Here is a 113,235-nt window from a genome sequence, read left to right on the forward strand (position 1 = left end):
TCGCCACATCTGATGTTTGCGCAGTCATGCCGATGACGAAGGCAAAATAGAGAAAGTCATAACCGCAGGGCATGTCCGTTTCCGGAAACATCAGTCCGCGTGCTGGCTGCATCGGCTGGCGGCTTTCATCGGCCAACCAATAGACGTGCGCGTAATGCATTGCCGCCATGGTGTGGATCGTCGCCCAGCCGAGTCCTACGGAAGCGAAGGCGAGGGGCAGCTCGAAGGCAGTGCCCTGGTCCTGTCGATTGAGCGCCAGGAAAAGCGACAGAAGCGCCACGGCAGCCGCAGCAAGCGTGACCAGAAAAATCACCGCTTCAGGTTCGTCGGTGCTATGCGCGTGATGTTCGAGATAGGTTCCGGTCAAGCGCCTGAGCCGCACGACCGCCTTGATAAGATATACACAGAAGAATGTGATTGCCGCGATTTCCACGGAGAAACGCGGAACAACCGCCAACGAGACCGGCAGGCTCACCAAGGCGCAACAAAGCGCAACGTAGAATGGCCAATGTCGCAGCCGTGTCTTCCGTGTCATAGAGCGGCCCCTGTGGATCCTCGCGCGCTCATCTTTTGGCTTGACGGCAAAGCCGGTCAAGAGTGACCAGGAAGGCTGAGCGATCCTTTGGCGTGAAGGCTGCATTATAGCCCTTGCTTTCGCCGGTTTCCCTTAGGTGTGCGCCAAGGTCGCGCATGGCCGAGGCCATGCCGATGTTGCTCTTGTCGAAGAGCCGGCCGGTGGGTCCGGTGACGAGAGCACCAGCGGCAACGCAGCGTGCGGCGAGCGGGACGTCCGCTGTAATCACGATGTCGCCTTCTCCTGCGCGTTCGGCGATCCAATTGTCCGCCGCGTCGAAGCCTGCCGAAACGATGACGTTGTGCACCATCGGGTCTCGCGACGGGCGCAGGCCGGAATTGGCGACGAACGTCACCTCGAAGGCGTGGCGCTCCGCGACCTTCAGGATTTCCGCCTTCACAGGACAGGCGTCGGCATCGACGAAGATCATCTCGTACACATCTCCTGACAGTCAAAAAGCACCGGAATTCAATCGATTCCGATGCTCTTTTGATCAAGGCCGGTGGCTCAATAGATCACGACGCTCCTGATGCTTTCGCCGGAATGCATCAGCTCGAAGCCCTTGTTGATGTCGTCGAGCGACAGCGTGTGGGTGATCATCGGGTCGATTGCGATCTTGCCCTCCATGTACCAGTCGACGATCTTCGGCACGTCGGTGCGCCCGCGCGCGCCGCCGAAGGCGGTGCCCATCCAGGTGCGGCCGGTGACCAGCTGGAACGGCCGGGTGGCTATCTCCTGGCCGGCGCCGGCCACCCCGATGATCACCGACTTGCCCCAGCCGCGATGCGAGGCCTCGAGCGCCTGGCGCATCACCTTCACATTGCCGGTGCAGTCGAAGGTGTAGTCGGCGCCGCCGATCTGGTCGGCGCCGCGCTTCGTCATGTTGACGAGATAGGGCACGATGTCGTCGCCGACCTCCTTCGGGTTGACGAAGTGGGTCATGCCGAATTTTTCGCCCCAGGGCTTCTTGTCGTTGTTCAGATCGACGCCGATGATCATGTCGGCACCGGCAAGCCGAAGCCCCTGGATGACGTTCAAGCCGATGCCGCCGAGACCGAAGACGATCGCGGTCGATCCCATCTCGACGCGTGCCGTGTTGATCACCGCGCCGATGCCGGTGGTGACGCCGCAGCCGATGTAGCAGATCTTGTCGAACGGCGCGTCGGGATTGACCTTGGCGACGGCGATCTCCGGCAGCACGGTGAAGTTGGCAAAGGTCGAGCAGCCCATATAGTGGTGGATCTTGTCCTTGCCGATCGAAAACCGCGAGGTGCCGTCCGGCATCAGCCCTTGCCCCTGGGTGGCGCGGATGGCGGTGCAGAGATTGGTCTTGCGGCTGAGGCACGACGGGCAGGCGCGGCATTCCGGGGTATAGAGCGGAATGACATGGTCGCCCTTCTTCACCGAGGTGACGCCGGGGCCGACGTCGACGACGATGCCGGCGCCCTCGTGGCCGAGGATTGCCGGAAACAGCCCTTCCGGATCGGCGCCGGACAGGGTGAAATCATCGGTATGGCAGATGCCGGTCGCCTTCACCTCGACCAGCACCTCGCCGGCCTTCGGCCCTTCGAGCTGAACCGTCATGATTTCCAGTGGCTTGCCGGCCTCAGTGGCGACGGCGGCGCGTACGTCCATGTCGTTATCCTCCCTTGAATTGCGAATGGCTGGTGCTGGATTGCTCTCGTCATGACGCGGCAATCGGTGCGATCAGCTGGAATCGGCGATAAACTATTCTACTACGTTAACTGGAATGCGGGCGGAAAACGCGCTTCGGCCTTGCTTATCGTCGCGGACCAATGGTCGGCTGGATGCGATCGAGTTCCGCTTCGAGCGCGGCGATGGCCTCGCCGGTCTGGGCGTGCAATTTCTTGACAAGATCGAGTTGCTCCCGGAGTGCCTCCTTCGAGCCAATGGAGGAATCGTCGTCGGGCGCGCGGCCAAGGCCGGCAATCAGCCAAGCCGGAGTGACGCCCAGCACGCCAGCCAGCATGAAGAGGCGGTTGGTGCGAGGTTCGGCACGGTCGCGTTCCCATGCAGCAACGGTTTCGCACCGCACGCCAAGCCGATCCGCCAGTTCCGTCATGGAAAGGTTCGCGGCGTCACGCGCTCTCCAGATGCGTCCTCCAAGCGTGTCGCCGTCTCCTGTTTCGCGAAGACGCGCGATCATGGTTTCGGTGGACAGGCGCATCGTTTTCTCCTTTGGCGCGGTTGCGTTCAAGGGGGCGGATGGTTGCCGGAAGCACCCCTGGCTTCCAGCTACGAGTTGAAACCAGCTTATAGGCATTGCCGTATCGACGGACCACCTCGGAACGTCAAAAACGCGGTCAAATGCGGCTCACGGCCCGTCGCGTTCCCAAGGCACATTGAAACCTCAACGAAACAGGTTAAGTTTCCGCGTCGACATTGGAAATCTCACCGTGAATGAACATCTTCGAACGGTCGCTGCGCCGAATAATGCAGTCATGCGCGGCGTGGCGATCATGCTCTTCGCCATGCTCATCCTGCCCTGCATGGATGCGATTGCGAAATACATGGCGGTCTACGAGGGCATGTCGCCCGGTCAAGTAACCTTTTACCGCTTCTTCTTTCAACTCGTATCGACGGCACCGTTGTTGTTTTCGGCGGGCGGGCTGCGTGCGTTTTATCCGAAGCGGCCCTGGCCGAACATTCTTCGCGGCGTACTTCTTGCCGCGGCCGCGCTCTTTTTCTTCGTTTCGGTGAAATACATGCCGCTCGCGGACGTGTTCGCCATCTACTTCGTCGAGCCGTTCATTTTGACATGCCTTTCGGCACTGATCCTGCGCGAGAAAGTGGGATGGCGGCGGTGGTCGGCGATCGCCGTCGGCTTCGGCGGTGCGATGGTTGTCATCCAGCCGAGCTTTGCCGTCTTCGGCCTGAAGTCATTGCTGCCGGTCGCCTGCGCCTTCCTCTTTGCCTGTTACCTCTTCCTGAATCGCGCCCTTGGCAGCGCCGATTCGCCGCTGACAATGCAGACGGTCGCCGGCATAGGCGGGACGCTGTTCATGGCGGCAGTGATCGCCGTCGGCAATGGATTCGGTGCCGTCGATTTCGAACCGTCACTGCCGCAATCGGCGCTAGGCTGGGTGCTCGTCGTCGCGCTCGGGACTATCTCCGGCTGGGGACATCTTCTTGTCGTCAAGGCATTTCAGGCCGCGCCGATATCGCTCCTGGCACCATTCCATTATTTCGAGATCGTCTCGGCGACCGCGCTCGGCTACATCGTGTTCGGGGATTTTCCGACGCCATCGAAGTGGCTCGGCATTCTCGTGATCGTCGCATCCGGGCTGTACATCATCTGGCGCGAGCGGCAGGTGCAGAAGCGAAAGCGGGCGTAAGTTCGCCGGCCACCATCGCCAATATATCGAATTATGCGTCGAGCCCGGTTCAGGCCAGCGGCGCCAATGGTTGGAGACAGTCGCTTTCGATGCGTGTCGGCCCAAAGACTGTTTCGAATGCCTCCCTCAGCCGGATGTCGACGTCGGGCATCATGACCGGGAGGCCAAGATCGACCAGACTGGTCACACCGTGACCGCGGATGCCGCAGGGCACGATACCGCCGAAGTGATCGAGGTCCGGATCGACATTCAGCGCGAAGCCATGAAAGCTCACCCATTTGCGCAGCCGGATACCGATCGCGGCGATCTTATCTTCGGCCGCTGATCCGTCGGGCAGTGTCGGCTTTTCCGGGCGGCGCACCCATACGCCAACCCGGTCTTCGCGGCGTTCGCCTTTGACATTCATTGAATCGAGCGTGGTGATGATGACCGTCTCGAGCGCTGCGACAAAGGCGCGCACATCCTGGCGGCGTCGTTTGAGGTCAAGCATCACATAGGCGACCCTTTGGCCCGGACCGTGATAGGTGTATTCGCCGCCCCGACCGGTCGCAAAAACTGGGAACCGGTCAGGCATCACCAGGTCCGAAGCGTCGGCGCTTGTGCCTGCCGTATAAAGAGGCGGGTGCTCGACCAGCCAGACCAGTTCGTCCGCGGCGCCGGCGGCGATGGCCGCGGCTTCCCGTTCCATCGTTTCGACTGCCTGCGGATAGTCGACGAGGGAGGGGGCTATGCGCCAGCGCACTGCGGGCGCTCCGGGCGGTGCAAACATGTTCCGGTCGAGATTGTCGCGCTGCATGAGGCCGTATTCCTGATTTTTCCGCATCCGTAAATGGGATGGAGCGCGCCAAGAGTCCAGCATTTCCAGCGCTTCGTGAGGGTGCTGTTGAAATAGTTCCTTTTCGCGTCAAATTTCTGTCGTCTTGCCCTTGTGCACCCCAAATGCTTTTGCTACATGCAGCCCCGCCGACGCAATCGGCACCTACCACGATGCGGTCGTGGCGGAATTGGTAGACGCGCAGCGTTGAGGTCGCTGTGGGGCAACCCGTGGAAGTTCGAGTCTTCTCGACCGCACCAATTGAATTAAAAAACCCCCGTAACCGTCCGGTTCTACGGGGTTTTTTATTTCTGACTTCGAATTGCGGGTGCTACCGCGTGATCCTTTGAATCGGAATCGATTTAAGGACAAATCATCCAGAAACTTAAAGCTCCACAGCGACCTTTGCGCGTCTGATTAGCCGCGCGTGCGCTGTAGCGCCGTTGTCCGGCACCGCCGCCCATCGCCGCAGCTGCGGGACGTCATTCGTAGCTCGACGCCGGAAGCTCAAACCGAACGTCTTCGGTAGCACCCGCGACCAAAATGCCATATTGTGTTGCTAAGGAGATCCATCAGGCGGCGTCGCCGACGCAGGGCTCCGAGAGCAAGCGAGTGGGGCCGCCGCCGCGCTGTGCCAGATCTGGCCATGGGGTCTCTGCAGCATTTTCCGCCCGGCCCGAGTTGGGGCCACGGAGACGAAGGCGAGTTGTGTTTCGCCCGCGCACCGGTTCTGTGGGGCCCTGCCGCGGTGGGAAATCGCCTTTCGTCGAAAATCGGAAAAGTGGACAGAGACTGGACGCGAATCCGCTCGCCATCGCGGAATTGTGAAAAGCGGTCAATATGATGGGGTGACAGAGCGGCGAACCTGCTGCATGATTTCTTATATCCGATTCGACTTACGGATAAGACCTGTAGCAATTCAAAGCATTACGGTGCCCGTTGCGCCATTTTGGATAGCGCCGCGCGCCGTAAAGGAGATGCGGGTGCTCACCGTTGGCCACTGCTTCGGCATCCGCTAGCTAAACCGCAACGTGTTGAGGAACTTTGGAGGCAGGAAACAGTTCACTGTAAGCAGGGAGCCAACAGGCAGCGAACCCGTCTCGGTTGACCGGCCTCCCGCGGGAGAGCATGATGACAAGGAGTGAATCTGACGTCTTCGATCTCTTTTCAGAGATCTATACAAGCGCAGCGCAAGAAGAGATAAGTCTGCAAGAATATCTCCTCGCCTGCCGCGACGACAAGAGTATGTACGCCACCGCGCAGGAGCGCATGGTGGAGGCCATTGGAGAGCCGACCCTCGTCGATACGAGCGCGGACGAGCGTCTCGGGCGAATCTTCGCCAATCGAACCATCAAGATCTATCCCTCATTCTCCGACTTCTATGGCATGGAGGATACGATCGAGCGGATTGTCGGCTATTTCCGCTATGCCGCGCAGGGCCTGGAAGAACGCAAGCAAATTCTCTACCTCCTCGGGCCAGTCGGCGGCGGCAAATCTTCGCTGGCGGAGCGGCTCAAGAAGCTGATGGAGGCGCGTCCCATCTACACATTGATGGTTAACGGCAAGATCAGCCCCATCTTCGAATCCCCGCTCGGGCTCTTCCACCCGGAACGCATGGCCGATCTTCTCGAGGACAAGTATGGAATCGCGAGACGGCGGCTCACCGGTCTGATTTCGCCTTGGGCGGCCAAGCGGCTCGACGAAGTCGGCGGCGACATCTCGAAATTCAGCGTCGTCAAACTGGTGCCATCCCGCTTGCGGCAGATCGGCATCGCGAAGACCGAACCCGGCGACGAAAACAACCAGGATGTCTCCTCGTTGGTCGGCAAGGTCGATATCCGCCAGCTCGAAAATTACAGCCAGGCCGATCCGGACGCCTACTCCTACAGCGGCGGGTTGAACCGCACCACACAGGGGTTGCTTGAATTCGTGGAGATGTTCAAGGCGCCGATCAAGGTCCTCCACCCGTTGCTGACGGCGACGCAGGAGGGCAATTACAACGGCACCGAGAATTTCGGCGCGTTTCCTTACCAGGGCACCGTCCTGGCGCATTCCAACGAATCCGAGTGGCTTCAGTTCAAGAACAACAAGAACAATGAGGCGTTCCTCGACCGCATTCTGGTGGTCAAGGTGCCTTATTGCCTGCGCGTCACCGAAGAGAAGCTGATCTACGAGAAGCTCCTTCGTGAAAGTGAACTCGTCGATAATCCTTGCGCGCCGGAAGTTCTGGAGTGCTTGAGCCGGTTCACGGTGTCGACCCGTCTTGCTCCGCATGAGAACTCGCCACTTTACACGAAGATGCGGGTCTATGACGGCGAGAACCTGAAAGACACCGATCCGAAGGCAAAATCGGTACAGGAATATCGTGACGCCGCGGGCGTCGACGAGGGTATGACGGGCGTCAGCACCCGCTTTGCCTTCAAGGTGCTGTCGGAGACCTTCAACTATGACACTAAGGAGGTCGCCGCCGACCCCGTGCATCTGATGTATATCATGGAGCAGGCGATCAAACGCGAACAGTTTGCCAAGGAAATCGAGGCGAGCTATCTCGACTTCATCAAGTCGGAATTGGCCACGCGCTATGCCGAATTCATCGGCCATGAAATCCAGAAAGCCTATCTGGAATCCTATAGCGAATACGGTCAGAACCTGTTCGACCGGTATATCGCCTACGCCGATGCATGGCTTGAGGACCAGGACTTCAAGGATCCGGACACTGGACAGATCCTCAACCGGAAGGTTCTCGACAGCGAGTTGTCTCAGATCGAAAAGCCGGCAGGCATCGCCAATCCGAAGGACTTCCGCAACGAAGTCGTTAAGTTCACGTTGCGTGCTCGCGCGAAGAACAGCGGCCGCAATCCCTCTTGGACGAGCTATGAAAAGCTGCGCGAAGTCATCGAAAAGCGTATGTTCGGTCAGGTCGAGGATCTGCTGCCAGTCATCAGCTTCGGCTCCAAGAAAGACAGTGCCACCGAGAAGCAGCATGCCGAGTTCGTCCAGCGCATGATTGAACGCGGATATACCGAACGGCAGGTTCGAAGGCTCGTCGACTGGTACATGAGAGTGAACAAGGCGGGCTAAAGATGCGTACGTTGGGGGTTTGCCAATGCCGAATTTCATCGACCGCCGCCTTAATCCAAAGGACAAGAGCCTTGGCAACCGGCGGCGTTTCCTGAAACGGGCGCGGGAAGAGCTGAAACGGACGATCAAGGAGCAGATCAAAGCAGGCAAGATCGCGGACGTGGATGCGGAGCACCGCGTGCCCATGCCCGAACGCGGCGTCGGTGAACCATCCTTCCAGCCTTCCCCGGGCACCGGCGAGAGGCAGTATGTCCTGCCCGGCAACCAAGAGTTCACGCCGGGCGATCGCCTCCCGAAGCCAAGCGCGCGTGGCGGCGCCTCGGGCAAGGGCGCGGGAACCGGCGAGAGCGAAGACGACTTCCAGTTCGTGCTGTCGCGGGACGAAGTCCTCGATCTCTTTTTCGAGGATCTTGAGTTACCCGACATGGTGAAGCTCAACCTTAAGGAGTCGGTCGCGTTCAAGCCGCGTCGGGCCGGTTTTGCGACGTCGGGATCGCCCACGAACATCAATGTGGGGCGCACGATGCGCAACAGCTATGGCCGCCGTATCGCGCTCAGGCGGCCCAGCCGCGCGGATGTGGCCGCAGTCGCCGACGAAATTGCCAAGCTGGAGGCGGAATCGAACGCCAGTGGTGCCCACCACAAGCGCATCGAGGCGTTGCGCGAGGAACTGGACAAGCTGGAGCGCCGCCGCCGCCGCATTGCTTATGTCGATCCGGTCGACATCCGCTTCAATCGCTTCGAGCCGCAGCCGCTGCCGAATGCAAGCGCGGTGATGTTTTGCCTGATGGATGTCTCCGCCTCAATGGGCGAGCGCGAGAAGGATCTGGCCAAGCGTTTCTTCGTCCTGCTGCATCTCTTCCTCAAGCGGCGCTACAAGCGAATCGACATCGTCTTCATTCGCCACACGGATGAGGCAGGGGAGGTCGACGAAAATACCTTTTTCTACAGCAAGCAGAGCGGTGGCACGGTTGTCTCCACGGCCATCGAGGAGATGCTCCGCATCATTGAGGAGCGTTATCCGGCGCGCGAATGGAACATCTACGCTGCCCAGGCCTCCGACGGGGAGAACAGCGCCGGGGATTCGGATCTTTGCGTTTCGCTTCTCCACCGGGAGGTGATGCGCCTTTGCCAATATTATGCCTATGTTGAAATCATAGATGAGCGTGAGACGGAGATTTTCGGTACGACCGACAACGGCACATCTCTCTGGCGCGCCTATCGCACGGTCGACAGCGAGTGGTCGAATTTCCAGATGACGCGGATTGCGAGACCGTCGGACATCTATCCGGTTTTCCGGAAGCTTTTCGCCAGGCAGCCAACCATGCAACTGCGCACTGAAAGGCGATAGGAATGCCCAAGGGCGCTGCCTCAAACCTTCTGTTTCACAATTCCGATTGGAATTTCGAGACGCTGTCGCGCACCTATGATGCGATCGAAACGATTGCACTGGATGAATTGCATCTCGACGTCTATCCGAATCAACTCGAGATCATCTCTTCTGAGCAGATGCTCGACGCCTATTCTTCGGTAGGGATGCCGCTGATGTACCAGCACTGGTCCTTCGGCAAGCGCTTCGTTTTCGAGGAACATCTCTATCGCAAGGGCCGCCGCGGCCTTGCCTATGAACTGGTCATCAACTCCAACCCCTGCATCACCTATCTGATGGAGGAGAACACCATGGCCATGCAGGCCCTGGTGACGGCGCACGCGGCCTTCGGCCACAACCACTTTTTCAAGAACAACTATCTGTTCCAGCAGTGGACCGATGCCAGCGCGATCCTGAGCTATATGGAGTTTGCCAAGAAATACATCACCAAATGCGAGGAGCGGTACGGAACATCCGAGGTGGAGGTCATTCTCGATTCCGCCCACGCACTCATGGATCAGGGCGTCTTCCGATATCGTCGTCCACCGCGACTTTCGTCCGAAAAGGAGCGGGAGCGCGCCCGCGAGCGGCTCGAATACGAGGAGCAGACCTACAGCGATTTATGGAGAACGCTGCCGCCCTCATCGGATGGGCACGACTCCAAGGAGGCCGAGCGCGACGCTTCCGAGCGGAAGAAGGCGCTCAACCTGCCCGAAGAAAATCTGCTCTATTTTCTTGAAAAAACCAGCCTGATCCTGGAGCCCTGGCAGCGGGAACTCCTGCGTATCGTGCGCGTCATCGCCCAGTACTTCTATCCACAGCGGCAGACGAAAGTGATGAACGAGGGATGTGCGACCTTCGTGCACTACACGATCATGAACAGGCTTTTCGATCAGGGCAGGATCAGCGAAGGCTCCATGCTGGAAATGCTCCACAGCCACTCCAACGTGGTTTTCCAGCCATCCTTCGACGACCCGCGCTTTCCGGGCATCAATCCCTATGCGCTGGGATTTGCCATGATGCAGGACATCCAGCGCGTCTGCACGGATCCGACATCGGAAGACCGTGATTGGTTTCCCGAGATCGCCGGCAGCGGCAGATGGCGGGAGACGCTGATCGATGCCTGGGCGAACCACCGGGATGAGTCCTTCATCCTGCAATATCTGAGCCCTGCATTGATCCGCAAATTCAGGCTGTTCCTATTGACCGACGAGGCCGGCGACAACTACTGCGAAGTTGCCTCGATCCATAACGAGCGCGGCTATGAGACCATACGCACAGCGCTTGCACGCAGCTATGATGTTGCGGCGAACCAGTCGGACATCCAGGTCGTGGATGTCGATCTCCTGGGGGACCGCCACCTTCGGCTGCAGCACAACGTGAAGAACGGCATACTCCTGGACGAAGCGAGCCGCGACGCCACGCTCCGTCACGTGCGCCATCTTTGGGGTTACGACGTCAGCCTCGCCGGCATCGATGCGGAAACCGACGACGTGCTCTATGAGTGCTCGACGGCGCCCACTTCCGAATAGATCATCGTGCCGTTTGCACGCGAGGGCGGCAGAGGATTTGTACCGGCATCATGGTGGCCGGACGAACGGCGGTTATTTCGCCGTGCCGTCAGGTGAGGTTTGCTGCGACGGTCCACCGGTTCCCGACGGAGCTGTAGGACTCCTGTCGGTCGGGGCGGGCTGGCCGTCGGCGGGTGCCGGCGTCTGGTTGCCGACGCTGCCGGTCTGTTCGGACGACGGAGCAGGCTGAGTCTGCTCAGTTTGTGTCGCCTGATCGCTGTCATTGCTTTCGCCCCAGAGTTCGACGGCGCCCCAGGCAAGCAGCACGAGAAAAAGTCCACCCGTGAGCACCGCCAGAACACGGAGGCCGAGGCCGCCCGGTCTGGTTTCGCGGGCCGAGAATTCTTCCCTGTCCGCTTCATGCGTCTTCGAGACCGGATCGCCGCGTTCATCGAGATACTTGGCCATCAGATAATCTCCATTGATCTCTACCAATGGAGAACGAGGCGGCGATCACAATGTTCCGGGTCGCGACGACCTCGTGACAGCTTCGTCCTACAGCGCCGCGCATTTATCAGATGTGCAAAGGGACGCTGTAGCACTTTGAAACGCTGCATGTTTTTATCCCAAATCGGGTAGGATTTAGGGAAACATGCAGTAGAACGGCGGGCGTCAGGGCGCCCAGCTGTCCTGGACGCTGCGGCGAACGAGCTTGTAGGAATGGTCCGGCTGAACCTCGTAAGTTTCAAAAACCATCGTCCCTTGATGCATGAAACGGTGCTGTATCATCGTGCCGGGCGCTGCTTGTGTTCTGCGCTCGGCCGCCTTCTCGCCGTAGGTAAAGCTGCCCGGGAGGGGCTCCAGATCAGGAGAAGCGGTCGTGCATCCGGCCAGGAGCAATGCAACAACAGGTATCAGGTTCAAGGCCTTCATTTTGTATCCTTTGATGAATCGTATTGTCGTTCGATCCCAACCCGACCATAGCGCTGCGCGTCTTAGCAGACGCGCAAAGGACGCTGCAGCAGGGTCAGCGCTCACCTCTGGTCATTTTTTCGAACCGCTTGACGGCGCGTTCGCGCTTTAGCCGGGAAAGGCGTTGCGTCCAGAAAATACCGGAGAGCTGGTCGATCTCGTGCTGCAGGCAGATCGCCATCAGTCCTTCTGCATATTCTTCCAAGGTTTCGCCGGATAGCGACTGATAGCGCACGCGCACCGCACACGGCCGCTCGACTTCCTCTGAAATGCCGGGCATCGAGACGCTGCCTTCGGCATGCCGCATCAGGTCATGGGATTGCCAGATAATCTCCGGATTGGCGAAGACCCGCGAGCCGCTTGCCCGATCCAGCTCGATCACCGTCAGCCGTCGCAGAACACCTACATGATTTGCGGTAATGCCGATCCCCGGGGCGGCGTGCATCGTTTCAAGAAGGTCGCTTGCCAGTTGCCGAAGGTCGCCGTCGAAATGTTTGATCGTTTCGGCTGCGGTGGTGAGCGCCGCGTGCGGAAAACGTACGATGGGGAGAATAGCCATCCCTGGCCCCTTGTCTCGGCAGGCATCCTTTTCGCTCCTTGATCTACGGCTTTCATATGCGTTTGCAACAGCTTGCGCAAAACTTTCGTCGGTCCTCTACTCGCACCCTCTGGCCTGTGGACGTCGCGGAAGCTTTGCGCTACTGCATGACTTCCGGGATCGGAATCGATCTGAGGATAAAATCACGCAGCAATTCAAAGCGTTACAGCGACTTTGCGGGGAGGAAAGCGGGGCAGCTGTAGCAAGGCAAGACGCCGTTGCTCTCGAGGGTGCGGCGGTCATTTGGAATGCACGCTCGCCTTTCGGGATCTTTGACCCAATTGAATCGGGCGGCTTTGTTTTTCGAGGGCGGCTCCATGAGCAATATCGGCGACGACGACCGTTCGGAAGAAACCACCGCCTATGACGGTTCGGATATCTATGCCGACGACGGCTCTGTGCGCTCCGACTTCCTCATGCATGTCGGTGCGGCGGTTGCCGATCGCGACACGATCTATCTGCGCCAGCACGTCGCCGGCCTTCATGCGTCCGAACTTGGCGATCTTCTGGAAGCTATCCAGCCGGAACAACGGCTGGCGCTCGTCTCTCTGCTCGGCAAGGAGTTCGATCTAGCGGCGCTGACCGAGGTCGACGAGGCTATTCGTCTCGACATCGTCGAACACCTGCCCAACGAGCAGATCGCCGAGGCAATCGGAGAGATGGACTCCGACGATGCGGTCTACATTCTGGAGGACCTGGATCAGGAGGATCAGGAGGAGATCCTCGCCAAGTTGCCATTCACCGAACGCGTTCGGCTGCGTCGCTCGCTCGACTATCCGGAAAGCACCGCCGGCCGGCGCATGCAAACGGAATTCGTCGCGGTGCCGCCGTTCTGGACCGTCGGCCAGACGATCGACTATATGCGCGAGGACGAAGACCTTCCCGACAGTTTCACGCAGATCTTCGTCATCGATCCAACGTTCAAGCTTCTTGGAACCGTCGATCTCGACCGTGTGCTGCGCACCAAGCGATCGATCAAGGTCGATGCCATCATGCGCGACACCAGCCATGCCATTCCCGCCGAGATGGATCAGGAAGAGGCGGCTCAACTGTTCGAGCAGTACGACCTCCTGTCGGCCGCAGTCGTCGACGACAACGAACGATTGGTGGGCGTGCTGACCATCGACGACGTGGTCGACGTGATCCAGGAAGAAGCGGAGGAGGACCTGCTGCGCCTGAGCGGCGTCGGCGACGAGGAACTGTCGGACTCCGTTGCCGAGGCCTCGCGCTCGCGGGTGCCGTGGCTCTTCGTCAATTCGATGACGGCCTGCATATCCGCCTCGGTGATCGGCCTTTTCGACGCGACCATCCAGCAGATTGTGGCTCTGGCCATCCTGATGCCGATTGTGGCCGGCATGGGCGGCAACGCGGGTTCGCAGACCATGACCGTGACCGTCCGTGCGCTCGCGACCCGCGGCCTCGACATTCACAATGCGCCGCGGATCATCCGCCGTGAAGCCGGCGTGGGGCTCTTGAACGGCATGATTTTCGGGACGTTTATCGGTATGATTGCCGGCCTGTGGTTCCAGGACCCGAATATCGGCGGCATTATCGCCACGGCAATGCTGATCAACATGATGGCGGCAGCGCTCGCCGGCATCATGATTCCGCTTCTCCTGGAAAAATCCGGTGCCGACCCGGCCGTTTCGTCGGCGGTCTTCGTCACCGCGGTCACCGACGTAACCGGTTTCTTCAGCTTTCTCGGCATTGCTACTTGGTGGTTCCACATCACGTGACCGCCGGTGCGTTGTTTGACTTTTACGTCAAAGTCAACGATAGTGACGCCTTGGAATTTGATGGGACGGCGCGTGAACAAATACTATAGCATCACTGAGCTAACGCGGGAATTCGGTATCTCAACCCGAACGCTGCGCTTCTACGAGGATGAAGGCCTCATTCATCCGGAGCGCCGCGGCCGCACGCGACTGTTTCGGCCGGCGGACCGTCATCTCATCAAGGAAATCCTGCGCGGCCGCCGCATCGGCTTCACCATTGCCGAAATTCGCGAGATCATTCAGGTCTACAAGGATCCGCCGGGCGAGATGGGCCAGCTCCAGCTTCTGATGACGCGCGTCGAGGAAAAGCGTGAGGAACTGCGGCAGAAACGCAAGGATATCGATGACACGCTCGCCGAGCTCGACAATGTCGAGGAGGCCTGCTTGACGCGTCTTGCGGAGATCGGCGTCGGCACCTAGCGCATCGGCCCCAAAATCGGAATCGATTTTCGGAAAGCACGATGCGTAGATTCAAAGACTTACAGCGCCCTTGGTGCGTCCTGAAGGACGCAGGGCGCTGTAATGCATGTCGCCCAAATAGAGATCTAAAGGGTTTGTTCAAAGGTGGCCGGGCGCCGCCTTTTTGCTTTCGGCCTCAGATCCACCGAGCCGTGCGACGGCAATAGCGTTCGAATTCGAAGCCGAAGCGCGACAGCAGATGCCTCTCTTCATTGCGGACGACAAAGACGGTCGTCAGCCCGACAGCCGCTATTGCCGCGATAAAAAGCCATGGGTTGGCTGTTATCAACCCGATGCCGATCATCAGCAGCGTGTAGCCGAGATAGATCGGATTGCGGGTGAAGCGAAAAGGGCCGCAGGTGACGAGGCAGGTGGCGCACCGGGTCGGCAGGATCGCGGTGTGGCGGTCCAGGAGCGTCTTGACGGCCCACAGGTCGATCGAGATCGCCGCAAAGATCAGTGCGCATCCGGTGAGCCATGCAAGCAAGCCATTTCCGTTCGCTACCGCAAGCGGGAAGAAGCGGTTGAAAATCAGCGCAGTCAGAGCGGCCGCGCCATAGACCACGGCGGGCCAAGGGAAATTCAGCGGCTTGGCACGATAGGCATTCATGTCCTAGTCCCCTGATTGCACGTCCATTGTGCATTGACGGGCGATTCGCGCAATGCGTTCATCGGTATTCACGTTGATCTTGCCCATGTTTAAGTCCTCGAACAGGCTTTGTTCTTTCAGCCGGTCGAGTGTGCAGCCGCAGAAGGCTTCGCACGGCGCTGCGGGGTCTGCGCGGTTGCAAGCCGCCACGCAGTTTGCGCGGTAGGCTTGTTCCGGGTCGGGTGCTGCGGCGGGTGCGATCTGGGCAACGAGATAGACGAGGCCGATGAGCAGCGGCTGGTGTACGAGGTATATGGCCAGACTGTGACGGCCGCCGAAGGCGAGTGGCTCGATCCACAGGTTGCGCGGGCTTCCCTCCGGTTTCGTGGACGCCCCTGGGTTGACGAGCAATGGGTGAAGAAGCTTGGCCGTTCCGATGCCGACCAGGAAGGGGGCAAGCCAGGGAAGGAGAGGCACGTAGTCGTTCGAACGTGGAACCGTCTCGGAGAGCCCAACCCACCATAGCAGCGGCACATCGAAGATGGCCGAGCGCAGGTAGAGCGGCGCAGCGAAGGCCGCCGCGGCGGCAACCAAGGAGACGATTGCGGGAAGTGGCAGGAACAGCAGGCCGACAAGGCTTGCCGCCGCGATCGAATGAAGGATGCCGAAGAAGATGAAAGAATCCGGAAAGGCGAACCACGTCGCGATGCTGATCAGCAGCGCCGCGCCAGCGATTTTCACGAAGCGGCGCGCAAAGGCACGCGGACGAAAATTTGGTCGCTGGCCGAGTACCAGGCTGTAGCCCGCCAGAAACAGGAAACTGCTCGCGATGAGGCGGGCGAAAAGCCGCCAGCCGCCCGTCGCTGCCGTCCCCGCCGCCACATAACCGAAGAATTCGAGATCCCAGACGAAATGATAGATCGCCATGGCGACCAGCGCCGAACCCCGGAGCCCGTCCAGAAGGGCGATCCGATGACGCTTTCCTATCTCTGGCGGTGCGCGTCGAGTTTCGGTAACCGTTGTTGCTGTGTTTTCCGACATCGGCTCTTGCCATCCTGTTTTCGCGATAAGTTCGCATGCCCGGCTTGCGCCGGCCACGCGCGGATGTTCTTCAAATGAGGAGCAGCGCGTATTACTTTGGCGCAGGTCTAGCACCCTGATTCTAGGCCATCTTATCCGCTTTCAACGATTCCATTTGAAAGCGGATAAGATGCTTCTAGTGCTTGAGAGCTTCGGACGCTTCCTCGACGAGAGCCTCTCTCGCTTCGGAGAAGAACTGCCGACGGACCAGCACGAAGATGACGAAGCCGGTGAGAACGATGAAAACATAGGGGCTGATGAACCAGCCGAGATAACCGATCGACAGGAAGATCGCCCTCAGTCCGGCATTGAAATGCTTCGCCGCCAGGATGTTCATGCGGATTGCACGCTCGGCGGCCTGCTCAGCCGCTTGCCGGTCCCGCGTCATGTCCGCCGTCATCGGAATGCCGCCCATCAGGATGGAGCAATAGTTGAACAGGCGATAGGACCAGCCGAATTTGAAAAAGGAGTAGCCGAAGAGGCAGGTCAGACCGCCGACCTTCAGCTCGAAACCTGTCCGTCCGCCCCGGAAAACCTGGGGAAGGTCGTTGAAGATCATCTGCACCTGGTCGGTCGCTCCGAGCAATGCGAAACAGCCGCCGAGCGCGAAGATGGTGGTCGAGGCAAAAAAGGCGGTGCCCGCCTGCAAGCCGGCGATGATCTGCGTGTCGATCATCTTCAGGTCGCGGTTGAGCGAGTTGCGAATCCATCGTCGGCGGTTTTCGTTCATCAGCCGGGTCAGGCTGACACGCTTGAATTTGCGCCGGCCGTCGGTTGCCCAGTTGAAGCCGCCCCATAACAGGACGAAGATGCCGAGCGCGATGTAATCATCGAAGGTCATGCAGGCGTTTTTGGCATGGCTGTTTGAAAATGCAAGATCGGCGCCGCTGTAGCATTGCCGATTGACGCTGTTCGGCGACGCAGGTGCCCCGTGCTGTTTCAGGGCACTGTCGCTTCGACACGATTTTGCCATATTTCGACGTTGCGGCTCTACGCTTTCTTCAGTATGCATGGCGCATGCGCGGGCAACGAGCACCCGCCGGCCTCGGGGCATTCGGAGACATCATGGACAATACAATACAGAAGTCGTGCTGGGGCGTGACTGTGCGCGCCGTGGCTGGCTTCGCCGGCATTCTCGTCGTGGCCTATCTTTTCGGCGGCTTTTGAGATCGAAGCATTCCAGCAGGGCGACGCGGTTCCCAACGGCCGCGTCGTTTTGATTCGACGGAGACATTTCTGACAACTCGCTTTCGCGTCATGTCGCACCAACAAGATCCGATGTCGGTTGGTCGCCTGATCGATAGGGATGGGATGGCTTAGTGTTTGATCCTATATTTATGGAATAGCCGACACCGTGGCTCTCAAAAGAGCAGCTGAGTGGGCGTCGGCATCGCAATCATCGGCTGGCGCTTCGGGTGGCGTACCTGACGGCGTTTCCGTGCTCCGGGGCAGGCAGTTTATGTTTCTTTCCGTCTTCGACGTCTTCAAGATCGGTATCGGTCCTTCGAGTTCGCACACGATGGGACCGATGTCGGCGGCAAACAGGTTTCTCGACCTGATCCTTTCCGACGACTGGCCGCGACCGACACATGCGAGCGTCGCCGCCATCAAGGTGAGCCTGCACGGTTCGCTTGCCCATACGGGCATCGGCCATGGCACTGGCCGTGCTGTTATCCTCGGGCTAATGGGCGAGCGTCCGGATCTCGTCGATCCCGACAGCATGGATACAATCATCGACGAAGTGGAACGCTCTGGTCGCATTACGCCCGCCGGACATCCACCGTACGCGTTCCAGCCGAAAACAGACCTCGTTTTCGACAAGAAGGTCCCTCTGCCCGGCCACGCCAACGGCATGGCCTTCTCGGCCTTTGATCGCGATGGGCGGCTGCTGCTGAAGCGGATCTACTATTCGATCGGTGGCGGTTTCGTCGTGACCGACACGGAGCTCGAGGCGATGCGCGCCGCCAAGAACAAGCCGGCGGGCGTAAAGGTGCCATATCCCTTCGCGACCGCGCAGCAGATGCTCGAGATGGCTGCTCGTTCGGGACTCACCATTGCCCAGATGAAGCGGGCGAACGAGGAATGCACGGTGTCGAGGGACGAACTCGACGCCGGCCTGGATCGCATCTGGGAAGCGATGAAGAGCTGCATCGACCGGGGTTTGAGCCAGGACGGCATCATGCCGGGTGGGCTGAAGGTTCGCCGCCGTGCGCGTGCGATCCACGACAAGCTTCAGGAGGAGTGGCGATCCAACAAGACCAACCCGCTGCTCGCAAACGATTGGCTGAGCGTCTACGCTATGGCGGTCAACGAGGAGAATGCGGCCGGCGGCCGGGTTGTGACCTCGCCGACGAATGGCGCCGCCGGCGTCGTCCCGGCGACCATCCGCTACTATCTTCATTTCCATGACGATGCCGATCAGGAAGGCATCCGCGATTACCTGCTGACCGCCGCAGCCGTTGGCGGCATCATCAAGCACAATGCCTCGATCTCGGGGGCGGAGGTCGGCTGTCAAGGCGAAGTCGGCTCCGCTTCCGCGATGGCGGCCGCGGGCCTTGCCGCCGTGATGGGAGGCACACCCGAGCAGATCGAGAACGCCGCTGAGATCGCGCTCGAACATCACCTCGGCATGACCTGCGATCCCGTCGCCGGGCTCGTGCAGGTGCCGTGCATCGAACGCAACGCCCTTGGTGCCGTCAAGGCGGTCACCGCCGCCTCGCTCGCCCTCAAGGGAGACGGCAAACACTTCGTGCCGCTCGACGCCTGCATCGAGACCATGCGGCAGACCGGCGTGGACATGAGTGAGAAATACAAGGAAACCTCCACCGGCGGCCTTGCGGTGAACGTCGTGGAGTGCTGACGCTCCCGCGTAGCGGGAGACGCGCGGCGCGACCCACGCGGTTTTCTGCCCCAATCCTGCCATAGGATCATGAGGTCGGCTGCGTAGGCGCTCCTGTGGACGAACAGTTTCAACACGCTTGACCACGGCCGGCGGACGGGTGTTCAAGGTTTCTCATGGCGTTGCATCTCATAAAGCTCTGCGTCGGCGCAGAATCGGTCGAGGACTTGCGGGAGTGGGTGTCGCGCAAGGCGTTGGCTGCGATCGCGGCCGGGCAGGAGCCCCACTCGTTCCATACGACCCGGATGGTTCCGAAACGTACTGAGGAACTCCTTGCCGGCGGCTCACTCTATTGGGTGATCAAGGGGCATGTGCAGGCGCGGCAGCCCATGATTGGTATCGAGACCTTCACCGACGGCGAAGGCATCGGCCGCTGCAATCTCATCCTCGGACCGGAAGTGGTTGAAACCGAACTCCAGCCGCGCCGCGCTTTCCAGGGATGGCGCTACCTGCAGGACAAGGAGGCGCCGCGCGATCTGGCTTCGCTTTCCTACGGTGAGGCGGACATGCCGCTGGAACTGAGACGCGAACTGGCCGAGCTTGGCCTTCTCTAGCGCATCGGCCCGAAAATCGGAATCGATTTTCGGAAAGCACGACGCGTAGATTCAGAGACTTACAGCGTCCTTTGTGCGTCCTGATGGACGCACGGCGCTGTAGGTACCGGCGAGGGAACAGCCCTCATTTTTTGAAGTCAGTGGATGCGCAGTCGGAGCGGACGGCGACGGCCAGCGGCAGTCACATGCAGGTGGATGCCGGCGCGCGGCTGGGTCGAGCGCCATGCACGCGCACCATGCGTTAAAAGCATGCCGACGAGATCGCGCGTCTTCGCTTTCGAGCGGTTCAAGCCGATGTCGGCGATGCGCATTGCGGCCTCATGCAGGGGGTGCAGACCAATGCGCGAAGATCTCGTTTTCTTTCCCGGCATCACGGTAACACCGGGAACATTCTCGTTCACTGCCATGACCAACCTCGTTACGCTGTACAAATCCGAGGAAGACGGCCAGGCGAAACGCACCCGCCCGTCAGAAAGTCCTTTTCGTTACTGCTGGCTCGCCCAGCAAGCGAAACCCTTCTTCTTCAAAACCTTGCATGCATTGACGGCCTTGTCCTGGTCGTCGAAGCCGCCGAACCGTGCGCGGTAGACCTGGCCGCCGCCGTTCGAGAAAGCGACGGTAAACGGTGTCGCGTTGCGCAACGTCTTGCCGCCCTTCTCCTTGGCATTGCCGAGAAGCGTCATTGCCTGCGCCTTGTCGGGGGTAGCGCCGATCTGGATGACCCAACCCTGCGGCTGCGCCTCTGCTTCCGGCTGGGTATCGGCCCTGGCGGCAACCGAGTTGGTGATCTGCGTGTCGACATCTGCGGCCGCCGGCTGTGCGGCAAGCTTGGCGCTTTGGGCTTCGAGCGTGTTCGGCGCGATCTTGCCCGTAAGCACAGGGTTGTCGGACGCCGGCTGCGTTGCCGCGTAAGCCATTTCCATACGGCTCGAGCTTTCGCCACTGTAGCGGAAATCCGGAACCGGGCCGGTGTTGGGCAGATCCATGGCAGCCGAGGCGACGGCGACGGGCGCTGCCGCAGGCTTCACTTCGGCCTGCGCCACGGCGGCGACGGGCGGTTCGGCGGTCGGCGCTTCCGCGATGAGGTTGCCCCCGCCGCGGCGCGAGGCGGCCGGCATGTATTTGGCGACGAGCTTGCGCATCTGGGCGTCGCGGGAACCACCGGATGTCCCGCCCAGCACGACTGCGACGATGCTGCGCCCGTCAAGCTGTGCCGAGGTCACCAGGTTGAAACCCGATGCCCGGGTATAGCCGGTCTTGATGCCGTCGACACCGCGCACACTGCCAACAAGCCGGTTATGGTTGCCGATCGTCTGCTTGCCGAAACGGAAGCTCCGCGTAGAGAAATAGTCATAATATTGGGGAAAGTGCTGCCGCAGCGCGATGCCGAGCCGTGCCTGGTCACGGGCCGTGGTCTTCTGATCCGGGTTCGGCAGTCCGTTGGCATTGCGATAGGTCGTATGCGTCATGCCGAGCGCGCGCGCTTTGTTCGTCATCATCCGGGCAAAACGCTGCTCGGAGCCGCCGAGAAGCTCGCCCAGCGCCGTGGCAGCGTCGTTGGCGGAGCGCGTCACCAGCGAGAGGATCGCCTGCTCGACCGTGATCGACTGGCCGGCTCGTACACCCAATTTGGATGGCGGTTCTGCTGCTGCGTTCTTGGAGAATGGAACCGGCGTGGACCTGCTGATCCGTCCGGCTTCGAGCGCCTCGAACGTCAGATACAGCGTCATCATCTTGGTGAGAGAGGCCGGATAGCGCAACTGGTCCGCATCCTCGCCGTAAAGCACCTTGCCGGTCTTGGCGTCGACGACGATGCCGGCGTATTTTGGATTGGCCATTGCCGGCGCGGAGAGGGCCAATACGGCAATGGCGCCGGCGAGGACAATCCGTCCTGCGATTTTTGAAATGGCGCCAAGCGGGCGTTTCGCGATATCAAAAAAAACGGATTGAGACACTACGCTGCTCTTTATTCTCATGTCATGGATGCCGTCCGGACGCGTCGCCGGAACGATCGTTCATGCGACAGTATCGGGATAGCGTTACCAATCGGTTTATGATGAATGATTGGTTTCCTGGGTGGGCCGTTTTGTTCAGGAACGACACCGGCCGACCCAACCGGGTCGCCGTTTCGCCTGCACCATGACTCTTGGACAAAATCAGGGCGCCAGCCGGCTGCGAACGAAGGTTTCCACGGAATTGTCGATCATCCGCCATTGCGGCAGCAGCTTGCTCGAAAAGCGGTAGAGAACGGTCAGATCCTTGCCGACATGCACGTCGCGCTGGCAGTCGGCGCTCGTCGCTCCCTCGATGTCCGCGGGCAGGGTGCAGCGCAGGACATAAGGCGGTTGCCCGGCACGGTCCGCGGTGAAGAAAACTTCACCAGCGTAGCTTGTATCCGACTTGGCGTCGTGCCGGACTAGGCCGGCGGGACCGGGCTGAGCCTCTTCGCTGAGGATCTGGCGATAGATGGGCGCCAGCCGTCCCGACATGTCTTGCGACATCGTGCTCTGCGAGAGTTGCAGGAAGATCAGACTTTCCGGCCGGTTGATATCGTTAAACAGGTCCCGCGTGTTCTCGCCGTAGCCCTCCAGTGTCGGCCAGGTCAGGTAAAGGTCGATGCGCTCGGCAATACTGGTCGCGCGCTGGCTTTCGAAGCGAATGATGTTGGCCGGTAGCCGCAGGTGATCCTGTCCGATGAAGATGTCGTAGATTTCTTGACTGGAGGTGTGTCCGGCAAGCACGAGCTTTTCTCCAAGCCGGTGTCCGGAAAAGGAAACGATCGTGGTCAGTGCCGCCAGCAGAATGACGACCGCGGTAACCTTGTAGACAAAATGCGGCGAGAGGAGCGGCGAAAATTCCGGTTCGGGGCCGCTGGTTGGCGCATTCATGTGGGATCGTCCGTCGCGGTGGCTTGTTGTTGTGCGCTCAATCCGGCCTCAAGCAAAAGGAAGTGATCTGGCCGGAATGTCGCCTTCGACGGTCGATGAAGATGGTTAATTTTCGGTGAAATGCACTTGGGGCCGGGGCAGGCCGCGCGGATGTTGGAAAAGAAAAAGCCGGTTCCGGGGACAACGGAACCGGCAATTGCATGACTCCTTAGATCGGGGTCGATTTCAGGACAAAATCATGCAGCACTTCAAAGCGCTACAGCGAGCTTGGCGCGTCCGATTGCGCGGCGCTTGTAGAGGCTTGGTCGACAGGGGGAACGCGGATTTGACCGAAACCCGATAATTGTCATCAGCAGAGGCGGCCCGACAGAGTGCCTCTATTGCGTCTTTACGCTGCCCACTGCCACGGCGCGGCCGTCCTGCAGTTTCACCCAGCGGCCGGCATTCTCGGAAGACTGTCGCTTCAGGAAGGTGTACTCGGTTTCCGACCAGCGAAGCACCTTGCTGCGCATGTTGTCGAGGATGAAGTCACCGCGGTCGGTGCGAACGGTCAGAACCGCGTGGCCGTCACCATTCGGCTGCAGCACGACGGTGATCAACAGATCGGCGGGAGAAAAACCGCTCTCGATCAGCTTGCGGCGTTTGAGGAGCACATAGTCCTCGCAGTCGCCGACGGTGTCCGGGTAAGACCATTCTTCTTCCACGCCATGGATTTCCATATCCGTCATCGGGGCCACGGCCTCGTTGACCTCATAATTGACCTCGAGAATTTTCTGCCAGCCCTCGCGGGTTAGCACCATCGGGCCGCCGTCTGTTCCAGTCGCGGTGCATTCGGACGGATTGCGCTTGCAAAACTCGTAGTGACCGATCGGCGGATTGGTGGTGCCGCCCACCGCGATGTTCGCCGGAAGGGCGAAGGCTGCCTCGGTCAGGAAACCGACGAAAAGGGCCGCGCCCGCAATCGTCTGGGTGATGGCTTTGTGCATTGTTGTCTCCCCGTTATGGTTCGACAATGGCACAGAGTTTTTTATCCGCGGCGAAGAAGCGAGGTAAAAACAAGTACAAATAAGAATAGTATGCGCAGAAAATAAGAATAAAAAGCCGATCAAATAATAATAAATATCGATTCAAATTTTAACGAAATTTCCACGCGCGGAGACCCGCAGGGAACGGATGCAGATTGTTATCACTGTGAAAAGTAAGGGTAATTCGAAACGAAAAGCCACTCTTGGTCGGAGTGTCTGGCCGAGGCTTTTGCGGAATCTGAGATCGCTGATAGAGGCTGCAAAGAACGGGATTTACGTCCATTCCGCGCTAAAGGGGGCGAGTCGGGCGAAATTTTTCCGGAAAATATTTGAGAAACGCTCGACCGTCACCTCAGGATGGAGCCATGCTCACGCCGGAAAAGCACCGTCGCGTTCACAATGGCTCATATAGACGGTCGCCGGTGAGATCGTCATCGCATGAAAACGCTATTGCCCGGCGGCCGCCGCGGTGTGCACTTGGCCAAGTCCGCGTGAAACACGGGGCAATATCAGTGATATTCTCTGCTGCGGTCAGCCGACGGGGTTTGCCCCGATGGCTCAAAGGAATTCGGCCAGGGCTTCGCGAGACTGAATGCCGGAGAATTCGACCGCTACGCCTTCCTGGAAGTGCCGGACGATCCTGCCCTTCATGGTGCCGAGCTTGACCGGGGTCCCGATCACGGGCCGGGTTTCGATGTCGATCGCGGCGCCGGAGAGGGAGAGATCAATGATGCGGCAGGCGTATTTTTCGCCGGTGCCGAACGTGAGTTCCGTCAGAACCTTGCGCGGTACAAGGCGGTCATGGCGACGGTCCTCCGGCAGGCCGAGCTCGTGCTTGTTGGCGATCCATGTGAGCTGCGCCGCCAGCTTCTCACGCTTCCGTTCCGTCGCGTTGAGCTGGATGACGAAAGCATGGTCGGCGAGCCGCGACACGGTGCCTTCTAGCCGCCCGACATGCTCGATATAGGCGATGATCCGCTCGCCGGCGCGTGGGCGGGCGGGCGAGGAAAGGAGCACGTCACCTGGCGACATGTCGACTGCGGTGCAATCAAATTCGTCGCGATTGGCAAGCATCAGCCGTCCCGAGAGATTTACCGAAACGCGCTGAAAGGCACTTTCCTGGTGCGGCTTCGGGCCGGTGTTTTGTGCGTGCTGAAACGAGAACATGGTCACTCTGCAATCGAAGTATCCTTGCCCGTGAAATTATAGGCGGTTTCGGTTAATAGAAGGTTGGCCCCGCGGTTGGCTGCCTTCTGCAACTCAGCGTTCCCGTCCGCCTTCGAAGATGCGCAGGTGCTGGACCTTACGGCCGATTTCTTCGCGTCGCCTTGTGGCATCCGCAGGATGAGACGCCTCGGCCACCTCCGCACGCTCGCCGCGCCTGCTGTCGAGAATCTCCAGGCCTTGTGCGACGAGGCATTCAAGCGGCGTCATATGCAGCCATGAAGGGCGCGACAGCGGCGCCAGCGAACCGAGGATGCGGTCGCTGCCGCCCTGCGGCGATCCAAGTGGCGTCAGCAGCAATTCGGTCTCCAGACGCTCACCGTCGGCCGTCAGTCCGCAGGCAGAGAGGGCGGCGAGCGAGTGTTGCGCCATTACCTGATCGGCGACCCGGACGGCTTCGCTCGCTTCGCTGGGGGGCCACAGCGCGCCAAATGGCTGCCCACGCAATTCTCGACCGAAAAGGGCGCAGACATGGGTGCCGGCGAGCCGGAAGCGAATGTCGCCGCTCGGCTGCCGTTCAAGGATGAACAGGCTTGGCAGCAGTGCGCAAATTTCTTGTGGTTCGATCTCGTCGCGACGCGGGAGGTCCCGTTCACCGCGTAATGTGTTCCAATATCGGAACAGTTCTATCGTGGTTTTGCTGCGCATCGCTCATTCGTTCCGTCGACCGGGCTCCGACTGCTCCTAATCGGCACAGCGGGCGCGGCTCCTTCGATTCAGAAATGGTGGAGCGATTTTCGTGCCACGCCGATATTAAGGTTAACGATCGGTTTCGATTGCGCTGGACGCCGCGTGCTGGCACCTAGATGTCATCACTTCACGAAGGTTTGCCTTCAGCACGCTATTGGAGTTCGGTATAAGGGCTCACCGGCCGTTCAGTTTTTACTGGACGGTCTTTTTTTGTTTGCTTATGCCTTCGCGCTATCCAGCGGCAGTACTGCCGTAGAACCTGATCGCGAACGCGCAAGCAGCGATGGAAGAGAGCAGGCATGGAACGAGATCAGGCAGCGACACCAGCGGAAACGGATGCCGAAAAGGATACGGCCCGTGCCCGCGAACCCGCCTTCAATCTGCCGGCGGGACTAACCGGCATCCTCTTGTTTCTCATCGCCGTTCATGCGTTGAGGACCTATCTCCTGTCGCCGGCGGTAGATCAGGAACTGATCCTGAACTTCGCCTTCCTGCCCGTTCGCTACACGCTCCCGCTTTCCGAACAGGGGCTCGTCTGGCTTTGGACGCCAGTCACCTACTCATTTCTGCACGGCAGTTGGGATCATCTCATCTTCAACATCTTCTGGATGGTTGCCTTCGGGGCGCCGGTCGTGCGGCGCATCGGCATGGTGCGCCTGGCCGTGTTCTGGTGCCTTTCGGCCGCCGCTGCCGTTGCCTTGCACACCGTATTTCATTGGGGCGAAATTATCGTCGTGGTTGGCGCCTCCGGGGTTGTTTCCGGGTTCATGGGGGCGGCAGCGCGTTTCGTCTTCTCGCCGAGCGGCCGCATCAGCCGCCAGTTCGCGCACCTCAACCGGCGGCTTTCGCTAACCGAAACGCTTGCCAACCGCTCTGTGCTGGTCTTCACCGGCATCTGGTTCCTGACCAATTTTCTCGTCGGCCTCGGCATGTTTTCCGTTGGCGGCGCGGGAAGCGTCGCCTGGGAAGCGCATATTGGCGGTTTCCTGTTCGGCTTCCTCCTTTTCGGGTTCTTTGACCCGCGCGACTAAGACTACGGATTCCGCCGTAACTTACGAAAAAACAGTCACATTTATGATCCCAAATTGTTTCAAGGCGGATTCATAAATGTGATGGCTGACACACCGGGGCGGCCGAGCGACAAGGCTTGATTTCCCAAGATCGCTGGAGCACCATTCCCTACGGTCGCCTGCTGCATGTTTGCTTAAATCGCAACCGATTTAAGGATAAAAACATGCGGGAACTCAAAGTGCTACAGCCTTTGCGCGTCTGATATGACACGCGGTGCTGTAGAGAGGGCGAGCGTGCAAGGCTGGGTGTCGGCCTGGGTTTCGTGCAGGAGAGGCGCGAGGACCAGCGATCGACATCGGATATTGGGGCGGGTTCCTGCGGCAACCTGCACGGATCTTTGTGCAGAGGCTCGGAGTGTTAAAGCGACCATCAAGCATCCGAAGTGACGCGCGGCGCTGCAAGCACACGAGACGGCCAGAACTTCGTCCCACCGACCCAGCGTGGTCTAACGGGAGATGTGTGGATGTCGGTAAGAGCGATTCTCAACGAAAAAGGCCACAACGTCGTGACTGTCACTCCGGATGTGACAGTGCATCAGGCTGCGACCTTTCTGCATGACAATCGTATCGGGGCGGTCGTCGTTGTCGATCCGGACGATCAAATCGTTGGCATTCTGACGGAGCGTGATGTCGTGGCTTCGATCGCCAAATATGGTGCCACCTGTCTCGACAGCCCGGTTTCGTCCGTCATGTGGCAAAACGTCTATTGCTGCCGCGAGGAGATGTCCATTGCGACGCTGATGGAAATGATGAGCAAGCTGCGTGCACGCCACTTGCCCGTGGAACGAGAAGGTCGTCTGGCTGGCATCGTATCGATTGGTGACGTAGTTAAGCACCATATCCGCGCAATGGAGCACGAGACCGAACAGATCAAGGCCTATATCGCTGGTTGACGGGAAGGGGCGGCGCGATGCCGCCCTCCACACACACACCTGCGGTGCTGCGCGTATTATCAGACGTCAATCACTTGAGATGCTACGCAATCAAGACGGAAAGATCGGCGGGCGTGCCTATACGTTTAGCGGATCAGCACTTCCTGCATGCGTCGGATCTCCGCTAGCTTCCCCTTCGCTTCGTGATAGCCACGGTCGATCGCCTCGCCGGCGCGATGAAATTCCGAAAGACCTATGTCGTTGAGCTTTGGGTGAAGAGCGAGATCTGGTGGATCGCCGGCAAGCCGGGCGCGCGAGATACGATCCTGAATGATATTGAAGGCCTGTACCATGACGCTCGTCATGCCGAGACGCGCAGAGTAGGGGCTACCGTCCTTGATGGGCGCATCCACGGCTTCCATGCCGGCGCTGTGCTTAACGACGGCCGAGCGTCCGTAGAGATCGTAGTTGAGGTTGACCGCAACGACGAGTTGCTGCTCATGGGCGCGACACACCGAAACCGGAACCGGGTTGACCAAGGCACCATCGACGAGCAGTCGGCCATTGGCGCTGATCGGCTCGAAAATGCCGGGGAGCGCATAGGACGCGCGGATGGCGGTTATAAGCGAGCCCTTCTCGATCCAGACCTCATGGCCGCTGTGAACTTCGGTGGCGACAGCAATGAAGGGGCGATCGAGTTCTTCGATGCTGAGGCCCTTCAGGTGCTCCTGCATGCGTTTGGTCAGTCGCAGGCCGCCGAACAAACCGCCGCCGCCGATCGCGAAATCGAGCAGGCCGGCGATGCGCCGCACGGTGAGAGAACGGGCGAAGGCTTCCAACTCGTCCAGTTTACCGGCGAGGTAGCAGCCGCCCACGAGCGCCCCGATCGACGTGCCGGCAATCATGCCGACCTCGATACCTTCCTCATCGAGCGCCCGCAGCACGCCGATATGCGCCCAGCCGCGCGCTGCGCCACCGCCCAGGGCAATGGCGATCTTCGGTTTCGGGGGTTGGGGAGCAGGCGCTGGAGGAGCAGTTGTGAGCGAAGATCCATCCGGGTCGGATAGGTCGGGAATCTGGTTGCTACGCGTGAATGTCCAGTTCAACATCCGGCACCTCCAACATCGCCGAATAGACTACCAAGTGCGCGCGTCTGGTAGGAGGCCCCTGCCAAGCCGGCGATGGTGCCGTCTTGTTTGAATTCATTGCTGAAAGACTGGCACCCTAACTGAGATATACCACCGTTCCCGTCGTCAATTTTGGCGGGCGCGATAAAGATTAGATACAGCCTGCAACACTTTTCGCTTCGCCGCAGTTTCGACGGTAACCGCTTCCTTGATTAATGATTAGGCGCCCGTTTGGTTGCCAAAAAATAAATATAGCACGTGGTTGAACCAAGAAAACGCAGATACTTAATTTTTGCTGTAGACCGGTGCGGGATCGAACTGCCGGTGGTTGTCCGTTATCGTCACTGTGGCTTTGCCCTCATCGAGGCTCACGGTGCGGTAGAAGCAAGAGCGGCGGCCGGTGTGGCATGTGGCCTCGTGGCCGGCCACCGAAACCTTCAGCCAAATGGCGTCCTGATCACAATCGGTTCGTATTTCCTCGACGGTCTGCAGGTTGCCCGAACTCTCGCCTTTCTTCCACAGCCCCTTGCGCGAACGGCTGTAGTAGTGCGCAACGCCGGTTTCAATGGTCAGAGCCAGTGCCTCGGCGTTCATATGCGCGACCATCAGCAGCTCGCCGTCGCGCGCATCGGTGACGACGGCGGTAACGAGCCCTTTCTCGTCGAAGCGGGGGGTAAAGGCCGGACCAGTCTCCAGTACGGCCTTGTCTTCCGAAGGGGCGTCGAAGGTGAACGTCATCGTATAAGGCTCCATAGCTACAGCGTCGCGCGTCTTATCAGACGCGCAAACGACACTGTAGCATTTTGAATTTGCAGTAGAGCTTACTTGAAGCCCCGCAGCATGGTCATGAAACGAGCCTGTTCGGCCGGATCGCTTTGGAAGCTGCCGGTAAATGTCGTCGTCAGCGTCGTCGAACCCTGCTTCTGAACGCCGCGCATCGCCATGCACATATGCTCGGCCTCGATCATGACGGCAACGCCGCGCGGCGCGAGCGTTTCGTCGATGGCCCTGGCGATCTGCGCCGTCATCGTCTCCTGGGTCTGTAGCCGGCGGGCATAGATGTCGACGACACGGGCGATCTTGGAAAGGCCGAGTACACGGCCGTTCGGCATATAGGCGACATGCGCCTTGCCGATGATCGGCACCATATGATGCTCGCAGTGGGAGAAGAACGGAATGTCCTTCACCAGCACCATGTCGTCGTAGCCCGCGACCTCCTCGAAGGTCCGTCCGAGCACATCCTCTGCCGCGAGCTCGTAGCCGCCGAACAGTTCCTTGTACGCCTTGACGACCCGCGCCGGCGTATCTTTGAGACCCTCGCGCTCCGGATCGTCGCCGGCCCAGCGTAGCAGCACGCGGACTGCTTCCTCGGCCTCCTTCTGGGTCGGTCGGCCGCTCGCATCGTCGAGCAAAGGAAAATTCTTCACTATGGCGTCCATAATGGCCCCTTTAAGCAATACGGGATTGCTGACGTTTTATCTTTCGGACAACTCGCCACTGGCCATTCGCCTAACCCTGCAGGCTTGGGTTCCGTTGGCGGGCTCCGGGGCTTTCGGGTCCTGGCTTAGCAGTGCACTGGACCGTCCGGCACGGTTTCCCAAACAACAGGCGACTTGATGTTCCCTTGCGGAACTGTCGCCCCAACACGACATAGCATATAGTATGGTGCCACATGGATGAAAGAGGCCGAATGTGCAGTGCGGTGCTTTTTTCCTGTGTACCGGAGAAAATCATGCGCCAATTACCCAAAACCGCGAAAAATGAGCCGGATCGCGTCAAATGATGGATGACATTTACAACAACAGAATTCTCGAATTCGCTGGCAACATCCCCCGCATCGGAATGTTGGCGGATGCCGACGCCGAGGCGGCGGCACATTCGAAGCTGTGCGGCTCGAAAGTAAGGATCTGGCTGAAGATGGAGGGAGACGTCGTGACCGACTTCGCCCATGACGTCAAGGCATGCGCCCTTGGGCAGGCTTCGTCCTCGATCATGGCGCGCCATGTCGTCGGCGCCAACGCCGGTGAGATCCGAAGAGCCCGAGAGGAGATGCTCTCCATGCTGAAGGCGGACGGCGAGGGCCCGTCGGGCCGCTTCGAGGACATGCGCTTCCTGAGGCCCGTTCGGGACTACAAGGCCCGCCATGCCTCCACGATGCTGACCTTCGATGCAGTGGTCGACGCCATAGGCCAGATAGAAGCAAGGCGGCTTGCCGCCGCGGTCTGAGCAATGTGCGCTGAGCCTCACCATGATCATGCCCTTCGTCCGGCGGTTCGCACCCGGGGGCGGAACTGGTCCGGCCCGTTTCGCAAGACGCCGGGGCGGCTCTTCGGCATGGCCCTCATTCGCGCCTACCAACTGACGCTGTCGAGTTTCATCGGAAACTCCTGCCGGCACCTTCCGACCTGCTCGGAATACGGCTTCGAGGCGATTGCCCGCCATGGTCTATGGGCCGGGGGCTGGATGACGTTCTTTCGCGTGGCCCGATGCGGCCCTGGGGGAACCCATGGCTTCGATCCGGTGCCGGAGGAGCTGACATCACGCCAGATCTGGTATGCACCATGGCGCTACTGGCGGCAGACGAAAGAAGGCCGGCTGCCATGACGATACCGATGGAATACCGGCAGGCCTCTGCCGATTTCGACCGGTTTATTCTGGACGTGCGCGATATTGCCGGCCTTCAGACCACCAATCAGGCCTATACCATGGTGCAGGCGGTCTTGCAGACTTTCCGCCGACGTCTCGATGTTCCCGACGCGCTGCTCTTTGCAAATGTCTTGCCGCCGGTGCTCCGCGCGCTCTTTGTCGCCGACTGGGATATGGAAGAGCCGCAGATGCCCTTCGCCGGTCGTTTTGCGATGACACGCGAGGTGCAATCGCTCCGCCCCGATCACAATCTTTCTCCGGATACCGCAATCGCTGACGTTGCGGCGGCGTTGCGTCGGAACATTGACGAACTGACGCTGGATCGCGTGCTGGCGCGACTGCCCGCAGGCGCGACCGATTTCTGGCGGGCGTGATCGGACGATGAGCTATGTGGCGTTGCTGTACAGCATTATCCTAAGCGACAGGCGGCGTGTCGTCATGACTGACCTGCGGACCATGGCGGAACGTCTTGGCTATCATGCGCCACGCACCCTCGTCGCCACGGGCAACATCGTATTCGACGCGCCCGACAAACCGCTTGCCGACATCGAGGCCGAACTGGAATCGGCGTTTGCCGTGACGTTCGGTCGCCATGTCGACATTATCGCGCGGCGCGGAGACGATTGGCGGAGGCTTGTTGCCGGCAACCCGTTTCCCGCCGAAAGCGAGGCAGATCCGACGCGTGTCCATGTTCGGGTGATGCGCTCACCGCTTCACCGCGACGTGCTCGAAATGTTCCGCGGCCATTGTTCGAGGGGTGAGCGTATGCAGATCGTCGGCGGCGACCTCTGGGTGGATTTTGGCGGAAAGGCCAGCGAATCGAAGCTGCTCGGCGTGTTGACCACCAAGCGGTTGGGCATTGGCACATTCCGCAACTGGAACACGGTGCGCGGTCTGCGCGACATGCTATCCGGCTGAACGGCCTCTCCTTTACTCGACCGTCAAAAACATTTATCAGGCGCGCGTCAATAATCGGCGGCTGCTCTCATGCAAAAGCCCGGCAACCATACCACCCGCATTCGTTGGCGGGACTGGATAGGAGATCATAATGTCGCATACCGTTTCCCTTACATTTCCTGATGGCTCCGCTCGCGAATTCGCGGCCGGCACGACCGGTCGCGATGTGGCCGAGTCGATTTCCAAGTCGCTCGCCAAGAAGGCTGTCGCAATCGCGCTCGATGGTGAGCTGCGCGACCTTTCGGACGCCGTGACCGATGGCCGCATCGAGATCATCACGCGCGAAGACAGGCGTTCGCTCGAGCTTATTCGTCACGATGCCGCCCACGTGATGGCCGAGGCGGTGCAGGAACTGTGGCCGGGAACACAGGTGACCATCGGTCCTGTCATCGATAACGGCTTTTATTACGACTTCGCGAAGAATGAGCCCTTCACGCCCGACGACCTGCCTGTCATCGAGAAGAAGATGAAGGAGATCATCGCGCGCAACAAACCCTTCACCAAAGAGATCTGGTCGCGCGAGAAGGCGAAGGAGGTCTTTGCCGCAAAGGGCGAGGACTACAAGGTCGAGCTCGTTGACGCGATTCCTGAAGGCCAGGACCTCAAGATCTACTACCAGGGCGACTGGTTCGACCTTTGCCGCGGGCCGCACATGGCTTCGACGGGCCAGATCGGCACGGCTTTCAAGCTGATGAAGGTGGCCGGCGCCTACTGGCGCGGCGACAGCAACAATCCGATGCTGACACGCATCTACGGCACCGCATGGCACACGCAGGAAGAGCTCGATCAATATCTGCACGTGCTTGCCGAAGCCGAAAAGCGCGACCATCGGCGCCTTGGCCGGGAAATGGACCTCTTTCATTTTCAGGAAGAGGGCCCCGGCGTCGTCTTCTGGCACGGCAAGGGCTGGCGCATGTTCCAGACACTGGTCGCCTATATGCGGCGCCGACTTGCCAACACCTATCAGGAAGTCAATGCACCGCAGGTGCTGGACAAATCGCTATGGGAGACCTCGGGCCACTGGGGCTGGTACCGTGACAACATGTTCAAGGTGACCGTTGCCGGTGACGAAACGGACGATGACCGCGTCTTCGCATTGAAACCCATGAACTGCCCGGGTCACATCCAGATCTTCAAGCACGGCCTGAAGTCCTACCGCGAATTGCCGGTCCGGCTCGCCGAGTTTGGCAACGTCCACCGGTACGAGCCGTCGGGCGCGCTTCATGGTCTGATGCGCGTGCGCGGCTTCACGCAGGATGATGCGCATGTCTTCTGCACGGACGAGCAGATGGCGGCCGAATGCCTGCGCATCAACGACCTGATCCTGTCGGTCTACGAGGACTTTGGCTTCAAGGAAATCGTCGTCAAGCTATCGACGCGGCCGGAAAAGCGCGTCGGCTCCGATGCGCTCTGGGATCGTGCGGAGGCCGTGATGACTGACGTGCTGAAGACGATCGAGGCGCAGTCCGAAGGCCGCATCAAGACCGGTATCCTGCCGGGCGAGGGTGCGTTCTACGGTCCGAAGTTCGAATACACTCTGAAGGATGCCATCGGCCGTGAATGGCAGTGCGGAACGACTCAGGTCGACTTCAACCTGCCGGAGCGGTTCGGTGCCTTCTACATCGACAAGGATTCGGAAAAGCGCCAGCCGGTGATGATCCACCGGGCAATTTGCGGCTCGATGGAACGTTTCCTCGGCATCCTGATCGAAAACTTCGCTGGTCACATGCCGCTCTGGATCTCGCCGTTGCAGGTCGTGGTCGCGACGATCACGTCCGAAGCCGACGACTACGGCCGCGAGGTTGCAGCGCTTCTGCGTGAGGCGGGACTTACCGTGGAAACGGACTTCCGCAACGAGAAGATCAACTACAAGGTCCGTGAGCACTCGGTGACGAAGGTGCCCGTGATCGTCGTCTGCGGCAAGCGCGAGGCAGAAGAGCGTTCGGTCAACATCCGTCGTCTCGGCTCGCAGGCGCAGACGGCGATGTCGCTCGACGAAGCGATCGCTTCGCTCTCGGCCGAAGCGATGGCGCCGGATCTCAAGCGCAAGGCGGAAAAGAAAGTCCGGGGCTAACGCCCCGGACTCCATCCTGTCAGAAAACTGTAATGTTCCGGGACTATGCGGATAACGTACGTCGCCTACAGCGCCGCGCGTCTTACCAGACGCGCAAAGGATGTTGTAGCACTTTGAAGTGCTGCATGTTTTTGTCCGTGAATCGGTTGCGATTTAAGGAAACATGCAGGACGACGGGCGGGCAAGTGTGAGCGGTTTCCGTGCAATTCAAAGAATTGTCTTACGCGAATGAGAATGACCCGCGCCTGAAGCGCTGGTTCATTCGCTCCGTCGAGGGCCTGTCCGGTCGCAACCGCTACGCCAGGCTCTATGCGCGCTGGCGCGCTGAAATCGTCGGCAGGAGCGACCGCGTCTTCGGCGACATGCTGCAATTGATCGACGTGCGCATGCGCGTCCAGGGTGAATGGCCACCGCGCCAATTGCCCGATACGCCGCTCGTCATTGTCGCCAATCATCCCTTCGGCATCGGCGATGGCATTGCCGTTCTTTCTCTGGCCGAACAACTTGGGCGCCCGTTCCGGGTGCTGATCCACACCGAACTCCTCAAGGTGCCGGAGATCGCACCCTATTCACTCCCCGTGTCCTTCGAGGAGACCAAGGAGGCGTTGGCGCTCAACATGGCGACGCGGCACGAGGCGGTGCGGCTGCTGAAGGAGCGGGTTACGATCGTCATTTTCCCCGCCGGCGGCGTTGCGACGGCGAAGAGGGGTTTCGGCAAAGCCGAGGATCTGCCGTGGAAGATGTTTCCGGCCAGGCTTATCCAGGCGACTTCGAGGGGCAGAACGGGCGGCTCTTTCATCTCGCCAGCAAGCTATCGCTGACACTCAGGCTTTCATTGCTGATCCGCGAGTTCCGACGGCTGTCGGGTACGACCATTGCCGCTCGCATCGGCGGTATCCTTCCCTGGGAAGAATTGCGCGCCCATGGCGATCGCAAGGACCTGCTTGCCCGGATCTACGATGCGGTGTTCTCGATGGCGCCGCCGCGTCGCCGTCTCCTCAAGCGAGCTGGATGACGTAACGTCAGTCGATTGCCGTAGGGACCGGCATGGCGATCGTTCGCGTCAGTCTTGCGCTTCCGCGTTCGCGGTGGTGTTGGCCGCGTCGTTCCCGTTCAGCAGCACTTCCACATCGGTGTTGATGCCCGCCTTCACGGCGAAATCGCGCTGGTAGATCTTGTCCTTGTTGCGCGCCACGGCGGTATAGCTGCCTTCGGCGAGAACGAGCGTCGGAAATGCGCCGACGCTTTCGCTGACGACGTCGCCTGAGGAGGTGAGGATCGACCAGGCCGTGTCGGCGATCGCTTCGCCGCCCGCCTCCGAGACGAGCTTCAATGTCAGTTTCGCCGCGCGGTGCTGGATCGTCGCTTCGGTCAATTTGCCGGCTTCCACCTGGATATCGGCGCGGATCACGGCATTGACCGAACCGTAGTCGGAGACCACGTGATAGGTCCCGGCATTGAGCCGGATAACGGTGTTGGGCTTGACATCGGCGATGATCAGAGCCCGCTCCCCGTCTTCCTTCACGTCGGAGGAGAAGATCGAAAAACTGAGTTCGTTCGGCGGGATGCGGACGTCGCTGCCAGAAACGGCATTGAGGGTGACGCCGCCGGCGTCGAGCACCAGCACCTGCTTGTCGAGCGGGCCTTGTTCGGGAACGCGGATCTTGCGGGTGGCGCCGGCTCGGCCGAACGCGACATTGACGAAATATTCGCCGGGAACGAGGTTGAAGGCTGTCGAGCCGCCCTCGGAGGTGGCGAGCAACGGCAGCTTGCCGTCGCTCCCGGGAATCGGGCTGAAGACCCGCCACGTCAGGCCTGATTCGACCGGCTCACCTTTCGCAGTCAGCAATGCCTCGAGCTTCACGTCCTTGACTTCACCGCCTTGGGTCGGATCGGAAATCAGCGGGTTGAAACTCGTGAGCTTCGGCATTTTGCGTGTGCCGGTAATCGACGGGAAGCTTTTGAAGGCGTCGGTCGGATCTTCTGCAAGCGCATGGCCGGCACCAGCACCGACGAGCATGATCGCCAAAACGGTACTCGGAAAAATACGATGACGGACGCGCATGAGAACAGTTGACTTCCTGACTGGGTGACTCCACTTGAGACGCCGGTATGGCATTTTCGTGGCTGTCGGTCCGGCGGCAAATTAGTGGAATTCAGGCAATATGAAAACCGAAATAAAACTTGTCGATTACCTCGCCTCCCGCAGATCCATCCCGGCCTTCCAGATGGGCCCTCCCGGGCCGAGCAAGGCGGAGGTCGAAGAGATGCTGAAACTCGCTTCGCGCGTGCCGGACCATGGCAAGCTCGCACCCTGGCGCTTCATCGTCTACCGCGGCGAGGAAAGGGCACGCATCAGCGCCGAACTGAAGAAGATGGCGCTCACCGCCAGGCCGGATCTGCCTGAGGACCTGATCAAGGTGGAGGAGATGCGGCTGACGCGCGCTCCGGTCGTTGTCGCCGTGGTCAGCAAGGCCGCACCGCACTTCAAGATCCCCGAATGGGAGCAGGTTATGTCGGCGGGCGCTGTCTGCCTCAACCTGCTGATGGCCGCGAATGCGCTCGGTTATGCCTCCAACTGGCTCACCGAGTGGTTCGCCTTCGACGAGAGGGCCTATCCGCTGCTGGGTGTCGAGCCGGACGAAAGGATCGCCGGGTTCATTCATATCGGCACGGCTACGGTGCCGCCGACCGAAAGGCCGCGGCCGGAACTCGCCGAGATCGTCACCTGGGTCGGAGAGGAAAGCTGATGTTCTACGACACGGCCGCGAACCGGCACGGCCTGCCGCACGATCCCTTCAAGGCTATCGTGTCGCCGCGGCCGATCGGCTGGATCGGTACACGGGCTACGGGCGGCTCGCACAACCTCGCGCCCTATTCTTTCTTCAACGCGATCAGCGATCGCCCGAAGCTCGTGATGTTTTCGTCGAGCACTTACAAGGATTCCGTGCGCAACATCGAGGAGACCGGCGAATTCACCGCGAGCTTTGCCAGCCGCAACCTGAGCGCCGCAGTCAATCTGACTTCTGTTGCCGCGCCGCATGGCGAAAGCGAGTTCGAAATCGCCGGTCTGACGCCGGTCGAGGGCACTCTCGTCAAGGCGCCCTTCGTCGGTGAGGCTTTCGCGGCGCTCGAATGCCGGGTGACGGAAATATTTCGGCCAAACGGTCTCGATGGCGTGGCCTCCGAAAACTACGTCGTATTCGGCGAGGTGGTGGGCATTCATATCCGCGACGAGGCGATCCGCGACGGCCGGTTTGACGCGGCGACCGTCCGTCCGCTCGCCCGCCTCGGCTACATGGATTACTGCGACGGTGGCGACGTCTTTGAAATGGTGCGGCCCAAGCGCTGAAATGATACTGCTGTCTGCCGGCAGGGTCGACTCTAACGCTGGCCGCCGACAGAGGGGCGAGGCGACAGCGGCGCCGAAGCACCCAGCAAGGCGACCTGCTGCGGCGACCGCGCGACCACGGCCGTAAAGCCGTTCCTCACACTCGTCGCGCAACATTGTTTGACGACGGCCTCGTCGCTCGCATGCTCCGGCAGCATGTCATAGGCTGTGAGGCCGGCCTCCCGAGCCCTAAGGAGGGCCGCCGCGCGACCAGCGACAATCACGGATGCCGTGTCCGCTTCATCGGACGGCTCGCTGCATCCGGCGGACACGGCAAGCAATGACGCGCTGAAGATGAGCGCCTTGAGGCGCGGCGACGCGCCTGTCAGCGCGTAAGGCGACAACACGCTTTGCGGCGTCGTTGCATATTCCGCCAGCATTGCCACGCTCCCGGCCGCGGCACCCGCGATCGCTTCGGCAACCCTCAACAGAGCATCAAGCTTCTGGACATCGGCTGGCCCGCGACATCCGGCAAGGACGATACCGTAGATCCTCGACGCAAGGACCGTCTGAAGATCCGCCTCGGTGATGTTCTCGACCGGTCCGAGCCGGGCGAGGCGGGGGGACGAGGCCGTACGGGCGATTTCTGAAGCCATATCCCGGACGCCTTTGCCACCGGTTGCGTCGACGACGATGCCCTGGACTGCATCGAGGATATCCGCTTCAGGGAACGATGCGGATGCCGGCAGATAGAGGAGCGGCTTCATGGTTTGCTGGCGGTTAACAGACATGGTGAACCAATCTTAAACCTTTGACCGCTAGGCTTCGAACATTGGGGCTGTTGGGTGTCTAGTGGGGCATAGGTGATCATACAAGCATTTCTTCGCTGGGTGGAAACGGCGAGAACGAGCGATCGCGTCCGCGCCGCAAGTGCGCTGGGCCGCGCCTATGTCGAAGCCGAGATGAACGGCATCGACCGGCACGCCGCCGAAATGGCGATGACCTTTCTGCTCGACGATCCTTCGCCAAAGGTGCGGCACGCTTTGGTGGAAGCGCTTGCGGATTTCTCGATGGTTCCGCGTGCGATTGTCATGTCGCTCGCGGAGGACCAGCCCGAGATCGCCTATGTCGCTATTTCCCGTTCGCCGGTGTTGACCGATGAGGACCTCGTTGATCTGGCGGCGCGAGGAACGGCCGAGACTCGCGCCTTGATCGCGGCGCGCAGCATCGTATCCCGCTCCGTCGCGGCGGCGATCGCCGAAATAGGCGGCGAGGACGAGGTGTTGATCCTGCTTGAGAACAAAGGCGCGATGCTGACGCGCTGGTCGCTGAACAGGATCGCGAACCGTCTTGGCCATGCGGCGGCCGTGCGTGATCGGTTACTGAGGCGCCCCGACCTGCCGAGCGAAGCGCGCCATGAGCTTGTCGAGAAGGTCGGCGCCGCACTCGCTGTTTGCGGGTTCGTCCAAGCCGCGATCGGGGAACGGCGGGTGCAGCGCGTCGCCCGAGAGGCCTGCGAAGCGGCTGCCCTCGTCATCATCGAGGCGGCGTCGCAAAAGGAGTTGCCTGAACTCGCCGCCCATCTGCGCGAGGCAGGTCGCTTGACTCCCGCTTTCCTCCTGCACGCGCTTTGCAGCGGCAGAACAGAATTCTTCTCCGCCGCCATCGTCGATCTTTCAGGTGTTGCCGAAAAACGCGTGCGTGCAATCCTTTCCGGTGGTCGCGTCCATCCGATCCGCGCCCTTTTCGAAAGCGCCGGGCTTGGTCGGGACGTGAGCGAAGCCTTCGCGGAGGCTGTGCTTCTGTGGCGAAAGGACCTGGGAGCAGCCGCAGATTGCGCACCGCAATCGGTCGCCGCTGCTCTCCTTGCGCACATTCGCCACCAGCCGAGGCCCTCGGCAGCCTTGAGTGCGATGGCCGAGCTCGTGGAACGCCTCGCCTTCGCCGAGCAGCGGCAGACAGCTCGCAACTATGCACTCCTGGCCGCCCGCCACGCAGCTTGAGCGCGACTGCGGAATAAGGCTGAAAGTGTCAGTCACCGAAACGGCGTGCGACCCAGGAATAACCATCCTCGATGTAGTGGACGGGCGCGCTGACGATCGCCTTTAGCTTTTCTCGATCCGGGACTGCGCCGCTCAGCAAGGCCAAGGCGCGCTTCGGCATGCCCGGTTTCGCTTCGATCGGCTGCGGTTGTGCTGGTGTTTGCGGCGGCAGCACGACCGTCTGCTCCGGGGCGGCGGCACTGTCCGGTTGAGGGACGGTGGATGCCATCACATCCGGTCCGGAGGTCTCGCACACGGCAACGACGACCGGATAATTATTGTTGGAGAATTTGGGCAGTTCCTGCTGGGATTCCGTATCGCAATGGGCAATCGACTGCCAGCTGCCGTTCACGGTCGAGATATAGTGGCACTGGCTGACATTGTCGTCGCAGCCGAGGATGGTCATGACGATGAGTGCGGCTTTCATGGTCTCTCCGGTCTTTGAGCGGGCTGCGGCTGCACAGTCTGGACGTTGTTATGACTGACCGATTCTTTCCGGAGTAGGGCAAAGTTATTGCGCCAGTAGAAAAAATTGTTTCTGCTTGTTACCGGTTTTGAAATCTCCGCCCCCCAGGTTTGCGCCATTTGTCGTATTGGACCGTTCGACATGCGGCGCTATCCATTGCCCGCGATACGCGAGACTTCTGTCGAGGATTTGAAATTGACCGTTGTCACCATTGCCGAGGAAAGCCCCCGCCAGCCGGCCGTCGTCCGTCTGCTCGAACTATCCGATGCCTATGCGGCGTCGCTTTACCCCGCAGAGAGCAATCACCTTGTCGATCTCTCCGCGCTGGAAAAGCCGACGGTTTCCTTTTTCGTCGCGCGGCGCGATGATGAAATCGTAGGTTGCTGCGCGCTCGTGGAAGCGGGCGACGGCACGGCGGAAATCAAGCGGATGTTCGTCGATCCCGAAGCGAGGCGCCTCAAGGTCGGCAAGCATCTCCTTGCAGCGCTTGAAGCGAAGGCGGAGACGCTCGGGATTGTCGCAATCCGGCTGGAGACGGGCATCTACCAGCCGGATGCGATCGGCCTCTACAAGGCGTTCGGCTACGCGGAACGCCCGCCGTTCGGGAGCTATCTGCCCGATCCCTTGAGCCTGTTTATGGAAAAACCGGTCCGGCAGGCAGCCTGAGCACGAAGAACTCTTTGAAACTGCGCAAGTCCAGGCGGATCTAGATGTCCAGGTTGTCGGCGAACACGGCCCGTTCCTGGATGAAGCGGAAGCGGGCGTCGGCCTTGGTTCCCATCAGATTGTCGACAGCCTCGCGCGTGCCCTCGAAATCGACGTCATCGATCTCGACCTTGAGCAGCGTCCGGTTTGCCGGATCCATGGTCGTTTCCTTGAGCTGCGCCGGCAGCATCTCGCCGAGACCCTTGAACCGGCCGACTTCAACCTTGCCGCGGCCGTTGAACTCGGTGCGCATCAGTTCCTCGCGATGTGCATCGTCGCGCGCATAAAGCGTCTTCGAGCCCTGGCTGAGGCGATAGAGCGGCGGGACCGCGAGGTAGAGGTGACCGCCGCGGATGAGCTCCGGCATCTCCTGATAGAAGAACGTGATGAGCAGCGACGCGATGTGCGCACCGTCGACGTCGGCGTCGGTCATGATGACGACGCGCTCATAACGCAGGTCCTCGTCCCGATATTTCGATCGCGTGCCGCAGCCAAGCGCTTGGATGAGATCGGCGATCTGCTGGTTGGCGCTGAGCTTTTCGCGCCCAGCGCTGGCGACGTTCAGGATCTTGCCGCGTAGCGGCAGGATCGCCTGGTTCGCGCGGTTGCGCGCCTGCTTTGCCGACCCGCCTGCCGAATCGCCCTCGACGATGAAGAGTTCGGCACCTTCCGCCGTGTTCTGCGAGCAGTCGGCGAGCTTGCCCGGCAGACGCAGCTTGCGCACCGCCGTCTTGCGGTTGACTTCCTTTTCCTTGCGCCGGCGAACACGCTCCTCGGCGCGCTCGACCACCCAGTCAAGAAGCTTGGCTGCTTCCGCCGGATTGTCGGCGAGGTAGTGATCGAATGGATCGCGTAGTGCGTTTTCAACGATGCGCTGCGCCTCGACGGTCGCTAGCTTGTCCTTCGTCTGGCCGACGAATTCCGGCTCGCGGATGAATACCGAGAGCATGCCGGCGGCCGATATCATCACGTCGTCGGTGGTGATGATCGCCGCACGCTTGTTCTGGGTCAGCTCGGCGTAGTTCTTGAGCCCCTTGGTGAGCGCAATGCGGAAACCCGCCTCATGCGTTCCGCCTTCCGGGGTCGGGATCGTGTTGCAGTAGGAGTGAACCTGCTGATCGCCGCCATACCAGGTGACAGCCCATTCAAGCGACCCGTGGCCGCCGGATTTTTCCGATTTGCCGGCGAAGATCTCGCGCGTGACGGTGAATTCCTTGCCGAGCGTCGCGGCAAGATAATCCTTAAGGCCGCCCGGGAAATGGAAGACAGCTTTGTCCGGGGTCTCCGAACCTTCCGGCAACAGCGACGGATCGCACGACCAGCGGATTTCGACGCCGCCGAAGAGATAGGCCTTGGAGCGGGCCATGCGGAAGAGCCGCGCCGGCTCGAAGTGCGCGTGCGCCCCGAAAATCTGCGGGTCCGGATGGAAACGCACTTTCGTGCCGCGACGATTGTGAATGTCGCCAAGGTCTTCGAGACCTCCCTGCGGAATACCGCGGGAGAAACGTTGGCGGTAGAGTTTGCGGTTGCGCGCGACCTCGACCTCGAGAGAGTCCGACAGTGCGTTGACGACCGAGACGCCGACACCATGCAGACCGCCCGAGGTTTCGTAGGCCTTGCCGTCGAATTTGCCGCCGGCGTGCAGCACGGTCATCACAACTTCAAGCGTCGACTTGTTGGGGAACTTCGGATGGTTTTCGACCGGGATGCCGCGTCCGTTGTCGGTCACGGTCAGGAAACCTTCGGCATCGAGGCTGACCTCGATGAAATTCGCATGTCCCGCAACCGCCTCGTCCATCGAGTTGTCGATGACTTCGGCGAAGAGATGATGCAGCGCCTTCTCATCCGTGCCGCCGATGTACATGCCGGGACGGCGCCGCACAGGCTCCAGGCCCTCGAGCACCTCGATCGCCGAGGCATCGTAGTCGCTGCCATCGCTACTCCTCGGTGTAGGGCGCGGTGCTTCGCCGCCGGTAGGCGGCGCAGGCTTGCGCGAAGGCGCATTGGCTTCCGCCGGCTTCGGCTTCGAGGGCATTGCGGAAAAGAGGTCGCTGCTGTCGTCCATGGGGTCGTTCAGATCGTTCCTGTCGTCTGGTGTCGCGAAGGCCCATAGCAAGTGCTGGGCGCTGCCGCCATCTTTGTGTCGCGCGAATCACCCGAATTTTGCCAGAGTCTTGCGCCAGGCGCGAACAAAAGGCGAATTTCGGTGTCTTAGGCAGGCAGAATACCGTAAGAGCGTCGGCAATCTGCTTCAGTGTTGCTTTGCGGAAGTGGCAATGGCAAGGCATCGACCGAACGAGGGAGCCCGTCGGCTGTTTATGTCCACAACTGTTTTTTTCGCCCGGCGCTTGATGCTCGCGCTTCTGCTCCCGAGCCTTCTTCTTGTCGGCTTCGCCGCAGAGGCGGCGGCCCTCAAGCCATACAAGGACGATCTGTTCGCCTATGGCAATGTGCTCGAAGAGGCCGATGGCGGCGATTTCCGCGTGATCGACTACCAGGAACTGCGCGACATCAACGGGCGCGACCAGATCCCGGAACGGCGGGCCAAGCGCGCCTACGTCTCCCTTGGCATCAAGAGCGCACAGGTCAACGAGACACTCGACCTTGGCAGGCGCCCGCTCGATGTCATGCGCGTCGGCCCCGAGCGCGACGCCGCATTCACAGTCATCTTCATCCACGGCCGCGGCGGTGACCGGCGTCTCGGTGCCAACGATTTTTCCTTCGGCGGCAACTTCAATCGCCTCAAGAATATCGCCGCCGCCAATGGCGGCACCTATTATGCCCCCAGCGTGCGATCCTTCGATGCCGCGGGCGTAGCTGATGTCTCGGCGCTGATACGCTTCGCCGCCGAGCGCTCCGGCGGCCGGCCGGTCGTGCTCTCCTGCGCTTCAATGGGGAGCTTCATCTGCTGGGGCGTAGCACGCGAGCAGGCAGCGGTGTCGGCTCTCGGCGGCATGATGATCATGGGCGGGGCCGCCGATCCGAGCTTTGCAGAAAGTGCCGCCTATAAGGCGAGATTGCCGATGTTTTTCAGCCACGGCAGCCGCGACAGCGTCTACCGTGCCGAGGATCAGGTCGCGCTCTATCGCTCGCTCAAGTCGAAGGATTATCCGGCACGCTTGGTGCTGTTCGAGACGGGCTCGCACGGCACGCCGGTTCGTATGACCGACTGGCGCGATGCGCTAAACTGGATCGCCGGCCGATAGGACATTCTGAAGTGGACACGCGATGAAGATGAATGAGTTGGGGCGTTCCGACCCGACAGCGCGTCGGCCGCAACGGACCGTCTCGCCGGACGATTACGAAGATCGGATCGGCTCGATCGACCCGATGGCCTACCTGCCCATGGGCCATGGTCTAAGTCTCGGCGACAGCCGCAGCAACGATCGCGGCACTCTCATTGACGGTTCGAGGCACAATCGCATTCTGGCCTTTGATCCGGGAACGGGCCAAATCTCGTGCGAGGGCGGCGTCACACTTCACGACATCCTTCTGCGCGCGATCCCGCACCGCTTCTTCCTGCCGGTCACGCCGGGCACTGCCTTCGCGACAGTCGGGGGTGCCGTCGCCAATGACGTCCACGGCAAGAACCACCATGCTCGCGGCACGTTCGGCAACCACGTCCAGCGCCTTACCTTGTTACGTTCGACCGGCGAGCGCCTGATTTGCTCGGCGGAGGAGAACGCCGAGCTTTTTGCGGCAACGATTGGTGGCATGGGGCTGACGGGCCTGATCCTCACCGTCGATCTTCGGCTGATGAAGGTGCCGTCGCCGCATATCCAGCAGCATGTGATCCGCTTCGATAATCTCGACGAATATTTCGCGCGGGTCGAGCATCTCGATGAAGAGCATGAATACTCTCTGGCCTGGATCGATCAACTCGCGACCGGGCGTCGCATGGGAAGGGGCGTGTTTCTTGCCGGCGACCACGCGGACGGATCCTGCGAGTTGCCAGACATTCCCAAGAGATTGCCGCTTTCCGTGCCATTCGCGCTGCCCTTCAGTCCCCTGAACACGATGACGATGAGGGCGGTGAACGAGTACCGGTTTCGTCGGGAAAGGCCCGCCGAGACCGTATCGACGGTGACGTGGAGTTCCTACTTCTATCCGCTGGAAGCAATCGGCTCCTGGAATCGGCTCTATGGCCCAGGGGGGCCGTGCCAGCATCAGAGTGTCTATCCTTTGGAGAATGCGCCCGAGATCACGGCGCGGCTATTGGAGACAGCGCGGCGCGCCGGGCATGCTTCGTTCCTGACGGTGCTGAGACGCTTTGGAAACATCGCCTCGCGCGGCCTTCTTTGCTTCGCACGACCCGGCTTTGCCCTGACATTGGATTTTGCCAATCGGGGTGAAGCAACATCCAAGCTCCTGGACGAGCTTGACCGCATCGTGGTGGACGCCGGAGGCGCCGTAAATCCATGCAACGATTTCCGCATGAGCCCGCAGACCTTCGCAGCATCTTTCCCCTGCTGGTCAAAGCTAGAAGTCTTGCGCGATCCGGCGATGATGTCGGATTTCTGGCGGCGCATTGCCCGCGTCAAGCGCGAATAGGAAAAGTGTGCGCGGCTTTCCGCCCGCATCCTGCGGCTGGCTTCTTAGCGCATCGGCCCGAAAATCGGAATCGATTTTCGGAAAGTACGATGCGTAGATTCAAAGACTTACAGCGTCCTTTGTGCGTCCTGAAGGACGCATGGCGCTGTAGAACCGATTGCGATGGCTCCCGGCTCCGGCGAAGCCCCCAACTTTACCAAAATGTAATCGATTGTCCGTGTCCTCGAAAGGCGGCATCTGTTAGCCTCGGATGTGCCGGAACTTCGTTGCGTGGCTCGATGCCCAACAGCGCGATCGACATGGACCGATGCACGCGGCGGCTGTCACTGGAATGGTGCAGACATGAAAGTGCTTGTCATCGAGGACGATGCCGAGACAGCGTCTTACATCAGGAACGGTCTCACCGAGGAAGGCCATTGCGTCGATGTCGTGGTCGACGGCCGAAACGGCCTGATCCAGGCGACGACGGAAGACTATGACGTCCTGATCGTCGACCGCATGCTGCCGGGGCTCGACGGCCTTTCGCTCGTGAAGGCGCTTCGGGCCACCGGGATGCCGACTCCTGTGCTCTACCTTACGTCGCTCGGCGGTGTAGATGACCGCATCAGGGGGTTCGAGGCGGGCGGCGACGACTATGTTTCCAAGCCGTTTTCCTTTGCCGAACTTTTGGCGCGCGTCAACGCGCTCGGCCGCCGCTCGCCCCTCAAGGAGGAGGAAACGGTTTTGAGGATATCGGACCTCGAGATGGACCTCATCCGCCGCGTCGTTCGTCGCGCCGGCGAAGTGATCGAACTTCAGCCGCGCGAGTTCCGGCTGCTCGAAGTGCTGATTCGCAACAAGGGCAAGGTGCTCACCCGGACGATGCTGCTGGAGCGCGTCTGGGACTTCCATTTCGATCCCAAGACCAGCGTTGTCGAGACGCATATTTCGCGCCTGCGGGCAAAGATCGACAAGCCGTTTCAGAAGGAATTGATCCACACCGTGCGGAGCGCAGGCTACAGCATTGACGACCACATCTGAACTGTTCAGCCGCACCGCAGCCCGCCTGTCGGTGATCTTCGCTCTGCTGATCGGATCGACGGTGCTCGCGGGGGTGTCCATCATCTATTGGCAGTTGAGCTCAGGGCTCGAGGAGCGGATCAAGCTGAGGGTTATCGAAAATCGCGATGCACTCTCGGCGATCGACAGCAATGACGGCTTCGCGGAGGTTGCCGAGGTCGTCAAGCGGGAGGCAGCTTCGCGGCGCACGATGGGCACCATATTGCTGCTCGTCGATAGGGCGGGGCGCCCCGTGGCGGGGAATGTCAGCGGAATCCCGGCCTTTCGCGACTGGCGGATCCTCAAGGAGACCGAATTGGAACGCGTCAGCGGTCCAAGCAACCCGGAGGACTCCTACTACGCGCTCTGGACGCCCCTCTCACAGGGCACGGTCCTTGTCGGCGACAGTGACAAGGAACTGCGGGTGGTTCAGTCGACGCTGCTCGGCGGACTGCTCTGGGAACTCGCAGCACTGGTCATCCTGGCCACGGCATCGGGCGTGTTGGTCGCAAGACGCGCGCAAATGCAGATCGATGCGATCTCCGGCGCGCTCACCGCGGTTGCGAATGGCCGGCTCGGGCAAAGGGTCGCACGGCGATACTCGGGGGACGACCTCGATCGTGTCGCCGAGCAGATCAACGGCACGCTCGACCACCTGCAGCGCCTCATCGAGCGCGTCGACCAGTCCTCGACTGACATCGCACACGATCTCAAGCGGCCCATCGGCAGGCTTCGGCAGAGACTCGACATTGCCCTGAGAACGGCCACTGACGCCTCTGCGTTCCGTCGCGAGATCGGCGCCTCCCTCGAGGAGCTTGACGTCATCGTCGAAACCTTCGAGGCGCTTCTGCGTATCGCCCAGATAGAGGCGGGAGCGCGACGCGAGCGCTTCCATGCGGTCGACCTCGGAAGCCTGGTGACGGACGTCGCCGACATCTATCGGCCGGTCGTGGAGGATGCCGGCGACGTGCTTGCCGTCGATGTGTCAGGCTACGACGGCCCGCCCGCCAACGGGGACAGCGAGCTGCTCATCCAGCTTGTCGTCAATCTCATCGAGAATGCGATTCGCCATTGTCCGGTGGGTACAGTGATCCGCCTCGCGCTGGAAGGCGGTCAGGGAGGTCCGCGGATCGTTGTCGCCGACAACGGTCCAGGCATTCCTGCAAGTGAGCGCGAGAAGGTGTTTCATCGCCTTTACCGGCTCGAGAAGTCGCGTTCGACGCCGGGCAGCGGATTGGGTCTCAGCCTCGTGGCAGCCATAGCGGATCTGCATGGCGCCAAGGTTACCCTCGCGGACAACTGCCCGGGACTCGTCGTCAAGATCGATTTCCCTCGCCCGAGCATGGCGCGCAGCGGTTGAGCCGCGGGACGCGGATCGAAGACCATGCACATTTTTCTTCGCCCCGCTCTGCCTTTGCCGACTCCAACATCCTTACGAATCCGTAAGCGGGGGGCCAACGTCCGACAATGTGCGGCGGGCGATAATTCGAGCGATTGGGGGCCCTGTTGCGGTCCCCGTCGAGAAGAGCAATGGAGAATTACCATGATGATCAAACGCGCCATTCCCGCCGTGCTGGTCGCTGCGATGCTCGCGGCCCCGGCCTTCGCCGCAACAATGACTGGCACGATCAAGACGATCGACCCGGCCAAGAACGATATCGTTCTTCAGAGCGGTGAGACATTCACGCTGCCTGCCAAGTTCGACCTCAAGAAGCTCAAGGTCGGCGAAAAGGTGAGCGTCACCTACCTGAAGCACGGCGGTTCGATGAACGCTTCCAAGGTCGTAGCCGCGAAGTAAGCGCCGGTATTGAGATGGGCAACTGCTGATCTATCCAGAGGAGCAGGAAACATGAGCGCCGTTGTGAAATCGACCGTGCTGGCGGTCTTCATCGGGCTTGGCGCCAGCGCGGCTTGCGCCGCAACCGTGTCGGGCACGATCGAGCACGTCTATCCACGCCATCACACCATCATGCTGAAAGATCACCTCTTTCGGATGAGCACACGGGCCTTCGATTCGGCTCGCCTGCGTCGGGGCGAGGCTGTGCGTGTCACCTATCATTGGAGGCACGGACACCGCTGGGCGACGGAGATCAGGTCAGTCTGACCGGCCAGCCGCCTCCGGTGCGGCTACGCATTCCCGCTCTGATTTGAGAGCGGCCGCACCGGTTCCGCTTGGCCGGGAACGTCTCGGTGTCCGTTGCCGCTCGTACGACACGCGGAAATCGATGCCGTCAATCCGCGAGCGCTCGCGGATTGACGGTACGGTCAACGCTTCTGCCCTCTTATGTTCATGTCGAACTCGACCACGTTGGAGTAGATCGGTGTTCCGACGTCCATGCCGTAGGGTGCGCGGCGGATGCTTCCGCGGATGGTGAAAGCGATCGAGCGCTTGTTCCAGTCGGTGAGCGTCACCTCAAAGCGCTCCTTGCGGGCCTTGCCGCGCGCCGTCAGCGTACCCACTACGGTTGCCGAACCGGCTCCGGTTTGTGTGACGCTGGTGGATCGGAAGGTAACCGTCTGATAGTTGGCCGTATCGAAGACGGCGCTTGAGCGCAGGAAGTCCTCGATCCGCCGCTCGCTGGACCTTACGCTCTCTGGATAGAGGGTGAATTCGACCGAGGACCGCTCGATGTTGCCGCCATCTATCCGGAAGCCGCCGGAGAACTTCGCGAATTTGCCGGCAATACCGCCGCCGCCTCCGGTCTGCGGGACGCTGAATTGGACGGTCGACGAACTGGCGATGCGGTAGCTGCCGGCCGCGTCGGCAAGCGCTGGGGCGGCCGCAGCAGCAGCCGGCGTCGTTGCCATGGCGAGAAGCGCGAACGACCATATCGCTTTAAAAATGGGCCTGCGGGGAGTCATCATGGATCACTTCCTCTCGACGACAGTGTCGTCGTTTTCCTGAGTGTTGAACGTCTTGGCATCGCTTCGGCGTGTGCCGGGGCGAAGCATGCGGACGAGGACTTCGTCTCGCCGCAGAAGATGATGGTAGAGCGCCGCCGCCGCGTGCCCCGCGACCAGCCCAAGCGTGACATAGGCGAGCAGCGCGTGGGCGAAGGTCCAGAACGCCTCCGAAGCTTCCGATTGCCGGAGCGGCAGATGCGGAATGATGATCAAATTGAAATAGAAGCTTGGGATATTCAGCGTCGAAGTCGACGCGACGGCCCAGCCGGCAAGCGCCACGATCAGCGCGAGAACGATCAGCGCCCGATGCATGATCTGGGCCGCCGTATGCTCCAGCGGGCCGAGGCCTGGAGGGGGAGTTGGAGTGCGTTCGATGAACCACCACACGGCCCGAAGGACCGCCAGCCCCAGCAACGTGAAGCCGAAGGACTTGTGCCACTGATAGAGGGAGAACTGCAAAGCCGGATCGATCTCGGTGCGCCGCATGACGAAGCCGAGAAGGAGGAGGCCCAGGATCAGCACCGCAATCGCCCAGTGGAGGACGATCGTCACCGCTCCAAATCCGCTCTCGCTGTTGCGCAGCATAGGACTCTCCGGATGAAGGAAGCCAATTGCTCTTCGGCACCGTACAGTCACCCCTATGAGACGCCCAAAGCTTGGCTTTTATTCGCTCCGTGGTTCCACGAACGGACACCACGGCGGTGGCAAGAACCGGATTATTCCGTGGCAGGTGCTTTTTTTTGCCCGGGCGATTTGCTAGGCCGCTTGCCGAAGAAATAGAACCGACACGGAGGAATTTCATGACGCCCGACATCCGCCCGCTCGTTGCCGGAAACTGGAAGATGAACGGAACACGCGCCTCGCTCGACCAGATCAAGGCGATGGCGGAGGGCGTCAAGGGCAGTCTGTCCGAGAAGGTAGAAACGCTGATCTGCCCGCCTGCAACGCTGCTCTACGTCGCCACCGCACTTTGTGACGACAGCCCGCTGATGATCGGAGCGCAGGACTGCCACCAGAAACAATCCGGCGCCCACACGGGCGACATATCCGCTGAGATGATCGCCGACTGCTTCGGCACCCACGTCATCGTCGGCCATTCCGAACGCCGCACCGATCATGCCGAGAGCGACGTGCTGGTGCGCGCCAAGACCGAAGCCGCTCATGCGGCCGGGCTCGTCGCCATCGTCTGCATCGGAGAAACCGGCGAGGAGCGCAAGGGCGGCAAGGCGCTCGACGTCCTGAAGCGCCAGCTCGCGGAAAGCCTGCCGGATGGCGCGACCGCGGAGAATACGGTCATCGCCTACGAGCCCGTTTGGGCGATCGGCACCGGCCTGACGCCGACGGTGTCCGATGTCGAGGAAGCGCATGCATTCATGCGCAGCGAGCTGGTCTCGCGCTTCGCAGATGCAGGCGGCGGGATGCGCATCCTCTACGGTGGTTCGGTCAAGCCAGGCAACGCCAAGGAGCTGATGGGGGTTGCCAATGTGGACGGTGCCCTGATCGGCGGCGCGAGCTTGAAAGCGGACGATTTCCTCGCCATCTACAGTGCATATGAAGAATTGACAGCCTGATTGCTCTGCCGCGCGGGCAGGGGCTTGGAATAGCTGGCGGCTTGGTATAAAGAGGCGCCAAATTTGCGCCCGGCCGTGCCGTGTTTCGCGCCGGGTTTGATTCGTGTGCCCAAGAGGGCAGGACTGGAAGCTGATGCAGACCGTACTACTCGTCATCTATCTCATGGTCGTCGTCGCCCTGATCGGCGTCGTCCTCATTCAGCGTTCCGAAGGCGGCGGTCTCGGCATTGGCGGCGGTTCGGGCTTCATGTCCGCCCGCGGTACGGCCAACGTGCTGACCCGCACGACTGCCGTTCTTGCCTTCCTCTTCTTCGGCCTGGCGCTGGCAATGGGCATTCTCTCCCGTTACGAGCCGCAGGCGACCGACATTCTCGACCGGATCCCGGGCACGAGCTCGAGCGGCGGCGGCGTCCTCGATTCGCTCGGCGGCGGTCAGCAGACACCTCCGGCTGGCGGAAACGCGCAACAGCCGGCTAACGGCAACGCGCCGGCCAATGGCGCAGCCCCCACGGGCCAAGCCCCCGCCGGTGCCGCACCGGCGCCCCAGGCGCCTGCAAACGGAGCCAACGGCAATTCGGAATCGCAGGTTCCGAGCGGCCAGTAAGGTCGCAAGTCAGAAGAACCCACCGGCGGATGCTTCATCCGCCGGTTTTGTTTTGTGTGAAATCTGTCCCCTCCCAAGACGAAAAATTCCTGAAAGCGAATTTTTCGGTGGCGGAATCGTTTGTGAAAAGGTATCCGGTGACTCCCATGGCGCGATATGTATTCATCACTGGCGGCGTGGTTTCCTCCCTCGGAAAAGGCATCGCTGCAGCCGCTCTTGGAGCGCTGCTGCAGGCGCGTGGCTACCGGGTGAGACTGCGTAAGCTCGACCCCTACCTCAATGTCGATCCGGGCACGATGAGCCCGACCCAGCACGGTGAGGTTTTCGTTACCGACGACGGGGCGGAGACCGATCTCGATCTCGGTCACTACGAGCGCTTCACGGGGCGTTCTGCGACGAAGACCGACAACATCACCACCGGCCGCATCTACAAGAACATCATCGACAAGGAACGGCGCGGCGACTATCTCGGCGCGACAGTCCAGGTGATCCCGCACGTCACCAATGAAATCAAGAATTTCGTCACCGATGGCAATGACGATTACGACTTCGTCATCTGCGAGATCGGCGGTACCGTCGGCGACATCGAAGCAATGCCCTTCATGGAGGCGATCCGCCAGCTCGGCAACGACCTGCCGCGCGGCACCGCTGTCTATGTCCATCTCACGCTGATGCCCTATATCCCGGCGGCCGGCGAACTCAAGACCAAACCGACTCAGCATTCGGTCAAGGAACTGCAGGCACTCGGCATCCATCCCGATATCCTGCTCGTTCGCGCCGATCGCGAGATCCCGGAAGCCGAGCGTCGCAAGCTGTCGCTCTTCTGCAACGTTCGTCAGTCCGCCGTCATTCAGGCGCTCGATGTCGCCTCGATCTACGACGTGCCGATCGCCTATCACAAGGAAGGCCTCGACAACGAGGTTCTCGCCGCATTTGGTATCGAGCCGGCGCCGAAGCCGCGTATGGAGGCCTGGGAAGACGTTGCCCACCGTATCCGCACGCCGGAAGGCGAGGTGACGATTGCCATTGTCGGCAAGTATACCGGCCTCAAGGACGCCTATAAGTCGCTGATCGAAGCGCTCTACCACGGTGGCATCGCCAACCGCGTCAAGGTCAAGCTCGAATGGATCGAGTCGGAAATCTTCGAGAAGGAAGATCCGGCACCCTATCTCGAAAAAGTCCACGGCATCCTCGTCCCCGGCGGTTTCGGCGAACGCGGCTCCGAGGGCAAGATCAACGCCGCCCGCTTTGCGCGGGAGCGGAAGGTTCCCTATTTCGGCATCTGCTTCGGTATGCAGATGGCGGTGGTGGAGGCTGCCCGCAACCTCGCCGGCATCGAAAAGGCCTCTTCGACCGAATTCGGTCCGACCAAGGAGCCGGTCGTCGGCTTGATGACCGAATGGATCAAGGGCAACGACCTTGAGAAGCGCTCGGCCTCGGGTGATCTCGGCGGCACCATGCGGCTCGGCGCCTATCGGGCGGCCCTCAAGCAGAACACCAAGATCGCCGACATCTACGGATCGACGGATATCTCCGAACGGCATCGCCACCGTTACGAAGTCAATGTCGACTACAAGGAGCGACTGGAATCCTGCGGCCTTGTTTTTTCCGGCATGTCGCCGGACGGGGTCCTGCCCGAGACGGTCGAATACCAAGACCATCCCTGGTTTATCGGCGTTCAGTACCACCCGGAACTGAAGTCGCGGCCGCTCGATCCGCACCCGCTGTTTGCGAGCTTCGTCGAGGCCGCGCTGGAACAGTCGCGCCTCGTCTGACGCCGCGACCCTGGTCGGTTCTTTGCGGCCGGTCCTTGAGGACCGGCCGTTTCCGTTTTCGGTATGGCCCGGCGCCTACCGAACGGCCGTGCTTGCAATCGGCCGGCAAAAGTTGCAAACAGCGACGGAACCGGCCATCAGGGAACACGCCATGAGCTTATCCAAGCGCACCACCCGCCCGCTCGATCATGTCGTGCTGCCGGTGGCCGAGCTTGTGCAGGCGAGGCGGCGCCTGACCGACCTCGGCTTTGTGGTCGCCGAGGATGCGCGCCACCCCTTCGGCACCGAGAATGCGTGCATATTCTTCACCGACAACACCTATCTGGAGCCGCTTTCGATCGCCTCGCGCGAGGAGTGCGAGGCTGCGGCGCTCGCCGGTAATCCCTTCGTCGCGCGCGATCAGGCTTTCCGCTTCCGTCAGGGCCCGGAAGGCCTGTCGGCGATCGTCATGGGAACTGCCGATGCCGCGTCCGATCATATGCGGTACCGGGCATGCGGCATCTCCGGCGGCGACATGCTCGAGTTCTCGCGGCCGATGCGGTTGCCGGACGGGCGCGAGGGCCTCGGCTCCTTCCGGCTGGCTTTTGCCGCTGATCTCCGTTCTCCGGATTTCTTTCTCTTCAGCTGTCAGCGCATACGTGCTCTGCCGATCGACCAGACCGCGCTTCAACGCCATGAAAATGGCGTCCTCGGTATCGCCGAAGTCGTGCTGTCGGAAACGAATCCCACTGATTTCCAGTATCTGCTGCAGGAGGGCGTCGACGAGCGCGAGGTGTCCGCTCACTCCTTCGGCATGGACATTCAAACCGGCAATGCCAAGCTTTCGGTGCTGAATGTTGCCGGTATGGAGGCCTTCTTCGGCCGTTCGGTCAGTGGCACCGAGCGCGGCTTGCGCGGGCGCGCCGTCGTGTTCCGGGTCGCCGATCTTGAGGCGACGCGTGCGCTCTTCGCCAGGAACGATATCGAGTTTGCAGAAATGGGCGGACGCCTCGTTGTCCCGGAAGCGCCGGGGCAAGGGGTGATTTTCGCATTTGGAGTATGATGATGGAAACCAATGCCAGGGTTGTCGTCGGTGAGGGTGCCGGCCAGGTGGTCTTTTCGCAGAAGGAGCGGCTGGCGCTGATCGCCGGCCCGTGCCAGATGGAAAGCCGCGACCATGCCTTCATGATGGCCGGAAAACTCGTCGAGCTTTGCAAGTCACTCGGGCTCGGCCTCGTCTACAAGTCTTCCTTCGACAAGGCGAACCGCACCTCGCTCTCCGGCAAGCGCGGCATCGGCCTCGAAAGCGCGATGGAGATTTTTGCCGACCTCAAGAAGGAGTTCGGCTTTCCGGTATTGACCGACATTCACACCGAAGAGCAATGCGCGATCGTCGCTGAGACCGTCGATATCCTGCAGATCCCGGCCTTTCTGTCGCGGCAGACGGACCTGCTCGTCGCGGCCGCCAGGACCGGGCGCACGATCAACGTCAAGAAGGGCCAGTTCCTCGCGCCCTGGGACATGAAGAACGTGCTCGCCAAGTTCACGATGAGCGGCAATCCGAATGTCCTTCTGTGCGAGCGCGGTGCTTCGTTCGGCTACAACACGCTGGTTTCCGACATGCGCTCGCTGCCGATCATGGCGGCGCTGGGCGCACCGGTGATCTTTGACGCCACCCATTCCGTGCAGCAGCCGGGCGGGCAGGGCGGATCGTCCGGTGGCCAGCGCGAGTTCGTCGAGACCCTCGCGCGCGCCGCGGTCGCTGTCGGCGTCGCCGGTGTCTTCATCGAGACGCATGAAGATCCGGACAATGCGCCTTCGGATGGCCCCAATATGGTGCACTTGGAGGATATGCCGCGGCTTCTCGAAAAGCTGCTCGCCTTCGATCGGATCGCCAAGGCCTGAAAGGGCTTTCGTGAAATTTTCATGAACCATAATGGCGCCTCGGCATTTGCATCGCGCGCGCCGTTGTAATTTCAGGGCCATGAATTAAGACAGGCCCGACCATACCGTCGTCCTAACCAGGGAAGAGATCATGACTGCAATCATCGACATCATCGGCCGCGAAATTCTGGACAGCCGCGGCAATCCGACCGTCGAGGTCGACGTTCATCTCGAAGACGGTAGCTTCGGCCGTGCGGCTGTTCCGTCGGGCGCCTCGACCGGTGCCCACGAGGCGGTCGAACTGCGTGACGGCGGCACCCGCTACCTCGGCAAGGGTGTCGAGCGCGCCGTCGAAGCGGTCAACGGAGAGATCTTCGAGGCGATCGGCGGCCTGGACGCCGAAAACCAGATCCAGATCGACAAGACCATGATCGAGCTCGACGGCACGGCGAACAAGTCGCGCCTCGGCGCCAACGCCATTCTCGGCGTCTCGCTGGCGGTTGCGAAGGCTGCTGCCGAAGCCGCAGGTCTGCCGCTCTATCGCTATGTCGGTGGCCCGAACGCCCATCTCCTGCCGGTTCCGATGATGAACATCATCAACGGCGGCGCGCATGCCGACAACCCGATCGATTTCCAGGAGTTCATGATCATGCCGGTCGGCACGGAAACGCTGAAGGACGCCGTGCGCATGGGGTCGGAAGTCTTCCACACGCTGAAGAAGCAGCTGGCTGCCGATGGCCACAACACCAATGTCGGCGACGAAGGTGGCTTCGCTCCGGGCCTGGCGTCCGCACCGGCGGCCCTCGACTTCATCATGAAGTCGATCGAGAAGGCCGGCTACAAGCCGGGCGAGGACATGTATCTTGCGCTCGATTGCGCGTCGACGGAGTTCTTCAAGGACGGCAAGTACGTGCTGGAAGGCGAGGGCCGCACGCTCGAGCCGGGCGCCATGGCGGAATATCTCGCCGAACTCGCCGCCAAGTATCCGATCATTTCTATTGAGGACGGTATGGCCGAGGACGACTGGGATGGCTGGAAGGCGCTGACCGACAAGATCGGCTCCAAGGTTCAGCTCGTCGGCGACGATCTCTTCGTCACCAACTCGGCTCGCCTGCGCGACGGCATCAAGATGGGCGTCGCCAACTCGATCCTGGTCAAGGTCAACCAGATAGGCTCGCTCTCCGAAACGCTCGATGCTGTCGAGACGGCCCACAAGGCCCGCTACACCGCCGTGATGTCGCACCGCTCCGGCGAAACCGAGGACTCGACGATCGCCGATCTCGCAGTCGCCACCAATTGCGGGCAGATCAAGACCGGTTCGCTCGCACGCTCCGATCGGCTTGCCAAGTACAACCAGTTGATCCGCATCGAGGAGCAGCTCGGCCTGCAGGCAAAATACGCCGGCCGCTCGATCCTGCGCGGCTGATTGCAGGGCGCGCGCGGTTGTTCGCCAGATCCGCGTGGAATTTACCCACCTAGGCAATTTCCAACCCGTCTGCCTCCGGACAGGCGGGTTTCCTTTTCCTTGCCATTCATGGTCAACGGTCGGTTAATCAATCGACGCTAGTCTTGTCTCGTATTGCGTATCAGGGCATGGACCATGTGGACACGGCATCACAAGAAACGGAGATTGGGGCGGCTGGTTGTGCCGCTCATGGCGGTCGCCTTTCTTTCCTATTTCGGCTATCATTCGATCCATGGAGGCTACGGCCTTAGGGCGACGGAGGAGTTCGACCGCCAGATTGCCGTGCGGCAAGCCCGATTGGATGAGCTCACTCATCAGCGAAAAATCCTGGAAAAGGAGGTCGAGCTGATGAGCGACGGTTCGCTGGAACGAGACATGCTGGATGAGAAGGCTCGCCTCGCGCTCAACATGTCGCGGAGCGACGAGATCGTTATTTTTCATCGCGGGCAGGATTAACCCAAATTCGGTTAATTCAAAATTCACAATGAAAATCAGATAGTTATACAGAATAATAGCCATGCAAATATGGCATTGCTGTGTTGCTCTTCTTTCCCTATGGTACCGGCAAAGGCTAACCATTGGGAGGAATGAATGGCTCCGCGAAAAACCGCGTCCGTCTCCAGCCGCAAGACCGCTGCCAAGTCTGCAAAAAAAGACTTTGCCGGCGGCACGATCGCCGAATTCTCCAAAGAAGATGATCTCAAAGCCTACCGCGAAATGCTGTTGATCCGGCGTTTCGAGGAAAAGGCCGGCCAGCTTTACGGCATGGGCTTCATCGGCGGCTTTTGTCACCTCTATATCGGCCAGGAAGCCGTCGTGGTCGGCATGCAGCTAGCGCTCAAGGACGGTGATCAGGTCATCACCGGTTACCGTGATCACGGCCACATGCTTGCTTGCGGCATGAGCCCACGCGGGGTGATGGCGGAACTGACCGGCCGCCGCGGCGGCCTTTCCAAGGGGAAAGGCGGCTCGATGCACATGTTCTCCAAGGAAAAGCATTTTTATGGCGGCCACGGTATCGTCGGCGCGCAGGTGTCGCTCGGCACGGGCCTCGCCTTCGCCAACAAGTACCGCGGCAACGACAATGTCAGCCTCGCCTATTTCGGCGACGGTGCCGCCAACCAGGGCCAGGTCTATGAGAGCTTCAACATGGCTGCTCTCTGGAAGCTGCCGGTGATCTACATCGTCGAAAACAACCGTTACGCCATGGGAACGTCCGTGTCCCGTGCATCGGCGCAGACCGATTTCTCGCAGCGCGGCGCCTCCTTCGGCATTCCCGGCTATCAGGTGGACGGCATGGATGTTCGCGCCGTCAAGGCGGCAGCCGACGAGGCGGTCCAACATTGCCGCTCCGGCAAGGGGCCGATCATCCTCGAGATGCTGACCTATCGCTATCGCGGCCACTCGATGTCCGACCCGGCGAAGTACCGGTCGAAGGACGAAGTGCAGAAGATGCGCTCCGAGCATGACCCGATCGAGCAGGTAAAGGCCCGGCTCACGGAAAAGGGCTGGGCGAGCGAGGACGAGCTGAAGCAGATCGACAAGGATGTTCGCGACATCGTTGCTGACAGTGCCGATTTCGCCCAGTCTGATCCGGAGCCGGATGCATCCGAGCTCTATACCGACATCCTGCTTTGATCCGGGGAGGCACGAACATGCCAGTAGAAATTCTCATGCCCGCCCTTTCCCCGACGATGGAGGAAGGCACGCTCTCCAAATGGCTGAAGAACGAGGGAGACAAGGTGTCCTCCGGCGATGTCATTGCCGAGATCGAAACCGACAAGGCGACGATGGAAGTGGAAGCCGTCGATGAAGGCACGATCGGCAAGCTCCTGATCGCCGCCGGCACCGAAGGTGTGAAGGTCAATACGCCGATCGCCGTGCTGCTGCAGGACGGCGAGGCTGCCGGCGACATTGCGACGCCGAAGGCCGAGGCGCCGAAGCCGGCTCAGAATGAAGCGCCCGCCGCTGCGCCGGCGCCGGCGCCGGTTGCCGCTCAGCCGAAGACGGAAGTTCCTGCCGACCCGGCGATCCCCGCCGGGACGGAAATGGTGTCGATGACGGTGCGCGAGGCGCTTCGCGACGCGATGGCCGAAGAAATGCGCGCGAGTGACGACGTCTTTGTCATGGGCGAGGAAGTCGCCGAATACCAGGGTGCCTACAAGATCACTCAGGGTCTGCTGCAGGAGTTCGGCCCGCGTCGCGTGGTCGACACCCCGATCACCGAACATGGTTTTGCCGGCGTCGGCGTCGGCGCCGCAATGACGGGCCTGCGACCCATCGTCGAGTTCATGACCTTCAACTTCGCCATGCAGGCGATCGACCAGATCATCAACTCGGCTGCCAAGACGCTTTATATGTCGGGCGGCCAGATGGGCGCGCCGATCGTCTTCCGCGGCCCGAGCGGTGCGGCAGCCCGCGTCGCCGCGCAGCACTCGCAGTGCTATGCCGCCTGGTACAGCCACATCCCGGGGCTCAAGGTCGTCATGCCGTACACGGCCGCTGACGCGAAAGGCCTGTTGAAGGCGGCGATCCGCGATCCGAACCCGGTGATCTTCCTCGAGAACGAAATTCTCTACGGCCACTCGTTCGAGGTTCCGAAGCTCGATGATTTCGTGCTGCCGATCGGCAAGGCCCGCATTCATCGCGTCGGCAAGGATGCAACCATTGTCTCGTTCGGCATCGGCATGACCTATGCGGTCAAGGCCGCGGCCGAGCTCGAAGCGCAGGGTATCGACGTCGAGATCATCGATCTTCGTACGATCCGTCCGATGGATCTTCCGACAGTAATCGAGTCGGTGAAGAAGACCGGCCGTCTGGTCACCGTGGAGGAAGGCTACCCGCAGTCCTCCGTAGGCACGGAGATTGCTACGCGTGTGATGCAGCAGGCGTTCGACTATCTCGACGCGCCGATCCTGACGATCGCCGGCAAGGATGTGCCGATGCCCTATGCCTCCAACCTCGAAAAACTGGCGCTTCCGAGTGTCTCCGAGGTTGTCGATGCCGTGAAAGCCGTTTGCTACAAATAAGGGGAGGGCGCTTCGATGCCAATCAACATCACGATGCCTGCCCTCTCTCCGACCATGGAAGAAGGCAATCTGGCCAAGTGGCTGGTCAAGGAAGGCGACAAGGTCAAGTCCGGCGACGTTATTGCCGAAATCGAGACCGACAAGGCGACCATGGAAGTGGAAGCCGTCGATGAAGGCACCGTTGCCAGGATCGTCGTTCCGGCCGGTACGGAAGGCGTCAAGGTCAATGCCCTGATCGCGGTTCTGGCGGCCGATGGCGAGGACGTGGCAGCGGCTGCGAAGGGCAATGGCGCGGCCGCGCCAGCACCTGCAGCCAAAGCCGAAGAACCGGCTCCGGCAGCTGCGCCAGCGCCTGCTGCGGCACCTGCCGCAGCGCAACCGGCAGCACCGGTATCGTCGGCCCCCGCCGCAAGCGATGGCAAGCGAGTCTTTTCTTCGCCGCTGGCGCGCCGCCTCGCTAAGGAAGCCGGCATTGACCTGTCGGCGATCACCGGGTCCGGCCCCTATGGCCGCGTCGTCAAGAAGGACATCGAGACCGCCGTTGCCGGTGGTGGTGCCAAGCCGGCCGCAGCGCCCGCGGAAGCGGCCGCACCCGCTCCGGCGACGCTCGCCAAGGGCATGTCCGAGGATGCCGTGCTCAAGCTCTTCGAGCCGGGTTCCTACGAACTCGTCCCGCATGACGGCATGCGCAAGACCATTGCCAAGCGCCTGCAGGAATCGAAGCAGACGATTCCGCACTTTTATGTCTCGATCGATTGCCAACTCGACGCCCTGCTTGCCCTTCGCGCACAGCTCAATGCCGCTGCTCCGGAAAAGGACGGCAAGCCGGTCTACAAGCTCTCGGTCAACGACATGGTGATCAAGGCGTTGGCGCTGGCACTGCGCGACGTTCCGGATGCCAACGTATCCTGGACCGACAGCAACATGGTCAAGCACAAGCATGCCGATGTCGGCGTCGCTGTCTCGATCCCCGGTGGTCTGATCACGCCGATCATCCGCCAGGCGGAATTGAAGAGCCTTTCGGCCATCTCCAACGAGATGAAGGATTTCGGCAAGCGCGCCAAGGAGCGCAAGCTGAAGCCGGAAGAGTATCAGGGTGGCACGACGGCAGTCTCCAACATGGGCATGATGGGCGTCAAGGACTTCGCCGCCGTCGTCAACCCGCCGCATGCGACCATTCTTGCGGTCGGTGCCGGCGAGGAGCGAGTCATCGTCAAGAACAAGGAAATGGTCATCGCCAACATGATGACCGTGACCCTCTCCACCGACCATCGCTGCGTCGATGGCGCGCTCGGCGCCGAGCTGCTCGCCGCCTTCAAGCGCTACATCGAAAATCCGATGGGCATGCTGGTCTGATGCGGTCGGGACCGGCCTTTCGAGCCGGTCCATTCCCTTAAACGCGGGCACAAGCGATGAAGACAGTCCTTTGTTACGGTGACAGTCTGACCTGGGGCTATGACGCGAGCGGCCTCGACCGGCACGCGTTGCAGGATCGCTGGCCGAGCGTGCTGCAAAAGGCCCTCGGTCCGGACGTGCACGTCATCGCGGAAGGGCTGAACGGCCGCACGACAGCATATGACGACCATCTCGCCGATTGCGACCGCAACGGTGCCCGTGTCCTGCCGACCGTGCTCCACAGCCACGCGCCGATCGATCTGATGATCTTCCTGCTCGGCACCAACGACATGAAGCCGGTGATCCACGGCACGGCCTTCGGCGCCGTCAAGGGGATCGCGCGCCTCGTCAATCTTGTCCGGCGGCACGACTGGCCGGTCGAAGCCGAGGAGGGGCCGGATATCCTCATCGTCTCGCCGCCGCCCCTTTGCGAAACCGCCAACAGCGCCTTTGCGGCAATGTATGCGGGCGCTATCGAGCAATCGGGGATGCTTGCACCGCTCTACCGCGATCTCGCGGACGAGCTCGACTGCGGCTTCTTCGATGCCGGCTCGGTGGCAAGAACGACCCCGCTCGATGGCGTTCATCTCGACGCTGAGAACACCCGGGCGATCGGTCGTGGATTGGAGCCGGTCGTGCGGATGATGCTCGGGCTCTGACGATGGCGGCTGGCGCGACCCTCAGGCCGGCGAAGCGAAGCGAGGCAGCGGAGCTCGCCGTCCTGATCGACATCGCCTCGCACGGATTTGCTGCGTGGCTCTGGTATGGCGGTGTCTTGCGGGGCGTGGCCGAAACGGCGTTCGAACACGGCCGCAACAAGCTTCGCGAAGATGAGGGGCGGGGTACATGGCGTGACGCGATCGTCGCCGAGGTTGAGGACGAGATCGCGGGTGTCGCCGTTTCCTACGCGATCGACCCGTCCGTCCACGATATCGAGGCCAAACATCCGGTGCTCGTGCCGCTGCTTGCTCTGCAGAAGCAGGTTGTCGGTCATTGGTTCATCGATAGCCTTGGGGTCTACAAGCATCGTCGCGGCGGGGGAATCGGCCGCGCTTTGCTGGAACATGAAATTGCCCGCGCCGGGTCGGCGCCGGTGAGCCTGATCACCGAAAGCCACAATGAAAGGGCTCAGGCGCTCTACAGGATCAACGGCTTCGAGGAGGTGGTGCGCGTCGAAGCCGTGCCGCTTTTCGAAGACAGCAGGAAACACGACTGGGTGCTTTTCACCCGAAAGGTCGCTTGAGACAAAGGCAGGAAACACATGGCTGAGAATTACGATGTCATCGTTATCGGTTCGGGCCCGGGCGGCTATGTCACCGCCATCCGCTCGGCGCAACTGGGCTTGAAGACGGCGATCGTCGAGCGCGAGCATCTGGGCGGCATCTGCCTCAACTGGGGCTGCATCCCGACCAAGGCGCTCTTGCGCTCGGCCGAAATTCTCGACCATGCCAATCACGCCAAGAACTATGGCCTGACGCTCGAAGGCAAGATCACCGCCAACGTCAAGGAGGTCGTCGGCCGTTCGCGCGCCGTCTCTGCGCGGCTGACCGGCGGCGTCGCCTTCCTCATGAAGAAGAACAAGGTTGACGTGATCTGGGGCGAGGCGAAGCTGACAAAACCCGGAGAGATCGTCGTCGGCGCGCCCTCGAAGCCGGCCGTCCAGCCGCAAAATCCGGTTCCGAAGGGCGTCAAGGGCGAAGGCACCTATACGGCCAAGCACATCATCATCGCGACCGGCGCCCGGCCGCGTGCGCTTCCGGGCATCGAGCCGGACGGCAAGCTGATCTGGACCTATTTCGAGGCGATGAAGCCCGAGGAAATGCCGAAATCCATGCTGGTCATGGGCTCCGGTGCGATCGGCATCGAATTTGCCAGCTTCTACAAGTCGATGGGCGTCGATGTCACTGTCGTCGAGCTCTTGCCGCAGGTGATGCCCGTAGAGGATGCGGAGATTTCCGCTTTCGCCCGCAAGCAGCTCGAAAAGCGCGGCATGAAGATTTTCACCGACGCCAAGGTGACGAAGGTCGACAAGGGCGCGAACGATGTGACCGCGCACGTCGAAACGAAGGACGGCAAGGTAACGCAGATCAAGGCCGACCGTCTGATCTCCGCCGTCGGCGTGCAGGGCAATATCGAAAACCTTGGCCTCGAAGCGCTGAGTGTCAAGACCGATCGCGGCTGCATCGTGACCGACGGTTACGGCAAGACGAACGTGGCAGGGATCTATGCGATCGGCGATGTCGCCGGTCCGCCGATGCTTGCGCACAAGGCGGAGCACGAGGGCGTGATCTGCGTCGAGAAGATCGCCGGCGTCCCGGGCGTGCACGCGCTCGACAAGAACAAGATTCCGGGCTGCACCTATTGCGACCCTCAGGTCGCCTCCGTGGGGCTCACCGAGGCGAAGGCCAAGGAGCTCGGCCGCGAGATCCGCGTCGGCCGCTTCAGCTTCGGCGCCAACGGCAAGGCGATCGCGCTCGGCGAGGACCAGGGCCTGGTCAAGACGATCTTCGACAAGAAGACGGGCGAGCTTTTGGGTGCGCATATGGTCGGCGCCGAGGTGACCGAACTCATCCAGGGCTTTGTTGTCGCGATGAACCTCGAAACGACGGAGGAAGAGCTGATGCACACCGTCTTCCCGCATCCGACACTCTCGGAGATGATGAAGGAAAGCGTGCTCGACGCCTACGGCCGGGTGTTGAACGCCTGATGACGTGCAGCCGCCCGGAATTTGCGTTATACTCACGCACTGATTGTGTGGCATCTTCAGTGCTCGGAGGTCGTCATGAGCGTGAACGGCGTGGGTATTCTGGCGGCAATCATCATCGGCGGGCTGGCGGGTTGGCTTGCGGAGAGATTTATGAACAGTCAGATGGGACTGTTCGCCAATATTATTCTCGGCATCATCGGCGCGGTCGTCCTGAATTTCATCCTGGCCGCCTTCGGCATGGCCTATACGGGCTGGCTCGCCTATTTGGTCATCGGCTTCATCGGCGCCTGCCTGTTGATTGCCGCTGGGCGCGCCGTCAGAAGGTAGCGCCACGCAAGCCATGCGTCTGCCGTCGGGCCGCCTTGCAACTGGTGGCCTGACTTTTCCTGTCGGGCCGTCTATATAGATCGAAAATGGGCAGTCGGCGCCAAGCCGCGCGTCCACGCGACAAAGGAAGACACATGGTAACGCTTTTCGATGCTGTTTCGGATCGTGCGCAACGCGTCCGTCACCCGGAAAAGGCGCACAAGCCCGACACGGAAGTCCAGCGCAAGCCGGACTGGATCCGCGTTAAGGCGCCGACGTCGAAGGGATACATGGAAACCCGTTCGATCGTGAAGGGCAACAACCTCGTAACCGTGTGCGAGGAGGCCGGCTGTCCGAATATCGGCGAGTGTTGGGACAAGAAACACGCGACCTTCATGATCATGGGCGAAATCTGCACGCGCGCCTGTGCCTTCTGCAACGTCTCGACCGGCAAACCGAATGCGCTCGACATGGACGAGCCCGCCAACATCGCCAAGGCGGTCAAGCAAATGGGGCTCAGCCACGTCGTCATAACCTCGGTCGACCGCGACGACCTCGACGATGGTGGCGCCGAGCACTTTGAAAAGGTCATCTTTGCGATCCGCGAGGTCTCTCCGGAAACGACCATCGAGGTCCTGACTCCCGACTTTCTGCGCAAGCCCGGCGCGCTGGAGCGTGTGGTTGCCGCCAAGCCGGACGTCTTCAATCACAATCTCGAAACCGTCGCTTCGAACTATCTGACCGTGCGTCCCGGCGCTCGCTATTTCCACTCGATGCGACTGTTGCAGCGGGTGAAGGAACTCGATCCGTCCATGTTCACCAAGTCCGGCATCATGGTCGGCCTTGGCGAGGAACGGAACGAGGTGCTGCAGTTGATGGATGATCTGCGTACCGCCGACGTCGATTTCCTGACGATCGGCCAGTATCTGCAGCCGACCCGTAAGCACCACAAGGTCGAGAAATTCGTGACGCCCGAGGAATTCAAGTCGTACGAGACGGTCGCCTACACGAAGGGCTTCCTGATGGTTTCCTCGAGCCCATTGACGCGTTCGTCTCATCACGCCGGCGACGATTTCGCACGGCTAAGGGCGGCACGCGAGAAGAAGCTCCTGGCCGAAGCGGAGTAATTCAGTCTACTGCCGGTGAAAACAGCCGCGGCGTTGCGTCGTCGCGATTCTTCTATTTGAGCCGAAAGCGGGCAGATGACGGACACGACGCGGGCTGCATCGATCCTCTCGGACGCAAAACGTGTTTTGGTGATCGGCTGCTCGGGCGGCGGCAAGACGACGCTTGCCCGCCGCTTGTCGGAACACTGTGACCTGCCGTTCGTTTCGATGGATAGAGAATTCTTTTGGCTGCCCGGATGGATTTCCAGGGCGCGCGAAGAGCAAAGAAAGCTCATCGCCGCCAAGGTCGCCGAAGCGCAGTGGGTGATGGATGGGACCAATCCGTCGACCTTCGATTTGCGGCTGCCCCGCGCCGACATCGTGCTCTGGGTGAGAATGCCGCGCTTGCGGTGCCTGATCGGTGTGGCGCGGCGTTGGCTGAAATGGCGAGGCGCGGCACGGCCGGAGATGGCCGAAGGATGTCCGGAGCGGGTGAGTTGGGAATTCGTCCGCTACATCTGGACTTTCGAGCGCAAGTTCGTTCCGCGGATCGAGGAAGCCCTGCAGAAACACGGACCAGGCGTTCCAGTCCTGCAGATAAGAAGCCGGGCACAAATGCGCACGCTGCTTGAACTTCTCGCAGCACGCGCTTAACTGCAAGTCATGCCGCACTTTGAAACAAACCACGTCGTCAAGCACTCGGCCGACCAGATGTTCGATCTCGTCGCCGACGTCGAGCGCTACCCGCAATTTCTGCCGCTTTGCGAGGCCTTGAGCGTGCGCTCACGCAAGGAGCGCGACGGGAAGGTATTGCTGCTGGCCGATATGACGGTCGGGTACAAGGCGATCCGCGAGACCTTCACGACCCAGGTTCTGCTCAACAAGGCCGCGCGGACGATCGACGTCAATTATATCGACGGACCATTCAAGTATCTCGACAACGAATGGCGCTTCGAACCGACCAGCGACAAGCTGTCGATCGTGCATTTCGACATCGATTATGAGTTCAAGAGTAGGCTTCTCGGCGCCTTGATGGGTACCATGTTCGACCGGGCGTTCCGAATGTTTTCGGAAGCCTTCGAAAAACGTGCCGACGAGGTCTACGCTTGATGAGAGATGGCTTCGAGGAGCTCGAACGCGGTTCTGACCGCTGACATTCGAACCACGTCGCGGCCGATGTCGCCATAGCGCATCTCCTTGTGAAGCGTCGCGCCATTGCGGCTCGCCGCCGCGAAGTACACGAGCCCTACCGGTTTCTCCAGCGAGCCACCGCCGGGGCCGGCAACCCCCGTCACGGCGACGGCAATATCCGCCCCCGAATGGGAGACGGCGCCGCGTGCCATTTCGACAGCCGTCTCGCGCGAGACGGCGCCGTGGGCGGCCAGCGTCGCGAGTTCGATCCCGAGCATCTGTATCTTGGCATCGTTGGAATAGGTGACGAAGCCGCGGTCGACGACCAGCGACGAGCCGGCAACTTCCGTCAACGCGCCCGCAATCAGGCCGCCGGTGCAGGATTCCGCCGTCGCGAGCTTCAGGTTGCGTGCGGTAAGATCCGTGACGATCTCCCGCGCTTTCTGTTCTATATCGGCCGGCCACATCATGCGTTCCTCCCCGGAGTATAGACGACCGTTGCAGTGGCGATTGCCGCGATACCTTCGTTGCGGCCGATGAAGCCAAGCTGTTCGTTGGTGGTTGCCTTGATCGAGCAACGGTCGATGGTAACGCCGAGCATTGCTGCCAGGTTCTCTCGCATCTGCTGGCGGTGCGGCCCGACCTTGGGCGCTTCGGCGATCAGCGATATGTCCGCATTGGTGATGACGCCGCCACGCTCGCGCACGATCCGCGCCGCGTGCTCCAGAAAGATGCGGGAAGGGGCACCCTTCCACTGCGGATCCGACGGTGGAAAGTGATCGCCGATATCGCCAGCGCCGCAGGTGGCGAGAAGCGCGTCCGTCAGCGCATGCAGCGCGACGTCGGCATCGGAATGGCCGGAGAGTTTGCGGTCGTGCGGGATGAATACACCACAAAGGGTGACGCCGTTGCCTTCGACGAGTTGGTGGACGTCGTAGCCATTGCCGGTACGCACATCGGGAATCTCGCTGCCTTTGAGCCTTTCGTCAGCCATCGAAATATCCCTCTGCAACGTCAGCTTGATGTTGTCCACCATACCCTCGACGAGGACAACCGGAATACCCGCCCATTCGGCAATGGACGCGTCATCGGTAAAATCCGCTTTTGCGTCGGCGTTGGCGGCGCGGTGCGCGGAGAGAATCGCTTCCAGTGTGAAGCACTGCGGCGTCTGTGCCGCGTAGAGGTTACTCCGCGCGACCGTCTCCTGCACGACTCCATTTGCGCCGGCACGCTTCAACGTATCGGCGACCGCGATTGCCGGCAGGACCGCATCGGCACCGCCGAGCAGCGTTTGACGGCAGCGATCGAGCAGTGCGTGGTCCGCAAACGGACGCACCGCGTCGTGGATCATGACGTACTTGGCGCCGGCAGCCGCAATCGCCTCCAGGCCCGCAAGGACCGAAAGCTGTCGCGTTGCTCCTCCATGCACCACGGTCGGAGCGGCCGACGTGGGTACGCGCTTCAGAGCAGCGGCAAAGAGTTCCGTGTCCTCCGGATGGATGACGACAACGATCGGTCCCGTTCCCGCCCATGTCGCGAAAGTGTCAAGCGTATGCGCGATAACGGGGCGGCCGCCGATTGTCCGGTACTGCTTTGGCCCCTCGCCCGATTGGCCGGCGCGCTCGCCGCGGCCGGCCGCGACGATGATGACACCGCAGGAGAACTGTTCTTCAGGCTGCATCTTATGTATGTGGTCCCGCATTCCGACGCTCTTTGCCGTGGTCTAGCGCGAAGGCCCGGCCATTGCCAGCCCGTATAGCGCTGTGCGGTTTATCAGACGCACAAAGCACCTTAAGTTGCTGCATGTCTCCTTAAATCGGCTCCGATTTAAGGAGACATGCAGCAGCCATCGGCGGCCATGTGGGAATTTTGTCGGCGGCGTGGAAATCGCTTGGCAAGCCGAGTAACAATGTCTAAAAATAGTGCAAGAAGAACATGTGCCTGAAAGATATGCACTTGCCACCGTCGGCCCTGTCATCGTCGCTCCGGATCGGGAATGTTGAAATCCGCAACCGGATAGCGCTCGCGCCGATGTCGGGGGTGACGGATCTGCCCTTCCGCATGCTCGCCTGGCGTTTCGGTGCCGGCCTTGTGGTGACGGAAATGGTCGCCAGCCGCGAATTGGTCTGCAACGCCGCCGAATCCTGGGCGCGGCTGAAGAATTCCGGCATCGAGCCGCATATCGTCCAGCTCGCCGGCCGCGAGGCGCACTGGATGGCGGAAGCCGCAAGGATCGTCGAGTCGAATGGCGCCGACATTATCGACATCAATATGGGCTGCCCCGCCAAGAAGGTGACCGGTGGCTATTCCGGTTCAGCACTGATGCGCGATCCCGACCATGCCTTGTCGCTTGTCGAAGCCACCGTCAGGGCTGTTTCCGTACCAGTAACGCTGAAGATGCGGCTCGGATGGGATGAAAATTCGATCAATGCTCCATTGATCGCGCGAAGGGCTGAAGAGGTGGGTGTGCAGGCCATCACGATCCACGGCCGCACCCGGATGCAGTTCTACAGCGGCAAGGCGGATTGGGATGCGATCCATGCGGTCCGCGACGTCATCTCGGTCCCTCTGATCGCCAACGGCGACGTCGATACCGTGGCGGACGCCACGGAAATCCTGCGCCGGTCGGGTGCTGACGCAGTCATGGTCGGGCGGTCATCGCAGGGGCGGCCATGGCATGCCGGTGTTCTGGCCGGCGTTCGCCTTCATCCCGACGCATTGGAGATCGCGCAGATCTTCGCCGAGCACTACACGACGATGCTCGAATTCTATGGGCTTCAGATCGGCGTCCGGCACGCCCGCAAACACGTCGGCTGGTACATCGAGCGTTTCGCGCCGAACCTCTCGTCCGCGGACAAGGCAGCGATCCTGACGTCCACCGATCCGGCTCTGGTCAGCGAGCGGGTCGCTGCCGCGATCGCGAATTGCGGCGTCGCACCGGTCAGGGAGGAGATGGCGGCATGACGGAAAAGGCAACGGCAGTAGAGCCGGCGGCGGATGCGAACGACCTTTCCATGGCGGTGCTGAACGCGATCCAGAACCCCGTCATCCTGGTCGATGAAAATGGCCTTGTGGCCTTCGCCAATTGGGAGGCCGAGTCCTTCTTCGGCGCGAGCGCCAATCATCTCGCCCGTCATGATATCAGCGCCTTCATTCCATTCGGCAGTCCGCTCCTGACTTTGATCGACCAGGTTCGTGAGCGGCGGGCACCCGTAAACGAATACCGGGTCGACCTGAGTTCGCCGCGCCTCGGCGCCGACAAGCTTGTCGATCTTTATGTTGCGCCGGTTCTTTCCACGCCGGGATCTGTGGTCATCGTCTTCCAGGAGCGCTCGATGGCCGACAAGATCGATCGGCAACTGACTCATCGAGGCGCTGCGCGGTCAGTGACCGGTCTCGCTTCGATGTTGGCCCACGAGATCAAGAACCCGCTCTCTGGCATTCGCGGTGCCGCACAGCTTCTCGAGACGTCCGTCAATGACGAGGACCGGGCCCTGACGCGGCTGATCTGCGACGAGACGGACCGCATCGTATCGCTCGTCGACCGTATGGAGGTCTTCTCCGATGAAAGGCCCGTCGATCGCGTACCGCTCAATATCCATTCCGTGCTCGATCACGTGAAGGCGATCGCGAGGGCTGGCTTTGCCCGCGGAATCAAGATTTCGGAGAACTACGACCCGTCGCTGCCGCCGGTTTACGCCAATCGCGACCAGCTCGTGCAGGTATTCCTCAATCTGATCAAGAACGCTGCCGAGGCGATCGGCGATCGGGCCGATGGCGAGATCATGCTGACGACGGCCTATCGTCCCGGCATTCGCCTTTCGGTTGCCGGCACCCGCGAAAAGATCTCGTTGCCGTTGGAGTTCTGCGTGCACGACAACGGACCCGGCGTTCCCACTGACCTGCTGCCGCATCTTTTCGACCCTTTCATCACCACGAAGACGAATGGCTCGGGCCTCGGCCTTGCGCTGGTCGCCAAGATCATTGGCGGCCACGGAGGCATTGTCGAGTGCGACAGCCAGCACAGCCGCACCACCTTCCGTGTTCTGATGCCGGCGTCCAAAGGGACTGCGGCGGATGACGACGAAATTCCGATGACAAAAGGAAACATTGCATGACGGGCGCTACGATACTCGTCGCGGATGACGATGCCGCCATTCGCACCGTGCTCAACCAGGCCCTGAGCCGCGCCGGCTATGATGTGCGCATCACCTCCAATGCGGCGACGCTGTGGCGCTGGATTGCGGCCGGTGACGGCGATCTGGTCGTGACCGACGTCGTGATGCCGGATGAGAACGCCTTCGATCTCCTGCCGCGGATCAAGAAGGCGAGGCCGGACCTGCCTGTGCTCGTGATGAGCGCACAGAATACCTTCATGACGGCCATCAAGGCGTCGGAAAAGGGAGCCTACGACTACCTGCCGAAACCCTTCGATCTCACGGAACTGATCGGCATCATCGGCCGGGCGCTCGCCGAACCGAAGCGCCGTCCCTTGAGGATCGACGATGATTCACAGGACGGCATGCCGCTTGTCGGCCGCTCGGCTGCAATGCAGGAAATCTACCGCGTGCTCGCGCGGCTGATGCAGACTGATCTGACATTGATGATCACCGGAGAATCGGGAACCGGCAAGGAACTGGTTGCTCGAGCGTTGCACGACTACGGCAAGCGCCGCAATGGCCCCTTCGTTGCTATCAACATGGCGGCGATCCCTCGCGACCTCATCGAATCGGAGCTGTTCGGCCACGAAAAGGGCGCCTTTACCGGCGCCCAGACCCGCTCGACCGGCCGTTTCGAGCAGGCCGAAGGTGGGACACTCTTCCTCGATGAAATCGGCGACATGCCGATGGATGCCCAAACCCGGCTGCTGCGCGTGTTGCAGCAGGGCGAGTACACAACCGTTGGCGGCCGCACGCCGATCCGGTCAGATGTGCGGATCGTCGCCGCGACGAACAAGGACCTGAAGCAGTCGATCAATCAGGGGCTTTTCCGCGAGGACCTCTACTATCGCTTGAATGTCGTGCCGCTGCGCTTGCCGCCGCTCAGGGATCGAGCGGAGGATATCCCGGACCTTGTCCGCCATTTCGTCCAGCAGGCCGAAAAGGAAGGGCTGGACGTCAAGCGTTTCGACCAGGAAGCGCTGGAATTGATGAAGACGCATCCTTGGCCCGGCAATGTACGCGAGCTCGAAAACCTCGTGCGGAGGCTGACGGCGCTCTATCCGCAGGATGTGATCACCAGGGAAATCATCGAGAATGAGTTGCGCTCGGAGATTCCGGACAGCCCGATCGAGAAATCGCCGACCCGCTCCGGATCGATGTCGATCTCGCAGGCAGTCGAAGAGAATATGAGGCAGTATTTTGCCAGTTTCGGTGATACCCTCCCACCATCGGGCCTCTATGATCGGGTACTTTCCGAGATGGAGTATCCGTTGATCCTCGCAGCCCTGACGGCGACCCGAGGCAACCAGATCAAGGCCGCCGACCTCCTCGGCCTTAACCGAAACACGCTGCGCAAGAAGATTCGCGAACTCGGGGTCTCCGTGTACCGCAGTTCACGCAGTGCTTGACTGAGATGCAACACCGTTGCATTTTCGCCACAATGCGTTGCTTGAACGTCCGATAGCGTCGATTCGTTGCGTCGTCATTGGAGGCGGCCCGGTCGAGGTACGCCGATGCTGTTTGGGGTGGGGCGTTACGGTCAGTTTCTTTGACCCGGAGAAGTTCGCGTTTGCCGGTGCCGTCGGGCGCCGGTTTGGGGGAAGCGTTTTACATGGTGGACGGAATGGCCCTGCCATTGGGCACAGAGGACAGGGTCGCAACTGTCCAGGATCGGCGGGCGTCCTTCGCGCTGCCCGGATTGATGCTCGCCACCGGCGCGCTGATCTGTGCCACGTTGTCGCTGCTCGTTCTCCTCGGCCTCACTCCTATTCGGCCGGAGCGAAACATCGTCATTGCCTGCGCGGCCATCAACGGTGTCTTCGTCGTAGGCCTGATCTACCTGATCGCACGCGAAATCCTCAGACTGCTTAGAGCGCGCAGCAAGGGAAGAGCGGCAGCACGGCTGCATGTGCGCATCGTCGCGCTATTTTCGATCGTCGCGATAACGCCAGCGATCCTGGTCGCAATCTTTGCCAGCATCACGCTCGATGTCGGGCTTGATCGCTGGTTCTCGCTGCGCACACAGGCGATCGTCAGCTCGTCGCTGAACGTTGCGCAGGCCTATGTGCTTGAGAATGCCAGCTACCTGCAAGGCCAGACAGTGTCGATGGCCAACGACCTGGAGCGCAACCGGCAACTCTACAGCCTCGATCGCACAGGATTCACCGAATTGATGACGCGCCAGGCGAGGGGGCGCGGCATGCTTGGCGCCTTCCTGGTGCGCGCCGACGGCAGCGCCATCCTTCAGGCGAATATCTCGACTGAAAGGCCGCTGCCGGCTATTCCGGCCGATGCCCTTAAAAGCACTGTTTCCGGCCAGCCGACGCTGATCCCTCCCGGTGTGACAAACCTGGTCGGCGCCGTCATTCCGCTCGACAATATACCCGGAACCTATCTCTACACGGTGCGCAACGTCGATCCTGAAGTGATGCGTTCGATGCGGCTGATGGAGGAGAACACGGCCGAATACAAGGCGCTGGAAGCGGGCCGCACCTCGCTTCAGATCGCCTTCGGCGTCCTCTATATCGGTTTTGCCCTCATCGTTCTGCTGGCGGCGATCTGGACGGCAATTGCCGTTGCCGATCGCATCGTGCGGCCGATCCGGCAGCTGATCGGCGCCGCGGACAGCGTGGCTTCCGGCAATCTCGATGTGGTTGTTCCTGTGCGCGCGGTCGACGGCGACGTCGGCAATCTGTCGCGAACTTTCAACAAGATGGTCAGCGAGATCCGCACGCAACAGCAGCAGATCCTGGTGGCGAAGGACGAAGTGGACCAGCGCCGCCGCTTTATCGAGGCGGTGCTTTCCGGCGTCACCACGGCAGTCATCGGCGTCGGCAAGGACCGTCGAATCACGATTGCCAATCCTTCGTCGGAAGAGTTTCTGCGGAAGGCCGCGCCGGGACTGCTGGGCGCTAGCCTCAGCGAGGTTGCGCCGGAAATCGATGCCGTGCTGGTCGAGGCGGAAAGCCGCTATCGCAACGATTACCGCAAGCAGATCAATATCATGCGCGGCGGAACCGAGCGCACGCTGAACGTGCAGGTGACGAGGGAGGAGGGCGACGAGTCGCACGGATCCTACGTTATCACCATCGACGACATCACTGACCTGGTGATCGCGCAGCGGTCGACCGCATGGGCCGACGTGGCCCGCCGCATCGCGCATGAGATCAAGAATCCGCTGACACCGATCCAGCTTTCGGCCGAGCGCTTGAGGCGTCGCTATGGTAAGCAGATCGACCAGCAAGACAGGGCGGTCTTCGACCAGTGCACCGATACGATCGTGCGCCAGGTCGAGGATATCGGCCGGATGGTCGACGAATTTTCTGCCTTTGCGCGGATGCCGAAGCCGACGAAGGAAAAATCCGATCTGCGATCGATCCTCAAGGATGCGGTTTTCCTGCGCGAGATGGGCAACAATCACATCACCTTCGTTCGCGATTTCGGCGACGAGCCGCTCGAAGGCCAATTCGACGGGCGCATGCTCGGCCAGGCTTTCGGCAACATCGTAAAGAATGCGGTGGAGGCGATCGAGGCTGTCCCTGCCGGAACGTCGCGGGGGGCGCCGACCATCGCCGTCCGCTGCCGTCGTGACGGCGCTTCCGGCCGTTTCGTTGTCGACGTTATCGATAACGGCAAAGGGCTGCCGACCGAGAACCGGCACAGAATTCTGGAGCCATACATGACGATGCGCGAAAAGGGCACCGGTCTCGGTCTCGCAATCGTCAAGAAGATCATCGAGGACCATGGCGGACAACTGGAACTGCACGACGCACCGGTCGATTTCGACGGTGGCGTCGGGGCAATGATCCGCGTGATCCTGCCGCCTGCCGGGGAAACCGGGGGCGAAGATACTGTAAAGGACAAGGGTAATACCAATGGCGGCTGATATTCTGGTTGTGGACGATGAGGAGGATATCCGGGAGATCGTCTCGGGCATCCTGTCGGACGAAGGTCATGAGACCCGGACGGCTTTCGACAGCGACAGCGCGCTTGCGGCGATCAACGATCGAGTGCCGCGATTGGTTTTCCTGGACATCTGGATGCAGGGCAGCCGCCTCGACGGACTGGCGCTGCTTGACGAGATCAAGGGCCGCCATCCCGATCTGCCGGTGGTGATGATTTCCGGTCACGGCAACATCGAAACGGCCGTTTCCGCTATCAAGCGGGGTGCTTACGATTTCATCGAGAAACCGTTCAAGGCGGACCGGCTGATTCTTATCGCCGAGCGGGCGCTGGAGAATTCCAAGCTGAAGCGCGAAGTCTCGGAGTTGAAGAAAAAGTCCGGCGACCCGGTGGAGCTCATCGGAACCTCTGTCGCGGTGTCGCAGTTGCGGCAGACGATCGAAAAGGTGGCTCCCACCAACAGCCGGATCATGATCCAGGGTCCTTCGGGTTCCGGCAAGGAACTCGTCGCGCGCATGATCCACCGTAAATCCACGCGTGCCTCCGGGCCGTTCGTCGCGCTCAACGCCGCGGCGATCACCCCGGATCGCATGGAAGTCGCGCTCTTCGGTACGGAGGGCACGCCCGGCCAACCGCGCCGCACGGGCGCGTTGGAGGAGGCTCATGGCGGCATCCTCTATCTCGACGAAATCGGCGAAATGCCGCGGGAAACGCAAAACAAGATCCTGCGCGTGTTGGTCGACCAGCAGTTCGAGCGCGTCGGCGGTTCGAAACGCGTCAAGGTGGACGTGCGCATCATTTCCTCGACGGCGTACAACCTTGAGAACATGATTTCCGAGGGCCTGTTCCGCGAGGATCTGTTCCACCGGCTGGCCGTCATTCCAGTACGTGTCCCGGCGCTTGCCGAACGGCGCGAGGACATTCCTTTCCTTGTGGATATGTTCATGCGCCAGGTGAGCGAGCAGGCCGGCATCCGCCCGCGCAAGATCGGCGAGGACGCGCTTGCCGTCCTGCAGGCGCATGATTGGCCCGGCAATATCCGCCAGTTGCGCAACAACATCGAACGCCTGATGATCCTCGCCCGCAGCGACGGACCGGATACGCCGATCACCGCCGACATGCTGCCGACCGAAGTCGGTGACACGCTGCCCAAGATTTCCGCGCAGGGCGACCAGCACATCATGACCTTGCCGCTACGCGAAGCCCGTGAAATGTTCGAGCGCGATTATCTGATCGCCCAGATCAACCGATTCGGCGGAAACATCTCGCGCACGGCGGAGTTCGTCGGCATGGAACGCTCGGCGCTTCATCGCAAGCTGAAGTCGCTGGGCGTCTGATCCGGAGCGGCGCGCGGCGGCCTTTGCCGCGACAGCGCGTGGGATGAAGGAACGGCAATGAAAGTGGTCATATGCGGCGCCGGACAGGTAGGCTACGGCATTGCCGAGCGCCTGTCACAGGAAGACAACGATGTCTCGGTGATTGACACATCCGCCGCACTGATCGCCCATATCACCGAAACCCTGGATGTGCGCGGCTATGTCGGCCACGGTGCGCATCCGGACGTCTTGGCGAGAGCCGGTGCCGATCAGGCCGACATGATCATCGCGGTGACGCTTTTCGACGAGGTCAATATCGTGGCCTGTGAGGTCGCGCATGCGATCTTCAACGTGCCGACCAAGGTCGCCCGCATTCGCGCGCAGAACTACCTCGCACCGGAATATTCGGATCTCTTTTCGCGGGAGAACGTCCCGATCGACGTGACAATTTCGCCGGAGATCGAAGTGGGGCGTCTTGTTCTTCGACGGATTTCCTTCCCGGGCGCGACCGACGTCGTCCGCTTCGCCGAGGACCGCATTGCGATGGTCGCGATCGAGTGCATGGAAGACTGCCCGGTAGTGGACACGCCATTGCAGCAGTTGAGCGAGCTTTTTCCAGACCTTCTGGCGACCGTTACGGGCATCTTCCGAGACGGAAAACTCATCGTCCCCCGCTCCTCCGATCAATTGCAGACGGGCGATCTTGCCTATGTCGTCTGCGATAGGGATCACACGCGCCGCACCCTGGGACTCTTCGGACATGAGGAGCAGGAGGCGCGGCGGATCATCATCATGGGGGGCGGCAATATCGGCTATTTCGTCGCGCGCACGATCGAGGAGCAGCAGCCCCGCATGCGGGTCAAGCTGATCGAAAACGACCGCGATCGGGCCGTATTGATGGCCGACAAGCTCAACAACACCGTTGTGCTGCACGGTTCGGCCATGGACCAGCGGATCCTGATGCAGGCCGATGTTCAGGAGGCCGATCTCGTGGTCGCGCTCACGAATAACGATCAGATCAACATCCTCGGCAGCATGATGGCGAAGCGCCTGGGCGCGAAGTCCACGCTGGTGCTGATCAACGAACCGGCCTACCAGGATTTCGCGGGCACGGCCGGTGTCGATGCGCATATCAACCCGCGGGCCGTGACCATCTCCCGTGTCCTGCAGCACGTCAGGAAGGGCCGCATCCGATCGATCTATGCAGTGCAGAGCGGCAGGGCAGAGGTGATCGAGGCCGAGGCGCTCGAGACGTCGCCACTGGTGGGCAAGGCCCTGCGCGAGCTCGAATTGCCGGAGGGCATCCGCATTGGCGCACTCTACCGCGACAAGGCTTTCATTCGCCCTGACGGCAATACGAGGATAAAGGCGAAGGATCGCGTCGTCCTTTTTGCAGCCGCCGAAGCGGTGCGCCACGTCGAACAACTTTTCCGAGTCAGCATCCAATATTTCTGAGGTCTCGCCCCAATGCCGAGAATTGCTTATGTCAACGGCTCTTACGTGCCGCATTCCGAAGCCGCTGTTCACGTCGAAGACCGCGGCTACCAGTTCGCGGACGGTGTCTACGAAGTTTGCGAGGTTCGGCACGGCTTTATCGTGGACCTCAACCGGCATTTGGACCGTCTCGATCGATCCTTAAGGGAACTGCGGATCGGCTGGCCGATGAGCCGCGCGGCGTTGATTCAGGTCATCCGCGAGGTATTGCGCAGGAACCGGGTGCGCAACGGGCTTTTCTACCTGCAGGTGACCCGCGGCGTGGCGCGCCGCGACCACGTCTTCCCGACGAAGGAGACGCCGCCGTCGCTCGTCGTCACGGCCAAGCGGACGGATGCCACCGCCATCGCGAAGAAGAATGCCGAAGGGATCGCGGCGATAACGGTGCCGGAAAATCGTTGGGATCGGGTCGACATCAAGTCGGTCGGTCTGCTGCCGAACGTGCTTGCACGCCAGAAGGCGAAGGAGCTCGGCGCTCAGGAAGCGATCTTCATCGATACCGACGGCCTCGTCAAAGAGGGGGCGGCGACGAACGTCTGGATCGTCGATCGAGACGGCACCCTGCGCACCCGCCCGGCGGAGCACGGTATCCTGCGAGGTATAACGCGGACCACCTTGATGGACGTAGCCAAGCCACTTGGCCTGAAGGTTGAGGAAAAGCCATTCTCGGTGGAGGAGATGCTGACGGCGCGCGAAGTGTTCGTTACAGCGGCGACCAGCATCTGCTTTCCCGTCGTTGCCATCGACGGAAAGACGATCGGCAATGGTCATCCAGGAAGCATAGCACAGAATATTCGCGAAGCCTTTTTCGACATTGCGGAAAAGACATTGATTTGATACCAAACTTGGAGAGGCGTCGGGGACGGACACTGTGACGCTTCGAAACGCAGAATGTGACAAAATGCACCGGCGTCTAAAGGCCGGCAAATAAGAAAGAAGCGGCGCGATGGCGGAACGTTCTCAAAACTTGCAGGATCTCTTTCTCAATACGGTCCGCAAGCAAAAGATTTCATTGACTATTTTCCTGATCAACGGTGTCAAGCTGACAGGTGTGGTCACATCTTTTGACAATTTCTGTGTATTGCTACGCCGCGACGGTCATTCTCAGCTCGTCTACAAGCACGCCATCTCGACGATCATGCCGGGTCAGCCCTTGCAGATGTTCGAGAATGAGGAAGCCGCATCCTGACGGGACGTGAGGAACATTACCAAGCGTGATTCAAAATCGTCGTCGATCATCCCGGAGCTCGAACGGCTCCGCGATGACATGCGCGCGGTCGTCGTCGTTCCGGTTCTGAAGAAGACGGGGAAGGCAGCGGCCGAGATTCTGTCTGCGCCAGTGACGCGCTCCGATGAAAGTCGTCTGGACGAGGCAATGGGCCTCGCGCTTGCCATCGATCTCGACGTCGTGCACGGAACGATCGTTTCGGTCGCCCAGCCGAAGCCGGGTACCTTGCTTGGCAGTGGCAAGATCGAGGAGATCGGCCATATCCTGGACGAAAAAGATGCCGGGCTCGTGATCGTCGATCACCCGCTGACGCCGGTGCAACAGCGCAACCTCGAGAAGGAATGGAACGCCAAGGTCATCGACCGGACGGGCCTCATCCTGGAAATCTTCGGGCGGCGCGCCTCCACCAAGGAAGGCACGCTTCAGGTCGATCTCGCGCATCTCAACTATCAGAAGGGCCGACTGGTCAGAAGCTGGACCCACCTCGAGCGCCAGCGCGGCGGTGCGGGCTTCATGGGCGGTCCCGGTGAAACGCAGATCGAGGCCGACCGTCGCCTGCTGCAGGAGAGGATCGTTCGGCTGGAACGCGAATTGGAGCAGGTGCGGCGCACCCGGCAGCTCCACCGCTCGAAGCGCAAGAAGGTGCCGCACCCGATCGTGGCGCTGGTCGGCTACACGAACGCGGGCAAGTCGACGCTCTTCAACCGGATGACCGGCGCGGGCGTGCTGGCCGAGGACATGCTTTTCGCGACGCTTGATCCGACGCTCAGGCGTCTCAAGTTGCCGCATGGGCGCATGGTCATTCTGTCCGATACGGTCGGTTTCATCTCCGATCTGCCGACCCACCTCGTTGCGGCCTTCCGCGCGACGCTTGAGGAAGTGCTCGAAGCGGACCTGATCCTGCACGTGCGCGACCTTTCCGATCCGGACAACCAGGCACAGGCGAGCGACGTATTGCGCATCCTTGCCGATCTCGGCATTGACGAGAAGGAAGGCGCCGAGCGGATCATCGAGGTGTGGAACAAGATCGACAAGCTCGAACCTGAGGTGCGCGAGGCGCTCGTTAAGAAGGCGGCAAGCACGCCGAACACGGTCGCCGCTTCTGCTGTGACCGGCGAGGGCGTCGATCACCTGCTCGCCGAGATCGGCCGCCGTCTTTCGGGCGTGTTGACCGAGTGCACGGTCGTTCTTGGCCTCGACCAGCTGCAGCTGTTGCCCTGGGTCTACGAGCACTCGATCGTCGATGGCCGAGAGGACCTTGAAGACGGAAGGGTCAGCCTTGACCTGCGCCTGACCGAGGGCGAGGCTGCAGAGCTTGAACGGCGGCTCGGCAACGGACCGAAACCGGTCGAAGAGGATTGGTAACGCGACTGACGCGACGGCATCCCGCTACGTCAGCTGTCGCTCGATCGCCTTTGCTGCTTGCCAGAGCTCTTCCATGCGCTCCAGAGAAGCGGCGTCAAGCGTCTCTCCACCTGCTTCCAACTCCTGTTCGATATGGCCGAAGCGACGGCGGAACTTGGTGTTGGTGCCGCGGAGCGCCATTTCCGGGTCGGTGCCGACGTGGCGGCCGATATTGACGACGGCGAAGATCAGGTCACCGAGCTCGTCGGCAACCTTTCGCTGATCTCCGTCCTTGAGCGCCTGCCGCAGTTCGGTGATCTCCTCCTCGATCTTGTCAAGGATCGGCTCGGGCTTCGACCAGTCGAAGCCGACCTTTGCCGCGCGTTCCTGCAGCTTGAGCGCTTCGACCAGGGCCGGGAAGCTGCGTTGCACGGACCCGAGGTGGCCGGCATCGGCATCCTGCGGTAGACCACGCCGCATACGGCGTTGCCGCCGGTCCGCCTTTTCCGCGCGCTTGATCTCGTCCCATTGCAGTTTGACCGCCTCGGGCGTATCGGCGTCGGAGCGGGCGAAGACGTGCGGATGGCGACGGATCATCTTGCGGGTCACGGCTTCGACGACATCGCCGAAGGAGAACTCACCGGCTTCTTCCGCCATGCGGGCGTGAAAGACCACCTGGAGCAGAAGGTCGCCGAGCTCGTCGCAGAGATCGTCCATGTCATGGCGCTCGATCGCGTCGGCAACCTCGTAGGCCTCTTCGACCGTGTAGGGTTTTATCGTCTCGAAGGTCTGGACGATGTCCCAGGGGCAGCCGGTGTCCGGCTGGCGGAGCGCCGCCATGATATCGAGCAGCCGTTGAATGTCGCGAGAAGGTTCCATGGCTCAGTTCAGCGGTATGGTGTTCTGGTCCTTGCCGGCCTGATAGTGCTCAGACAGGCGGTGATAGCGCGCGCGGATACGAGCGTCCTGCGCGGCGAGTCTTTCCTTTGTCTGTTGGTCGGCGTCGCGCGTCAGTGCCGCTATCGAGCCCGATTTCCAGAAGGCGTTTTCCTGTGCATAGCCGCCCGGCTCCAGCCGGAAGACTTCCTTCAGGATTTTCAGGTCGTGCGGAATCGAGAAGCTGTCGCGCGAATCCTCATGGCTGAAGAAATAGTAGAAATTGTCGAACCCCGCCCAGGTGATCGCGGAGAGACACATCGAGCAGGGCTCATGCGTCGAGAGAAAGATCAGCTCCCGCGTATCGGGCTTATCGGCCATCTCGTAAAAACACTTGAGCGTATGGACCTCGCCGTGCCACAGCGGATTTTCCGTCTCGTTGTTGGTTTCGGCAAGCACCAGCGAAAGATCGGACTTACGCAGGATTGCCGCGCCGAACACCTTATTGCCGGCAGCAACACCCTTTTCGGTCAGCGGAAGGATATCTTTTTCGATTACCGTCAAGAGGCGTTCCGCCAATTCCGACTTTTTCATCTTCTGTGCTTCCTACGAATGTCGCCGGCATTTAAAGGAGGTAGGCCCTCCGGCGCAATGGCCGCCAAGCCCGCAGCGCCCGTGTGTCACCGGAGATATTTACTCAAAATGGCTGACTGTCGAGCAAAACAATACGTGGCCGGAAAAGCATTGAAATTTCTGTTTCTTCAATTGTTACCGGCTATGGGGGATATTCGCCGCAGCCTGTAGAAGGAGTCGTTCTCTCAGTGATGTCGCAGCAACTGTCCTTTTTTCCGACATTCTTTAGCGTCGCGCAAAAGCGCGTGGCGGTGTTCGGCAATGGGGACGAGGCCTTCGCCAAGGTGCGGCTGCTGTTGAACACCGCGGCGCGTATCGCCGTTTACGCGGATGCGCCTGAGGCTGCCTTCGAGACATTCCTCACGACCAACCGCCTCGAGATCATCCGGGAAACCTTCGCTGCGCATCAGGTTGAGGACGCCGTCCTGGTGTTTGCTGCGACTGGCGATGCATCGGCCGATCGGGCGATCGTTGCGGCCGCGCGGGACCGAAAGATCCCCGCAAATGCCGTTGATCAGCCGGATTATTGCGATTTCCTGACGCCGGCACTCGTCAACAGGGCTCCAGTCGCCGTGGCGATCGGAACCGAAGGGGCCGGACCCGTTCTGGCGCAGATGATCCGCGCCCAGATCGATCAATTGCTTTCCCCGTCGCTCGGCATGGTCGCGTCTTTGGCCGCGAGCTATCGTGATGCGGTCGAGCGACTTGTGCCGCGCGGTGTTGCACGCCGCATGTTCTGGCGGCGGTTCTTTTCGGGGCCGGTTGCCGACCACGTTGCGCTTGGCGATGTCGCCTCGGCGCGCCGCGAGGCGTCGCGGCTGCTCGATGGCGCGGATCGTATTCCCGGTCACGTCTGGCTGGTTGGCGCCGGTCCGGGTGCGGAGGACCTGCTGACGCTTCGCGCGCAGCGGGTGATGATGGAAGCCGATGCGATCGTTTACGATGCGCTCGTGCCGCAGGCGATCGTCGATATGGGGCGCCGCGATGCCGAGCGCCTTTCGGTTGGCAAGCGCAAGGGTTGCCACACCAAATCGCAGGACGAAATCAATCAGTTGCTGGTGAAGCTTGCAGGCGAGGGTAAACGCGTCGTTCGCCTGAAATCCGGCGATCCGCTGATCTTCGGTCGAGCCGGCGAGGAAATGGCTGCCTTGCGGGATGCCGGGATCAGCTATGAGATCGTCCCCGGCATCACCTCCGCATTTGCGGCAGCGGCAGACTTCGAGTTGCCGTTGACCCTGCGTGGTGTTGCGTCGTCGCTGGTCTTCACCACCGGCCATGACCTTGCCGGTGATGTGCTGCCCGACTGGGCGCGGCTTGCCGTCTCGGGTGCGACGATTGCTGTTTATATGGGCCGCAGCGTCGCCGCTTCAGTTGCCGGGCGGCTGATGAAGGCCGGCCTGCCCCAAGAGACGACCGTCGCCGTGGTCGAGAACGCCAGCCGCGCCGAACGGCGGCTCCTGCACGGGATTCTTCGCGAGCTTCCGGACCTTGAGACCCGCACGGAACTCGACGGTCCGGTCATGGTGATCATTGGCGACGCGGTTGCAGGTGCGAATTTCGGCCGGTCGGAACCGCTTGCTGCCGGGAGACGGCACGGCACTGAGGCCAGGGATACCTCCGGCGCGCAACGCGCTGAACAGATTTGAAGTGAGGATGACGCGAATGGTGGACAAGGTCTTGACGGCAAACCGATTGGGGGATGGCATATCCGTCTGGCTCGACGCCTCCGGCAATTGGGTGGAGTCGCTGCAGGACGCCTTCGTCGCCCGCCATGCCGAGGCCGTCGCGGCGCTTGAAGGGACTGGAAAGCGCTCCTTCGACGAGAATAAAGTCGTAGACGTCAACGTTATCGACGTCGAGGAAGTCGATGGCGTACTTCGCCCATTGCGCATGCGCGAGCGCATCCGCGCCGAAGGCCCGTCGATCGCCTATGCTCCGGGATATCGTGGGCTTTCCGGCCCGAAAGTTGCTGCCTGAGGACCTGAGACCCTATGTACCGTTACGACGAATTCGATCACACCTTCGTTTCTGCACGCGTCGAGCAGTTCCGCGATCAGGTCCAGCGGCGGCTGTCCGGTGAACTGGCCGAAGATGCCTTCAAGCCGCTGCGCCTGATGAATGGCGTCTATCTGCAACTACACGCCTACATGCTCCGCGTTGCCATTCCCTATGGCACGCTGTCGAGCCGGCAGATGCGGATGCTTGCCCATGTCGCCCGCAAATATGACCGCGGTTATGGTCATTTCACCACACGCCAGAACATCCAGTACAACTGGCCGCGTCTTTCGGATACGCCGGACATCCTCAAGGAACTGGCAAGTGTTGAAATGCACTCGCTGCAGACCTCAGGCAACTGCATTCGCAACGTGACGGCGGATCACTTCTCCGGCGCGGCGGCCGACGAAGTCGCCGACCCGCGCCCCTACGCAGAGATTCTCCGTCAGTGGTCGAGTGTGCACCCGGAATTCTCGTTCCTGCCGCGCAAGTTCAAGATCGCCGTGACCGGCGCCGAGCGCGACCGTGCGGCGATCCAGGTGCATGATATCGGCTTGCACCTGAAAAAGGACGGGCAGGGTAGGTTGGGCTTTGCCGTCTATGTGGGCGGCGGGCAGGGCAGGACCCCGATGATCGCCAAGAAGATCCGCGACTTCCTGCCGGAAGAGGACTTGCTCTCCTACACCACGGCGATCATGCGCGTTTACAACCTCTATGGCCGCCGCGACAACAAATACAAGGCGCGCATCAAGATTCTGGTGCATGAAACCGGTGCCGAAGAGCTTGCTCGCCAGGTGGAGATCGAGTTCGCCAAGCTCAAGGACACCGAGCTGAAGCTGCCGGATGCCGACATCCAGGCGATTTCTGCCTATTTTGCGCCGGCAACCTTGCCGAACCGCGCGGAAGGCTGGGGTACGCTCGCCGGCTGGAAGAAGGCCGACGCAGAGTTTGCGCGTTGGGTTCAACAAAACGTGCAGGCGCACAAGCATCCGGACTACGGCATGGTGACCATTTCGCTGAAGCCGATCGGCGGCATTCCTGGCGATGCGAGCCACGAGCAGATGGATGCGGTCGCGGACATTGCCGAGGAATACGCCTTCGACGAAATCCGCGTCAGCCACGAGCAGAACCTGATACTGCCGCATGTGGCGCTCGCCGACCTGGAGCCGGTCTACCGTGCACTGGTTGCGGCAGGCCTCGCGACGGCCAATGCCGGGCTGATCACCGATATCATTGCCTGCCCGGGGCTCGACTATTGCGCGCTCGCCAATGCGCGTTCGATCCCGGTCGCCCAGGAGATTTCGAACCGTTTCGGCTCGCCCGAGCGGCAGGCAGAGATCGGGGAGCTCAAGATCAAGATCTCCGGCTGCATCAATGCCTGCGGACACCATCACGTTGGCCATATCGGCCTCCTGGGCGTCGAGAAGAAGGGCGAGGAACTCTACCAGATCACGCTTGGCGGCTCCGGAGACGAGAACACGTCGATCGGGGAAATCATCGGCCGCGGTTTCGAGCCGGAAAAAGTCACCGATGCGGTAGAAACGATCGTCGATACTTATCTTGGCCTGCGCCGGGACAAGACGGAGACCTTTCTGGAGGCTTATCGCCGGGTTGGACCGCAGCCGTTCAAGGATGCGCTCTATGGTGGCAGTGCTCAGGAAGCCGCTTGAGGCAGGGACGAGAACATGACGAAAATCTGGAAAGAAACCGGCTTTGTGAGCGATGATCCCTGGATCGTCGAGACGGAAGAAACCAAGGCCGGGTCGAATGAAAAGGCGATACTCGGCCTGGACGCCTTCATCGATGTGGTGTCCACCGGCGACGCCCGTGAGCTGGGCGTATTGATCGCGCCCGCGGACGATGTCACGCGGTTGGCGCCTTATGTTGATCGGATCGCGCTCGTCGCCGTCGCGTTTCCGGCTTTCAATGACGGGCGCGCCTTCAGTCACGCGTCGCTGCTTCGTTCACAGCTTGGCTTCCAAGGGGAGGTCCGTGCGGTCGGAGATGTCTTGATCGACCAGATCCCGCTGATGCTGCGTTGTGGTATCGGGAGTTTCGCGGTGACGAATGCGACGGCGATCAAGCGGCTCTCGGAAGGGCGTTTGCCGGGCATCACCAATCACTATCAGCCGACTGCTAGGCCGTCTTCGGACGCCAAATCCTACAGTTGGCGGCGCGTCTCCTGAAAAATACGCAGCCGCGACAGTGTGAAGCAAGCCGAAATCCTCGAAAGCGACTATATTTGGAAGGGATTTCCTTTCAATCGAGTGCGCCTTGGAATATCCGCTCGTACTTGATAGACAGGGTCACATTACAGGACTGTAGCTACGATGAATGCTCCGGCAAAAACGGAAGATTTCGCGATCCAGGCACCGGCAGGTGTCTTTGTCGAGACGGTCACGAGTGTCACGCACTATACGGACCGGCTCTTCCGTTTCCGTATGACGCGTCCCCAGGAGTTTCGTTTCCGCTCCGGTGAATTCGCGATGATCGGCCTCATGGTCGGTGACAAGCCCGTCTATCGCGCCTATTCGATTGCGAGCCCCGCGTGGGACGAAGAGCTCGAGTTTTTCTCGATCAAGGTTCCGGACGGTCCGCTGACGTCGCATCTGCAGAAGATCAAGCCGGGCGACCAGGTTCTCATGCGCAAGAAGCCGACCGGCACACTGGTGCTCGATGCGCTGGTGCCGGGCCGCAGGCTTTACATGTTCTCGACCGGTACCGGCATTGCCCCCTTCGCGAGCCTCATCCGCGACCCGGAAACCTACGAGAAGTTCGAGGAAGTCATTCTTACGCATACCTGCCGTGACGTGGCGGAACTGAAGTACGGCTTCGACCTCATGGACGAGATCCGTAACCACGAGTTCCTGAACGAGATTGTTGGCGACAAGCTTCGCCACTATGCGACGGTGACGCGCGAAGGCTATCCGTTCAAGGGCCGCATCACCGACCTGATGACCAACGGCAAGTTCTTCGCGGATCTGGGCCTGCCGCCGCTTGACCCGGCGATCGATCGCGGCATGATCTGCGGTTCCACGGCAATGCTGAAGGACACCAAGGAAATTCTGGAAGCTGCCGGCTTGACTGAAGGCGCGAACAACAAGCCTGCCGAATTCGTCATCGAGCGCGCATTCGTCGGCTGACGTCGCGGCTGCTAAGATATCGTATCAACAGAGAGGCGCGTCTCCAGATGCGCCTCTCTTCGTTTGTGCCTTGGGTGGCCACGTCCGTGGGAGCGACGCGCTCCAGAGACGATCTGAAGCTGCTGTCAGCGCGTGATACCGGGTGCTTTCGCATGGATCAACTCAGTCGGCGCCGCACAGCCGGGCGGCGCGTCTTATCGGAAGCGCAAAGGTTCGCTGTAGCACTTTGATTGCAGTAGGTCTTCGGCCAGCATATGCGGCGACTGAAGATCGGCGGCCCGTTGTCGAAGGTTTGAGCCGTCGACGACATCAAGCCTCCGCCAGATAACCCATCAATCCGGACATGGCAGTGGCGGCGCCTTCGCCGTCTCCCGCCTGAATCGCGCGCATCACCCTGACGTGGCGCTCCACCGATGCCCTCATTTTTTCCGGCGCCGCCGACGCAAACCATATGCGGCGCGCGTGGGTCTGCAACGGCGCAAGCGCTGCCGTCAGGAAGCGGTTCGGACAGGCGTCCTCCATGATCTCGTCGAAGGTCTTGTCGGCAACGAGGAAACCCTCCATGTCGCCTCGATCCGAACACGTCGTCATCGTCTGCTCGCAGCCGTTGATCGCCTGCCGGATCTCGGGGGACGCGTTCTGTGCCACGAGGGCGGCCGCCAGCGGCTCCAGCCGTTGGCGCGTCTGCATCACGTGGGCGCGATCCTCCGGCCGGATGGTCGTGATCTGCAGTCCCACCCGAGCACGAATGTCGATGAGACCCTGCCAGGCAAGTTTCTGGATCGCTTCTCGAACCGGCGTGCGGCCATGCTCGGCGAGTTCGATGAGTTGGCGCTCGGTAACGAGCGATCCGGGCCCGAGCTTGAGCGTGATGATGAGGCGTTCGAGCGCGAGATAGGCGAGGTGGGCCTGGGACTGGACTGGCATAAGCATCCCGTTAGTGCTGATATATCAGAGGTTGACACAGAATCGAGATAGTCGCAAGTAAGGTGATATATCAGGCCGCATACGCGCCAGCCGAGAGGTTTCCCGCCGTCGGCGGCCTGCCCGTCCGCCGCACCTTCCCAGACCTCACGCCATCTCGCGAGGGTGCTTTGGTGACGATGAAAAGAAATCGGCCCGCCAGTAACTGGCGGGCCGATTTCGTTCGGTTATATCGTTGACGTCAGTGCAGGATCTGGCTGAGGAACAGTTTCGTGCGCTCGTGCTGCGGATGGTCGAAGAATTCGGCCGGCGAATTCTGTTCGACGATCTGGCCTTGGTCCATGAAGATCACGCGGTTGGCGACCTGACGCGCGAAGCCCATTTCATGCGTCACGCACAGCATCGTCATGCCTTCCTCGGCGAGACCGACCATCGTGTCCAGCACTTCCTTGATCATTTCCGGGTCGAGCGCGGAAGTCGGCTCGTCGAACAGCATGATCTTCGGATTCATGCAGAGCGAACGAGCAATCGCGACGCGCTGCTGCTGGCCGCCCGAAAGCTGGCCCGGATATTTGTGGGCCTGCTCAGGAATCTTGACGCGTCTGAGGAAATGCATCGCGATTTCCTCCGCCTGCTTTTTCGGCATCTTGCGCACCCAGATCGGCGCCAGCGTGCAGTTTTCAAGGATCGTCAGATGCGGAAAAAGATTGAAGTGCTGGAAGACCATGCCGACTTCGCGGCGCACTTCATCGATCTTTTTCAGGTCGTTGGTGAGCTCGATTCCATCAACTACGATCTTGCCCTTCTGGTGCTCCTCGAGGCGATTGATGCAGCGAATCATCGTCGATTTGCCGGAGCCCGACGGGCCGGCAATGACGATGCGCTCGCCGCGCATCACCTTGAGATTGATGTCGCGCAGCACGTGGAAATCACCGTACCACTTGTTCATGTTGGTAATTTCGATCGCGACTTCCGTGCTGGACACGGTCATCTTCGATGCAGTGGCAGTGCTTGCCATATGTTTCCCCTTTTTTATCGTTGGCTTCTGTCGAGCACGCGTTCCATGAAGCCTGAATAGCGCGACATGCCGAAGCAGAAAAGCCAGAATACGAATCCCGCAAAAATCAGGCCGCTCACCGGTGTTACGGCGGAAGCCCAGTTCGTGTCACTAAAGTTCAGGCGGACGATACCAAGCAAATCAAACATGCCGATGATCGAGACGAGGGACGTGTCCTTGAAAAGGCCGATGAATGTGTTGACGATCCCGGGGATCACCAATTTCAGCGCCTGCGGCAGGATAATGAGGTTCATCTTCTGCCAGAAGCTCAGGCCCAGCGAATCGGCGCCTTCGTACTGGCCTTTCGGAATGGCCTGCAATCCGCCGCGCACGACCTCCGCCATGTAGGCGGAAGCGAAGAGCGACACGCCGATCACGGCACGCAGGAACTTGTCGAAGGTGACGCCCTGCGGCAGGAAAAGCGGCAGCATCACGCTCGCCATGAACAGAACTGTGATCAGGGGAATGCCGCGCACGATCTCGATGAAGACCGTGCAGAGCATTTTTATCACCGGCATGTCCGACCGACGACCGAGAGCCAGCAAAATGCCGAGCGGCAGCGAGACTGCTATTCCGACAAACGACAGGACGAGGGTGACCAGGAGGCCGCCCCACAGCGGGGTTTCGACATAGGTGAGGCCGAACCAGCCGCCTGGCAGCAGGATCGTCGCGATGATCGGCAGTGCAACCAGGAGCAGAACGGCGTTCAACCCCTTGTATGGCACCTTGGGCATCAACATCGGCACGAGGAACAGTACGAACAGGATGCCGACGAGCGCGGGGCGCCAGCGTTCGTCCATCGGATAGCGCCCGAAGAGGAATTGGCTGAATTTCGCGTTGACGAAAGCCCAGCAGGCGCCGCTCCAACCGTCCGGCTGTGAGCCGCCCTGTGCGACCGTCGCGCAGACGCCACGACCGCCGCCTGTCCAGGCGGCGTCGATGAAGAGCCACTGTATTGCAGGCGGCACAAGCCATGCCAACACCAGCAGGCTGATGATGGTAAGCGCCGTGTCCTTCGGCGTGGCGAAGAGATTCTTCCGGAGCCAAAAGACGATGCCGCTCTCCAATATCGGGGCAGGTGAAGCCTCGACCATCGACGCGCGAACGAAACTTGCTTCGTGTGTGGTCATGATCTTACCTCTCCACCAGCGCCATGTGGGCGTTGTACCAGTTCATGAACAGCGAGGTCGCGAGGCTGAGCGTGAGATAGACGATGAGCCAGATGCTGACCACTTCGATGGCCTGCCCGGTCTGGTTGAGGATGGTACCGCCGACAGCGACGAGGTCGGCGTAGCCGATGGCAATTGCCAGCGACGAGTTCTTGGTGAGGTTGAGATATTGGCTGGTCAGCGGTGGGATGATGATTCGCATCGCTTGCGGCACGACGACCAGTCGCGTGGTTAGCCGCGGGCGGATTCCAAGCGCGTGGGCCGCTTCGGTCTGTCCCTTTGAAACGCCGCGGATACCTGCGCGAACGATCTCCGCGATGAAGGCAGCCGTGTAGAACGAAAGCGCGAGGTAAAGCGACATAAACTCGGGCCCGACGACCGAACCACCCGTCAGATTGAACTTGCCGGCGATAGGCACGTCGAAGCTGAGCGGTGCGCCGGTGGCGACGAACGTGATCAGCGGCAGGCCGATGAGCAATCCCAGCACCGTCCACAACACCGGAAAGCGCTGGCCGGTTGCCGCCTGTCGCCGGTTGGCATACCGCGAGACGAGAAAGCTCGCGGCGACCGCAATAAGGAACGCGAGAATCGTATATTCGGCCCCTTCTCCGAAGATGGGCCTCGGGAAGGCGACGCCGCGGTTGCTCACGAAAACATTCAAGGGCAGGGCCAGCGCTTCGCGCGCCTGCGGCAACACCGCCAGAACGCCGCTATACCAGAAGAAAATGACGAGCAACGGAGGGATGTTGCGGAACACCTCGACATAGGCCAGCGACAATTTGGCTATGATCCAGTTGTGCGAAAGTCGCCCGATGCCGACGAGGAAGCCGATGATCGTGGCCGTGACGATGCCGGTGATCGCGACGACCAGCGTATTGACGAAGCCGACGACGAGTGCACGGCCATAGGTCGAATCACTGGTGAAGGCGATCAGCGATTGCCCGACGTCGAAGCCTGCTCGGCTTCTCAAGAAACCATAACCCGATGCGACATTCGCGCGCCGAAGGTTCTCAATCGTGTTGTCGACGATCCAATAGATGAGGATCGCGAGGATAATGATGGTGATCGCCTGAAAGAATATTCCGCGCACCTGGGGATCGTTGATGATCGATCCTGAGGATTTGCTTTTTTCAGGCGCATTCGTGACGCCAATGGCCATACAATGCCTCTTTCCCCGATCCGCCCTTTCCGGGCGTTTTTTATTGTTGGAAAGGAGGAGCGGGGCATCCCCGCTCCTCCTGCATGTTTCCTAAAATCGTAGCCGATTTGAGCAAAAAAACATGCAGAAATTCAAAGTGTTACAACGTCCTTTGCGCGCCTCGTAAGACGCGCGGGGCCGTTAGGTCACGATCAGCGGATCGGCGGAGCGTACTGGATGCCGCCCTTGTTCCAGAGGGCGTTCAGGCCGCGCTCGATCTTCAGCGGGCTGCCGGCGCCGATGTTGCGATCGAAGACTTCGCCGTAGTTGCCGACCGCCTTGATGATGTTGACCGCCCATTCATTGGTCAGCCCAAGGTCGGTACCGATCTTGCTGTCGGCTTCGACGCCGAGGAAGCGCTGCACGTCAGGGTTGGTCGACTTCTTCATCTCTTCGACGTTCGCCTGGGTGATGCCGAACTCTTCGGCCTGGACCATCGCATAATGCGTCCAGCTTACGATATCGAACCACTGGTCGTCGCCCTGACGAACGGCCGGAGCGAGGGGTTCCTTGGAGATGATCTCCGGCAGGATCATGTGATCGTCCGGCTTCGCCAGGGTAAGCCGCAGCGCATAAAGGCCCGACTGGTCGGTCGTGTAGACGTCGCAACGGCCGGCGTCATAGGCAGCGTTCACTTCCTCGAGTTTCTCGAAGACGACCGGATTGTATTGCAGGTTGTTCGACTTGAAGTAGTCGGCGAGGTTCAGTTCCGTCGTCGTACCGGTCTGCACGCAAACGGCGGCGCCGGACAGTTCAAGCGCGGACTTCACGTTGAGGCTCTTGCGAACCATGAAGCCTTGGCCGTCATAGTAGTTGACGGGGCGGAAGTTGAAGCCAAGCGCCGTATCCCGGTTGATGGACCAGGTCGTGTTGCGAGCGAGAAGGTCGACTTCACCGGACTGCAGCGCCGGGAAACGTTCCTTGGCAGAAAGTGGCGTGTACTTCACCTTGCTGCCGTCAGCGAAGATTGCGGCGGCGACTGCCTTGCAGAAGTCGACGTCGAAACCAGTCCAGTTGCCGGAAGCGTCGGGGGCGGAGAAGCCGGCGAGACCGGTGTTCACGCCGCACTGGACAAAGCCCTTGGCCTTCACGTCGTCAAGGGTCGCGGCCGATGCCGCATGTGCGCCAATACCCATGACAGCAGCGCCAACCAGAGCTGTCAGAATTCCTCTTGCCATTTTTTGAACCTTTTCGGTTGTCGTTAGTTCCCGTCTGCACAGGCGCGCTCCGTAAGCGCGTGCAGCCTCCGCCACCCTCCTGGCGTGAGTGCAAGCTATCTCATGCTTAAAATCCATAAGGGTCAAGAGAAGTTGCCGATTTTCTGATTTTGCATGTGAAAAACCCGAACTTCGCCAGAAGTTTAGGCAGTTTCTTGCCGGAACATCGGTTTCTTTGAACAAAAAAGCGGCCGGCCCGGCATTTTGCACGACGCCTTACCACTTCATCTGAATTTTCCCTTGACCCGGCGGGGGCTGCGTTCGATGAGTTGGCGTCGAATTCAAACAGCGGATTTTTCAATGGCAGACAAGATCAGCGCGCTCAAGGAATCGGGCATCAACACCCGTCTGGCGCACACTGGCAACAATCCCTCGGATTTCCACGGTTTCGTCAATCCGCCGGTGGTGCATGCTTCCACCGTGCTGTTTCCCAACGCCAGGACAATGGAAAGCCGGGCGCAGAAATATACCTACGGAACGCGCGGCACGCCGACGACCGATGCGCTTTGCGAAGCGATCAATGAGCTCGAGGGCGCTGCCGGAACGATTCTCGTGCCTTCGGGCCTGGCGGCGGTCACGGTGCCGTTCCTGACCTATCTGTCGGCCGGGGATCACGCGCTCGTCGTTGATTCGGTCTATTTCCCGACTCGGCATTTCTGCGACACGATGCTGAAGCGCCTCGGCGTCACCGTCGAATACTACGACCCGATGATCGGTGCCGGCATTGAAAGCCTGATCCGGCCGAACACGCGCCTGGTGCACACCGAGGCGCCGGGTTCGAATACGTTCGAGATGCAGGACATTCGCGCGATCGCAGCCGCGGCGCACCGCCACGGATGCGTCGTGACGATGGACAATACCTGGGCGACGCCGCTCTATTTCCGCCCGCTCGATCACGGCGTCGATGTCTCGATCCATGCAGCCACGAAGTACCCGTCGGGCCATTCGGACGTGCTGTTCGGAACAGTGTCGACCAACGTCACCCACTGGCCGGCGCTGACAGAGGCGATGGTCACGCTCGGCGTCTGCGTGTCGCCGGATGACAGCTACCAGATCCTCAGGGGCTTGCGCACGATGGGGATCCGCCTGGAACGGCATCAGGCGAGTGCACTGGCGATCGCAGAATGGCTGGAGAGCCGCGACGAGGTTGCGCGCGTGCTGCATCCGGCACTGCCGAGTTTTCCGGGATACGACCTCTGGAAGCGTGACTTCGGTGGGGCGAGCGGGATTTTCTCCTTCGTGCTGAAGGCGGACAGCCCCGAAAGGTTCAGGGCCAAGGCCCATGCCTTCCTCGACGCACTATCGCTCTTCGGCCTCGGCTACTCCTGGGGTGGGTTCGAAAGCCTGGCCGTTCACGTTAACCTGTCCGACCGCAAGGTGGCGAAGGCTCCCTCGGAAGGGCCGGTTATCCGGTTGCAGATCGGTCTGGAGGACGTTCCGGATATCCGTCGCGACATCGAAGCGGGCTTCGCCGCCGCCAACGCGGTCTGATGCCCATCGTCCTATAGGCCGGGCGTTTTATCAGACGCGCAAAGGACGCTGTAGCACTCCGGATTGCTGCATGTTTTTGCCCTTAATTGAGAAAACATGCAGTAGAGCAGGAAAAGCGTGTGCGGTTTTCCGCCCGCATCCGCTCTAATTACTAGGATCGATCGCGCTTATGATTTTAGGGTCGATCCGACCTAAAATCATCGTGATCTAAGCGTCATAGCCGTACAGCCAGTCAAGGTCGGCGGCGAGCGATTCGGGACCCTTGAGCGCGAGGACCAGATCACGCCCGAGACGGACCGGTCCTCGGGCGTGATAGGCGAAGCGGTTGAAGGCGGCCCGCTTCCGCACGCGATCGATCCGCGACCTTCGCGCATGATCATATCTGGCAAATGCGGAGGGGGCATCCTGGCTTTCGGCCAGGCAGCGCGCGAGTTCCCGGGCGTCCTCGATCGCCATCGCGGCGCCTTGGGCCGCAAATGGCGTCATCGCATGGGCTGCGTCGCCGATGAGGATGGTTCGCGTCTTGTCGTGCCATGCACCGTCGCCGACGGTGCACAAGGGCCAGTAGGTCGCTGCGGTCGCGCTCGTGAGCAACGCGCGCAGCTTGGGATGCCAATCATCGAAAGCTGCCGCAAGCTCGCGCCGTCTCTCCTCGGAATCCTTGCCGATCCATACGTTGTCGCCAGCCTTGCCCTCGACGATCGCCACAAGGTTGAAGCCGCCGACTTCCTTGATCGGATACGCCACGAGGTGCGCTTTCGAGCCGAGAAACGCGGTTACACGGTCGTCGGACAGAGGCGCGGTCACCTCCGCGCGCGGCACCATCAGGCGCCAGGCGATGTTGCCCGAGAACTGTACGGGTCCGGCGCCCGCGATGGACGTTCTTGTGCGCGACCAGATCCCATCGGCGCCGACGATTACGGATGGGCGTCGTGCCATCGCGCGATCGATCGCCGCTTCCGGGTCGCTCTCGATCCGGAATCCAAGGTGAACGCGGCAGCGTGGTTCGGCTGCCGCTGCGTCCAACAGAATCTTTTGGAGGCTGGCGCGGTGCAGAACACCGTAGGGAGCTGCCCAGCGGTTGCGGGCATAGGAGCCAGCCGGCACGCTTGCAAGCGAGCGCAGCGAGCGGCCGTCGAGAAGCGCGACCGAGTCCGGCTCGCTCCAGACAGCTTCAAGGGCAGGGAGCAGGCCGAGCTCGATCAGAATGCGTGATGCGTTCGGCGACAATTGCAGCCCGGCGCCCACCTCTTTCAAAGAGTCGGACTGTTCGAATATTTCCGTCTCGAAGCCCTGGTGCGCGAGACAGAGAGCCGTCGTCAGGCCGGCGATGCCGGCGCCGACAATCGCGACCGGACCAACGTTTTGCATCGATCTCGTACCGGCGAACCGCGACGACTTAAGCCGCCTTGCTGGTGAAGAGGCACCCCGGAGGATTTGTTTCCGTTGCCTTCAGCGAAGGGTTGTAGCGATAGAGCGTCGAGCAATAGGAGCAGACCTTCTCGTTGTCGTCGCCCATGTCGATGAAGATGTGGGGGTGGTCGAACGGAACAGATGCGCCCGTGCACATGAATTCCTTGACGCCGATTTCGATCGCCTGGTGTCCGCCGTCATTCTGAAAATGGGGGATGCTGTGGCCGGCCATGTCATGCTCCGATGAATGCAAGTCTTTGGATTATAAGTTTGGCGGCACCATAGTGAGCTTTGCCGCAAATGTGTAGCGGCAAACATGCCGGGTCTGTGGGTTTTTGAGCGGCCGGGGGTTTCAAGCGACGGCGTTACAACCTAGTTTGCGCCGAAAACAGAACGCCCCTTCAGGAAATGAGATATGGATCTGAACCCGCCGCCATTTTCGCGCTTCATGCATGAGGGAATGGAGATCGCCTTTTTCGACGAAGGCGATCCATCGGGAGATCCCATCCTGCTCATTCACGGTTTCGCTTCGAGCGCCAATGTGAACTGGGTATATCCCGGCTGGCTGAAGACATTGGGCGATGCCGGCTACCGGGTTATCGCGCTGGACAATCGCGGCCATGGAAAGAGCAGCAAGCCTTACGACCCGTCGCTCTACCACCCGCAACAGATGGCAGGGGACGCTGCGGCACTTCTGGCGCATCTCGGGATCGGCAAGGCGCATGTCATGGGCTACTCCATGGGCGCCCGCATTTCGGCGTTCCTGGCTTTGGCGCATCCCGATCGCGTGCGCTCGCTCGTGTTCGGCGGCCTCGGCATAGGCATGGTCACCGGGGCCGGAGACTGGGACCCGATCGCCGACGCGCTACTTGCGCCGTCGCTGGAGAGCGTGACGCATCCGCGCGGACGAATGTTTCGTGCTTTTGCCGATCAGACCAAGAGCGATCGCCAGGCGCTTGCGGCTTGCATTTCCACGTCGCGCGATCTTCTGTCGCCCGAAGAAATGGCGCGCATCGACGTGCCGGTATTGATCGGTGTCGGAACGAAGGACGAGATTGCAGGATCGGCGCAGGAACTTGCTGCGCTTATGCCGCGCGCAAAAGCGCTCGACATTCCTGGGCGCGACCATATGCTGGCGGTCGGTGACCGGGTGTTCAAGAAGGCCGTGCTCGAATTCCTTGGCGAGGGTGGGCGAGCATGAAGCCGTTTTGCGACTTGTGGCTGAAATATGGCGCACCCATTTATGTCGACCGGGAATTACCCTATATTTGAGCCATTGATCGATCATGAAGGAGAGCGACTATGGTCGCCAAGACAGAACTGCGCCATACGGAATCGTTCAAGGCGATAGACCCGATCTGGGACAGCCTGCGCGAGGAAGCCCGCCTCGCGGCCGAGCGGGATCCGATGTTGGCAGCGTTTTTGTATTCGACCGTCGTCAATCAGCACTCCCTCGAAGAGGCTGTGATTTACCGGATTTGCGAACGCCTGGATCATCCGGACCTGCAGGCAAACCTGCTCCACCAGACCTTTTCCGAAATGCTGGAGGACTGGCCCGAATGGGGCACGATCCTTCGCGTGGACATCCAGGCGGTTTATGATCGCGACCCGGCGTGCACGAGGTTCATCGAGCCTGTGCTCTATTTCAAGGGGTTCCACGCGATCCAGACGCATCGCCTTGCCCACTGGCTGTGGAAGCGCGGACGGAAGGATTTCGCGTTGTATCTGCAGAGCCGCTCATCGAGCGTCTATCAAACCGACATCAATCCTGCCGCCCGGATCGGGCGCGGCATCTTTCTCGATCACGCAACAGGCCTAGTGGTCGGCGAAACGGCAACCATTGGTGACAATGTGTCGATCCTGCACGGGGTGACGCTTGGCGGCACCGGCAAGGAAGGCAGCGATCGTCATCCGAAGATCGGTGACGGCGTCTTGATCGGGGCAGGTGCAAAGATTCTCGGCAACATCCACATTGGCCATTGCTCGCGCATTGCTGCTGGCTCAGTGGTACTGAAGCCGGTGCCTCCTAAGACGACCGTGGCAGGCGTTCCGGCAAAGGTCGTTGGTGAGGCCGGATGTTCCGAGCCGTCACGCCAGATGGACCAGATCCTGGCCAGCTTCGATATCTGAGCGCCGGAGCGACCGCTCTCGGCGGCATAACGGCCTTGCGAGCGGTTTTCCGCTCGCGTCGAGCTTTGCAGAAAATTGGACAGGAATTCAAAACGATAGGGCGACTTCGCAAATCTGAAGGGACGCCTGGTGCGCAAGTGGGTTTACACTTGGTAATTCCGCATGCGAGAAGCGCCACAAATCAAACATCTACGGAGAGAAGATTTGAAGCCCGAAGAAATCCGAAAGCTTGAAGCCTATTTCAAGCGCACCTTCAACCAGTCGATGGTCGTCAAGGCGCGGCCGAAGAAGGACGAGTCCGCGGAGGTCTATCTCGGCGACGAATTTCTCGGCGTCGTTTTCCGCGACGAAGAGGACGGGGAGCTTTCGTACAATTTCTCGATGGCAATTCTCGACATCGATCTGTGAGATCAAGATCATTCGTCGATTTTTCGACCCGGTTCTGAGCGATCAGGCCGGGTTTTTCATTAAAAGTCATATTAATGCGGCTGTGCGAAAAAAAATCGCAGGATTAGTTGCCGATTTTCATCAAGTCGTTGCAAGAACAGCGTTTTATTGCGTTGCACACAGAACTTGACTTTTTGTGCACCGCACATAAACTGCCACACAGTTAAGCCGTCTAAAGGAGACACCCCAATGTTTAACTTCGACGATGCCAACAAGAAAAGCAAAGAAGCCATTGACGTTGCTGTCAAAAGCTATTCGGCCCTGACCAAGGGCTTCCAGGCCATTGCGACGGAAGCAGCGGACTATTCGAAGAAGTCCTTCGAAGACGGCATTGCCCATTTCGAAAAGCTTACCAATACCAAGAGCGTTGAAGCTGCTTTCGAGCTTCAGACCAATTATGTGAAGGCTAGCTACGAAGGCTTTGTAGCCGAGGCGACAAAGATCGGCGAGATGTATGCCGATCTCGCCAAGGATGCCTACAAGCCCTACGAGGCGCCGGTCGCCAAGGCGACCGCAGCAGTCAAGTCTGCCGCCGCGGCCTGACGACAAGGACCATCGCCATCGAAAGAGGGCCGGTCGCGGTTGCCGCGGCCGGCCTTCTTGCTTTTCGAAATACTGGCGCTTGTGGCCGAAGAAAGTTGATCAATCTTGTGTTTCGCCGTGCGAATATGATTGCAGTGCGTTGGTTCGGCCTTAAAATTCGGAAACGAACCATTAGATAAGACAAGCATGCCGCAGCCACGTTCGTTGGAAGCGCAGCTGTAAAGGAATGAACAAGAATGATCGCCATGCCGGTCCGGATGCAGCAGGGAAGCGAAGGGGACGGAGGCGGCGCCAGTCGTGGCACCTCCGTTATCACGCGCACCAAGCCGAAGACCAAGAAGCCGAGTTTGTATCGCGTCCTGCTTTTGAATGACGATTACACGCCGATGGAATTTGTCATCCATATTCTGGAGCGCTTCTTCCAGAAGGATCGGGAAGACGCGACCCGCATCATGCTCCACGTCCACAACCACGGTGTGGGAGAGTGCGGCGTCTTCACCTACGAAGTCGCCGAAACCAAGGTGACGCAGGTGATGGATTTCGCCAGGCAGCACCAGCATCCGTTGCAATGCGTCATGGAAAAGAAATGAGGAACTAACGTGCCAACATTTTCGCCCAGCCTCGAAAAGGCGCTGCATCAGGCACTGACTTTTGCCAACGAGCGCCACCATGAATATGCGACGCTCGAGCACCTGCTACTGGCATTGATCGACGATGCCGACGCGGCTGCCGTGATGGGCGCGTGCAACGTAAATCTCGAAACGCTTCGCAAGACCGTGACGGACTATGTCGACAACGAACTGTCGAATCTTGTCACAGGCTATGACGAAGACTCCAAGCCGACTGCTGGCTTCCAACGCGTGATCCAGCGCGCGGTCATCCACGTGCAATCCTCCGGCCGTGAGGAAGTGACGGGCGCCAACGTGCTGGTGGCGATCTTCGCCGAGCGCGAAAGCCACGCCGCCTATTTCCTCCAGGAGCAGGAGATGACCCGCTATGACGCGGTCAACTTCATTTCCCATGGGATTGGCAAGCGACCGGGAAGTTCCGAATCGCGGCCGGTGCGCGGCGCCGAAGATCAGGAATCCGAGCAGAAGGCGCCCCGCGAAAGCGATGAGGCCGGTCCGAAGAAACAGCAGGACGCGCTGACTGCCTACTGCGTGAACCTCAACGAGAAGGCGAAGTCCGGAAAGATCGATCCGCTGATCGGTCGTCATGCCGAAGTCAATCGTACGATCCAGGTGCTTTGCCGCAGGTCCAAGAACAACCCGCTTTATGTCGGCGACCCGGGCGTCGGCAAGACGGCGATTGCCGAGGGCCTTGCCAAGCGCATCGTCGAAAAGAAGGTGCCCGAGGCGCTCCAGGACGCCACGATCTTCTCGCTCGACATGGGAACGCTGCTTGCCGGAACGCGCTACCGCGGTGACTTCGAGGAGCGCCTGAAGCAGGTCGTCAAGGAACTTGAGGACTATCCGGGCGCGGTGCTCTTCATCGACGAGATCCACACCGTGATCGGCGCCGGTGCCACGTCGGGCGGCGCGATGGATGCGTCCAACCTTCTGAAGCCGGCGCTCTCGACAGGCGCGATCCGTTGCATCGGTTCGACGACCTACAAGGAATACCGGCAGTTCTTCGAGAAGGATCGGGCACTTGTGCGCCGTTTCCAGAAGATCGACGTCAACGAGCCGACGATTGCCGACGCGATCGAGATCATGAGGGGGCTGAAGCCCTATTTTGAGGACTATCACCACCTCAAATACTCGAACGATGCCATCAAGGCGGCGGTCGAGCTTTCCGCCCGCTACATCAACGATCGGAAACTGCCGGATAAGGCGATCGACGTGATCGACGAGTCCGGTGCCGCCCAGATGCTGCTTCCCGCTAGCAAGCGTCGCAAGTTGATCACCGAGAAGGAGATCGAGGCGACGATTGCGACGATGGCGCGCATTCCGCCAAAGACCGTTTCCAAGGACGATGAAGCCGTTCTCGCAAACCTCGAGAAGGAGCTGAGGTCCGTGGTCTATGGTCAGGACTTGGCGATCGAGGCGCTCGCCTCGTCGATCAAGCTGGCGCGTGCGGGCCTTCGGGAACCGAACAAGCCGATCGGCTGCTATGTGTTCTCCGGCCCGACCGGTGTCGGCAAGACCGAAGTGGCCAAGCAACTGGCGTCGTCGCTCGGTGTCGAGCTTCTGCGTTTCGACATGTCGGAATACATGGAGCGGCATACGGTGTCCCGCCTGCTCGGTGCACCTCCCGGCTATGTCGGCTTCGACCAGGGCGGTCTCTTGACCGACGGCGTCGACCAGCATCCACACTGCGTGCTGCTGCTCGATGAGATCGAGAAGGCGCATCCGGATCTGTTCAACATCCTCCTGCAGGTGATGGACCATGGTTCGCTGACTGATCACAACGGCAAGAAGATCGACTTCCGCAACGTCATCCTGATCATGACGACCAATGCGGGCGCTTCCGATATGGCACGGCCGGCGATCGGTTTCGGCTCATCGAAGCGTGAGGGCGAGGACATCGAAGCGCTGAACAGGCTGTTTACGCCGGAATTCCGCAACCGTCTGGATGCGGTCATTCCGTTCAGCTCGCTGCCGACGCCGGTTATTCACCAGGTCGTGCAGAAGTTCGTCATGCAGCTCGAGACGCAGCTTGCCGAACGCAACGTGACCTTCGACCTCGCACCGGACGCCATCGCCTGGCTCGCCGAGAAGGGGTACGACGAAAAGATGGGTGCTCGGCCGCTGGCTCGCGTCATCCAGGAAAACATCAAGAAGCCGCTCGCCGACGAAATCCTCTTCGGCAAGCTGAAGAAGGGTGGCGTCGTCAAGGTGACGATCGGCACGAAGGAAGACGGTAAGAAGGGGCTGATCCTTGATGCGGTGCCGGAAACGGCGCCCATCAAGCCGAAGGCTGAAGTCTCGCGTCCGGCAGGCAAGGGTGCCAAGCCCAAGAAAGGCGACGAGAAGGAAACCGTTGCCGCCGACTCCGAGCCGAAGACAAAGGCGAAGAAAGCCGCGGGGAAGGCATCCTCCAAGGACAGTAAGGCGGGCGCGGCCCCGCTGAAGGGACGGACGGTTCCCAAGGTGCCGCGCAAGAAGTAACACGATTGCATTGAAGCAGACGGTGCCGGGTGAAGCTCACCCGGCACCGTCACGTTTTACGGTATTCGAAGTGCTACAGCGCCCTTTGTGCGTTTGGTTGGATGCGCGGCGTTGTAGGTGAGTAAGCGTCCCTTGCAGGTGTTCATGAAACGCGTTGAAGAAGAACGATCATCTCTCGCCTGGTTTCTGACCGGCGCACGCGGCATTTTCAGCCTGCCCGCCATCATCCTGATGCTTTCCTTTGTTGGCTTTTGTTCGCTAACGGCGCAGGCCGGCATCCCGCCAGAGCAGGTCGTGTTCATGACCGGCATTGTCTGGGCACTGCCGGCAAAGGTCATCCTCGTCAGCTCGATCCTCAGCGGCGCGAGCGTTGCCACGGCGTTTCTCGCAGTGACGCTCTCGTCGGTGCGGCTCATGCCGATGGTCGCGGCCCTCGTCCCGGAATTGCGCACGCCGAAGACGCCGACATGGCTGCTTCTCCTGTTGTCGCATTTCATCGCGATCACAGCGTGGGTGTTTGCGATGGAGCGCATACAGCAGGTGCCGCGTGCGCAACGGGCAACTTTCTTCGCTGGCTTCGGCATCACGCTCGTCGCCGCAAACATGATGCTGGTGGCGGTCGTCTATCGTCTCGTTGCTGACTTCCCGCCGATCATTGCCGGTTGCCTCTTTTTTCTGACGCCGGTCTATTTCCTCACCTCGATCTGGAATTCGGCACGTCACCGGGTGGTCTATCTGGCGCTCGGCGTCGGCCTTGTTGCGGGACCGCTTTTCTATTGGCTGCTGCCGGAGTTCGACATCTTGCTCGCGGGCGTCGGCGGCGGAACGCTCGCGTGGTTCGTCGAGCGGTCCTGGCGCTCGCGAAGGGAGGCGGGCGCATGACGTGGCTGGATGGTTGGTGGGCCTATGTCTTCATCGCCATTGCCGGCTGGCTCGCGACCGATGTTTGGCGATGGCTAGGCGTGCTCGCCGGCGAACGGCTTCGCGAGGAATCCGAGGCGCTGAACTGGGTGAGGGCAGTGGCGACGGCGCTGGTCGCAGCTGTCATCGCGAAGCTTGTCCTCTACCCGACCGGGGTGCTGGCGCAGTCACCCCTGTGGCTGCGCCTGGGGGCCGTCGTGCTTGGCGCAATTGCGTTCTTCCTCGCCCGCCAAAAGCCGGCGATTGGCATCGCAACGGCAATCGCGACGCTCGCCGCCGGACTCTGGTGGTTGGGTTTCTAGGACGCCATCCAGAAGGCTGTTTCTCCCTGCACTCAGAGTGCCTGCCGAATCTTTTCCGCGTTCGCCGCAAGCACCGCGCCATCTTCCATCTTGCCGGAATGCGGCTTCAGCGGAATACCGTCACGGCGCGGTATGACATGGAAGTGCAGATGGTAGACGGATTGGCCGGCGGGTGCTTCGTTGAACTGCATGATCGTCACGCCGTCGGCGTCAAAGGCTTCCTTGGCCGCAATGGCGACCTTTTGAACCGTACCGATCAGCGAAGGCAGCGTTGATGCGTCGGCGTCGAGGATGTTGCGCGAAGGGGTCTTCGGCAGGACCAGGACGTGGCCTTCCGCCTGAGGCATCACATCCATGAAGGCGACGGTCGCATCATCTTCGTAGACCCGGTGCGATGGAATTTCGCCCCGCAGGATCTTTGCAAAGATGTTGTTCGTGTCATACGCGCTCATTTTCGTTTCCTCGTCTTGTCGGGCCGGCAACGGCCAGTGTCCAGTCAGTCGTCCTGGCGATCACCTTTGCGGAAAGGTCCGTGCTCCGCAAGAAACTCGCTGGTTTCTTCCACATCGCGGCGTTCGCGTTCGAGATAATCGGCAACGGCGCGCGCGAGCCCTGAGTGAGCAATGAAGTGCGCCGAATGCGTCGTGACGGGCATATAGCCCCGGGCGAGTTTGTGCTCACCCTGTGCCCCCGCCTCGACGCGCTTCAACCCCTTGGCTATCGCGAAATCGATCGCTTGGTGATAGCAGACCTCGAAATGCAGGAACGGGTGGTCCTCGATACAGCCCCAGTGCCGGCCGTAGAGCGCGTCACCGCCGATGAAGTTGATGGCGCCGGCGACATAGCGGCCGCCGCGCTTGGCCATGACAAGCAAAATGTCGTCGGCCATCCTTTCCCCGATCAGGGAATAGAAGGATCGAGTGAGATACGGACGGCCCCATTTGCGCCCGCCGGTATCCATATAGAAGGCGAAGAATTGGTCCCAGATCGCCTCGGTCAGGTCGCTGCCGGTCAACCAATCGATGGTTATGCCGTTTTCGACAGCTGTCCGACGTTCCTTTTTCAGCGCCTTGCGCTTTCGGGATGCGAGGGTTTCGAGGAAGTCGCCATAGGACCCGTAGCCTTCATTGGTGAAATGAAACTGCTGGTCGGTTCGATGAAGGAAGCCCGCCCGCTCGAACGCCGGCATTTCGTCGGCCGGTACAAAGGTGACATGGGCCGACGAGACGCCGTGGCGGCGCGTAAGCTCCTTTAGTCCTGCGGCGAGCGCTTCGCGAACCGGTCGCGGGTCGCGTCCATCTGTGGTGAGCAGACGCGGTCCGGTGACCGGCGTGAAGGGTACGGAGCATTGCAGCTTCGGATAATAGCGCCCGCCCGCCCGCTCGAACGCGTCCGCCCACCCGTGGTCGAAGACGTATTCGCCCTGGCTGTGGCTTTTCATGTAGCAAGCAAGGGCGCCGCGCAAGAAACCATCCGCATCTTCCATCAGCAGGTGTTGTCCGAGCCAACCCGTTTCCGCGGTCGCGGAACCAGATTCCTCCAGCGCCGACAGATAAGCGTGCGAGAGGAAGGGATTGTAGGGAACGCTTGCATTCGCCTTTGAAGCGCCGGCGAGCCGATTCCAGTTCGCCGGCGAGATCGAGGTGAAAGAGTGTTCGATGCGGATGTTGATGGCGTCTGTCATGACCTTAGGAAATCATGGTTTCCCTTGGATCGAAACCCTCGAACGTCATCTGGTCGGCATGCGCGAAGCTGTAGTCCTGCGCCTGCCGATCACGCACTGTCCAGGTAATGATGGTGCGTCCGAGCGCGCGTTCCTTGCTGATAAAGCTGTTCGGCAGATGGCCGTAGAAATAGGAGATGAAGTCGAGGCCGAGTTGCATTGCCTCCTCGTGCACGAAGAAGCGCTCGGGCTCGGCCCCCTCTGCCGTGAGGCCAAGCGGATAGGGCGCCTCGAGCGCCTTTAGGTCTTTGAGCAGCCAGTGATCGAAGCTCATCAGCGCCACGTGGCCCTTGTAGCCCTCGAGCGTATCGAGCACGGCGGCGGCAAAGCCTTCGTCGTCGTCCTTTCGCCCCTTGAGTTCGATGATGAGCGGCACGCGACCATCGACGAGGCGGAGCATCTGCGACAGCGTCGGCACCTTGTCCTTGGTGCCGCCGACCGCCATGAGCCCCAGTTCTCCCGCCGTCCTTGCCCGGACGTCTCCCTTTATTCCACAGAGCCGCTCCGTATTGTCGTCATGAAAAACGACCGGAACGCTGTCGGCCGTATATTGCAGGTCGCATTCAATGGCGAATCCTGCTTCGGCGGCGCGGGAAAACGCCGAAAGCGTGTTTTCCCAAACCTCCCGGTTCATGTCGTGAAAGCCCCGGTGGGCGATCGGTTGGGCCTTGAGCCAGGAAATATCCTTCATTAGATTCCCCGGATCAGGCGATTTCGATGACGGCATCGATTTCGACGGCAGCGTTGAATGGCAAGGCAGCCATGCCCACGGCCGCGCGGGCATGTTTGCCGGCTTCGCCGAGCACGTTGGCGAGCAGGTTGGACGCGCCGTTGATGACGAGGTGCTGTTCGACGAACTCTGGGACGGACGCGACGAACCCGTTGATCTTCACGAGACGACGAATGCGCCCGAGGTCGCCGGAAAGCGCCGCCTTCGCCTGCGCCAGGATGTTGATTGCGCAGAGTTCTGCGGCACGCTGGGCGGTCGCGACGTCGACATCCTTGCCGACATGTCCTGTAACGGCGACCTTGCCGGCTTCCATGGGCAACTGCCCGGAAATATAGAGCATCGAGCCGCTGATGACGTAAGGAACATAGTTCGCTGCAGGCGCTGCGGCCTGTGGCAGGGTGATGCCAAGGTCGGCAAGGCGCGTTTCGATCTCTGCGGACATGGAAGGCTCCGTTGTTGTCTTTTGTGGTAAAATCCGGCATGCAGGCTGGATCGGGACAGGCATCAATCTTCTTCGCGGATCTGCCTCGCTTCTGCCGACAGTTTGTTTATAGCATTGCCGGCGAGTGCAACAGGAGGAAACGGATGTTTCGTACAGGCTTCGGTCTTGCCAGTTTTGGAAGCGTCTGTCTCGTGGCGATGACGGCCTTGGGCGCCGGTGCCGCCGACGCGGGCGTGCTTGCGCCCCACCGCGCCGTTTACGATCTGGAGCTGAAGGATGCGTCCGATCGCTCGGGCATCTCGAGCATGTACGGCCGCATGGTCTATGAATTCAACGGCTCGGCCTGCGAGGGTTACACCGTCAGTTTCAGGTTCATGACCCAGGTCGATACGGGAGAGGAAGTTCGCCTCACGGACCAGCAGACGACCACCTACGAAGACATGCGTAACCGCAACTTCCGCTTTCTGACGCGTTCGTTCACCGACGAGAAGCTCGACAAGGAAGTCCGCGGCAGTGCGCATGAAGACAAGACGGGGGTCAAGGTCGAGCTGACGGCACCGGACAAACGCGAGGTGGCGCTCGCCGAAAGCCGTTTCCCGACCGAGCACATGCTGGAAGTCATCGATCGGGCGAAGAAGGGTGACGCGTTTTTCGAATCGCGCATCTTCGACGGCTCCGACACGGGTGACAAGACGCTGATCACCTCGACCTTCGTCGGCAAGCCGCGCAAGCCGCGGCCGGATGACGTCGATGTCGGCAAGGCCGGAAAGCTCGCGGCCGAGAATTACTGGCCGGTGACGATCTCCTACTTCAACGACGACAGGAGCGGAGACGCGCAGCCCATCTACAGCATGTCGTTCAAGCTCTATGAAAACGGGGTGACGCGCGACCTGACGATGGACTATGGAGATTTCGTGCTCACCGGGAAGCTCGCCAACCTCGAAGTCTTCAATGCGGAAGACTGCAAATAGGCTGGAACCGCATAAAACTGACTTCCAGTCTTGATTTATCGGGCAGTTGCAGTTAAGGGGCTGCCCATTCCACACGTGAGGCATGGGATTTTCCGGGAGAAATCCGGATCGTTCCGCCGGTGGGCGCAGCAATGATGCGCTCGACGCCTTGCGGAGGTTCAACCGGAAAAGGAGACAAAGGCATGGCATTGCCTGATTTTACTATGCGTCAGCTTCTCGAAGCCGGCGTTCACTTCGGCCACCAGACGCATCGCTGGAACCCGAAGATGAAGCCGTACATCTTCGGCGATCGTAACAACGTCCACATCATCGACCTCGCCCAGACCGTCCCGATGCTGTCGCGCGCCCTGCAGGTTGTCAGCGACACCGTCGCCAACGGCGGCCGCGTGCTCTTCGTAGGCACGAAGCGCCAGGCTTCGGAAATCATCGCCGACGCCGCGAAGCGCTCTGCCCAGTACTACGTCAATGCTCGCTGGCTCGGCGGCATGATGACCAACTGGAAGACGATTTCGAACTCGATCCAGCGTCTGCGTAAGCTCGACGACATCCTCGCTTCGGAGGCCTCGGGCTTCACGAAGAAGGAGCGCCTGAACCTTGAGCGTGAGCGCGAGAAGCTGAACCGCGCACTCGGCGGTATCCGCGACATGGGCGGCACGCCGGACCTGATGTTCATCATCGACACCAACAAGGAATCGATCGCGATCGAAGAAGCCAAGCGCCTTGGCATTCCGGTTGTTGCCGTTATCGACTCCAACTGCGATCCGGACCAGATCGACTATGCGATCCCGGGCAATGACGACGCATCGCGTGCCATCGCCCTTTATTGCGATCTCATCGCTCGCGCCGCTATCGACGGTATCGCCCGTCAGCAGGGCGCTGCTGGCCGCGATCTCGGTGCGTCGGTCGAGGTTCCGGTCGAGCCGGCTCTCGACGAATCGTCCGAGGCCTGATCTGGCCGGACGACGGCTCAAGGCCGTCGTGCCCAATGAAATGTCGGACGAGGCCGTTTGTGATGGAAATCTGAACGGCCTCGTTCTTTTCAGCCGGAAATGGCGCAGTCGGGCCGGCAATATTCCGCCCACGCATCATCGCGATGAAGCGTTCATCACGATGTCACATTGAAAAGCCATTCCCTGCCAAAACCTCCTGGCATTGCGCCACTGATAGTGAGCGCGCCAGCCAAACAGACAAAGAGGCAAAAAGATGAGTGTTACTGCCGCAATGGTGAAGGAACTGCGCGAAAAGACCGGCGCAGGCATGATGGACTGCAAGAAGGCGCTTGCTGAAACCAATGGCGACATGGAAGCGGCGATCGACTGGCTGCGCGCCAAGGGCATCGCCAAGGCCGACAAGAAGTCCGGCCGCACGGCTGCCGAAGGCCTCATCGGCATCGCCAGCGCCGGCAACAAAGCCGTGGTCGTCGAGATCAACTCGGAAACGGACTTCGTCGCCCGCAACGATGCCTTCCAGGATCTCGTCCGCGGCGTCGCAGCTGTTGCTGTCGGAACCGACGGATCGGTCGACGCAATCAGCGCTGCCAAGTATCCGGCCACCGGCAAGTCGGTTGCCGACACAATCACCGACGCGATTGCGACGATCGGCGAGAACATGACGCTCCGCCGTGCCGCGCTGCTGTCGGTTGATGATGGCGTCGTCGCGACCTACATCCACAATTCGGTTGCGGACGGCCTCGGCAAGCTCGGCGTACTGGTCGCTCTCAAGTCGACCGGTGACAAGGAAGCCCTGAACCTGATCGGCCGTCAGGTTGCGATGCACGTTGCTGCGACCAACCCGCTGGCGGTTCGCCCGAGCGAAATCGACCCGGCAGTTGCCGAACGCGAGCGCAACGTCTTCATCGAACAGTCGCGCGCTTCGGGCAAGCCGGACAACATCATCGAGAAGATGGTCGAAGGCCGCATGCGCAAGTTCTTCGAGGAAGTCGCCCTTCTCTCGCAGGCCTTCGTCATGAACCCCGACCAGACTGTCGAGGCAGCGATCAAGGAAGCGGAAAAGACCGTCGGTGCGCCGATCGAGGTTGCCGGCATCGCGCGTCTGCTGCTCGGCGAAGGTGTCCAGAAGGAAGAGTCCGATTTCGCTGCGGAAGTCGCCGCGGCTGCCAAGGGCTGATTTCTTCACCCTTATTGGGAAAACATGGGGGCATCGCGTGACAACGCGATGCCCTTCGTGTATCCGGCATTCGTCAAAGCGTCGGACCCGCCGGTTTGTGCCCGGGCGGTCGATACCGCGCAACACGATATATCCTTACGCCGCTGTGCACTGCCTTCCGCACAGGCGTGCCGATCTGTTCAGGAGCGATGATGTCGGCCAAGCCAATCTACAAGCGTGTTCTTCTCAAAGCCTCCGGCGAAGCCTTGATGGGAAGCCAGGGCTTCGGCATCGATGTGGCGGTCGCCGACCGGATAGCCTCGGATATTGCGGAAGCGCGCGCCATGGGCGTCGAAGTCGGCGTCGTTGTCGGCGGCGGCAACATCTTCCGTGGCGTCGCAGTCGCCTCGAAGGGTGGAGACCGAGTGACCGGCGACCACATGGGTATGCTGGCGACGGTGATCAATGCGCTCGCCCTGGCGACGTCGCTGCGCAAGCTGGACATCGACACCGTCGTGCTTTCGGCCATCGCAATGCCGGAAATTTGTGAGAGTTTTTCGCAGCGCGCTACCCTATATCATCTCTCGCTTGGCCGCGTGGTCATTTTCGCCGGAGGCACGGGCAATCCGTTCTTCACGACGGATTCCGCCGCGGCACTTCGTGCAGCAGAGATGGGCGCAGAAGCGATCTTCAAGGGAACGCAGGTCGACGGCATTTACTCCGCCGATCCAAAGAAGGACCCGACGGCTACCCGGTTCGATCGCCTCACCCACAGCGAGGTTCTGGAGAAGGGATTGGCCGTGATGGACGTTGCCGCGGTGGCTCTCGCACGCGAAAATGCCATTCCGATCGTCGTTTTCTCGATCCACGAGAAGGGCGGTTTTGCGGAGATATTGACCGGTGGCGGTCATGCCACCATCGTTACGGACAATTGACAGTTTGAAGGCCCTCCGGGCCACTGAAGACAGAACGGGAGTCTTGAACCATGAGTGAAGGTGTGGACCTGAAGGAACTGAAACGCCGCATGGACGGAGCGATCTCCGCATTCAAGCACGACATCGCGTCGCTTCGCACCGGCCGCGCATCGGCCAATGTTCTCGATCCGGTAACCGTCGAAGCCTACGGCTCGCGCATGCCGTTGAACCAGGTGGCCAACATCACGGTTCCGGAACCGCGGATGCTGTCCGTTTCGGTGTGGGACAAATCCATGGTTGGCGCCGTCGAACGTGCGATCCGTGAATCGAACCTCGGATTGAACCCGATCGTTGACGGTCAGAACCTGCGTATTCCGCTGCCGGAGTTGAACGAGGAACGCCGCAAGTCTCTCGTCAAGGTCGCGCACGACTACGCCGAGAAGAGCAAGGTGGCCGTCCGCCATGTTCGCCGTGACGGCATGGACGACCTGAAAAAAGCCGAAAAGGATGGCGAGATCGGGCAGGATATCCACCGTGCTCAGTCCGAACGCGTCCAAAAGATGACCGACGAAACAATTTCCGAGATCGACCGCTTGCTCGCCGAGAAGGAAAAGGAAATCATGCAGGTCTGACGCGTCGATGATCTGAGTCTCTTTTTTCGGACCGCCAATGCCAGAGTTCATCCCCGCAAACGTACCGAATCACGTTGCCATCATCATGGACGGCAACGGTCGATGGGCAAACGCGCGCGGACTACCGCGCACGATGGGACATCGAAAAGGCGTCGAGGCCGTGCGGGCTGCGGTAAAGACGGCCGCCGATCTCGGCATTCGCTATCTCACGCTTTTCGCATTCTCGTCGGAAAACTGGAGCAGGCCCGAGGCCGAAGTCACGGACCTCATGGGCTTGCTCAAGGCATTCATAAGACGGGATCTCGCTGATCTGCACCGCGAGAACGTCCGCATCCGCGTCATCGGCGACCGTGCAAATCTCAGGGGTGACATTCTCCCGTTGCTGATCGAGGCGGAGGAGACGACGAGCGCGAACACCGGGATCACCCTGGTGATCGCATTCAATTACGGTGCAAGGGACGAATTGGCGAGGGCTATGCGTCGCCTGGCGACAGAGGTCGCCGCCGGTCGCCTCCGCCCGGACGACATCACTGCGGAGAGGATCAACGCAACGATCGACACTGCCGGCATTCCCGATCCGGACCTGATCCTGCGGACGAGCGGCGAAGAGCGCCTCTCCAACTTTCTGCTTTGGCAAGGAGCCTATTCGGAATTGCTGTTCATTCCCGAACTCTGGCCGGATTTCACACGCGAAACATTCCTTGCCGCCATCGAAAAATATGCCAGCCGCGAACGCCGTTTCGGTGGCCTCTCGCAACCGACGCTGGCGGTCGGCTCCTGATGCAGACAGAACTCAAGCTACGCATCGCCTCCGGAGTGGTGCTTGCGGCGGTCGCTCTTGGTGCGACCTGGGCGGGCGGGCTTGCCTTCCAGCTCCTGTCCGTCGCGATCGGATTGCTGGTCTATTACGAGTGGTCGACCATCACCAGGCTCGGTGAGAGCGACTTTCAGGGCAATGCGTTCGGGTGGCTTTCTCAGGTCGTGATCGCAATCCTCGTCCTGTTCGACTACATCCATCTCAGCCTGCCGGCTCTTGCCGCCTGTTCGGCTCTCGCCGGGCTTTGGGTGTTGGTCCGCAAGACGACCTGGTGGCTGCCGGGCGGCATAGTCTATGCGGGTTTGACGGCGGTTTCGCTCGCGGCAATCCGCGGCGCCGATTATCTCGGCCTCGTGGCGATGCTGTTCGTGTTCGCCGTCGTTTGGGGGACGGATATCTTCGCTTATTTTACCGGCAGGGCAATCGGTGGGCCGAAGCTGGCGCCGGCCATCTCGCCTGGGAAAACCTGGTCGGGTGCGCTGGGCGGGACGATCTGCGGTATCTTGGCGGGCGTTGCCGTCTTCATGGTTCATTTCTCCCTGGAGGATTTGCGCATTCCGATCATCGCGCTCGTGCTGTCCGTCGCCAGCCAGATCGGGGACCTGTTCGAGTCGTTCATCAAGCGTCGCTTCGGTGTCAAGGATTCGAGCCAGCTTATTCCGGGACATGGCGGGGTCATGGACCGGGTCGACGGATTGATATTCGCCTGTGTCGCCGCGTTGGTTCTGGTGTTGGCCCAGATCCTGTCTGCCGGCGGGCGCGCCGTCGCCTTCGGGTCGGTTCTCTTGGGCCTTTGAGGCCCGCGGTTTAATCCCCTTACGGCGCCGCGCGTCCAATCGGACGCGCAAAGGTCGCCGTAACACTTTGAGTTGCTGAATGATTTCGTCCTAAAACCGAATCCGATTTAAGGAATCATGCAGCAGGTCGAATTTGAATTGAGGGTAGATTATATAAGGATGCAACATGTGACAGCGGCGGCCGCGGATCCTCAGGACGCCCGACGTTGCAACAGCGGATGCGTTAGGAAATGCCAATGAGCCTTCTGCTTGAAAACCTGCAATACGCTATACCCACCTTCCTGTTCCTGCTGACCCTTTTGGTGTTCGTTCATGAGCTGGGACACTATCTGGTGGGCCGCTGGTCCGGTATCCGTATTCTCGCTTTTTCCGTCGGCTTCGGACCGGAGCTCTTCGGCTGGACCGATCGTCGCGGCACCAGGTGGAAATTCTGCGCGATTCCGCTCGGCGGCTATGTGAAATTCTTCGGCGACGACGATGCAGCGAGCACGCCCGACTATCGGCGTCTCGAGTCGATCGCGCCGGAAGATCGGGCTCGCACGTTCCTGGGAGCGAAGCTTTGGAAACGGGCTGCGACCGTCGCCGCCGGACCAATTGCCAATTTCGTGCTGGCGATTGCGATTTTTGCCGTTCTTTTTTCCGTCTATGGGCGGGCCGTTGCTGATCCGGTCGTGGCTTTGGTGGCGCCGGGCAGCGCGGCAGAGGAGGCAGGGGTCAAGCTGGGTGACAGGCTTGTTGCAATCGACGGAACGCCGATTGTCACCTTTGACGACGTGCGACGTTACGTCAGTGTCCGCCCGGAACTGCCGATCACGGTGCGTGTGGAGCGCGATGGTTCGCCGATTGACCTGCGGATGGTGCCGCAGCGCACCGAATCCGTCGACCCGCTGGGCAACAAGGTGGAAGAGGGCAAGATCGGCATCGGAACCAATCAGGAGGTCGGGAACTTCCGAATCGAGACCTACGGGCCGCTGGAAGCGGTAGGGCAGGGAGCTCTGCAAAGCTGGCGTATCGTCACTGGCACGTTCGACTATCTGTCGAACCTGGTCGTTGGTCGGATGAAGGCCGATCAGGTGGGCGGACCGATCCGTATTGCCCAGATGTCCGGGCAGATGGCCAAGCTTGGCATTGCCGAAGTGCTGAATTTCGCAGCCGTTCTCTCGGTTTCTATAGGATTGCTTAACCTCATGCCCGTGCCCGTGCTTGATGGGGGGCATCTCATGTTCTATGCGGTGGAGGCGTTGCGCGGCAAACCAGTCGGGCCTGCGGCACAGGATATCGCTTTCCGCATTGGATTTGCGATGGTGCTGATGCTCACGGTGTTCGCGGCGTGGAACGACATCAACTGGCTTTTCGGCTGAAACGGGATCCCGAAGACGTGAGGCGTTGTCTCTGCAGCGCCGCGCGTCTTATCAGATACGCAAAGGACGCTGTAGCACTTTGAATTGCTGCACCTTTCCTTAAATCGGCTACGATTTCGGGGAGCGTTGCGGCGAGCCTTTGCTCTTCTTGCTCTCTCCTTGTCCTTGGAGGGGCGGAACAACCTTTCGGATATTGTGAACGAGTGCCGCGCAACGGCTTGCGCGGCAACGATTTGTTTACGATAAGTCGAATCCGTAGTGGCGGTTAAGCCACGGTTCGAATTGAAGTAAACAGAATTTAACTAGCTGGCTTGCTTGTATGGCAAAAGCGGGTAAAACGGCAACCGTGACCGGAGTCGGTACGAAACTGCCGCGGGACGTTGGGAAAAGGTAAGATTTTAACATGAAAGCTGGTTCAAGGTTTTTGAACGCGGTGTCGGCGTTTGCGCTGTCAGCAAGCATGGTTGCCACGGGTACCGGTGTTGGGGTGTTCGCAGGCACGTCCGTCGCACAAGCCGCGGTCATCAATCGGGTT

The 113,235-nt window shown here is 60.7% G+C and carries 115 protein-coding genes, 1 tRNA gene and 1 pseudogene (2 of these 117 cut by a window edge); 76 read left to right on the top strand and 41 right to left on the bottom strand.

Annotated features, from left to right (window positions below; genetic code table 11):
- From FKV68_RS07380 to FKV68_RS07395, 4 genes are all read right to left on the bottom strand, one after another.
- Positions 1-535, bottom strand: the 5' portion of a protein-coding gene (locus FKV68_RS07380) for a DUF1345 domain-containing protein (protein WP_180940862.1). It extends 113 nt beyond the left edge of the window; the window shows 535 of its 648 coding nt (coding positions 1-535); it begins with the start codon at positions 533-535; its stop codon lies off the left edge, out of view.
- A gap of 28 nt (positions 536-563) precedes the next feature.
- Positions 564-1,004: a YaiI/YqxD family protein gene (locus FKV68_RS07385; RefSeq protein WP_180940863.1), complete on the bottom strand. Its 441-nt coding sequence runs from the start codon at positions 1,002-1,004 to the stop codon at positions 564-566.
- 77 nt (positions 1,005-1,081) lie between these two features.
- Positions 1,082-2,209 carry an S-(hydroxymethyl)glutathione dehydrogenase/class III alcohol dehydrogenase gene (locus tag FKV68_RS07390; RefSeq protein ID WP_180940864.1) on the bottom strand — a complete coding sequence of 376 codons (1,128 nt, stop codon included), beginning with the start codon at positions 2,207-2,209 and terminating at the stop codon, positions 1,082-1,084.
- A gap of 145 nt (positions 2,210-2,354) precedes the next feature.
- Positions 2,355-2,762, bottom strand: a complete 408-nt coding sequence (locus FKV68_RS07395; protein ID WP_180940865.1) for a helix-turn-helix domain-containing protein — start codon at positions 2,760-2,762, stop codon at positions 2,355-2,357.
- Positions 2,763-3,036: 274 nt separating this feature from the next.
- On the opposite strand from FKV68_RS07395, the gene FKV68_RS07400 reads away from it, so the two are divergent.
- Positions 3,037-3,930, top strand: coding sequence for a DMT family transporter (locus FKV68_RS07400; protein ID WP_245181846.1), 894 nt, complete (start codon positions 3,037-3,039; stop codon positions 3,928-3,930).
- A gap of 49 nt (positions 3,931-3,979) precedes the next feature.
- On the opposite strand, the gene lipB is transcribed toward FKV68_RS07400, so the two are convergent.
- Complete coding sequence (gene lipB, locus FKV68_RS07405) at positions 3,980-4,726, bottom strand: lipoyl(octanoyl) transferase LipB (RefSeq protein ID WP_180940866.1); 747 nt, start codon at positions 4,724-4,726, stop codon at positions 3,980-3,982.
- 193 nt (positions 4,727-4,919) lie between these two features.
- Here lipB and FKV68_RS07410 point away from each other — a divergent pair.
- The 4 genes from FKV68_RS07410 (at position 4,920) to FKV68_RS07425 (ending at position 10,726) form a co-directional block, all read left to right on the top strand.
- Positions 4,920-5,004 (top strand) — tRNA-Leu (locus tag FKV68_RS07410).
- Between the two features lie 871 nt (positions 5,005-5,875).
- Positions 5,876-7,825, top strand: coding sequence for a PrkA family serine protein kinase (locus FKV68_RS07415; protein WP_180940867.1), 1,950 nt, complete (start codon positions 5,876-5,878; stop codon positions 7,823-7,825).
- Between the two features lie 25 nt (positions 7,826-7,850).
- A complete protein-coding gene (locus tag FKV68_RS07420) occupies positions 7,851-9,176 on the top strand; it encodes a YeaH/YhbH family protein (protein WP_180940868.1) in 1,326 nt (441 codons plus the stop codon).
- Positions 9,177-9,178: 2 nt separating this feature from the next.
- Entirely contained in the window at positions 9,179-10,726 is a 1,548-nt protein-coding gene (locus FKV68_RS07425; RefSeq protein WP_180940869.1) for a SpoVR family protein, read from the top strand.
- Between the two features lie 72 nt (positions 10,727-10,798).
- On the opposite strand, the gene FKV68_RS07430 is transcribed toward FKV68_RS07425, so the two are convergent.
- The 3 genes from FKV68_RS07430 to FKV68_RS07440 form a co-directional block, all read right to left on the bottom strand.
- A complete protein-coding gene (locus tag FKV68_RS07430; RefSeq protein ID WP_180940870.1) occupies positions 10,799-11,173 on the bottom strand; it encodes a hypothetical protein in 375 nt (124 codons plus the stop codon).
- A gap of 204 nt (positions 11,174-11,377) precedes the next feature.
- Complete coding sequence (locus FKV68_RS07435) at positions 11,378-11,638, bottom strand: hypothetical protein (protein WP_180940871.1); 261 nt, start codon at positions 11,636-11,638, stop codon at positions 11,378-11,380.
- A gap of 94 nt (positions 11,639-11,732) precedes the next feature.
- On the bottom strand, positions 11,733-12,236 hold the full coding sequence (locus FKV68_RS07440) for a peptide deformylase (RefSeq protein WP_180940872.1): 504 nt from the start codon (positions 12,234-12,236) through the stop codon (positions 11,733-11,735).
- Between the two features lie 356 nt (positions 12,237-12,592).
- Here FKV68_RS07440 and mgtE point away from each other — a divergent pair, with 356 nt between their 5' ends.
- Positions 12,593-14,011 (top strand): magnesium transporter, encoded by a 1,419-nt coding sequence (gene mgtE, locus FKV68_RS07445; protein WP_180940873.1) that lies wholly within the window; start codon positions 12,593-12,595, stop codon positions 14,009-14,011.
- A 72-nt stretch (positions 14,012-14,083) separates the two neighbouring features.
- Entirely contained in the window at positions 14,084-14,470 is a 387-nt protein-coding gene (locus FKV68_RS07450; RefSeq protein ID WP_136504391.1) for a MerR family transcriptional regulator, read from the top strand.
- Positions 14,471-14,645: 175 nt separating this feature from the next.
- Here FKV68_RS07450 and FKV68_RS07455 read toward each other — a convergent pair whose 3' ends face one another.
- From FKV68_RS07455 to FKV68_RS07465, 3 genes are all read right to left on the bottom strand, one after another.
- Positions 14,646-15,119, bottom strand: coding sequence for a methyltransferase family protein (locus FKV68_RS07455; RefSeq protein WP_180940875.1), 474 nt, complete (start codon positions 15,117-15,119; stop codon positions 14,646-14,648).
- 3 nt (positions 15,120-15,122) lie between these two features.
- Positions 15,123-16,139: a heparan-alpha-glucosaminide N-acetyltransferase gene (locus tag FKV68_RS07460; protein ID WP_180940876.1), complete on the bottom strand. Its 1,017-nt coding sequence runs from the start codon at positions 16,137-16,139 to the stop codon at positions 15,123-15,125.
- 175 nt (positions 16,140-16,314) lie between these two features.
- Positions 16,315-17,019: a DUF599 domain-containing protein gene (locus FKV68_RS07465; RefSeq protein WP_180940877.1), complete on the bottom strand. Its 705-nt coding sequence runs from the start codon at positions 17,017-17,019 to the stop codon at positions 16,315-16,317.
- Between the two features lie 618 nt (positions 17,020-17,637).
- On the opposite strand from FKV68_RS07465, the gene FKV68_RS07470 reads away from it, so the two are divergent.
- Both FKV68_RS07470 and FKV68_RS07475 read left to right on the top strand, forming a co-directional pair.
- Positions 17,638-19,038 (top strand): L-serine ammonia-lyase, encoded by a 1,401-nt coding sequence (locus FKV68_RS07470; protein WP_180940878.1) that lies wholly within the window; start codon positions 17,638-17,640, stop codon positions 19,036-19,038.
- Between the two features lie 155 nt (positions 19,039-19,193).
- Positions 19,194-19,631, top strand: coding sequence for a DUF1489 family protein (locus FKV68_RS07475; RefSeq protein ID WP_180940879.1), 438 nt, complete (start codon positions 19,194-19,196; stop codon positions 19,629-19,631).
- 137 nt (positions 19,632-19,768) lie between these two features.
- On the opposite strand, the gene FKV68_RS07480 is transcribed toward FKV68_RS07475, so the two are convergent.
- The 6 genes from FKV68_RS07480 to FKV68_RS07505 form a co-directional block, all read right to left on the bottom strand.
- On the bottom strand, positions 19,769-20,038 hold the full coding sequence (locus FKV68_RS07480) for a hypothetical protein (RefSeq protein WP_180940880.1): 270 nt from the start codon (positions 20,036-20,038) through the stop codon (positions 19,769-19,771).
- A 78-nt stretch (positions 20,039-20,116) separates the two neighbouring features.
- Positions 20,117-21,607 (bottom strand): D-alanyl-D-alanine carboxypeptidase family protein, encoded by a 1,491-nt coding sequence (locus FKV68_RS07485; RefSeq protein ID WP_180940881.1) that lies wholly within the window; start codon positions 21,605-21,607, stop codon positions 20,117-20,119.
- 180 nt (positions 21,608-21,787) lie between these two features.
- On the bottom strand, positions 21,788-22,519 hold the full coding sequence (locus FKV68_RS07490; protein ID WP_180940882.1) for a hypothetical protein: 732 nt from the start codon (positions 22,517-22,519) through the stop codon (positions 21,788-21,790).
- Between the two features lie 377 nt (positions 22,520-22,896).
- Positions 22,897-23,505 (bottom strand): transglutaminase-like cysteine peptidase, encoded by a 609-nt coding sequence (locus FKV68_RS07495; protein ID WP_180940883.1) that lies wholly within the window; start codon positions 23,503-23,505, stop codon positions 22,897-22,899.
- 597 nt (positions 23,506-24,102) lie between these two features.
- Positions 24,103-24,711: a PilZ domain-containing protein gene (locus tag FKV68_RS07500; RefSeq protein ID WP_180940884.1), complete on the bottom strand. Its 609-nt coding sequence runs from the start codon at positions 24,709-24,711 to the stop codon at positions 24,103-24,105.
- 93 nt (positions 24,712-24,804) lie between these two features.
- On the bottom strand, positions 24,805-25,416 hold the full coding sequence (locus tag FKV68_RS07505; RefSeq protein ID WP_180940885.1) for a PAS domain-containing protein: 612 nt from the start codon (positions 25,414-25,416) through the stop codon (positions 24,805-24,807).
- A gap of 341 nt (positions 25,417-25,757) precedes the next feature.
- On the opposite strand from FKV68_RS07505, the gene FKV68_RS07510 reads away from it, so the two are divergent.
- Complete coding sequence (locus FKV68_RS07510; protein WP_180940886.1) at positions 25,758-26,489, top strand: rhomboid family intramembrane serine protease; 732 nt, start codon at positions 25,758-25,760, stop codon at positions 26,487-26,489.
- A gap of 503 nt (positions 26,490-26,992) precedes the next feature.
- Positions 26,993-27,421: a CBS domain-containing protein gene (locus FKV68_RS07515; protein ID WP_180940887.1), complete on the top strand. Its 429-nt coding sequence runs from the start codon at positions 26,993-26,995 to the stop codon at positions 27,419-27,421.
- A 125-nt stretch (positions 27,422-27,546) separates the two neighbouring features.
- Here the strand turns inward: FKV68_RS07515 and FKV68_RS07520 are convergent, their stop codons facing one another.
- The 3 genes from FKV68_RS07520 to folE form a co-directional block, all read right to left on the bottom strand.
- Entirely contained in the window at positions 27,547-28,509 is a 963-nt protein-coding gene (locus FKV68_RS07520) for a patatin-like phospholipase family protein (protein WP_180940888.1), read from the bottom strand.
- A 303-nt stretch (positions 28,510-28,812) separates the two neighbouring features.
- Positions 28,813-29,265 carry a phosphoribosyl-AMP cyclohydrolase gene (hisI, locus tag FKV68_RS07525; protein ID WP_180940889.1) on the bottom strand — a complete coding sequence of 151 codons (453 nt, stop codon included), beginning with the start codon at positions 29,263-29,265 and terminating at the stop codon, positions 28,813-28,815.
- Between the two features lie 83 nt (positions 29,266-29,348).
- The gene (gene folE / locus FKV68_RS07530; RefSeq protein ID WP_180940890.1) at positions 29,349-29,966 is read right to left on the bottom strand and encodes a GTP cyclohydrolase I FolE; all 618 of its coding nucleotides are present in this window, start codon (positions 29,964-29,966) and stop codon (positions 29,349-29,351) included.
- A gap of 340 nt (positions 29,967-30,306) precedes the next feature.
- Here folE and FKV68_RS07535 point away from each other — a divergent pair, with 340 nt between their 5' ends.
- The 6 genes and pseudogenes from FKV68_RS07535 to FKV68_RS07560 all read left to right on the top strand — a co-directional run bounded on the left by FKV68_RS07535 (position 30,307) and on the right by FKV68_RS07560 (position 35,219).
- Complete coding sequence (locus tag FKV68_RS07535; protein ID WP_180940891.1) at positions 30,307-30,753, top strand: iron-sulfur cluster assembly scaffold protein; 447 nt, start codon at positions 30,307-30,309, stop codon at positions 30,751-30,753.
- Between the two features lie 3 nt (positions 30,754-30,756).
- Positions 30,757-31,131, top strand: a complete 375-nt coding sequence (gene yidD, locus FKV68_RS07540; RefSeq protein ID WP_180940892.1) for a membrane protein insertion efficiency factor YidD — start codon at positions 30,757-30,759, stop codon at positions 31,129-31,131.
- Positions 31,128-31,547: a DUF2267 domain-containing protein gene (locus FKV68_RS07545; RefSeq protein ID WP_180940893.1), complete on the top strand. Its 420-nt coding sequence runs from the start codon at positions 31,128-31,130 to the stop codon at positions 31,545-31,547. The genes yidD and FKV68_RS07545 overlap by 4 nt, the downstream gene beginning before the upstream one ends.
- A gap of 7 nt (positions 31,548-31,554) precedes the next feature.
- Entirely contained in the window at positions 31,555-32,091 is a 537-nt protein-coding gene (locus tag FKV68_RS07550) for a DUF1697 domain-containing protein (protein WP_180940894.1), read from the top strand.
- Positions 32,092-32,221: 130 nt separating this feature from the next.
- Positions 32,222-34,204, top strand: a complete 1,983-nt coding sequence (gene thrS / locus FKV68_RS07555) for a threonine--tRNA ligase (RefSeq protein WP_180940895.1) — start codon at positions 32,222-32,224, stop codon at positions 34,202-34,204.
- Between the two features lie 200 nt (positions 34,205-34,404).
- Positions 34,405-35,219 (top strand): annotated as a pseudogene (locus tag FKV68_RS07560) (lysophospholipid acyltransferase family protein).
- A gap of 48 nt (positions 35,220-35,267) precedes the next feature.
- Here FKV68_RS07560 and FKV68_RS07565 read toward each other — a convergent pair.
- Positions 35,268-36,269, bottom strand: a complete 1,002-nt coding sequence (locus FKV68_RS07565) for a hypothetical protein (RefSeq protein WP_180940896.1) — start codon at positions 36,267-36,269, stop codon at positions 35,268-35,270.
- Between the two features lie 100 nt (positions 36,270-36,369).
- Here FKV68_RS07565 and FKV68_RS07570 point away from each other — a divergent pair, with 100 nt between their 5' ends.
- A complete protein-coding gene (locus tag FKV68_RS07570; RefSeq protein ID WP_180940897.1) occupies positions 36,370-36,954 on the top strand; it encodes a nitroreductase family protein in 585 nt (194 codons plus the stop codon).
- On the top strand, positions 36,954-37,556 hold the full coding sequence (locus FKV68_RS07575) for a flavin reductase family protein (protein WP_180940898.1): 603 nt from the start codon (positions 36,954-36,956) through the stop codon (positions 37,554-37,556). The genes FKV68_RS07570 and FKV68_RS07575 overlap by 1 nt, the downstream gene beginning before the upstream one ends.
- A 32-nt stretch (positions 37,557-37,588) precedes the next feature.
- On the opposite strand, the gene FKV68_RS07580 is transcribed toward FKV68_RS07575, so the two are convergent.
- Complete coding sequence (locus FKV68_RS07580; protein WP_180940899.1) at positions 37,589-38,326, bottom strand: aldolase/citrate lyase family protein; 738 nt, start codon at positions 38,324-38,326, stop codon at positions 37,589-37,591.
- A 72-nt stretch (positions 38,327-38,398) separates the two neighbouring features.
- Between FKV68_RS07580 and FKV68_RS07585 the strand changes: the two genes are divergently transcribed.
- Complete coding sequence (locus FKV68_RS07585; RefSeq protein ID WP_180940900.1) at positions 38,399-39,538, top strand: DUF2336 domain-containing protein; 1,140 nt, start codon at positions 38,399-38,401, stop codon at positions 39,536-39,538.
- Between the two features lie 28 nt (positions 39,539-39,566).
- On the opposite strand, the gene FKV68_RS07590 is transcribed toward FKV68_RS07585, so the two are convergent.
- The gene (locus tag FKV68_RS07590) at positions 39,567-40,004 is read right to left on the bottom strand and encodes a hypothetical protein (protein WP_180940901.1); all 438 of its coding nucleotides are present in this window, start codon (positions 40,002-40,004) and stop codon (positions 39,567-39,569) included.
- A 234-nt stretch (positions 40,005-40,238) separates the two neighbouring features.
- Here FKV68_RS07590 and FKV68_RS07595 point away from each other — a divergent pair, with 234 nt between their 5' ends.
- Positions 40,239-40,709: a GNAT family N-acetyltransferase gene (locus FKV68_RS07595; protein WP_180940902.1), complete on the top strand. Its 471-nt coding sequence runs from the start codon at positions 40,239-40,241 to the stop codon at positions 40,707-40,709.
- 40 nt (positions 40,710-40,749) lie between these two features.
- Here the strand turns inward: FKV68_RS07595 and parE are convergent, their stop codons facing one another.
- On the bottom strand, positions 40,750-42,813 hold the full coding sequence (parE, locus tag FKV68_RS07600) for a DNA topoisomerase IV subunit B (protein WP_180940903.1): 2,064 nt from the start codon (positions 42,811-42,813) through the stop codon (positions 40,750-40,752).
- Between the two features lie 211 nt (positions 42,814-43,024).
- Here parE and FKV68_RS07605 point away from each other — a divergent pair, with 211 nt between their 5' ends.
- The 6 genes from FKV68_RS07605 (at position 43,025) to FKV68_RS07630 (ending at position 48,441) form a co-directional block, all read left to right on the top strand.
- Positions 43,025-43,954 carry an alpha/beta fold hydrolase gene (locus tag FKV68_RS07605; protein ID WP_180940904.1) on the top strand — a complete coding sequence of 310 codons (930 nt, stop codon included), beginning with the start codon at positions 43,025-43,027 and terminating at the stop codon, positions 43,952-43,954.
- A 22-nt stretch (positions 43,955-43,976) separates the two neighbouring features.
- Complete coding sequence (locus tag FKV68_RS07610) at positions 43,977-45,299, top strand: FAD-binding oxidoreductase (RefSeq protein WP_180940905.1); 1,323 nt, start codon at positions 43,977-43,979, stop codon at positions 45,297-45,299.
- 342 nt (positions 45,300-45,641) lie between these two features.
- Entirely contained in the window at positions 45,642-46,319 is a 678-nt protein-coding gene (locus tag FKV68_RS07615; RefSeq protein ID WP_180940906.1) for a winged helix-turn-helix domain-containing protein, read from the top strand.
- Positions 46,303-47,697, top strand: a complete 1,395-nt coding sequence (locus FKV68_RS07620; RefSeq protein WP_245181841.1) for a sensor histidine kinase — start codon at positions 46,303-46,305, stop codon at positions 47,695-47,697. Before FKV68_RS07615 ends, FKV68_RS07620 begins: the two co-directional genes overlap by 17 nt.
- A 183-nt stretch (positions 47,698-47,880) precedes the next feature.
- Positions 47,881-48,135 (top strand): DUF1344 domain-containing protein, encoded by a 255-nt coding sequence (locus FKV68_RS07625; protein WP_245181842.1) that lies wholly within the window; start codon positions 47,881-47,883, stop codon positions 48,133-48,135.
- A 51-nt stretch (positions 48,136-48,186) separates the two neighbouring features.
- A complete protein-coding gene (locus tag FKV68_RS07630) occupies positions 48,187-48,441 on the top strand; it encodes a hypothetical protein (RefSeq protein WP_180940907.1) in 255 nt (84 codons plus the stop codon).
- A 161-nt stretch (positions 48,442-48,602) separates the two neighbouring features.
- On the opposite strand, the gene FKV68_RS07635 is transcribed toward FKV68_RS07630, so the two are convergent.
- Positions 48,603-49,202, bottom strand: a complete 600-nt coding sequence (locus FKV68_RS07635) for a YceI family protein (protein WP_180940908.1) — start codon at positions 49,200-49,202, stop codon at positions 48,603-48,605.
- 3 nt (positions 49,203-49,205) lie between these two features.
- Complete coding sequence (locus FKV68_RS07640; RefSeq protein WP_180940909.1) at positions 49,206-49,826, bottom strand: cytochrome b; 621 nt, start codon at positions 49,824-49,826, stop codon at positions 49,206-49,208.
- Positions 49,827-50,041: 215 nt separating this feature from the next.
- On the opposite strand from FKV68_RS07640, the gene tpiA reads away from it, so the two are divergent.
- The 17 genes from tpiA (at position 50,042) to FKV68_RS07725 (ending at position 66,172) form a co-directional block, all read left to right on the top strand.
- The gene (gene tpiA / locus FKV68_RS07645) at positions 50,042-50,812 is read left to right on the top strand and encodes a triose-phosphate isomerase (RefSeq protein ID WP_180940910.1); all 771 of its coding nucleotides are present in this window, start codon (positions 50,042-50,044) and stop codon (positions 50,810-50,812) included.
- Positions 50,813-50,945: 133 nt separating this feature from the next.
- Positions 50,946-51,416, top strand: a complete 471-nt coding sequence (gene secG / locus FKV68_RS07650) for a preprotein translocase subunit SecG (protein WP_180940911.1) — start codon at positions 50,946-50,948, stop codon at positions 51,414-51,416.
- Positions 51,417-51,553: 137 nt separating this feature from the next.
- Positions 51,554-53,191, top strand: a complete 1,638-nt coding sequence (pyrG, locus tag FKV68_RS07655) for a CTP synthase (protein WP_269808449.1) — start codon at positions 51,554-51,556, stop codon at positions 53,189-53,191.
- A gap of 151 nt (positions 53,192-53,342) precedes the next feature.
- The gene (locus tag FKV68_RS07660; protein WP_180940913.1) at positions 53,343-54,233 is read left to right on the top strand and encodes a VOC family protein; all 891 of its coding nucleotides are present in this window, start codon (positions 53,343-53,345) and stop codon (positions 54,231-54,233) included.
- Positions 54,233-55,075: a 3-deoxy-8-phosphooctulonate synthase gene (gene kdsA / locus FKV68_RS07665; protein WP_180940914.1), complete on the top strand. Its 843-nt coding sequence runs from the start codon at positions 54,233-54,235 to the stop codon at positions 55,073-55,075. Before FKV68_RS07660 ends, kdsA begins: the two co-directional genes overlap by 1 nt.
- A 130-nt stretch (positions 55,076-55,205) precedes the next feature.
- Positions 55,206-56,480, top strand: a complete 1,275-nt coding sequence (gene eno, locus FKV68_RS07670) for a phosphopyruvate hydratase (protein ID WP_180940915.1) — start codon at positions 55,206-55,208, stop codon at positions 56,478-56,480.
- Positions 56,481-56,654: 174 nt separating this feature from the next.
- Entirely contained in the window at positions 56,655-56,975 is a 321-nt protein-coding gene (locus FKV68_RS07675) for an FtsB family cell division protein (RefSeq protein WP_180940916.1), read from the top strand.
- A 135-nt stretch (positions 56,976-57,110) separates the two neighbouring features.
- The gene (gene pdhA / locus FKV68_RS07680; protein WP_180940917.1) at positions 57,111-58,157 is read left to right on the top strand and encodes a pyruvate dehydrogenase (acetyl-transferring) E1 component subunit alpha; all 1,047 of its coding nucleotides are present in this window, start codon (positions 57,111-57,113) and stop codon (positions 58,155-58,157) included.
- A 17-nt stretch (positions 58,158-58,174) separates the two neighbouring features.
- Positions 58,175-59,548, top strand: a complete 1,374-nt coding sequence (locus FKV68_RS07685; RefSeq protein WP_180940918.1) for a pyruvate dehydrogenase complex E1 component subunit beta — start codon at positions 58,175-58,177, stop codon at positions 59,546-59,548.
- A gap of 15 nt (positions 59,549-59,563) precedes the next feature.
- Positions 59,564-60,904, top strand: coding sequence for a pyruvate dehydrogenase complex dihydrolipoamide acetyltransferase (locus FKV68_RS07690; RefSeq protein WP_180940919.1), 1,341 nt, complete (start codon positions 59,564-59,566; stop codon positions 60,902-60,904).
- A gap of 56 nt (positions 60,905-60,960) precedes the next feature.
- Positions 60,961-61,602: an SGNH/GDSL hydrolase family protein gene (locus tag FKV68_RS07695; protein ID WP_180940920.1), complete on the top strand. Its 642-nt coding sequence runs from the start codon at positions 60,961-60,963 to the stop codon at positions 61,600-61,602.
- 2 nt (positions 61,603-61,604) lie between these two features.
- The gene (locus FKV68_RS07700) at positions 61,605-62,186 is read left to right on the top strand and encodes a GNAT family N-acetyltransferase (RefSeq protein WP_180940921.1); all 582 of its coding nucleotides are present in this window, start codon (positions 61,605-61,607) and stop codon (positions 62,184-62,186) included.
- Positions 62,187-62,204: 18 nt separating this feature from the next.
- Entirely contained in the window at positions 62,205-63,650 is a 1,446-nt protein-coding gene (lpdA, locus tag FKV68_RS07705) for a dihydrolipoyl dehydrogenase (RefSeq protein WP_180940922.1), read from the top strand.
- 75 nt (positions 63,651-63,725) lie between these two features.
- Positions 63,726-63,977: a GlsB/YeaQ/YmgE family stress response membrane protein gene (locus FKV68_RS07710; RefSeq protein WP_180940923.1), complete on the top strand. Its 252-nt coding sequence runs from the start codon at positions 63,726-63,728 to the stop codon at positions 63,975-63,977.
- Positions 63,978-64,111: 134 nt separating this feature from the next.
- The gene (lipA, locus tag FKV68_RS07715; protein ID WP_180940924.1) at positions 64,112-65,083 is read left to right on the top strand and encodes a lipoyl synthase; all 972 of its coding nucleotides are present in this window, start codon (positions 64,112-64,114) and stop codon (positions 65,081-65,083) included.
- Between the two features lie 75 nt (positions 65,084-65,158).
- Entirely contained in the window at positions 65,159-65,716 is a 558-nt protein-coding gene (locus FKV68_RS07720) for a P-loop NTPase family protein (protein WP_180940925.1), read from the top strand.
- A gap of 9 nt (positions 65,717-65,725) precedes the next feature.
- Complete coding sequence (locus FKV68_RS07725; RefSeq protein WP_180940926.1) at positions 65,726-66,172, top strand: type II toxin-antitoxin system RatA family toxin; 447 nt, start codon at positions 65,726-65,728, stop codon at positions 66,170-66,172.
- Here FKV68_RS07725 and FKV68_RS07730 read toward each other — a convergent pair.
- Both FKV68_RS07730 and FKV68_RS07735 read right to left on the bottom strand, forming a co-directional pair.
- A complete protein-coding gene (locus FKV68_RS07730; RefSeq protein WP_180941437.1) occupies positions 66,163-66,660 on the bottom strand; it encodes a CinA family protein in 498 nt (165 codons plus the stop codon). The genes FKV68_RS07725 and FKV68_RS07730 overlap by 10 nt on opposite strands.
- Positions 66,660-67,874, bottom strand: coding sequence for a bifunctional 2-C-methyl-D-erythritol 4-phosphate cytidylyltransferase/2-C-methyl-D-erythritol 2,4-cyclodiphosphate synthase (locus tag FKV68_RS07735; RefSeq protein WP_245181848.1), 1,215 nt, complete (start codon positions 67,872-67,874; stop codon positions 66,660-66,662). Before FKV68_RS07735 ends, FKV68_RS07730 begins: the two co-directional genes overlap by 1 nt.
- A gap of 254 nt (positions 67,875-68,128) precedes the next feature.
- Between FKV68_RS07735 and dusB the strand changes: the two genes are divergently transcribed.
- The 9 genes from dusB to hflX all read left to right on the top strand — a co-directional run bounded on the left by dusB (position 68,129) and on the right by hflX (position 79,659).
- A complete protein-coding gene (gene dusB / locus FKV68_RS07740; RefSeq protein WP_180940928.1) occupies positions 68,129-69,157 on the top strand; it encodes a tRNA dihydrouridine synthase DusB in 1,029 nt (342 codons plus the stop codon).
- Positions 69,154-70,311 (top strand): two-component system sensor histidine kinase NtrB, encoded by a 1,158-nt coding sequence (locus FKV68_RS07745; RefSeq protein WP_180940929.1) that lies wholly within the window; start codon positions 69,154-69,156, stop codon positions 70,309-70,311. The genes dusB and FKV68_RS07745 overlap by 4 nt, the downstream gene beginning before the upstream one ends.
- A complete protein-coding gene (gene ntrC, locus FKV68_RS07750) occupies positions 70,308-71,762 on the top strand; it encodes a nitrogen regulation protein NR(I) (protein WP_180940930.1) in 1,455 nt (484 codons plus the stop codon). Before FKV68_RS07745 ends, ntrC begins: the two co-directional genes overlap by 4 nt.
- A gap of 161 nt (positions 71,763-71,923) precedes the next feature.
- The gene (locus FKV68_RS07755) at positions 71,924-74,239 is read left to right on the top strand and encodes a sensor histidine kinase NtrY-like (RefSeq protein WP_245181843.1); all 2,316 of its coding nucleotides are present in this window, start codon (positions 71,924-71,926) and stop codon (positions 74,237-74,239) included.
- Positions 74,229-75,593, top strand: a complete 1,365-nt coding sequence (gene ntrX, locus FKV68_RS07760) for a two-component system response regulator NtrX (protein WP_180940932.1) — start codon at positions 74,229-74,231, stop codon at positions 75,591-75,593. The genes FKV68_RS07755 and ntrX overlap by 11 nt, the downstream gene beginning before the upstream one ends.
- Before the next feature lie 57 nt (positions 75,594-75,650).
- On the top strand, positions 75,651-77,027 hold the full coding sequence (gene trkA / locus FKV68_RS07765) for a Trk system potassium transporter TrkA (RefSeq protein ID WP_180940933.1): 1,377 nt from the start codon (positions 75,651-75,653) through the stop codon (positions 77,025-77,027).
- 12 nt (positions 77,028-77,039) lie between these two features.
- Positions 77,040-77,903, top strand: coding sequence for a D-amino-acid transaminase (locus tag FKV68_RS07770; protein ID WP_180940934.1), 864 nt, complete (start codon positions 77,040-77,042; stop codon positions 77,901-77,903).
- A gap of 109 nt (positions 77,904-78,012) precedes the next feature.
- On the top strand, positions 78,013-78,255 hold the full coding sequence (gene hfq / locus FKV68_RS07775) for an RNA chaperone Hfq (protein ID WP_003535434.1): 243 nt from the start codon (positions 78,013-78,015) through the stop codon (positions 78,253-78,255).
- Positions 78,256-78,261: 6 nt separating this feature from the next.
- Positions 78,262-79,659: a GTPase HflX gene (hflX, locus tag FKV68_RS07780; RefSeq protein ID WP_180940935.1), complete on the top strand. Its 1,398-nt coding sequence runs from the start codon at positions 78,262-78,264 to the stop codon at positions 79,657-79,659.
- A gap of 24 nt (positions 79,660-79,683) precedes the next feature.
- On the opposite strand, the gene mazG is transcribed toward hflX, so the two are convergent.
- Both mazG and FKV68_RS07790 read right to left on the bottom strand, forming a co-directional pair.
- Positions 79,684-80,517, bottom strand: coding sequence for a nucleoside triphosphate pyrophosphohydrolase (gene mazG, locus FKV68_RS07785; RefSeq protein ID WP_180940936.1), 834 nt, complete (start codon positions 80,515-80,517; stop codon positions 79,684-79,686).
- Between the two features lie 3 nt (positions 80,518-80,520).
- On the bottom strand, positions 80,521-81,108 hold the full coding sequence (locus tag FKV68_RS07790; protein ID WP_180940937.1) for a deaminase: 588 nt from the start codon (positions 81,106-81,108) through the stop codon (positions 80,521-80,523).
- 230 nt (positions 81,109-81,338) lie between these two features.
- Here FKV68_RS07790 and cysG point away from each other — a divergent pair, with 230 nt between their 5' ends.
- From cysG to FKV68_RS07815, 5 genes are all read left to right on the top strand, one after another.
- Positions 81,339-82,793 carry a siroheme synthase CysG gene (cysG, locus tag FKV68_RS07795; protein ID WP_180940938.1) on the top strand — a complete coding sequence of 485 codons (1,455 nt, stop codon included), beginning with the start codon at positions 81,339-81,341 and terminating at the stop codon, positions 82,791-82,793.
- 16 nt (positions 82,794-82,809) lie between these two features.
- Positions 82,810-83,124, top strand: a complete 315-nt coding sequence (locus FKV68_RS07800; RefSeq protein WP_180940939.1) for a DUF2849 domain-containing protein — start codon at positions 82,810-82,812, stop codon at positions 83,122-83,124.
- Positions 83,125-83,138: 14 nt separating this feature from the next.
- The gene (locus tag FKV68_RS07805; protein WP_180940940.1) at positions 83,139-84,812 is read left to right on the top strand and encodes a nitrite/sulfite reductase; all 1,674 of its coding nucleotides are present in this window, start codon (positions 83,139-83,141) and stop codon (positions 84,810-84,812) included.
- Between the two features lie 15 nt (positions 84,813-84,827).
- Positions 84,828-85,328: a DUF934 domain-containing protein gene (locus tag FKV68_RS07810; RefSeq protein ID WP_180940941.1), complete on the top strand. Its 501-nt coding sequence runs from the start codon at positions 84,828-84,830 to the stop codon at positions 85,326-85,328.
- 144 nt (positions 85,329-85,472) lie between these two features.
- Positions 85,473-86,285, top strand: coding sequence for a ferredoxin--NADP reductase (locus FKV68_RS07815; RefSeq protein ID WP_180940942.1), 813 nt, complete (start codon positions 85,473-85,475; stop codon positions 86,283-86,285).
- Between the two features lie 309 nt (positions 86,286-86,594).
- Here FKV68_RS07815 and FKV68_RS07820 read toward each other — a convergent pair whose 3' ends face one another.
- From FKV68_RS07820 to FKV68_RS07840, 5 genes are all read right to left on the bottom strand, one after another.
- Positions 86,595-87,212 carry a GntR family transcriptional regulator gene (locus FKV68_RS07820; RefSeq protein WP_180940943.1) on the bottom strand — a complete coding sequence of 206 codons (618 nt, stop codon included), beginning with the start codon at positions 87,210-87,212 and terminating at the stop codon, positions 86,595-86,597.
- A gap of 238 nt (positions 87,213-87,450) precedes the next feature.
- Positions 87,451-88,227 (bottom strand): amino acid ABC transporter ATP-binding protein, encoded by a 777-nt coding sequence (locus FKV68_RS07825; protein ID WP_180940944.1) that lies wholly within the window; start codon positions 88,225-88,227, stop codon positions 87,451-87,453.
- Positions 88,228-88,241: 14 nt separating this feature from the next.
- Positions 88,242-89,396 carry an amino acid ABC transporter permease gene (locus FKV68_RS07830; RefSeq protein ID WP_180940945.1) on the bottom strand — a complete coding sequence of 385 codons (1,155 nt, stop codon included), beginning with the start codon at positions 89,394-89,396 and terminating at the stop codon, positions 88,242-88,244.
- Between the two features lie 4 nt (positions 89,397-89,400).
- Positions 89,401-90,594 carry an amino acid ABC transporter permease gene (locus tag FKV68_RS07835; RefSeq protein WP_180940946.1) on the bottom strand — a complete coding sequence of 398 codons (1,194 nt, stop codon included), beginning with the start codon at positions 90,592-90,594 and terminating at the stop codon, positions 89,401-89,403.
- A gap of 191 nt (positions 90,595-90,785) precedes the next feature.
- Complete coding sequence (locus FKV68_RS07840; RefSeq protein ID WP_180940947.1) at positions 90,786-91,811, bottom strand: amino acid ABC transporter substrate-binding protein; 1,026 nt, start codon at positions 91,809-91,811, stop codon at positions 90,786-90,788.
- Between the two features lie 339 nt (positions 91,812-92,150).
- Between FKV68_RS07840 and FKV68_RS07845 the strand changes: the two genes are divergently transcribed.
- The gene (locus FKV68_RS07845; RefSeq protein WP_180940948.1) at positions 92,151-93,341 is read left to right on the top strand and encodes a cystathionine beta-lyase; all 1,191 of its coding nucleotides are present in this window, start codon (positions 92,151-92,153) and stop codon (positions 93,339-93,341) included.
- A 207-nt stretch (positions 93,342-93,548) separates the two neighbouring features.
- On the opposite strand, the gene FKV68_RS07850 is transcribed toward FKV68_RS07845, so the two are convergent.
- Positions 93,549-94,712 carry an FAD-dependent monooxygenase gene (locus FKV68_RS07850; protein WP_180940949.1) on the bottom strand — a complete coding sequence of 388 codons (1,164 nt, stop codon included), beginning with the start codon at positions 94,710-94,712 and terminating at the stop codon, positions 93,549-93,551.
- 28 nt (positions 94,713-94,740) lie between these two features.
- The gene (locus FKV68_RS07855) at positions 94,741-94,986 is read right to left on the bottom strand and encodes a zinc-finger domain-containing protein (RefSeq protein WP_180940950.1); all 246 of its coding nucleotides are present in this window, start codon (positions 94,984-94,986) and stop codon (positions 94,741-94,743) included.
- A gap of 183 nt (positions 94,987-95,169) precedes the next feature.
- Between FKV68_RS07855 and FKV68_RS07860 the strand changes: the two genes are divergently transcribed.
- From FKV68_RS07860 to FKV68_RS07895, 8 genes are all read left to right on the top strand, one after another.
- Positions 95,170-95,955: an alpha/beta fold hydrolase gene (locus FKV68_RS07860; RefSeq protein ID WP_180940951.1), complete on the top strand. Its 786-nt coding sequence runs from the start codon at positions 95,170-95,172 to the stop codon at positions 95,953-95,955.
- A gap of 101 nt (positions 95,956-96,056) precedes the next feature.
- Positions 96,057-96,884 (top strand): serine O-acetyltransferase, encoded by an 828-nt coding sequence (gene cysE, locus FKV68_RS07865; RefSeq protein ID WP_180940952.1) that lies wholly within the window; start codon positions 96,057-96,059, stop codon positions 96,882-96,884.
- Between the two features lie 204 nt (positions 96,885-97,088).
- Positions 97,089-97,292 carry a DUF3126 family protein gene (locus FKV68_RS07870; RefSeq protein WP_034854672.1) on the top strand — a complete coding sequence of 68 codons (204 nt, stop codon included), beginning with the start codon at positions 97,089-97,091 and terminating at the stop codon, positions 97,290-97,292.
- 228 nt (positions 97,293-97,520) lie between these two features.
- On the top strand, positions 97,521-97,874 hold the full coding sequence (locus tag FKV68_RS07875; RefSeq protein ID WP_180940953.1) for a phasin family protein: 354 nt from the start codon (positions 97,521-97,523) through the stop codon (positions 97,872-97,874).
- Positions 97,875-98,110: 236 nt separating this feature from the next.
- Positions 98,111-98,464, top strand: a complete 354-nt coding sequence (gene clpS, locus FKV68_RS07880; RefSeq protein WP_180940954.1) for an ATP-dependent Clp protease adapter ClpS — start codon at positions 98,111-98,113, stop codon at positions 98,462-98,464.
- Between the two features lie 9 nt (positions 98,465-98,473).
- Positions 98,474-100,984: an ATP-dependent Clp protease ATP-binding subunit ClpA gene (gene clpA, locus FKV68_RS07885; RefSeq protein ID WP_180940955.1), complete on the top strand. Its 2,511-nt coding sequence runs from the start codon at positions 98,474-98,476 to the stop codon at positions 100,982-100,984.
- Positions 100,985-101,128: 144 nt separating this feature from the next.
- Positions 101,129-101,866: an AzlC family ABC transporter permease gene (locus tag FKV68_RS07890; protein ID WP_180940956.1), complete on the top strand. Its 738-nt coding sequence runs from the start codon at positions 101,129-101,131 to the stop codon at positions 101,864-101,866.
- Positions 101,863-102,207 (top strand): AzlD domain-containing protein, encoded by a 345-nt coding sequence (locus FKV68_RS07895; RefSeq protein WP_180940957.1) that lies wholly within the window; start codon positions 101,863-101,865, stop codon positions 102,205-102,207. Before FKV68_RS07890 ends, FKV68_RS07895 begins: the two co-directional genes overlap by 4 nt.
- 32 nt (positions 102,208-102,239) lie before the next feature.
- On the opposite strand, the gene FKV68_RS07900 is transcribed toward FKV68_RS07895, so the two are convergent.
- From FKV68_RS07900 to FKV68_RS07915, 4 genes are read right to left on the bottom strand one after another with little or no spacing between them, the layout of a single operon-like run.
- Positions 102,240-102,659: an HIT family protein gene (locus tag FKV68_RS07900; RefSeq protein WP_180940958.1), complete on the bottom strand. Its 420-nt coding sequence runs from the start codon at positions 102,657-102,659 to the stop codon at positions 102,240-102,242.
- Between the two features lie 44 nt (positions 102,660-102,703).
- Positions 102,704-103,891 carry a GNAT family N-acetyltransferase gene (locus tag FKV68_RS07905; protein WP_180940959.1) on the bottom strand — a complete coding sequence of 396 codons (1,188 nt, stop codon included), beginning with the start codon at positions 103,889-103,891 and terminating at the stop codon, positions 102,704-102,706.
- A gap of 4 nt (positions 103,892-103,895) precedes the next feature.
- Positions 103,896-104,621, bottom strand: a complete 726-nt coding sequence (locus FKV68_RS07910; RefSeq protein ID WP_180940960.1) for a glycerophosphodiester phosphodiesterase — start codon at positions 104,619-104,621, stop codon at positions 103,896-103,898.
- Between the two features lie 13 nt (positions 104,622-104,634).
- Entirely contained in the window at positions 104,635-105,102 is a 468-nt protein-coding gene (locus FKV68_RS07915; RefSeq protein WP_180940961.1) for a RidA family protein, read from the bottom strand.
- A 143-nt stretch (positions 105,103-105,245) separates the two neighbouring features.
- Between FKV68_RS07915 and FKV68_RS07920 the strand changes: the two genes are divergently transcribed.
- The 9 genes from FKV68_RS07920 to bamA form a co-directional block, all read left to right on the top strand.
- Entirely contained in the window at positions 105,246-106,073 is an 828-nt protein-coding gene (locus tag FKV68_RS07920; protein ID WP_180940962.1) for a cell envelope integrity EipB family protein, read from the top strand.
- 182 nt (positions 106,074-106,255) lie between these two features.
- Complete coding sequence (gene rpsB / locus FKV68_RS07925; protein WP_180940963.1) at positions 106,256-107,023, top strand: 30S ribosomal protein S2; 768 nt, start codon at positions 106,256-106,258, stop codon at positions 107,021-107,023.
- 253 nt (positions 107,024-107,276) lie between these two features.
- Positions 107,277-108,200: a translation elongation factor Ts gene (gene tsf / locus FKV68_RS07930; protein ID WP_180940964.1), complete on the top strand. Its 924-nt coding sequence runs from the start codon at positions 107,277-107,279 to the stop codon at positions 108,198-108,200.
- 191 nt (positions 108,201-108,391) lie between these two features.
- Complete coding sequence (gene pyrH / locus FKV68_RS07935) at positions 108,392-109,114, top strand: UMP kinase (protein WP_180940965.1); 723 nt, start codon at positions 108,392-108,394, stop codon at positions 109,112-109,114.
- Between the two features lie 50 nt (positions 109,115-109,164).
- Positions 109,165-109,725 (top strand): ribosome recycling factor, encoded by a 561-nt coding sequence (gene frr, locus FKV68_RS07940; RefSeq protein ID WP_153442367.1) that lies wholly within the window; start codon positions 109,165-109,167, stop codon positions 109,723-109,725.
- Between the two features lie 37 nt (positions 109,726-109,762).
- Positions 109,763-110,506: an isoprenyl transferase gene (locus FKV68_RS07945; RefSeq protein WP_180940966.1), complete on the top strand. Its 744-nt coding sequence runs from the start codon at positions 109,763-109,765 to the stop codon at positions 110,504-110,506.
- A complete protein-coding gene (locus tag FKV68_RS07950) occupies positions 110,506-111,339 on the top strand; it encodes a phosphatidate cytidylyltransferase (RefSeq protein WP_180940967.1) in 834 nt (277 codons plus the stop codon). Before FKV68_RS07945 ends, FKV68_RS07950 begins: the two co-directional genes overlap by 1 nt.
- A gap of 236 nt (positions 111,340-111,575) precedes the next feature.
- On the top strand, positions 111,576-112,700 hold the full coding sequence (gene rseP, locus FKV68_RS07955) for an RIP metalloprotease RseP (protein WP_180940968.1): 1,125 nt from the start codon (positions 111,576-111,578) through the stop codon (positions 112,698-112,700).
- A 403-nt stretch (positions 112,701-113,103) separates the two neighbouring features.
- Positions 113,104-113,235: the 5' portion of an outer membrane protein assembly factor BamA gene (gene bamA, locus FKV68_RS07960; protein WP_180940969.1), read on the top strand. The gene runs 2,199 nt beyond the window's last position; only the first 132 of its 2,331 coding nucleotides appear in the window; its start codon is at positions 113,104-113,106; the stop codon falls past the right edge of the window.

Origin of the sequence: Sinorhizobium mexicanum (assembly GCF_013488225.1) — a bacterium.
In the GTDB taxonomy this organism is placed as follows: Bacteria; Pseudomonadota; Alphaproteobacteria; order Rhizobiales; family Rhizobiaceae; genus Sinorhizobium; species Sinorhizobium mexicanum.

Coding starts and splice junctions, on each gene's coding strand:
- FKV68_RS07385 (WP_180940863.1), bottom strand. CDS start 1,004: ATGATCTTCGTCGATGCCGACGCCTGTCCTGTGAAGGCGGAAATCCTG.
- FKV68_RS07390 (WP_180940864.1), bottom strand. CDS start 2,209: ATGGACGTACGCGCCGCCGTCGCCACTGAGGCCGGCAAGCCACTGGAA.
- FKV68_RS07395 (WP_180940865.1), bottom strand. CDS start 2,762: ATGCGCCTGTCCACCGAAACCATGATCGCGCGTCTTCGCGAAACAGGA.
- FKV68_RS07400 (WP_245181846.1), top strand. CDS start 3,037: ATGCGCGGCGTGGCGATCATGCTCTTCGCCATGCTCATCCTGCCCTGC.
- lipB (WP_180940866.1), bottom strand. CDS start 4,726: ATGCAGCGCGACAATCTCGACCGGAACATGTTTGCACCGCCCGGAGCG.
- FKV68_RS07415 (WP_180940867.1), top strand. CDS start 5,876: ATGACAAGGAGTGAATCTGACGTCTTCGATCTCTTTTCAGAGATCTAT.
- FKV68_RS07420 (WP_180940868.1), top strand. CDS start 7,851: ATGCCGAATTTCATCGACCGCCGCCTTAATCCAAAGGACAAGAGCCTT.
- FKV68_RS07425 (WP_180940869.1), top strand. CDS start 9,179: ATGCCCAAGGGCGCTGCCTCAAACCTTCTGTTTCACAATTCCGATTGG.
- FKV68_RS07430 (WP_180940870.1), bottom strand. CDS start 11,173: ATGGCCAAGTATCTCGATGAACGCGGCGATCCGGTCTCGAAGACGCAT.
- FKV68_RS07435 (WP_180940871.1), bottom strand. CDS start 11,638: ATGAAGGCCTTGAACCTGATACCTGTTGTTGCATTGCTCCTGGCCGGA.
- FKV68_RS07440 (WP_180940872.1), bottom strand. CDS start 12,236: ATGGCTATTCTCCCCATCGTACGTTTTCCGCACGCGGCGCTCACCACC.
- mgtE (WP_180940873.1), top strand. CDS start 12,593: ATGAGCAATATCGGCGACGACGACCGTTCGGAAGAAACCACCGCCTAT.
- FKV68_RS07455 (WP_180940875.1), bottom strand. CDS start 15,119: ATGAATGCCTATCGTGCCAAGCCGCTGAATTTCCCTTGGCCCGCCGTG.
- FKV68_RS07460 (WP_180940876.1), bottom strand. CDS start 16,139: ATGTCGGAAAACACAGCAACAACGGTTACCGAAACTCGACGCGCACCG.
- FKV68_RS07465 (WP_180940877.1), bottom strand. CDS start 17,019: ATGACCTTCGATGATTACATCGCGCTCGGCATCTTCGTCCTGTTATGG.
- FKV68_RS07470 (WP_180940878.1), top strand. CDS start 17,638: ATGTTTCTTTCCGTCTTCGACGTCTTCAAGATCGGTATCGGTCCTTCG.
- FKV68_RS07475 (WP_180940879.1), top strand. CDS start 19,194: ATGGCGTTGCATCTCATAAAGCTCTGCGTCGGCGCAGAATCGGTCGAG.
- FKV68_RS07480 (WP_180940880.1), bottom strand. CDS start 20,038: ATGGCAGTGAACGAGAATGTTCCCGGTGTTACCGTGATGCCGGGAAAG.
- FKV68_RS07485 (WP_180940881.1), bottom strand. CDS start 21,607: ATGAGAATAAAGAGCAGCGTAGTGTCTCAATCCGTTTTTTTTGATATC.
- FKV68_RS07490 (WP_180940882.1), bottom strand. CDS start 22,519: ATGAATGCGCCAACCAGCGGCCCCGAACCGGAATTTTCGCCGCTCCTC.
- FKV68_RS07495 (WP_180940883.1), bottom strand. CDS start 23,505: ATGCACAAAGCCATCACCCAGACGATTGCGGGCGCGGCCCTTTTCGTC.
- FKV68_RS07500 (WP_180940884.1), bottom strand. CDS start 24,711: ATGTTCTCGTTTCAGCACGCACAAAACACCGGCCCGAAGCCGCACCAG.
- FKV68_RS07505 (WP_180940885.1), bottom strand. CDS start 25,416: ATGCGCAGCAAAACCACGATAGAACTGTTCCGATATTGGAACACATTA.
- FKV68_RS07510 (WP_180940886.1), top strand. CDS start 25,758: ATGGAACGAGATCAGGCAGCGACACCAGCGGAAACGGATGCCGAAAAG.
- FKV68_RS07515 (WP_180940887.1), top strand. CDS start 26,993: ATGTCGGTAAGAGCGATTCTCAACGAAAAAGGCCACAACGTCGTGACT.
- FKV68_RS07520 (WP_180940888.1), bottom strand. CDS start 28,509: ATGTTGAACTGGACATTCACGCGTAGCAACCAGATTCCCGACCTATCC.
- hisI (WP_180940889.1), bottom strand. CDS start 29,265: ATGACGTTCACCTTCGACGCCCCTTCGGAAGACAAGGCCGTACTGGAG.
- folE (WP_180940890.1), bottom strand. CDS start 29,966: ATGGACGCCATAGTGAAGAATTTTCCTTTGCTCGACGATGCGAGCGGC.
- FKV68_RS07535 (WP_180940891.1), top strand. CDS start 30,307: ATGATGGATGACATTTACAACAACAGAATTCTCGAATTCGCTGGCAAC.
- yidD (WP_180940892.1), top strand. CDS start 30,757: ATGTGCGCTGAGCCTCACCATGATCATGCCCTTCGTCCGGCGGTTCGC.
- FKV68_RS07545 (WP_180940893.1), top strand. CDS start 31,128: ATGACGATACCGATGGAATACCGGCAGGCCTCTGCCGATTTCGACCGG.
- FKV68_RS07550 (WP_180940894.1), top strand. CDS start 31,555: ATGAGCTATGTGGCGTTGCTGTACAGCATTATCCTAAGCGACAGGCGG.
- thrS (WP_180940895.1), top strand. CDS start 32,222: ATGTCGCATACCGTTTCCCTTACATTTCCTGATGGCTCCGCTCGCGAA.
- FKV68_RS07565 (WP_180940896.1), bottom strand. CDS start 36,269: ATGCGCGTCCGTCATCGTATTTTTCCGAGTACCGTTTTGGCGATCATG.
- FKV68_RS07570 (WP_180940897.1), top strand. CDS start 36,370: ATGAAAACCGAAATAAAACTTGTCGATTACCTCGCCTCCCGCAGATCC.
- FKV68_RS07575 (WP_180940898.1), top strand. CDS start 36,954: ATGTTCTACGACACGGCCGCGAACCGGCACGGCCTGCCGCACGATCCC.
- FKV68_RS07580 (WP_180940899.1), bottom strand. CDS start 38,326: ATGTCTGTTAACCGCCAGCAAACCATGAAGCCGCTCCTCTATCTGCCG.
- FKV68_RS07590 (WP_180940901.1), bottom strand. CDS start 40,004: ATGAAAGCCGCACTCATCGTCATGACCATCCTCGGCTGCGACGACAAT.
- parE (WP_180940903.1), bottom strand. CDS start 42,813: ATGGACGACAGCAGCGACCTCTTTTCCGCAATGCCCTCGAAGCCGAAG.
- FKV68_RS07605 (WP_180940904.1), top strand. CDS start 43,025: ATGGCAAGGCATCGACCGAACGAGGGAGCCCGTCGGCTGTTTATGTCC.
- FKV68_RS07610 (WP_180940905.1), top strand. CDS start 43,977: ATGAAGATGAATGAGTTGGGGCGTTCCGACCCGACAGCGCGTCGGCCG.
- FKV68_RS07615 (WP_180940906.1), top strand. CDS start 45,642: ATGAAAGTGCTTGTCATCGAGGACGATGCCGAGACAGCGTCTTACATC.
- FKV68_RS07625 (WP_245181842.1), top strand. CDS start 47,881: ATGATGATCAAACGCGCCATTCCCGCCGTGCTGGTCGCTGCGATGCTC.
- FKV68_RS07630 (WP_180940907.1), top strand. CDS start 48,187: ATGAGCGCCGTTGTGAAATCGACCGTGCTGGCGGTCTTCATCGGGCTT.
- FKV68_RS07635 (WP_180940908.1), bottom strand. CDS start 49,202: ATGATGACTCCCCGCAGGCCCATTTTTAAAGCGATATGGTCGTTCGCG.
- FKV68_RS07640 (WP_180940909.1), bottom strand. CDS start 49,826: ATGCTGCGCAACAGCGAGAGCGGATTTGGAGCGGTGACGATCGTCCTC.
- tpiA (WP_180940910.1), top strand. CDS start 50,042: ATGACGCCCGACATCCGCCCGCTCGTTGCCGGAAACTGGAAGATGAAC.
- secG (WP_180940911.1), top strand. CDS start 50,946: ATGCAGACCGTACTACTCGTCATCTATCTCATGGTCGTCGTCGCCCTG.
- FKV68_RS07660 (WP_180940913.1), top strand. CDS start 53,343: ATGAGCTTATCCAAGCGCACCACCCGCCCGCTCGATCATGTCGTGCTG.
- kdsA (WP_180940914.1), top strand. CDS start 54,233: ATGATGGAAACCAATGCCAGGGTTGTCGTCGGTGAGGGTGCCGGCCAG.
- eno (WP_180940915.1), top strand. CDS start 55,206: ATGACTGCAATCATCGACATCATCGGCCGCGAAATTCTGGACAGCCGC.
- FKV68_RS07675 (WP_180940916.1), top strand. CDS start 56,655: ATGTGGACACGGCATCACAAGAAACGGAGATTGGGGCGGCTGGTTGTG.
- pdhA (WP_180940917.1), top strand. CDS start 57,111: ATGGCTCCGCGAAAAACCGCGTCCGTCTCCAGCCGCAAGACCGCTGCC.
- FKV68_RS07685 (WP_180940918.1), top strand. CDS start 58,175: ATGCCAGTAGAAATTCTCATGCCCGCCCTTTCCCCGACGATGGAGGAA.
- FKV68_RS07690 (WP_180940919.1), top strand. CDS start 59,564: ATGCCAATCAACATCACGATGCCTGCCCTCTCTCCGACCATGGAAGAA.
- FKV68_RS07695 (WP_180940920.1), top strand. CDS start 60,961: ATGAAGACAGTCCTTTGTTACGGTGACAGTCTGACCTGGGGCTATGAC.
- FKV68_RS07700 (WP_180940921.1), top strand. CDS start 61,605: ATGGCGGCTGGCGCGACCCTCAGGCCGGCGAAGCGAAGCGAGGCAGCG.
- lpdA (WP_180940922.1), top strand. CDS start 62,205: ATGGCTGAGAATTACGATGTCATCGTTATCGGTTCGGGCCCGGGCGGC.
- FKV68_RS07710 (WP_180940923.1), top strand. CDS start 63,726: ATGAGCGTGAACGGCGTGGGTATTCTGGCGGCAATCATCATCGGCGGG.
- lipA (WP_180940924.1), top strand. CDS start 64,112: ATGGTAACGCTTTTCGATGCTGTTTCGGATCGTGCGCAACGCGTCCGT.
- FKV68_RS07720 (WP_180940925.1), top strand. CDS start 65,159: ATGACGGACACGACGCGGGCTGCATCGATCCTCTCGGACGCAAAACGT.
- FKV68_RS07725 (WP_180940926.1), top strand. CDS start 65,726: ATGCCGCACTTTGAAACAAACCACGTCGTCAAGCACTCGGCCGACCAG.
- FKV68_RS07730 (WP_180941437.1), bottom strand. CDS start 66,660: ATGTGGCCGGCCGATATAGAACAGAAAGCGCGGGAGATCGTCACGGAT.
- FKV68_RS07735 (WP_245181848.1), bottom strand. CDS start 67,874: ATGCAGCCTGAAGAACAGTTCTCCTGCGGTGTCATCATCGTCGCGGCC.
- dusB (WP_180940928.1), top strand. CDS start 68,129: ATGTGCCTGAAAGATATGCACTTGCCACCGTCGGCCCTGTCATCGTCG.
- FKV68_RS07745 (WP_180940929.1), top strand. CDS start 69,154: ATGACGGAAAAGGCAACGGCAGTAGAGCCGGCGGCGGATGCGAACGAC.
- ntrC (WP_180940930.1), top strand. CDS start 70,308: ATGACGGGCGCTACGATACTCGTCGCGGATGACGATGCCGCCATTCGC.
- ntrX (WP_180940932.1), top strand. CDS start 74,229: ATGGCGGCTGATATTCTGGTTGTGGACGATGAGGAGGATATCCGGGAG.
- trkA (WP_180940933.1), top strand. CDS start 75,651: ATGAAAGTGGTCATATGCGGCGCCGGACAGGTAGGCTACGGCATTGCC.
- FKV68_RS07770 (WP_180940934.1), top strand. CDS start 77,040: ATGCCGAGAATTGCTTATGTCAACGGCTCTTACGTGCCGCATTCCGAA.
- hfq (WP_003535434.1), top strand. CDS start 78,013: ATGGCGGAACGTTCTCAAAACTTGCAGGATCTCTTTCTCAATACGGTC.
- mazG (WP_180940936.1), bottom strand. CDS start 80,517: ATGGAACCTTCTCGCGACATTCAACGGCTGCTCGATATCATGGCGGCG.
- FKV68_RS07790 (WP_180940937.1), bottom strand. CDS start 81,108: ATGAAAAAGTCGGAATTGGCGGAACGCCTCTTGACGGTAATCGAAAAA.
- cysG (WP_180940938.1), top strand. CDS start 81,339: ATGTCGCAGCAACTGTCCTTTTTTCCGACATTCTTTAGCGTCGCGCAA.
- FKV68_RS07800 (WP_180940939.1), top strand. CDS start 82,810: ATGGTGGACAAGGTCTTGACGGCAAACCGATTGGGGGATGGCATATCC.
- FKV68_RS07805 (WP_180940940.1), top strand. CDS start 83,139: ATGTACCGTTACGACGAATTCGATCACACCTTCGTTTCTGCACGCGTC.
- FKV68_RS07810 (WP_180940941.1), top strand. CDS start 84,828: ATGACGAAAATCTGGAAAGAAACCGGCTTTGTGAGCGATGATCCCTGG.
- FKV68_RS07815 (WP_180940942.1), top strand. CDS start 85,473: ATGAATGCTCCGGCAAAAACGGAAGATTTCGCGATCCAGGCACCGGCA.
- FKV68_RS07820 (WP_180940943.1), bottom strand. CDS start 87,212: ATGCCAGTCCAGTCCCAGGCCCACCTCGCCTATCTCGCGCTCGAACGC.
- FKV68_RS07825 (WP_180940944.1), bottom strand. CDS start 88,227: ATGGCAAGCACTGCCACTGCATCGAAGATGACCGTGTCCAGCACGGAA.
- FKV68_RS07830 (WP_180940945.1), bottom strand. CDS start 89,396: ATGACCACACACGAAGCAAGTTTCGTTCGCGCGTCGATGGTCGAGGCT.
- FKV68_RS07835 (WP_180940946.1), bottom strand. CDS start 90,594: ATGGCCATTGGCGTCACGAATGCGCCTGAAAAAAGCAAATCCTCAGGA.
- FKV68_RS07840 (WP_180940947.1), bottom strand. CDS start 91,811: ATGGCAAGAGGAATTCTGACAGCTCTGGTTGGCGCTGCTGTCATGGGT.
- FKV68_RS07845 (WP_180940948.1), top strand. CDS start 92,151: ATGGCAGACAAGATCAGCGCGCTCAAGGAATCGGGCATCAACACCCGT.
- FKV68_RS07850 (WP_180940949.1), bottom strand. CDS start 94,712: ATGCAAAACGTTGGTCCGGTCGCGATTGTCGGCGCCGGCATCGCCGGC.
- FKV68_RS07855 (WP_180940950.1), bottom strand. CDS start 94,986: ATGGCCGGCCACAGCATCCCCCATTTTCAGAATGACGGCGGACACCAG.
- FKV68_RS07860 (WP_180940951.1), top strand. CDS start 95,170: ATGGATCTGAACCCGCCGCCATTTTCGCGCTTCATGCATGAGGGAATG.
- cysE (WP_180940952.1), top strand. CDS start 96,057: ATGGTCGCCAAGACAGAACTGCGCCATACGGAATCGTTCAAGGCGATA.
- FKV68_RS07875 (WP_180940953.1), top strand. CDS start 97,521: ATGTTTAACTTCGACGATGCCAACAAGAAAAGCAAAGAAGCCATTGAC.
- clpS (WP_180940954.1), top strand. CDS start 98,111: ATGATCGCCATGCCGGTCCGGATGCAGCAGGGAAGCGAAGGGGACGGA.
- FKV68_RS07890 (WP_180940956.1), top strand. CDS start 101,129: ATGAAACGCGTTGAAGAAGAACGATCATCTCTCGCCTGGTTTCTGACC.
- FKV68_RS07895 (WP_180940957.1), top strand. CDS start 101,863: ATGACGTGGCTGGATGGTTGGTGGGCCTATGTCTTCATCGCCATTGCC.
- FKV68_RS07900 (WP_180940958.1), bottom strand. CDS start 102,659: ATGAGCGCGTATGACACGAACAACATCTTTGCAAAGATCCTGCGGGGC.
- FKV68_RS07905 (WP_180940959.1), bottom strand. CDS start 103,891: ATGACAGACGCCATCAACATCCGCATCGAACACTCTTTCACCTCGATC.
- FKV68_RS07910 (WP_180940960.1), bottom strand. CDS start 104,621: ATGAAGGATATTTCCTGGCTCAAGGCCCAACCGATCGCCCACCGGGGC.
- FKV68_RS07915 (WP_180940961.1), bottom strand. CDS start 105,102: ATGTCCGCAGAGATCGAAACGCGCCTTGCCGACCTTGGCATCACCCTG.
- FKV68_RS07920 (WP_180940962.1), top strand. CDS start 105,246: ATGTTTCGTACAGGCTTCGGTCTTGCCAGTTTTGGAAGCGTCTGTCTC.
- rpsB (WP_180940963.1), top strand. CDS start 106,256: ATGGCATTGCCTGATTTTACTATGCGTCAGCTTCTCGAAGCCGGCGTT.
- tsf (WP_180940964.1), top strand. CDS start 107,277: ATGAGTGTTACTGCCGCAATGGTGAAGGAACTGCGCGAAAAGACCGGC.
- pyrH (WP_180940965.1), top strand. CDS start 108,392: ATGTCGGCCAAGCCAATCTACAAGCGTGTTCTTCTCAAAGCCTCCGGC.
- frr (WP_153442367.1), top strand. CDS start 109,165: ATGAGTGAAGGTGTGGACCTGAAGGAACTGAAACGCCGCATGGACGGA.
- FKV68_RS07945 (WP_180940966.1), top strand. CDS start 109,763: ATGCCAGAGTTCATCCCCGCAAACGTACCGAATCACGTTGCCATCATC.
- FKV68_RS07950 (WP_180940967.1), top strand. CDS start 110,506: ATGCAGACAGAACTCAAGCTACGCATCGCCTCCGGAGTGGTGCTTGCG.
- rseP (WP_180940968.1), top strand. CDS start 111,576: ATGAGCCTTCTGCTTGAAAACCTGCAATACGCTATACCCACCTTCCTG.